General features: G+C 65.4%; 95 protein-coding genes and 1 pseudogene (2 of these 96 cut by a window edge). 70 read left to right on the forward strand and 26 right to left on the reverse strand.

The genetic code is table 11. The features are described from left to right. The 4 genes from LC062_RS10150 to pssA all read left to right on the forward strand — a co-directional run. On the forward strand, window positions 1–148 hold the 3' end of the coding sequence (locus LC062_RS10150) for an ArsR/SmtB family transcription factor (protein ID WP_224910919.1). 200 nt of this gene lie to the left of the window's left edge; the window shows 148 of its 348 coding nt (coding positions 201–348); the start codon falls outside the window, past its left edge; the stop codon is at window positions 146–148. Between the two features lie 47 nt (window positions 149–195). Next, on the forward strand, window positions 196–2115 hold the full coding sequence (locus LC062_RS10155; RefSeq protein WP_224910920.1) for an ABCB family ABC transporter ATP-binding protein/permease: 1920 nt from the start codon (window positions 196–198) through the stop codon (window positions 2113–2115). A 103-nt stretch (window positions 2116–2218) separates the two neighbouring features. After that, complete coding sequence (locus LC062_RS10160) at window positions 2219–2920, forward strand: phosphatidylserine decarboxylase (RefSeq protein ID WP_224910921.1); 702 nt, start codon at window positions 2219–2221, stop codon at window positions 2918–2920. A gap of 65 nt (window positions 2921–2985) precedes the next feature. Continuing rightward, window positions 2986–3885, forward strand: a complete 900-nt coding sequence (gene pssA, locus LC062_RS10165) for a CDP-diacylglycerol--serine O-phosphatidyltransferase (protein WP_224910922.1) — start codon at window positions 2986–2988, stop codon at window positions 3883–3885. Window positions 3886–4157: 272 nt separating this feature from the next. Here the strand turns inward: pssA and LC062_RS10170 are convergent, their stop codons facing one another. The 3 genes from LC062_RS10170 to LC062_RS10180 are packed head-to-tail and all read right to left on the reverse strand — an operon-like array spanning window position 4158 to window position 9451. Beyond that, on the reverse strand, window positions 4158–7739 hold the full coding sequence (locus tag LC062_RS10170; protein ID WP_224910923.1) for an efflux RND transporter permease subunit: 3582 nt from the start codon (window positions 7737–7739) through the stop codon (window positions 4158–4160). Further along, complete coding sequence (locus LC062_RS10175) at window positions 7736–8839, reverse strand: efflux RND transporter periplasmic adaptor subunit (protein WP_224910924.1); 1104 nt, start codon at window positions 8837–8839, stop codon at window positions 7736–7738. Before LC062_RS10175 ends, LC062_RS10170 begins: the two co-directional genes overlap by 4 nt. A gap of 60 nt (window positions 8840–8899) precedes the next feature. Next, the gene (locus LC062_RS10180) at window positions 8900–9451 is read right to left on the reverse strand and encodes a PadR family transcriptional regulator (protein WP_224910925.1); all 552 of its coding nucleotides are present in this window, start codon (window positions 9449–9451) and stop codon (window positions 8900–8902) included. A gap of 296 nt (window positions 9452–9747) precedes the next feature. Between LC062_RS10180 and LC062_RS10185 the strand changes: the two genes are divergently transcribed. From LC062_RS10185 to paaE, 7 genes are all read left to right on the forward strand, one after another. Then, window positions 9748–10161, forward strand: a complete 414-nt coding sequence (locus LC062_RS10185) for a hypothetical protein (RefSeq protein ID WP_224910926.1) — start codon at window positions 9748–9750, stop codon at window positions 10159–10161. 110 nt (window positions 10162–10271) lie between these two features. Continuing rightward, window positions 10272–11216: a PaaX family transcriptional regulator gene (locus LC062_RS10190; RefSeq protein WP_224910927.1), complete on the forward strand. Its 945-nt coding sequence runs from the start codon at window positions 10272–10274 to the stop codon at window positions 11214–11216. Between the two features lie 155 nt (window positions 11217–11371). Beyond that, on the forward strand, window positions 11372–12373 hold the full coding sequence (gene paaA / locus LC062_RS10195; RefSeq protein WP_224910928.1) for a 1,2-phenylacetyl-CoA epoxidase subunit PaaA: 1002 nt from the start codon (window positions 11372–11374) through the stop codon (window positions 12371–12373). Between the two features lie 76 nt (window positions 12374–12449). Further along, complete coding sequence (gene paaB, locus LC062_RS10200) at window positions 12450–12737, forward strand: 1,2-phenylacetyl-CoA epoxidase subunit PaaB (RefSeq protein ID WP_181759893.1); 288 nt, start codon at window positions 12450–12452, stop codon at window positions 12735–12737. A 9-nt stretch (window positions 12738–12746) separates the two neighbouring features. Next, complete coding sequence (paaC, locus tag LC062_RS10205) at window positions 12747–13499, forward strand: 1,2-phenylacetyl-CoA epoxidase subunit PaaC (RefSeq protein WP_224910929.1); 753 nt, start codon at window positions 12747–12749, stop codon at window positions 13497–13499. A gap of 4 nt (window positions 13500–13503) precedes the next feature. After that, window positions 13504–14031: a 1,2-phenylacetyl-CoA epoxidase subunit PaaD gene (gene paaD, locus LC062_RS10210; protein ID WP_224910930.1), complete on the forward strand. Its 528-nt coding sequence runs from the start codon at window positions 13504–13506 to the stop codon at window positions 14029–14031. Between the two features lie 46 nt (window positions 14032–14077). Then, on the forward strand, window positions 14078–15157 hold the full coding sequence (paaE, locus tag LC062_RS10215) for a 1,2-phenylacetyl-CoA epoxidase subunit PaaE (protein WP_224910931.1): 1080 nt from the start codon (window positions 14078–14080) through the stop codon (window positions 15155–15157). 413 nt (window positions 15158–15570) lie between these two features. Here the strand turns inward: paaE and LC062_RS10220 are convergent, their stop codons facing one another. From LC062_RS10220 to paaN, 6 genes are all read right to left on the reverse strand, one after another. Next, window positions 15571–16314, reverse strand: coding sequence for an ABC transporter ATP-binding protein (locus LC062_RS10220; protein ID WP_404829703.1), 744 nt, complete (start codon window positions 16312–16314; stop codon window positions 15571–15573). After that, window positions 16280–17068, reverse strand: coding sequence for an ABC transporter ATP-binding protein (locus LC062_RS10225; RefSeq protein WP_224910933.1), 789 nt, complete (start codon window positions 17066–17068; stop codon window positions 16280–16282). Before LC062_RS10225 ends, LC062_RS10220 begins: the two co-directional genes overlap by 35 nt. Beyond that, on the reverse strand, window positions 17065–18009 hold the full coding sequence (locus LC062_RS10230) for a branched-chain amino acid ABC transporter permease (protein WP_224910934.1): 945 nt from the start codon (window positions 18007–18009) through the stop codon (window positions 17065–17067). Before LC062_RS10230 ends, LC062_RS10225 begins: the two co-directional genes overlap by 4 nt. A gap of 2 nt (window positions 18010–18011) precedes the next feature. Continuing rightward, entirely contained in the window at window positions 18012–18884 is an 873-nt protein-coding gene (locus LC062_RS10235) for a branched-chain amino acid ABC transporter permease (protein ID WP_181759900.1), read from the reverse strand. A 143-nt stretch (window positions 18885–19027) separates the two neighbouring features. Then, a complete protein-coding gene (locus tag LC062_RS10240; RefSeq protein WP_404829706.1) occupies window positions 19028–20161 on the reverse strand; it encodes an ABC transporter substrate-binding protein in 1134 nt (377 codons plus the stop codon). Between the two features lie 100 nt (window positions 20162–20261). Continuing rightward, the gene (paaN, locus tag LC062_RS10245; RefSeq protein WP_224910935.1) at window positions 20262–21923 is read right to left on the reverse strand and encodes a phenylacetic acid degradation protein PaaN; all 1662 of its coding nucleotides are present in this window, start codon (window positions 21921–21923) and stop codon (window positions 20262–20264) included. 219 nt (window positions 21924–22142) lie between these two features. Here paaN and paaG point away from each other — a divergent pair, with 219 nt between their 5' ends. From paaG to LC062_RS10280, 7 genes are all read left to right on the forward strand, one after another. Then, window positions 22143–22991 carry a 2-(1,2-epoxy-1,2-dihydrophenyl)acetyl-CoA isomerase PaaG gene (gene paaG, locus LC062_RS10250; protein ID WP_224910936.1) on the forward strand — a complete coding sequence of 283 codons (849 nt, stop codon included), beginning with the start codon at window positions 22143–22145 and terminating at the stop codon, window positions 22989–22991. Window positions 22992–23047: 56 nt separating this feature from the next. Further along, window positions 23048–23467 carry a hydroxyphenylacetyl-CoA thioesterase PaaI gene (gene paaI / locus LC062_RS10255; RefSeq protein ID WP_224911033.1) on the forward strand — a complete coding sequence of 140 codons (420 nt, stop codon included), beginning with the start codon at window positions 23048–23050 and terminating at the stop codon, window positions 23465–23467. Between the two features lie 35 nt (window positions 23468–23502). Further along, entirely contained in the window at window positions 23503–24813 is a 1311-nt protein-coding gene (paaK, locus tag LC062_RS10260; protein ID WP_224910937.1) for a phenylacetate--CoA ligase PaaK, read from the forward strand. Between the two features lie 143 nt (window positions 24814–24956). Beyond that, complete coding sequence (locus LC062_RS10265; RefSeq protein ID WP_224910938.1) at window positions 24957–25556, forward strand: TetR/AcrR family transcriptional regulator; 600 nt, start codon at window positions 24957–24959, stop codon at window positions 25554–25556. 193 nt (window positions 25557–25749) lie between these two features. After that, window positions 25750–26733, forward strand: a complete 984-nt coding sequence (gene lhpI, locus LC062_RS10270) for a bifunctional Delta(1)-pyrroline-2-carboxylate/Delta(1)-piperideine-2-carboxylate reductase (RefSeq protein WP_224910939.1) — start codon at window positions 25750–25752, stop codon at window positions 26731–26733. 123 nt (window positions 26734–26856) lie between these two features. After that, the gene (locus LC062_RS10275) at window positions 26857–27903 is read left to right on the forward strand and encodes a YeiH family protein (RefSeq protein ID WP_224910940.1); all 1047 of its coding nucleotides are present in this window, start codon (window positions 26857–26859) and stop codon (window positions 27901–27903) included. 25 nt (window positions 27904–27928) lie between these two features. Continuing rightward, window positions 27929–28816 (forward strand): LysR family transcriptional regulator, encoded by an 888-nt coding sequence (locus LC062_RS10280; RefSeq protein ID WP_224910941.1) that lies wholly within the window; start codon window positions 27929–27931, stop codon window positions 28814–28816. Window positions 28817–28822: 6 nt separating this feature from the next. Here the strand turns inward: LC062_RS10280 and LC062_RS10285 are convergent, their stop codons facing one another. Further along, the gene (locus tag LC062_RS10285; RefSeq protein ID WP_224910942.1) at window positions 28823–29824 is read right to left on the reverse strand and encodes a LysR family transcriptional regulator; all 1002 of its coding nucleotides are present in this window, start codon (window positions 29822–29824) and stop codon (window positions 28823–28825) included. Window positions 29825–29912: 88 nt separating this feature from the next. On the opposite strand from LC062_RS10285, the gene LC062_RS10290 reads away from it, so the two are divergent. The 10 genes from LC062_RS10290 to LC062_RS10335 all read left to right on the forward strand — a co-directional run bounded on the left by LC062_RS10290 (window position 29913) and on the right by LC062_RS10335 (window position 39225). Further along, window positions 29913–30779 carry an ABC transporter permease gene (locus LC062_RS10290; RefSeq protein WP_224910943.1) on the forward strand — a complete coding sequence of 289 codons (867 nt, stop codon included), beginning with the start codon at window positions 29913–29915 and terminating at the stop codon, window positions 30777–30779. After that, the gene (locus LC062_RS10295; protein WP_224910944.1) at window positions 30779–31564 is read left to right on the forward strand and encodes an ABC transporter permease; all 786 of its coding nucleotides are present in this window, start codon (window positions 30779–30781) and stop codon (window positions 31562–31564) included. The genes LC062_RS10290 and LC062_RS10295 overlap by 1 nt, the downstream gene beginning before the upstream one ends. A 61-nt stretch (window positions 31565–31625) precedes the next feature. Then, window positions 31626–32765 carry an extracellular solute-binding protein gene (locus LC062_RS10300; protein ID WP_224910945.1) on the forward strand — a complete coding sequence of 380 codons (1140 nt, stop codon included), beginning with the start codon at window positions 31626–31628 and terminating at the stop codon, window positions 32763–32765. A gap of 87 nt (window positions 32766–32852) precedes the next feature. After that, window positions 32853–33947, forward strand: coding sequence for an ABC transporter ATP-binding protein (locus LC062_RS10305; RefSeq protein ID WP_224910946.1), 1095 nt, complete (start codon window positions 32853–32855; stop codon window positions 33945–33947). Further along, the gene (locus tag LC062_RS10310; RefSeq protein ID WP_224910947.1) at window positions 33944–35299 is read left to right on the forward strand and encodes an aminotransferase family protein; all 1356 of its coding nucleotides are present in this window, start codon (window positions 33944–33946) and stop codon (window positions 35297–35299) included. Before LC062_RS10305 ends, LC062_RS10310 begins: the two co-directional genes overlap by 4 nt. Window positions 35300–35313: 14 nt before the next feature. Next, complete coding sequence (locus LC062_RS10315; RefSeq protein ID WP_224910948.1) at window positions 35314–36240, forward strand: BKACE family enzyme; 927 nt, start codon at window positions 35314–35316, stop codon at window positions 36238–36240. Further along, window positions 36237–36728: a GNAT family N-acetyltransferase gene (locus LC062_RS10320; RefSeq protein WP_224910949.1), complete on the forward strand. Its 492-nt coding sequence runs from the start codon at window positions 36237–36239 to the stop codon at window positions 36726–36728. The genes LC062_RS10315 and LC062_RS10320 overlap by 4 nt, the downstream gene beginning before the upstream one ends. Further along, a complete protein-coding gene (locus tag LC062_RS10325; protein WP_224910950.1) occupies window positions 36725–37747 on the forward strand; it encodes a histone deacetylase family protein in 1023 nt (340 codons plus the stop codon). The genes LC062_RS10320 and LC062_RS10325 overlap by 4 nt, the downstream gene beginning before the upstream one ends. After that, complete coding sequence (locus LC062_RS10330) at window positions 37744–38850, forward strand: NAD(P)/FAD-dependent oxidoreductase (RefSeq protein ID WP_224910951.1); 1107 nt, start codon at window positions 37744–37746, stop codon at window positions 38848–38850. The genes LC062_RS10325 and LC062_RS10330 overlap by 4 nt, the downstream gene beginning before the upstream one ends. A gap of 21 nt (window positions 38851–38871) precedes the next feature. Then, window positions 38872–39225, forward strand: a complete 354-nt coding sequence (locus tag LC062_RS10335; RefSeq protein WP_224910952.1) for a RidA family protein — start codon at window positions 38872–38874, stop codon at window positions 39223–39225. Between the two features lie 94 nt (window positions 39226–39319). Here LC062_RS10335 and LC062_RS10340 read toward each other — a convergent pair whose 3' ends face one another. Further along, the gene (locus tag LC062_RS10340) at window positions 39320–40507 is read right to left on the reverse strand and encodes an acyl-CoA dehydrogenase family protein (RefSeq protein WP_224910953.1); all 1188 of its coding nucleotides are present in this window, start codon (window positions 40505–40507) and stop codon (window positions 39320–39322) included. A gap of 232 nt (window positions 40508–40739) precedes the next feature. Next, the gene (locus LC062_RS10345) at window positions 40740–41660 is read right to left on the reverse strand and encodes a LysR substrate-binding domain-containing protein (RefSeq protein ID WP_224910954.1); all 921 of its coding nucleotides are present in this window, start codon (window positions 41658–41660) and stop codon (window positions 40740–40742) included. 162 nt (window positions 41661–41822) lie between these two features. On the opposite strand from LC062_RS10345, the gene LC062_RS10350 reads away from it, so the two are divergent. The 6 genes from LC062_RS10350 (at window position 41823) to LC062_RS10375 (ending at window position 48413) form a co-directional block, all read left to right on the forward strand. Further along, a complete protein-coding gene (locus LC062_RS10350) occupies window positions 41823–42773 on the forward strand; it encodes a 3-oxoacyl-ACP synthase III family protein (protein ID WP_224910955.1) in 951 nt (316 codons plus the stop codon). A 9-nt stretch (window positions 42774–42782) separates the two neighbouring features. Beyond that, window positions 42783–44150: an aminotransferase class III-fold pyridoxal phosphate-dependent enzyme gene (locus LC062_RS10355; RefSeq protein WP_224910956.1), complete on the forward strand. Its 1368-nt coding sequence runs from the start codon at window positions 42783–42785 to the stop codon at window positions 44148–44150. Continuing rightward, window positions 44141–44545 (forward strand): thioesterase family protein, encoded by a 405-nt coding sequence (locus tag LC062_RS10360; protein WP_224910957.1) that lies wholly within the window; start codon window positions 44141–44143, stop codon window positions 44543–44545. Before LC062_RS10355 ends, LC062_RS10360 begins: the two co-directional genes overlap by 10 nt. A gap of 79 nt (window positions 44546–44624) precedes the next feature. Further along, the gene (locus LC062_RS10365) at window positions 44625–45566 is read left to right on the forward strand and encodes a DMT family transporter (RefSeq protein ID WP_224910958.1); all 942 of its coding nucleotides are present in this window, start codon (window positions 44625–44627) and stop codon (window positions 45564–45566) included. Between the two features lie 213 nt (window positions 45567–45779). Continuing rightward, window positions 45780–47102 (forward strand): preATP grasp domain-containing protein, encoded by a 1323-nt coding sequence (locus LC062_RS10370; protein WP_224910959.1) that lies wholly within the window; start codon window positions 45780–45782, stop codon window positions 47100–47102. 90 nt (window positions 47103–47192) lie between these two features. After that, a complete protein-coding gene (locus LC062_RS10375) occupies window positions 47193–48413 on the forward strand; it encodes an MFS transporter (protein WP_224910960.1) in 1221 nt (406 codons plus the stop codon). Between the two features lie 28 nt (window positions 48414–48441). Here LC062_RS10375 and LC062_RS10380 read toward each other — a convergent pair whose 3' ends face one another. Beyond that, window positions 48442–49221, reverse strand: a complete 780-nt coding sequence (locus tag LC062_RS10380) for an IclR family transcriptional regulator (protein WP_224910961.1) — start codon at window positions 49219–49221, stop codon at window positions 48442–48444. A 166-nt stretch (window positions 49222–49387) separates the two neighbouring features. On the opposite strand from LC062_RS10380, the gene LC062_RS10385 reads away from it, so the two are divergent. From LC062_RS10385 to LC062_RS21480, 8 genes are all read left to right on the forward strand, one after another. After that, a complete protein-coding gene (locus LC062_RS10385) occupies window positions 49388–50902 on the forward strand; it encodes an ABC transporter substrate-binding protein (protein WP_224910962.1) in 1515 nt (504 codons plus the stop codon). 128 nt (window positions 50903–51030) lie between these two features. Next, window positions 51031–51948 carry an ABC transporter permease gene (locus LC062_RS10390; protein WP_224910963.1) on the forward strand — a complete coding sequence of 306 codons (918 nt, stop codon included), beginning with the start codon at window positions 51031–51033 and terminating at the stop codon, window positions 51946–51948. Window position 51949: 1 nt separating this feature from the next. Beyond that, window positions 51950–52846, forward strand: a complete 897-nt coding sequence (locus LC062_RS10395) for an ABC transporter permease (protein ID WP_224910964.1) — start codon at window positions 51950–51952, stop codon at window positions 52844–52846. Between the two features lie 13 nt (window positions 52847–52859). Beyond that, entirely contained in the window at window positions 52860–53861 is a 1002-nt protein-coding gene (locus LC062_RS10400) for an ABC transporter ATP-binding protein (protein ID WP_224910965.1), read from the forward strand. Next, window positions 53858–54850, forward strand: a complete 993-nt coding sequence (locus tag LC062_RS10405; protein WP_224910966.1) for an ABC transporter ATP-binding protein — start codon at window positions 53858–53860, stop codon at window positions 54848–54850. The genes LC062_RS10400 and LC062_RS10405 overlap by 4 nt, the downstream gene beginning before the upstream one ends. A 45-nt stretch (window positions 54851–54895) precedes the next feature. After that, entirely contained in the window at window positions 54896–56476 is a 1581-nt protein-coding gene (locus LC062_RS10410) for a gamma-glutamyltransferase (protein WP_224910967.1), read from the forward strand. A 2-nt stretch (window positions 56477–56478) separates the two neighbouring features. Then, complete coding sequence (locus LC062_RS10415; protein ID WP_224910968.1) at window positions 56479–57870, forward strand: M20 family metallopeptidase; 1392 nt, start codon at window positions 56479–56481, stop codon at window positions 57868–57870. 314 nt (window positions 57871–58184) lie between these two features. Continuing rightward, on the forward strand, window positions 58185–59822 hold the full coding sequence (locus tag LC062_RS21480) for a GMC oxidoreductase (RefSeq protein ID WP_224910969.1): 1638 nt from the start codon (window positions 58185–58187) through the stop codon (window positions 59820–59822). Window positions 59823–59847: 25 nt separating this feature from the next. Here the strand turns inward: LC062_RS21480 and LC062_RS10425 are convergent, their stop codons facing one another. From LC062_RS10425 to LC062_RS10440, 4 genes are read right to left on the reverse strand one after another with little or no spacing between them, the layout of a single operon-like run. Beyond that, a complete protein-coding gene (locus LC062_RS10425; protein WP_224910970.1) occupies window positions 59848–61518 on the reverse strand; it encodes a glucosamine inositolphosphorylceramide transferase family protein in 1671 nt (556 codons plus the stop codon). After that, window positions 61502–64330, reverse strand: coding sequence for a condensation domain-containing protein (locus LC062_RS10430; protein WP_224910971.1), 2829 nt, complete (start codon window positions 64328–64330; stop codon window positions 61502–61504). The genes LC062_RS10425 and LC062_RS10430 overlap by 17 nt, the downstream gene beginning before the upstream one ends. Further along, complete coding sequence (locus tag LC062_RS10435) at window positions 64330–72450, reverse strand: non-ribosomal peptide synthetase/type I polyketide synthase (RefSeq protein WP_224910972.1); 8121 nt, start codon at window positions 72448–72450, stop codon at window positions 64330–64332. The genes LC062_RS10430 and LC062_RS10435 overlap by 1 nt, the downstream gene beginning before the upstream one ends. After that, the gene (locus LC062_RS10440; RefSeq protein ID WP_224910973.1) at window positions 72447–74381 is read right to left on the reverse strand and encodes a non-ribosomal peptide synthetase; all 1935 of its coding nucleotides are present in this window, start codon (window positions 74379–74381) and stop codon (window positions 72447–72449) included. The genes LC062_RS10435 and LC062_RS10440 overlap by 4 nt, the downstream gene beginning before the upstream one ends. A gap of 522 nt (window positions 74382–74903) precedes the next feature. Here LC062_RS10440 and LC062_RS10445 point away from each other — a divergent pair. Continuing rightward, a complete protein-coding gene (locus LC062_RS10445) occupies window positions 74904–75344 on the forward strand; it encodes a PACE efflux transporter (RefSeq protein ID WP_224910974.1) in 441 nt (146 codons plus the stop codon). A gap of 63 nt (window positions 75345–75407) precedes the next feature. On the opposite strand, the gene LC062_RS10450 is transcribed toward LC062_RS10445, so the two are convergent. Further along, entirely contained in the window at window positions 75408–76265 is an 858-nt protein-coding gene (locus LC062_RS10450) for a glycoside hydrolase family 16 protein (protein ID WP_224910975.1), read from the reverse strand. Window positions 76266–76439: 174 nt separating this feature from the next. Between LC062_RS10450 and LC062_RS10455 the strand changes: the two genes are divergently transcribed. The 3 genes from LC062_RS10455 to LC062_RS10465 all read left to right on the forward strand — a co-directional run bounded on the left by LC062_RS10455 (window position 76440) and on the right by LC062_RS10465 (window position 80395). Continuing rightward, a complete protein-coding gene (locus LC062_RS10455; protein ID WP_224910976.1) occupies window positions 76440–77921 on the forward strand; it encodes a hypothetical protein in 1482 nt (493 codons plus the stop codon). Then, window positions 77918–79129 carry a polysaccharide pyruvyl transferase family protein gene (locus LC062_RS10460; protein ID WP_224910977.1) on the forward strand — a complete coding sequence of 404 codons (1212 nt, stop codon included), beginning with the start codon at window positions 77918–77920 and terminating at the stop codon, window positions 79127–79129. Before LC062_RS10455 ends, LC062_RS10460 begins: the two co-directional genes overlap by 4 nt. A gap of 519 nt (window positions 79130–79648) precedes the next feature. Continuing rightward, entirely contained in the window at window positions 79649–80395 is a 747-nt protein-coding gene (locus tag LC062_RS10465; protein ID WP_224910978.1) for a response regulator transcription factor, read from the forward strand. 233 nt (window positions 80396–80628) lie between these two features. Here LC062_RS10465 and LC062_RS10470 read toward each other — a convergent pair whose 3' ends face one another. Beyond that, the gene (locus LC062_RS10470) at window positions 80629–81798 is read right to left on the reverse strand and encodes a glycosyltransferase (protein WP_224910979.1); all 1170 of its coding nucleotides are present in this window, start codon (window positions 81796–81798) and stop codon (window positions 80629–80631) included. A gap of 313 nt (window positions 81799–82111) precedes the next feature. On the opposite strand from LC062_RS10470, the gene LC062_RS10475 reads away from it, so the two are divergent. From LC062_RS10475 to LC062_RS10505, 7 genes are all read left to right on the forward strand, one after another. Continuing rightward, window positions 82112–83437, forward strand: a complete 1326-nt coding sequence (locus LC062_RS10475) for a polysaccharide biosynthesis/export family protein (RefSeq protein WP_224910980.1) — start codon at window positions 82112–82114, stop codon at window positions 83435–83437. Between the two features lie 38 nt (window positions 83438–83475). After that, a complete protein-coding gene (locus LC062_RS10480; RefSeq protein WP_224910981.1) occupies window positions 83476–85875 on the forward strand; it encodes a GumC family protein in 2400 nt (799 codons plus the stop codon). After that, window positions 85872–86813 (forward strand): glycosyltransferase family 2 protein, encoded by a 942-nt coding sequence (locus LC062_RS10485; protein ID WP_224910982.1) that lies wholly within the window; start codon window positions 85872–85874, stop codon window positions 86811–86813. The genes LC062_RS10480 and LC062_RS10485 overlap by 4 nt, the downstream gene beginning before the upstream one ends. 5 nt (window positions 86814–86818) lie before the next feature. Then, the gene (locus LC062_RS10490; RefSeq protein ID WP_224910983.1) at window positions 86819–88120 is read left to right on the forward strand and encodes a glycosyltransferase family 4 protein; all 1302 of its coding nucleotides are present in this window, start codon (window positions 86819–86821) and stop codon (window positions 88118–88120) included. A 93-nt stretch (window positions 88121–88213) separates the two neighbouring features. Further along, the gene (locus LC062_RS10495) at window positions 88214–88900 is read left to right on the forward strand and encodes a sugar transferase (protein WP_224910984.1); all 687 of its coding nucleotides are present in this window, start codon (window positions 88214–88216) and stop codon (window positions 88898–88900) included. Window positions 88901–89272: 372 nt separating this feature from the next. Further along, on the forward strand, window positions 89273–90817 hold the full coding sequence (locus LC062_RS10500) for an oligosaccharide flippase family protein (protein WP_224910985.1): 1545 nt from the start codon (window positions 89273–89275) through the stop codon (window positions 90815–90817). 21 nt (window positions 90818–90838) lie between these two features. Then, window positions 90839–91696, forward strand: coding sequence for a methyltransferase, TIGR04325 family (locus LC062_RS10505; protein WP_224910986.1), 858 nt, complete (start codon window positions 90839–90841; stop codon window positions 91694–91696). Between the two features lie 28 nt (window positions 91697–91724). On the opposite strand, the gene LC062_RS10510 is transcribed toward LC062_RS10505, so the two are convergent. Then, entirely contained in the window at window positions 91725–92435 is a 711-nt protein-coding gene (locus LC062_RS10510; protein ID WP_224910987.1) for a Crp/Fnr family transcriptional regulator, read from the reverse strand. 191 nt (window positions 92436–92626) lie between these two features. On the opposite strand from LC062_RS10510, the gene LC062_RS10515 reads away from it, so the two are divergent. After that, a complete protein-coding gene (locus LC062_RS10515) occupies window positions 92627–92863 on the forward strand; it encodes a hypothetical protein (RefSeq protein ID WP_224910988.1) in 237 nt (78 codons plus the stop codon). A 31-nt stretch (window positions 92864–92894) separates the two neighbouring features. Here the strand turns inward: LC062_RS10515 and LC062_RS10520 are convergent, their stop codons facing one another. Next, window positions 92895–94682 (reverse strand): gamma-glutamyltransferase family protein, encoded by a 1788-nt coding sequence (locus LC062_RS10520; RefSeq protein ID WP_224910989.1) that lies wholly within the window; start codon window positions 94680–94682, stop codon window positions 92895–92897. Window positions 94683–94746: 64 nt separating this feature from the next. Beyond that, window positions 94747–95463: a FadR/GntR family transcriptional regulator gene (locus LC062_RS10525; protein WP_224910990.1), complete on the reverse strand. Its 717-nt coding sequence runs from the start codon at window positions 95461–95463 to the stop codon at window positions 94747–94749. A 712-nt stretch (window positions 95464–96175) separates the two neighbouring features. Between LC062_RS10525 and LC062_RS10530 the strand changes: the two genes are divergently transcribed. The 13 genes from LC062_RS10530 to LC062_RS10590 all read left to right on the forward strand — a co-directional run bounded on the left by LC062_RS10530 (window position 96176) and on the right by LC062_RS10590 (window position 110167). Then, window positions 96176–97387, forward strand: a complete 1212-nt coding sequence (locus tag LC062_RS10530) for a transporter substrate-binding domain-containing protein (RefSeq protein WP_224910991.1) — start codon at window positions 96176–96178, stop codon at window positions 97385–97387. Then, window positions 97387–97989, forward strand: a complete 603-nt coding sequence (locus LC062_RS10535; protein WP_224910992.1) for an ANTAR domain-containing response regulator — start codon at window positions 97387–97389, stop codon at window positions 97987–97989. Before LC062_RS10530 ends, LC062_RS10535 begins: the two co-directional genes overlap by 1 nt. Continuing rightward, the gene (locus LC062_RS10540; RefSeq protein WP_224910993.1) at window positions 97967–98899 is read left to right on the forward strand and encodes an ABC transporter permease; all 933 of its coding nucleotides are present in this window, start codon (window positions 97967–97969) and stop codon (window positions 98897–98899) included. Before LC062_RS10535 ends, LC062_RS10540 begins: the two co-directional genes overlap by 23 nt. Continuing rightward, window positions 98899–99819 carry an ABC transporter permease gene (locus LC062_RS10545; protein WP_181759952.1) on the forward strand — a complete coding sequence of 307 codons (921 nt, stop codon included), beginning with the start codon at window positions 98899–98901 and terminating at the stop codon, window positions 99817–99819. Before LC062_RS10540 ends, LC062_RS10545 begins: the two co-directional genes overlap by 1 nt. 82 nt (window positions 99820–99901) lie before the next feature. Then, on the forward strand, window positions 99902–101530 hold the full coding sequence (locus LC062_RS10550) for an ABC transporter substrate-binding protein (protein ID WP_224910994.1): 1629 nt from the start codon (window positions 99902–99904) through the stop codon (window positions 101528–101530). Then, window positions 101520–102473 (forward strand): acetamidase/formamidase family protein, encoded by a 954-nt coding sequence (locus tag LC062_RS10555; protein WP_224910995.1) that lies wholly within the window; start codon window positions 101520–101522, stop codon window positions 102471–102473. The genes LC062_RS10550 and LC062_RS10555 overlap by 11 nt, the downstream gene beginning before the upstream one ends. A 70-nt stretch (window positions 102474–102543) precedes the next feature. Beyond that, a complete protein-coding gene (locus LC062_RS10560) occupies window positions 102544–104319 on the forward strand; it encodes an ABC transporter ATP-binding protein (protein ID WP_224910996.1) in 1776 nt (591 codons plus the stop codon). A gap of 323 nt (window positions 104320–104642) precedes the next feature. Next, window positions 104643–105260 carry a TetR/AcrR family transcriptional regulator gene (locus tag LC062_RS10565; RefSeq protein WP_224910997.1) on the forward strand — a complete coding sequence of 206 codons (618 nt, stop codon included), beginning with the start codon at window positions 104643–104645 and terminating at the stop codon, window positions 105258–105260. 257 nt (window positions 105261–105517) lie between these two features. Then, a complete protein-coding gene (locus LC062_RS10570) occupies window positions 105518–106495 on the forward strand; it encodes a TRAP transporter substrate-binding protein (RefSeq protein WP_224910998.1) in 978 nt (325 codons plus the stop codon). Between the two features lie 77 nt (window positions 106496–106572). Next, entirely contained in the window at window positions 106573–107097 is a 525-nt protein-coding gene (locus LC062_RS10575; RefSeq protein WP_224910999.1) for a TRAP transporter small permease subunit, read from the forward strand. Window positions 107098–107124: 27 nt separating this feature from the next. Beyond that, window positions 107125–108435: a TRAP transporter large permease gene (locus LC062_RS10580; RefSeq protein ID WP_224911000.1), complete on the forward strand. Its 1311-nt coding sequence runs from the start codon at window positions 107125–107127 to the stop codon at window positions 108433–108435. Window positions 108436–108439: 4 nt separating this feature from the next. Continuing rightward, the gene (locus tag LC062_RS10585) at window positions 108440–108910 is read left to right on the forward strand and encodes a GAF domain-containing protein (RefSeq protein ID WP_224911001.1); all 471 of its coding nucleotides are present in this window, start codon (window positions 108440–108442) and stop codon (window positions 108908–108910) included. A gap of 21 nt (window positions 108911–108931) precedes the next feature. Continuing rightward, window positions 108932–110167 carry a metal-dependent hydrolase family protein gene (locus LC062_RS10590; RefSeq protein ID WP_224911002.1) on the forward strand — a complete coding sequence of 412 codons (1236 nt, stop codon included), beginning with the start codon at window positions 108932–108934 and terminating at the stop codon, window positions 110165–110167. A 164-nt stretch (window positions 110168–110331) separates the two neighbouring features. On the opposite strand, the gene LC062_RS10595 is transcribed toward LC062_RS10590, so the two are convergent. The 4 genes and pseudogenes from LC062_RS10595 to LC062_RS10605 form a co-directional block, all read right to left on the reverse strand. Beyond that, window positions 110332–110562, reverse strand: coding sequence for an integrase core domain-containing protein (locus LC062_RS10595; RefSeq protein ID WP_455678352.1), 231 nt, complete (start codon window positions 110560–110562; stop codon window positions 110332–110334). Beyond that, window positions 110548–110646: pseudogene (locus LC062_RS21650) on the reverse strand (IS5 family transposase); the annotation flags it as partial. The pseudogene LC062_RS21650 and the gene LC062_RS10595, both read right to left, overlap by 15 nt. Window positions 110647–110946: 300 nt before the next feature. Continuing rightward, the gene (locus tag LC062_RS10600) at window positions 110947–111852 is read right to left on the reverse strand and encodes a cupin domain-containing protein (RefSeq protein WP_224911003.1); all 906 of its coding nucleotides are present in this window, start codon (window positions 111850–111852) and stop codon (window positions 110947–110949) included. A gap of 1 nt (window position 111853) precedes the next feature. Then, complete coding sequence (locus LC062_RS10605) at window positions 111854–112651, reverse strand: HpcH/HpaI aldolase family protein (protein ID WP_224911004.1); 798 nt, start codon at window positions 112649–112651, stop codon at window positions 111854–111856. Between the two features lie 251 nt (window positions 112652–112902). Between LC062_RS10605 and LC062_RS10610 the strand changes: the two genes are divergently transcribed. The 3 genes in view from LC062_RS10610 to LC062_RS10620 are tightly spaced (at most 48 nt apart) and all read left to right on the forward strand, a layout consistent with a single transcriptional unit that may run on beyond the window. Beyond that, window positions 112903–113772: a fumarate hydratase gene (locus LC062_RS10610; protein ID WP_224911005.1), complete on the forward strand. Its 870-nt coding sequence runs from the start codon at window positions 112903–112905 to the stop codon at window positions 113770–113772. After that, entirely contained in the window at window positions 113762–114397 is a 636-nt protein-coding gene (locus LC062_RS10615; protein ID WP_224911006.1) for a fumarate hydratase C-terminal domain-containing protein, read from the forward strand. The genes LC062_RS10610 and LC062_RS10615 overlap by 11 nt, the downstream gene beginning before the upstream one ends. 48 nt (window positions 114398–114445) lie before the next feature. Continuing rightward, window positions 114446–115343: the 5' portion of a TAXI family TRAP transporter solute-binding subunit gene (locus tag LC062_RS10620; protein WP_224911007.1), read on the forward strand. The gene runs 221 nt beyond the window's last position; only the first 898 of its 1119 coding nucleotides appear in the window; its start codon is at window positions 114446–114448; the stop codon falls past the right edge of the window.

Below are 115343 nucleotides of genomic sequence, written 5' to 3' on the forward strand. Positions count from 1 at the left end.
GGGGCTGGTGGAGCGGCGGGACGATGGCCGCTGCTGCCATTATTCGCTCCGTGCGGAGGTGATCGAACGGTTTTCGCGGGAGGTGGGGGATCTGTTCGCGCTCTTGCGCGCGGCAACCACCGACGCTCCGCGCGCCTCTGGCGATTGATCCGGATCAGCCCGCGGCCCAGTGAGGCGCCGCGATAAGGAGAATGCATGACCAGTCGCCGTTCCGGCGTGGCCCCGCGCGTGTCCGCCGACGAGGCCTCGACCCTGTCCACCCTGCGCGGGCTCTGGCCCTTCATCTGGCCCCATGACCGGGCTGACCTGAAGGTGCGGGTCGGCCTTGCGCTGGTCGCGCTGATCATCGCCAAGATCGTCACCGTGATCTCGCCCTATTTCTTCAAGTGGGCGACCGACGCGCTGGCCGGGGACGGCGGGCTTTCCGGGGATGGCGTGGTGCCCGGCTGGCTGCTGGCGCCGGTGATGCTGGTGATCGCCTATAATGTGGCCCGGGTGCTGTTCGTCGGCTTCAACCAGTTGCGCGATGCGCTGTTCGCCCGAGTTGGACAGCATGCGGTGCGGCAACTGGCCTTCCTCACCTTTCGCCATCTGCATCTTCTGTCGCTGCGGTTTCACTTGCAGCGGAAGACCGGCGGTCTGTCGCGGGTGATCGAGCGCGGTGTGAAGGGGATCGAGAACATCGTTCGCTTCACCATTCTCAACGGCGTTCCGACGATCTTTGAATTCGCCATCATGGCCGGGGTGATCTGGTACCAGTTCGGTTTCTCCTATGTGGTGGTCGTGGCGGTGATGATCGTCGCCTACACCTGGTTTACCGTGCAGACCTCGAACTGGCGTATCGGCATCCGCCGGCAGATGAATGCCAGCGACACCGACGCCAATTCCAAGGCGATCGACAGCCTGCTGAATTTCGAGACGGTCAAGTATTTCGGCAACGAGGAGATGGAGGCCCGGCGGTTCGACCGGTCGATGGCCGATTACGAGGTCGCCGCGACCCGTACCTGGACGTCGCTCGCCTGGCTCAATTTCGGGCAGGCGTTCATTCTCGCCATCGGTACGGGCATCTGCATGGTGTTTTCGGCTCAGGCGGTGATGGCCGGCACCCAGACCCTCGGCGATTTCGTGCTGATCAACGCGCTGTTGCTGCAGCTTGCGATCCCGCTCAATTTCGTCGGCTTCCTTTACCGGGAAATCCGTCAGGGCCTGGCCGATCTGGAGGCGATGTTCGATCTTCTGGCCGAGCCGGCGGAAATCACCGATGCGCCCGATGCCGCACCGCTCGCGGTCAATGGCGGGACCCTTCGCTTTGAGGACGTGCGCTTCCACTACGATGCCGACCGGCCGATCCTGAAGGGCATTTCCTTCGAGGTGCCGGCGGGGGAGACGGTGGCGATCGTCGGCCCGTCGGGGGCGGGCAAGTCGACCATCTCGCGGCTGTTGTTCCGCTTCTACGATGTCACCGGCGGGCGGGTGACCATCGACGGGCAGGACCTGCGCGCGGTGACCCAGCACAGCCTGCGGCAGGCCACGGGCATGGTGCCGCAGGACACGGTTCTGTTCAACGACACCATTGCCTACAACATCCGCTATGGCCGGCCCATGGCGAGCGATGAAGAGGTGCGCGAGGCCGCGCGGATGGCGCAGATCGCCGATTTCATCGAGACCCTGCCGCAGGGATTCGATACCGAGGTGGGTGAGCGCGGGCTGAAGCTCTCCGGCGGCGAGAAGCAGCGTGTGGCAATTGCCCGCACCATTCTCAAGGCGCCGCCGATCCTGATCCTCGATGAGGCGACCTCGGCGCTCGATACCCACACGGAGCGGGAGATCCAGACCGCGCTCGATCAGGTGTCGCGCAACCGCACCACCGTGGTGATCGCCCATCGGCTTTCCACCGTGGTCAATGCCGAGACGATCCTGGTGCTGGAAAAGGGCGAAATCGTCGAGCGCGGCCGGCATCAGGAGCTGCTTGCCGCTGGGGGGCTCTACGCCTCCATGTGGGCGCGGCAGCAGGAAGCCACGGAAGCGGAGGAGCGTCTGCGGGCGGTCACCGAAGCCGACGATGGCTATATCGTTCGCGGTCCGCGCGCCGGCGAGGAAGTGCCGGCGGAGTGAGCGGATTGCCGCTGCGGATTGATTTTCCTGCCCGCTCCGGTGCAAATGGGGCCCTGCGCGCCGGACGGCCGGCGCGCCATCGCTCTTTTGACTGGATGGCTTGATGTCGCTGACGGATACGATCTCGAAAACCCTTGTTCCCATTCATCGCGAGGGTTGGCCCTTCATCGCCATCGCCGGTGTCGCCACCCTGGTGCTCGGCTGGTTCTTCGATCCGCTGTTCTGGATCGGCCTGATCCTGACCGGCTGGGTCTGCTATTTCTTCCGCGACCCGGCGCGGGTGACGCCACTGGATGATGCTCTGGTGGTGTCGCCAGCCGATGGCACGGTCTGTCAGATCGGCATGGCCCGGCCGCCGGTTGAGCTGGAGCTGGGCGAGGCGCCGATGATGCGCGTCTGCATCTTCATGAATGTGTTCAACTGCCACGTGAACCGGGCGCCGATCGGCGGGCGGGTCACCCGCATCGCCTATCGCGCCGGCAAGTTCGTCAATGCCGAGAGCGACAAGGCGAGCGAGGAGAACGAGCGCAACGGTCTCGTCATCGAAAATGGCGATACCCGCATCGGCGTGGTGCAGATTGCCGGCCTGGTGGCGCGGCGGATCGTCTGCTTCGTGAACGAGGGCGAGAATATCGGCGCCGGCGAACGGTTCGGCCTGATCCGCTTCGGCTCCCGTCTGGATGTCTATCTGCCGGAGGGGGCATCGGTGAAGGTGGCCATCGGCCAGACCATGGTGGCGGGCGAGAGTGTCGTCGCGGATCTGTCCGGCGCGGGGCGGGACAGCGTTCTGACCCGGGTAAGCTGAGCCCATCCGGGTTCGCCGGTTCGGCGCATCGCCCCCATGCAACGCATACAAAGGTAACTCGCGCCATGTCCGCTCCCTTTGCTCCCTACGATCCGGGCCCGACGCGCCGCCGGCGCGGCCGGGCGCCGCGCTTTCGCCGGGTGCCGCTTCGTCTCGTCCTGCCCAATCTGGTGACCCTGCTGGCGCTGTGCTCCGGGCTCACCGCCATCCGCATGGCGCTGGAGGCACGTTGGGACTACGCCATCGGCGCCATCGTGCTGGCGGCCGTGCTCGACGCGCTGGACGGCCGCGTCGCGCGCTTTCTGAAGGGCACCTCGCGCTTCGGCGCGGAGCTGGATTCGCTGGCGGATTTCGTCAATTTCGGCGTCGCGCCAGCGTTGATCCTCTATTCCTGGCTGCTCAACGAGGTGCGTTCGATCGGCTGGATCGCCGCGCTGGTGTTCTCCATTTCCGCCGCCTTGCGCCTCGCCCGGTTCAACGTCTCGATCGACGATCCGGACAAACCCGCCTGGGCGGTCAACTTCTTCACCGGGGTGCCGGCGCCGGCCGGTGCCTTGAGCGTGCTCCTGCCGGTCTATCTGGAATTCGTCGGGCTGCTGCCGCACTGGCCGGCACTGGCGCCGGTGGTGGCGGTCTATGTGGTGCTGATCGCCCTCTTGATGGTCAGCCGCCTGCCGACCTTCTCCGGCAAGAAGCTGGGCTCGCGCATTCGCCGCGATCTGGTGCTGCCGCTGTTCGTGGCGGCGGTGCTCGTGGTGGCGCTTTTGGTCAGCTACCCGTTCCAGATGCTGGCGGTGGGGGCCACCGGCTATCTCATCTCCATCCCCTTTGCCCTGCACTGGCACGCGAAGTATCGCGATGGCCGGATCGGCGGGGCGAACACTGCGGAGGCCGACGAGGATGAGAGCGAGGACGACACCGACCTCGACCACCTCGGCGACAACGACAAGGACGATACCGGCTGACGGACGGGCTCTGGTTTCTCGGCGTCGTCCCGGCCGCCGAGCCGGGACCGGAGAGCCGAAGCGTGCGCGGTTCCAGCGGAGGGTAAGCCGGCAGGTGGTGGCTCGCCGATCCCGGATCTTCGCTTGCGCTCCGTCCGGGAGGACGCCCCGCGAAAAGTCCGGGAGGTCTCCTCCGGAGATGAAAGAGGGTTTGTCAGCATGAAAGAAAGGCGGCGCGGGGGTTCCCACGCCGCCTTTCTTTTTTGTCGGATCGTTCGTGCCGGACCGGCCGGTTATTCCGCCGCGTGCGGCAGGGTGTCCGGGGCGCTGCGCGGCGTCTCCTTCGTGGTGGCCGGCCGCGCGGTCAGCGCCGTGACATTGGACGGGCCGGGCAGGGGCGCGGTCTGCGTCCCGCTCTCCTGCGCCGCCACGGCGTCGTCCGCGGCCGCATCCCCCTTCTTCCGCAGCAGCCTGGCGAAGACCCGTCCCCAGACCGTCGGCAAGGCCAGCATGGTCGGGATCAGGATCAGCGTCAGGATGGTGGCAAAGGACAGGCCGGCGATGATCGCGGTGGAGAGCTGCACCCACCAGACCGCCGTGATCGATCCTTGCGTGATCACCCGCTCGGCGAAGTCGAAGTTGATCTGGGTGGCCATCGGCACCAGACCGGCGACGGTGGTGGCGGTGGTCAGCAGCACCGGCCGGATGCGCTGGGCCGCCGTCTTCAGCACCGCCTCCACCGGTTCGATGCCGTCATGGCGGAACCGGTTGTAGGTGTCGATCAGCACGATGGCGTTGTTGACGACGATGCCGGCGAGCGCGACGACGCCCGTGCCGGTCATGATGATGGAGAACTTCTGCCCGGTCAGCGCCATGCCGAGCAGCACGCCGAAGATCGACATCACCACCGTGGAGAGGGTCAGAACCGTCTGGTAGAAGCTGTTGTACTGGGTCAGCAGAATGAGGAACATCAGGAACAGCGAACCGATCATCGCCTTTTGCAGGAACTCGCCGGATTCCTTCTGGTCCTCGTCGGCGCCGCGGAAGCGGAAGTAGACGTTATCGCCGAAATCCTGGGTCTTCAGCCAGGCGCCGAGCTCGGCCACCTTGTCATCCGGGGTCAGCGGCCGCGAGGCGCCGTCCGGTGTGGTGACCGTTTCCGTTTCAATGATGTTGGCCTTCACCTCCATGGAATAGAGACCGTCGCGGCGGGTGATCGACGACACCTTCTGCTGCGGTGCCCGGTCGATGAAGTTCGACAGGGGCACCTGCCCGAGCGGGGTCTGCAGACGCAGGCTGTCGAACCGGTCGAGGGTGCGTTCCGCCTCCGGCAGGCGAACGCGGATATCCACCTCGTCCTCGCTGTCGTCCGGGCGGTACTTGCCGATCAGAACGCCATTGGTGACGAGCTGCACCATGGAGCCGACCGAGCCGATGCCGGCCTGGAAGCGGCCCGCCTGTTCGCGGTCGATGCTGATCTGCCATTCGATGCCCGGCAGCGGCCGGCTGTCCTCGCGGTCGCGCAGGCCCTCCATCTCATCCACATGGTCGCGCACTCGGGCGACCGCCGCCGTCAGGGTGTCGTAGTCGGTGGAGGTGACCTGCAGGCGCACGTCCTTGCCGGTGGGCGGACCGCCCTCGATCTTGCGCACCTCCACCTTGATGCCGGGCAGCATGGCGGTGCGCTGCCGGATCTCGGTGAAGATCTCCTCCGCCTTGCGGCGGCAGCAATAATCGGCGAGCTCGATGTTCAACTCGCCGATCACGTCGGCGGGCTTGTCCTGGGCGCCGCCGATCAGACCGCCACCGGTCGAGCCGCCGGCGGAGGTGACCGCCATCACCACGTTCTCGATGCCGGGGACGGCGAGCACCTCTCGCTCCACCGCGCCGACGATCCCCAGTGCCTCATGCACCGAGAAATTGCCGCGCCCGGAGACCAGGACGATGGCCGCTTCCGGTTCGTCCTCGATGAAGAACTCTCTGCCCTGATTGTGCTGCAGAAAATAGACGGTGATGCCGGCGGCGATGATGGCGACGCTGGCCAGCGTGATCACGTTGCCGAGCGGCGTGCCGACGCAGAAGCTGAGCATCCGCAGATAGGCGCCGGTTGCGCCCTTGACCTTGGCGGGCTCGAAATGCTCGCCGGCGGACAGCAGTTGCGCCGCCTTGCGTTCCTCCTCCGCCATCTGGCGGGAGCGGGCGCGCAGGCGGGCGCGCAAGCGGGCGACCAGCGGGCGCAAGGGACGGTGAACCGCCGCGCCGATGAGCACAGCGGCCAGGAGCAACAGTGGCAGCTTCGCGATGATGGGCAGCGCCGCCAGCACGGGCAGAGCCGAGAGGGCGAGTGCGGCGCCGATGCCGACCAGGGCGCTCGTCACAAGACCGGCGTGGCGCCCGAGCACGACAATCAGGCCGGAAAGGGCGGCGCCGGTCGCTGGCAGGAACACCAGCGCGGTCAAGAGCGAGGCGCTGAGCACGATGATCACCATGATCGGCAGGTAGCTCATGAACTCGCCGGCGACACCCGGCCACAGCAGCATCGGCAGGAAGGCGGCGAGGGTCGTCGCCGTGGAGGAGACGATCGGCCAGAACATCAGCTTGGAGGCGCGGATATAGGCCTCCTGGGTGGGCATGCCCTCGGCGATCTTGCGGTCGGCGTATTCCACCATGACGATGGCGCCATCGACCAGCATGCCGACGGTCAGCACCAGGCCGAACATCACCATGGTGTTCACGGTCATGCCGATCGCCGAGAGGATCAGGAAGCCGACCATGAAGGAGGTGGGGATGGCGATGCCGACGAGCAGCGCCGACTTCGGCCCCAGCGCCCAGATCACCAGGATCATCACCAGGAAGATCGCCGTCATGATCGAGGATTGCAGCGAGCCGAGGATCTCGAAGATGCTGCGCGACTTGTCGAGCAGGTAGTCGATGCGGATCGGCGCCGGCCAGTTTGCGGTTGCCTCCTCGACCACCTGGCGCACCGCCGCGTTGTTCTCGACGATGTTGGTGCCCTTGCGCTTGACCACGTTGATGGTGATCGCCGGCTGGCCGTTGACTCGGGTGAAGGTCTCCGGGTCCTTGAAGGTGCGGCGGATCTCGGCGATGTCGCCGAGGGTGACCACCCCTTCGCCGCTCTGCTTGACCGGCAGGTTGTAGACATCCACCGCGTTTTCGACGAGGCCGGGCACCTTGACGTTGAACCGGCCCTGGCCGTTGTCGAGGAAGCCGGCGGGCACCAGCTGGTTGTTCTGGGTCAGCGAGGTCAGGAGTTCCTGCTGGGTCACCTGATAGGATTCCAGCTTCATGGAATCGATGATGACTTCGAGCATCTCCTCCCGGTGGCCGGAGAGATTGGCCTCCAGCACGGTCGGGATCGCCTCGATCTGGTCCTTCAGCCGCCGCGCATGGCGGTAGAGCGTGCGTTCGGGCACCGCGCCGGACAGGGCGACATAGATGGTCGGCTGCAGGGATAAGTTGGTCTCGATGATGGTCGGTTCCTCGGCTTCGTCCGGCAGTTTCGCCTTGGCCTGGTCGACCTTGTCGCGCACATCGGCGAGCGCCTTGTCCTTGTCGAAGCTGATGTCGAATTCCAGCAAGACGCTGACATGGCTTTCCGCCGAGATGGTGGTGATTTCCTTCAGCCCGTCGAGACCGCGCAGGGCGGTTTCCATCGGTCGGGCGAGCAGCCGTTCCGCGTCTTCCGGCGAAATGCCCTGCTGGGTGATGGAGACATAGAACACCGGAATGTCGATGTCCGGATCGGCTTCCTTGGGGATGGTGAGATAGGACAGCACCCCGGCCACCACCATCACCAGCATCAATGTGAGGACGGTGCGCGGCCGGCGCAGCGCGGATTCAAGCATGGAGATCATCGGGTGGCCTCCGCCATCTTCACGACCGGTTCGACGGTCTGCCCCTCAATCACATAGTCTTGGCCGACGACAATGACGCGAAGGGTTTCGGGCAGGCCGCCCACCCAGATGCCGTCCGTGTCGCCGCCGAGGATTTGGGTCGGATAGAAGCTGACCGTGTTGTCCGGCCCGACCGCGCGCACGCCGACGGTGCCCGCGTCGTTGAGCGTCAGGATGCCGGAGCTGATGTGGTGGGCGCGCTGTTCGAGCAGCGGCACGCGGGCGGTGGCGGTGATGCCGTCACGCACGCGGCCGTCAGTGTTCGGGACCTCGATCTCCACCCGGAAGGTGCGGGTCGCCGGATCGGCCGCCGGGGCGATATAGCGGACCTTACCGGAAACGCTGCCGCCGGTGGCCAGCTCCACCTCGGCCTGCTGGCCGATGCGCAGGGCGTTGATGTCGCGTTCGGACACCTGACCGATGGCGAGGATCGGATCGGCGTCGATCAGGGTGGCGCAGACTTGCCCGGTGGCGAGGATCGTGCCGGTTTCCACCATCGGGCTTTCGACGATGCCGGTGATCGGCGCATGGATCACCGTGCGCGACAACTCCAGCTCCTGTTCCTCCAGCTTGGCGGCGGCGGCATCCATCGCCGCCTTGAGCGCGGCAACCCGGGTCTGGGCGGCAAAACCCTTTTCGTTGAGCTGGGTGACGGCGGTGTGATCGAGCCGGGCCTGGGCGAGCAGGGCTCTCGCCTCGGCGACCTTGGCCTCGCGCGCGCCTTTATCGAGCACGCAGAGCACATCGCCGGCCTTGGCGATCTCACCTTCGGTGACGCGCCGTTCGGCAACCCGGCCGCTGGTCTCCGCGCGCACGGCCACCCGGGCTTCCGCTTCGGTGCGTCCGCGAATGATCAGCACCGAACGGCGCGGCTCGGCGGAAATCTCGCGCACTTCGACGCGAAACAGGGTGGCATCGGCCGCCTGGCTGCGTTCGGCCGGAGGCGGGATGCTGCCCTCGGTCTCGCCCAGTCCGCCCTCGATATAGGTTCCGGTCCACATCCAGCCGGCGACACCGGCAATGATGCCGATGGCGAGGAAGTAGGAAAAGCGCAGTTTCATCGTGTCGTTGCTCCGGATTGAGCGCTGCCTGGGGCACTGGCCGGTGGGTTGCGCATCTGGCTACTCGGCTGCCTGGGGCAGATCCTTGGTCGGGCCGGTGGCAATTTCCTCCAGCCGCGCCCTGTTGCTTTCGAGAAAGGCGATGTCATGGGCAACGCAGGTGCGCCCATAGTCGAGGATGAAGCGGGTGGCCTCGTTCGGGCACTCGCCTTGCATGGTTTCCATCAGGCCGAGTTCCTCGCGCAGGTAGCCGAGCCGCGCGTCTATGGCATTGCGGACGGCGCCCGGACCAACCTGATCGGCGCACATGGCCACCAGCAGAAAGGGGGAGCGAAAGGTGTCGCGCGCCACCGGTTCGCTGAGGGCGGCGATGAAGGCGGCCCGGCCCGCCGGCGTGATCGAATAGACCTTGCGCGCCGGCTTGCCGCTTTGCGCTTCCTCGCGCACGGTGACCAGCCCTTCCGCTTCGAGCCGCGCCAGCGTGGGGTAGATCGAGCCGTAGCTGGCGTCGAAGAAGTAGCGATACTTGCCCTCCGTGGACTGCTTGCGGATCTCGTATCCGGTCGCGTCCTCGAAGTTGAGAATGGCGAGGCACAGGGTTCTGACGCTCATGATCGCTCTTGTCTCCGCCGCTTGGCCGCCGCCCCTGCCGGGCGCGACCAGGTGGTGGCTTTGATTTGAATGTTCGCAAATCTTGATATATCGGTTCGATATATTGATGGCCTATATAAGCGCGCCATATGTCATCTGCAAGACTTAACGTTGGGGAATTTTCGGTTTGCAACCGGGCGGGCTGGCAACCTCTGACCTGCGCCGATCCGACACGTGGACAAGGTCGGTGGGACCGGTCATTGTCGAAATGTGGCGGCCCGGGCACGGCGGTTCGGGTGAAAATGGGCGGAGAGCGCATGAGCATTGATAATTCGCGCAAGGACAACATGGTGTTCGAGGCAGGCTCCGGAGTGCGGGGCCTGTGGCGCCTGCCTTTGTTCCGGATGCTGGCGATCAACTGGCTGATCGGTGCCTTCGTCTCGGTGATGGTGCTGGGCGGCCTGCTTTGGTTCGACACCGGCAACCTGCGCAGCCTCATTCTCAATTCCCAGGAGCCGCTGGTGCCGATTCTCGTGCTGCTGTTCGGGCTGATGATCACCCTGTGTTCCGCGGCAATGGGGGCGGCGGTCATGGCGCTGCCCAGCACCAAGGACGGCGATGCGGGCGGGTCAAAGCGCCGGCAGTGGTCACTGCGTTGGCTGATGCCGCGTGAGGCGCTGGTTCCGGCGCGGGTTGCCGCCGGTGGCCGCAAACCGGATGGGGACAGGTAGGAGCGTTCCTGACCAAGGGGCGTTTTTGCGGTTTCAAGGCTTGTGTCAATCTGCTTAATGGACCGGTTGATGAGCCGGAGTTCCTTTTGCCGGCAACGGGAAGCAGTGGCATGAGCGAGAGCCAGTCGGGCGATGCGGCCGCGCCGTCTTGCGCGGAGCGCGGGAGTGGCCAGGGGGCGGCGGAGGCCGCGCTCGCGGTGCTGCTCGACCGGCTGCATGACGCCCAGCCGCTGCGGGTCTGGTCGCTGATCATCACCTTCTTCGGAGATGCTGTTGCCCCGCGCGGCGGCGAGGTCTGGGCCGGCACGGTCTCGGAACTGCTCGGCGCCATGGGCGTTGATGCTGCCGCCGTGCGGGCGGCGTTGTCGCGGCTGGCGCGGGACGGCTGGCTGGAGCGCACTCGGGTCGGGCGGCTCAGCTACTATGCGCTGTCAGGGGCCGGGCGCGCGGCCTTTGGCCCGGCAATCGCCCGGGTATATGCCACTCCGAGGCAAGCGACATCCGCGCGGCTGCGGATCGTCTGTCTGCCCGATGGCGATCCGCGCGGGGGCTTGCGCGATGCGGCGCTGAAGTCGGGCTATGGCCAGCTTGCGCCCGGCGTGTTGCTGGGAACCGATGTCAGCCCGCCGCTTGCGGGGGAGGGGGCGGAGCGCTGCACGGTGCTGGCCGCCGATGTCCTCAGCGGGCCGCGCCGGGAGCTGGTGGAGCGGGCCTTCGATCTGGCGCCGCTGGCCCGGCGCTATCATCAGTTCATCGAAGGATTCGCGCCGCTGGCCGATGCGCTGGAAAGCGCGCCGCCGGTGGTTGGCGAGCAGGCGATGGTGGCGCGGCTCCTGCTGATCCATGCCTATCGCCGGCTGATCCTGCGCGACCCGGGGCTGTCACCGGATCTCCTGCCGGGAGACTGGCCGGGGCTTGCCGCCAATGCGCTGTGCGCCCGGCTCTACCGGCAGCTGTTGCCCGCTTCCGACGAGTGGCTTTCGCAGCGGGCGCTGTGCCGCGATGGCGCCCTGCCGGCGCCGGACGCCAGCTATTTCGACCGATTTCCCGACTGAAGCTCTCTTGCCTTCAAGGACTTGCCGCATTGCGGCGCAATGTGTGACAGAAAATGATTGAAGAATAAAATTGCTGTCACTTATAATCGTTCCAGACAGCGCCCGGCAGGCGGGGAGCGACCGTGGTGAGGCGGGGTCGAGGAGGAAGAGCCAAGATGTACACCCAGGCACTCAATGCGCGTGAGACCGAGACATCTGCACCGGAGGATGCGGAGCGTCTCGCCGCGTTTCAGGCGCGGATCGATGCGGAAGAGAAGATCGAGCCGAACGACTGGATGCCGGCGGCCTATCGCAAGACATTGGTGCGGCAGATTTCCCAGCATGCCCATTCGGAGATCGTCGGCATGTTGCCGGAGGGTAACTGGATCAGCCGCGCGCCGACCCTGAAGCGCAAGGCGGCGTTGCTGGCCAAGGTGCAGGATGAGGGCGGGCACGGTCTCTACCTCTATTCGGCGGCGGAAACCCTTGGCGTCTCGCGCGAGGAACTGACCGAGCAGCTGTTGTCCGGCCGGGCGAAATACTCCTCCATCTTCAATTATCCGACCCTGACCTGGGCCGATATCGGCGCCATCGGCTGGCTGGTCGACGGGGCGGCGATCATGAACCAGATCCCGCTGTGCCGCTGTTCCTTCGGGCCGTATGCGCGGGCGATGATCCGGGTGTGCAAGGAGGAGAGCTTCCATCAGCGCCAGGGCTATGAGCTGCTTTTGGAGATGTGCCGCTCTTCCGAGGAGCAGAAGGCGATGGTGCAGGACGCGCTTGACCGCTGGTGGTGGCCGTCGCTGATGATGTTCGGTCCGTCCGACACTCACTCCACCCATTCGGCTCAGTCGATGGCCTGGAAGATCAAGCGCTTCACCAATGACGAGCTGCGGCAGAAATTCGTCGATGCCACCGTGCCGCAGGCGCATTTCCTCGGGCTGACGATCCCCGACGAGAAGCTCGCCTTCGATGCGGAGAGCGGTCACTGGACCTTTGGCGAGATCGACTGGGACGAGTTCTCCCGGGTGATCGCCGGCGATGGCCCGTGCAACCGGGAGCGGCTGACCGCCCGGCAGAAGGCGCATGAGGCCGGCGCCTGGGTGCGCGAGGCGGCGCTGGCCCATGCGGAAAAGCGGGCCGCCCGGCGCGCGGCGGCGCAGGTCGCCGCCGAATAGCCGCCGGATAACGTCAGCGTTCGGACCAGAGGACAGTTCAGGATTTGCGGCGCGGAGGCGCCGGAGGGAGAGCAGCATGACCGAGAAAACCACCCCGCTTTGGGAAGTCTTCATTCGCTCGCGCACGGGCATGGCCCACCGCCATTGCGGCTCGGTGCATGCGGCGGATGCGGAAATGGCGCTGCAGGCGGCGCGCGATGTCTACACCCGGCGCGGCGAGGGGCTGTCGATCTGGGTCGTGCCCTCGGCGGAGATCATCGCCTCCGACCCGTCCGAGAAGGGGATGCTGTTCGAGCCGACCGCCTCGAAGATCTATCGGCATCCGACCTTCTACGAGATCCCCGAAGACGTCGGCAACATGTGAGGACGGGCCATGACGGATGCGCTTTTCACCTATGTGCTGCGGCTCGCCGATGACGCGGCGATCCTCAGTCAGCGTCTTGGCGAGTGGTGCGGTCACGCGCCGACGCTGGAGGAGGATATCGGCCTGGCCAATGTGGCGCTCGATCATGTGGGCCAGGCGCGGGCGCTCTACAGCTATGCCGCCGAGGTGGAGGGCAAGGGCCGGGACGAGGATCAGCTCTGCTTCCTGCGGGTCGAGCGGGCCTTCCGCAACTGCCTGCTGGTGGAGCAGCCGAATGGCGATTTCGCCCAGACCATCGCCCGCCAGTTGTTCTTCTCCGCCTTCATGCTGCCGTTCTGGGAGAAGCTGACCGGCTCCAGCGACGCGACGCTGGCGGCGATTGCCGCCAAGGCGGAAAAGGAGGCGGCCTATCACCTGCGCCATGCCAGCGAATGGACGATCCGGCTCGGCGATGGCACGGCGGAAAGCCAGCGGCGGATGCAGGAGGCGATCGACCTTCTGTGGCCCTACACCGGCGAGCTGTTCGAGGCGGACGATACCGTGTCACAGCTGGTGGCGGCCGGCATTGCGGTCGATCCGCAAGGCTTGCGCGCGGGCTGGCTTGCGACCCTCAGCCGGGTGCTGGAGGAAGCGACGCTGACCCTGCCGGCGCAAGGCTGGATGCAGACCGGCGGCCGCGACGGGCGCCATTCGGAAAGCTTCGGCCACCTTTTGTCGGAGATGCAATACATGCAGCGGGCCTATCCGGGCCGGAACTGGTGAGATCATGAGCGCGGCAGGGGATACCGACACGGTGCAGGCGCTGGCGCTGGAAGAGCAGCGGCTGCGGGCGCTGGAGGTGGCCGGCCAGGTGCCCGATCCGGAGGTTCCGGTGCTGACCATCGCCGACCTTGGCGTCCTGCGCGATGTGCGGGTGCGGGAGGGCGGCGTTGTCGAGGTCGACATCACCCCGACCTACACCGGCTGTCCGGCGATGGCGGTGTTCACCATGGACATCGAGACGGCGCTCTTGGCGGCGGGGTTTTCCTCCGTGCGCATCAACACGGTGCTGTCACCGGCCTGGACCACCGACTGGCTGAGCGCGGAGGCGCGCGAGAAGCTGAGGGCCTATGGCATCGCCCCACCGGCGGGCAAGGCCTCGCGCCGGGCGCTGTTCGGCGACGACCAGGTCGCCTGTCCGCGCTGCGGTTCGCTGGAGACGGAGAAGGTTTCCGAATTCGGCTCGACGGCCTGCAAGGCGCTGTGGCGCTGCCGCGCCTGCGCCGAACCGTTCGATTATTTCAAGTGTCACTGATATCGGCCCGGACCACTGTGTCCGCCGACCGAGGGAGGAGCCCCGCATGTCGCCGCGATTTCATGCGCTGAAGGTCAGGGAAGTGAAGCGGGAGACCGCCGATGCCGTCTCGATTTCGTTCGAGGTGCCGGAGAGTTTGCGCGAAAGCTACCGCTTTTCCGCCGGCCAGTATCTGACCCTGCGCGCCACCATCGATGGGGCCGACGTGCGTCGCTCCTATTCGATCTGCGCCGGCGAGGATGACGGCGAATTGCGGGTCGCGGTGAAGAAGGTGGAGGGCGGCGCATTCTCCGCCTATGCCAACGAGAACATCCGCGCCGGCGACGAGATCGACGTGATGACCCCGTCGGGCCGTTTCCTGCTGCCAGCGTATGAAGGTGGCGGGCGGATGCTGGTGGCGATTGCCGCCGGCTCCGGCATCACCCCGGTGCTGGGAATGATCCGCACGGTGCTGGCCCGCGAGCCGGAGAGCGAGTTTTTCCTGCTCTATGGCAACAAGACGGCGCAAAGCATTATCTTCAAAGAGGAAATCGAGGATCTCAAGGACCTGTTCCCGGGCCGCCTCGGCATCTTCCATGTGCTGTCGCGCGAGACCCAGGATGTGGAGATGCTGTCTGGCCGGCTCGATGCGGACAAGCTCACGCCGCTGCTGACCCATGTGGTTCCGGCGGCGGAGGCCGATGGGGTGTTCCTGTGCGGTCCGGGCGAGATGATCGAGACCGCCGGTGCGGTGCTGGCTGGGCTCGGGGTCGATCCGGCCCGCATTCACCGGGAGTTCTTCACCCCCGCCGACGGCTCCCCGGCCCATGCCCCCAAGCCGGCCCACGCGGATGCGGATATCGATCATGCGGCCAGCGCCGAACTGGTGATCGACGGGGCGCGGGTCAGCGTGCCGGTGGCCGCCGGCGAGACCATCGTCGACGCGGCGATCCGCGCCGGGGTGGAGGCGCCGTTCTCCTGCAAGGGCGGCATGTGCTGCACCTGCCGGGCCAAGGTCGTCACCGGCGAGGTGGATATGGCGGTGAACTATTCGCTGGAGCCCTGGGAGGTGGAGGCCGGTTTCGTGCTGACCTGCCAGTCGCGCCCGGTCACCGACAAGGTGGTGCTCGACTACGACGCCATGTGAGGCGAGGGGGCGGGCGTTCCCAAACCGGGCGCCCTTGCCCCACACATGTTCCTCTGCGGGGGCGTCCTCCCGGGCAAGCGCCAGCGCGACCCGGGATCGGCGAGGCACGGCCTGTCGATTTCCTGCGCTGGAAACGTTGGCGCGTCGGTTCCGATGAGGCTGGACGCGCTCTGCTCTCGGCTCCCCGGTCCCGGCTCGGGGGCCGGGAGGACGCCCGTTTTTGTGGCCTCGGTTGTCGCGCTCCCGACATTCCCGCACACTCCGCGTCCTCCCGGGCAAGCGCCAGCACGACCCGGGATCGGGGAGACATGGCCTGTCGATTTCTCCCCTGCTGGAGGTGTTCGGGTTTCAGTGCGCGCTTGGCGGGAGCGGAGTCACATCAATGACTTCGCCCGGTTTGTTCGCAAGGTGATTCAGACCCCGAGATAAGCCTCGCGCACCCGCTCGTCGGTCAGGAGCTCGCGGCCGCTGCCGGTCATGGCGATCTCGCCAGTCTCGATGACGTAGCCCCGGTCGGCGATCGACAGGGCGGCGAAGGCGTTCTGCTCCACCAGGAACACCGTCACCGCCTCTTCCTCGCGCAGGCGGGCGATGATGGTGAACACTTGATCGACCAGCACCGGCGCCAGCCCCATGGAGGGCTCATCGAGCAACAACAGCCTGGGCCGGCTCATCATCGCCCGGCCGATGGCCAGCATCTGCTGCTGGCCGCCGGAGAGGCCGCCGGCCGGGTTCTTCCGCCGCTCCTTCAGCACCGGGAACAGGGCGTAGACCCGCTCAAGATCGGCGGCGATTTCCGCATCCTTGCGCAGGTAAGCGCCGAGCCGCAGATTGTCCTCGATCGATAGCGGCGAGAAGATCTGCCGCCCCTCCGGCACCTGGGCGATGCCGGCCTTGACCCGGGCATGGGCGCTGGTGCGGGTGAGATCCGTGCCGGAGAACCGGACCCCACCGGCGGTGATCGGCTGCACGCCGGAGATGGCCCGCAGCAGGGTGGTCTTGCCGGCGCCATTGCCGCCGACCAGCGCCACCACCTCGCCGGGGCGCACCTCCAGCGAGACCCCGTGCAGGGCTTCGATCCGGCCATAGCCGGAGCGCAGCCCCTCGATTTTCAGAAGGGGATCATCCGAGCGCAAGGGAGGCCTCCCGGGTGCCATGGGTGCCGAGATAGGCCTCGATCACCTTGGGGTTGGCGCGAACCTCGTCCGCGCGTCCTTCCGTCAGGGTCTGGCCCTGTTCGAGCACATGCACCCGGTCGGAAATCCGCATCACCAGCTTCATGTCATGTTCCACCAGCACCACCGTCATGCCCTCATCGGCAATCCTGCGGATCAGGGTTTCGATCTCTTCCGTCTCCACCGGGTTGCAGCCGGCGGCCGGCTCATCGAGCAGCAGCACCTGCGGCTCGGCGGCCAGCGCGCGGGCGATCTCCAGCCGTTTCAGCGCGCCATAGGGCATGGCGCTGGCCGGGGTCTCCGCATAGTCGGAGAGCCCGACCCGCTCCAGCAGTTGCCTGGCGATCTCGGCGCTTTCCCGGTTCTGCCGGGCGGTGGAGGGCAGCGCCAGAAGATGCGCCAGCAGTCCGCGCCGTTCCTTCAGGTGACGACCGACCATCACGTTTTCCAGCGCGGTCATGCGGAAGAACACCTGCAGGTTCTGGAAGGTGCGCGACAGACCGCAGCGGGCGAGCCGGTTCGGCTCCAGGCCGGTGACGTCCTGGCCTTGCAGGATCACCCGGCCACGCCGTGGACGGTAGACGCCGGAGATGAGGTTGAACAGGGTGGTCTTGCCGGCGCCGTTCGGGCCGATGATCGAGAACACCGTGCCGGCCTCGACTGAAAAGGAGACATTGTCGACCGCCTTGACGCCGCCGAAGGCGATGCCGATCTCCTCGACCTTGAGAATGCTCATGGCCGGGTCCTCCGGATCAGGGCGGCAAGGCTGGGGACGATGCCGCTGCGCAGAACGATCATGATCACCATCATCATCAGGCCGAGCAGCAGGTGTTCATAGTCATGGAAGGTGGTGAGCACCTGCGGCAGCACGACGAGGATCGCCGCGCCGACCAGCGAGCCGAACACCGAGCCCATGCCGCCGAGCACCACCATGGTCACCAGCTCGATGGAGTGGATGAAATTGGCGCTGTCGGGGGTGACGAAGCCGTTGACCAGCGCCAGGGCCGAGCCGGCGACCGAGGCGTAGACGGCGGAAATGACGAAGACGATCAGCTTGTAATGGGCGACGTCAACGCCGGCGACCCGGGCCGCCACTTCGGAATCGTGCAGCGCCCGCAGCGCCCGCCCGGTGGGGCTGGCCACTAGGTTGACCGCCAGCCAGGCGCCGAGCACCAGCAGCGCGCCAGTGATCCAGTACCAGGTGCTTGCCCCGCGCACACGCCAGCCGAACAGGGTCAGGCGCGACACCGGCATGCCGTCGGGGCCGCCGGTGAGCCAGCTTTCATTGGCAATCGCCATGGCGATCAGGATGCCGAAACCGAGGGTGGCGACCGCGAGGTAGTGGCCCTTGAGGCGCAGGATCGGCCGGCCGACGACAAAGGCGATCAGGCCGCAAACCAGCGCCCCGGCCAAGAGCGCCAGCAGCGGATGCAGGGAAAACTGCGCCGGCAGCACGGCGACCGCATAGGCGCCGAGACCGAAGAACCCGGCATGGCCGAGGCTGACCTGACCGGCGAAGCCCATCAAAAGGTTGAGGCCGATCACCGCCAGGGCAGAGATCCACACCAGCGCGGCGACCCGCAGGTAGAAGTTGGAGGGCAGAATGAAGGCGAGGGCGACGACGATCAGCGCAATGGCGACCGGCGCGGCGAGACGGTGGGCAAGAAGCGCGCGCATGGTCAGACCCGCTCCGTGCTGGCGCGGCCGAAGAAGCCGCCGGGCAGGACGAACAGCACCGCGAGAATGACGATGAAGGCAATCGCGTCCTTGTAGGTGGAGGAGATGTAGCCGGCGCCGAGCGCTTCCAGCAGGCCGACGGCCAGACCGCCGACGATGGCGCCGAGCGGGTTGCCCATGCCGCCGAGCATCGCCGCGGCGAAGCCCTTGAGCGCCAGCAGGGCGCCGATGTCGTAGCTGGTCAGGGTGATCGGCGCGACGAGAATGCCGGCGATGGCGCCGATGGCCGCCGAGAGCACAAAGGAGAAGCCGACGACGAAGGAGGTGTTGATCCCGACCAGCCGCGCGGCCAGCCGGTTGGCGGCGGTGGCCAGCACCGCCTTGCCGAGCAGGGTGCGGTTGAAGAAGAACCACAGAAGAGCGACGATCACCGCCGCGCCGCCCAGCACCCAGAAGCTTTGCGGCAGCACCGCCGCGCCGCCGATCATCACCGGCGTGTCACCGGAGAAGGCGGGCAGCGAATGGAACTGCTTGTCGAAGACGATCTGGGCACCGCCGCGCAGGAAGATCGAGGCGCCGATGGTGATGATGATCAGGGTGACGGCGGAGGCGCCGCGCGCCGGCTCGATGGCGAGCCGGTGCAGCAACAGGCCGATCACCATGGCGGCGAGGATCGCCGCCGGAATGGCGAAGTGCAGCGGCACGCCGGCGGCGGTGATGAACACCGTGGTCATGCCGCCGATCATGACGAACTCGCCTTGCGCGAAGTTCACCACGTCCGAGGCGTTGTAGATGATGGTGAAGCCGAGCGCGACCAGCGCGTAGACCGCGCCGACTGTCAGGCCGGAGACACAAAACTGCAGAAAATCGGGCATGGGTTTCTTCGCCGATCATGCGGCGGCGGCGATAACGCGCCGGTGCCGCGACAGGGACCATCCAGGAGGGCGGCTCCCGCACCCGGCGCCGCCCGGATCAGCTCCGGACGGCGTCGGCAATGCGCGGGGGAAGCCCCGGGAGCTTAGTCGGCCAGGACCCAGTCGCCGTCGCGGATTTCCAGCATCCGGAAGGCGGTGAGGTCGAGACCGAGATGGTCGCTCGGCGACATGTTGACGACGCCGGCGGTGCCCATGAAGCCGCTGGTCTTTTCCAGCTCATCACGGATCGCCTGAGGATCCTCCGAGCCGGCGCGCTGCATCGCTTCCACCAGCATCATCAGCCCGTCATAGGCGTGGCCGCCGAAGGTCGAGACCGGCTGGCCGGTGGCTTCCTCATAGGCCGCCTTGTAGCTGGTCACGACCGCCTTCTGCGGGTCGTCATCCGGCAGCTTTTCGGCCACCAGAAGCGCGGAGGCGGGCAGGCGCACCCCCTCGGCCGCATCGCCGGCCAGCTCGATGAAGGACTTCGAGGCCACGCCATGGCTCTGGTAGAGCGGCACGTCGAAGCCGAGCTGCTTGAAGTTGCGGGTGACGATGGCCGGCCCCTGGCCGAAGCCCGGGTTGACCACCGCCTGCAGGCCCGGCGCGCTCTTGATGTTGGTGAGCTGCGGCGTCATGTCCGAATCCTTCGGACCATAGGTCTCGTCGGCGACGATCTCGATGCCGTAGTTGCCGGCAACGCCAAGGCACTGGCCGTGCATGGACTTGCCGAAGCCGCCGGTGCCGGAAATCATGCCGACCTTGGCGATGCCCTTGGCTTTCATGTCCTCGAAGATCTTCTCGCAGGCCATCTTGTCGGTATGCGGGGTCTTGAACACGAAGGGCTTGACCGGATCGACGATCACCACCGCGCCGGCGAGCGAGATGAACGGAATGCCCGCGTCCTCGAACACCGGGATCATCGCCATGGTCGCGCCGGTGCTCGATCCGCCGATCATCGCCACGATGCCGTCGTCCTCCACGAGGCGGGTGGCAAAGGTCCGGGCGTTGTTGGCGTTGGCGCCATCGTCATAGACGACCAGTTCCAGCTGCTTGCCGTTGACGCCGCCGGCCTCGTTGATCTTCTTGACGTAAAGCTCCAGCGTCTTGGCTTCCGGATCGCCCAGGAACGAGGCGGGGCCGGTGATCGCCAGCGAAGAGCCGATCTTGATCGTGTCGGCGGCGCTCGCCGGGCTCGCCATCGCGGCGGCGCCGGCAAAGAGCGCCGCCAGTCCCATCCGTGTCATCAGGTTCGTCATGGTTTCTCCTCCCATTTAGCCAGTCTTGTTGCCAGTTTCGTTGTACGTCTCGTTTTTAGTCCTGCCCTCTGGCCCCGGGTCAGGCCGCTACCGGACGGCGCACGGTGGCCACCCGGAAGCGATTGGCGACGAAGGCGCTGTCGCACAGGCAGGCATTGCCCGCCGGATTGGCGCCGGTCACGTGGTAGTCGGAAAAGGCCGCGCTCTGGTTGACGAAGACGCCGCCGGTCAGGTTGACCGAGAGGCTGACACCGGCCTCGGCGAAGGCATCCGCCGCCCGGTCGATCACCGCTTCGTCGGTGGCATAGAGCGCGGCGGTGATGGCGCCCCGGCTGCGAGCCGAAGCGGCGGCACGGACAATCGCGTCCTCCGCCCCATCGGTGGCGATGACGAAGCTCACCGGGCCGAAGCGTTCCTCCAGATAGGCGCTTTCGTCGGCGGCATCGACGGCCAGGATCAGCGGCGTGGCGGAGCGGGCCTCCTCCATGCCCTCCACCGGTCCGCTGTCGCGCAGCACCTTGCCGAGCCCGCGCGCATCGGCGACGCGGGCCAGCGTTGCCTCATTCTGCACCGCGCCGAGCACACCGGCGGCGCGCTGCGGGTCGGACAGCAGCTTGTCGACGGCGGTTGCCAGCGCGCCGGCGATCTCGTCGAAGGACTTGTGGCCCTCATCGGTGTCGATACCGCCGCGCGGCACGTAGATGTTCTGCGGCGCGGTGCACATCTGCCCGGAATAGAGCGACAGGGAAAAGGCGATGTTGCCGACCATGCCACGCAAGGAATCCGTGCCGGTGACGACGATCGAGTTGACCCCGGCCTCCTCGGTGTAGACCGGCCGGCCGCCGGCGTTTTCCCGGATCCAGGTGCCGAAGGCGGGCGAGCCGGTGTAGTCGATGATGGCGATGCCGGAATGGGTGACCAGCTCCTTGGCGATCGGCGCCTCGACTGTGTCGGCGGCGAGCAACAGCACGTTCGGGTCGAACCCGGCTTCGGCCAGAACCTCACGGCCGATCCGCACGGTCAGGGCCAGCGGCAGGATCGCGCCGGGATGCGGCTTGACGATCACGGGGTTGCCGGTGGCCAGGCTGGCGAACAGGCCCGGATAGCTGTTCCAGGTGGGGAAGGTGGCGCAGCCGATCACCAGCGCCGGCCCGCGCGGAATGATGCGGAAGCGCTTGTCGAGGACGATCGGGTCCTTCGGGCCTTGCGGCTTTTCCCAGCGCACCACGCCCGGCACCCGGCTCATCTCGTCATAGGCATAGGCAATGGCCTCAAGGCCCCGGTCCTGGGCGTGCGGGCCGCCGGCCTGGAAGGCCATCATGAAGGCCTGGCCGGAGGTGTGCATCACCGCATTGGCAAAGAGGAAGCTCTGGGCGTTGATGCGGGCGAGGATCTCCAGGCAGACGCCGACCCGCTCCTCCGGGCTCGCCGCGCCCCAGCTGGCCATCGCCGTTTTGGCGGCCTCTACCAGCATGTCCGGAGTTGCCTCGGGGTAGGTGATGGCGAGATCCGGGCCGAAGGGGCTGATTTCATGACCGACGCGCCCGCCGGTCGTCGGCTGGTCCAGCTCAAACGGCTTGCCGAGCATCGCCTTGAAGGCGGCCTCGCCATCGGCCTTTGCGGTCTCGCCATAGATCTTGCCGGACGGCATTTCTGGATAGGCCGACCAGAAGCCCCGCTCACGGATCGCCGTGACGGCCTTGTCGAGGGTTTCCCTGTGCTTGTCGAAAAAGCCGGCCATATCATTCTCCCCGCGCTGCTGCGCCATCCGCCGGTCCCTGCCGGGCCGGGTGATTTGAGTGCGGCGCCACGATTGACAGCGCCTGATTGACGATCATAATAATTAACCGACCGGTTGGTCAGTCAAGTAAAAAATGCAGCCGGCGCTGGCCGGATGCGCCGGCGCAGGCGGAAGGCGAGGAGGCTTTCCGATGTGGCCGCGGCAAAAGGGGGAGTGGGTATGAGCGAGGCAAAGACGGTTGCTTCGGAGGCGTCGGTGCTGGTGGAGCGCGACGGCGGGGTTCTGGTCATCACGCTGAACCGGCCGGACAAGCTGAATTCCTTCAACGATGCGATGCAGGAGGCGCTGCGCGGCGCGCTGACCATCGCCGAAACCGACGCAGGAATCCGCGCCGTGCTTCTGACCGGCGCCGGGCGCGGCTTCTGCGCCGGCCAGGACCTTGGCGACCGGAACATGTCCGGCGATGGTCCGCCGCCCGATCTGCGCGAGACCATCGGCACCCATTACAATCCGCTGATCCGGCGGCTGAAGGCGCTACCCAAGCCGGTGATCGCCGCCGTCAACGGGGTGGCCGCCGGGGCGGGCGCCAATATCGCGCTGGCCTGCGACATCGTGCTGGCGGCGGAAAGCGCGAAGTTCATTCAGGCGTTTTCCAAGATCGGGCTCGTTCCGGATTGCGGCGGCACCTGGAGCCTGCCGCATCTGGTCGGCCTTGCCCGGGCCAAGGCGCTGACGATGCTCGCCGTTCCGGTTCCGGCGGCCCAGGCGGAGGCGTGGGGGATGATCTGGAAGGCGGTGCCGGATGCGGAGCTGATGGACCAGGCCCGCGCGCTGGCCGCCCAGATGGCGGCGGCGCCGACCTTTGGTCTTGGGTTGATCAAGCAGGCGATCGAGGCGGCCGGCGACAACACGCTGGACCAGCAGCTCGATCTTGAGCGGGAGATGCAGGGGCGCGCCGGGCGTTCGCCCGACTACGCGGAAGGGGTTTCGGCCTTCATGGCCAAGCGTCCGCCGGCCTTCAGCGGCCTGCCGCCGCAAGGAGAGACGCCGCAAGGAGAAGGGGCGTGAGCGCGACCGGGGCCGCCGGAGATCCGGCGGCGCTCGCCCGGGCCTGCGCCGATGCCATGTGGGCGGAGGACAAGGCGAGCCAGGGGCTCGGCATGGAGATTGTCGAGGTCGGCCCCGGCCATGCGGTGCTGGCGATGACGGTGACCGAGACCATGGTCAACGGCCATGGCATCTGCCACGGCGGCTTCGTCTTCACCCTGGCCGACAGCGCCTTCGCCTTTGCCTGCAACAGCCACAACCAGAACACCGTGGCCAGCCATTGCGCCGTCTCGTTCCTGCGGCCGGCCCGGCTGGGCGACCGGCTGACGGCGACCGCACATGAACGCTGGCGGGAGGGCCGGTCCGGGATCACCGACGTGACCGTGGCCAACCAGCAGGGCGAGACCATCGCAGAATTTCGCGGCAATTCGCGCACCATCGCCGGCACGCTGGTGCCGGAGGCGGCGATGGCAGCGGCCGTTCAGGATTCGAAATAGGCCGCTCAGGCCAAGCTTTTACCGGGAGGATACCTATGCTCAACCTGTCGCCGCGTCCGGGCGATCTCGATCCGATCGAAACCGCCTCGCGCGAGGAAATCGCCGATCTCCAGCTCGCCCGGCTGAAATGGTCGCTGCGCCATGCCTATGACAATGTCGCCCATTACCGCCAGAGCTTCGACGCGGCGGGCGTTCATCCGGACGACCTCAAGACGCTTTCGGATCTGTCGAAGTTCCCCTTCGCCACCAAGCAGACCCTGCGTGACAACTATCCCTTCGGCCTGTTTGCCGTGCCGCAAGAGCAGGTGGCGCGGGTTCATGCCTCGTCCGGCACCACCGGCAAGCCGACGGTGGTGGGCTATACCCGCAGCGATCTCAAGGTCTGGGCGAGTGTGGTTGCCCGCTCGATTCGGGCTGCCGGCGGGCGCCCGGGCATGAAATGCCACGTGGCCTATGGCTATGGCCTGTTCACCGGCGGTCTCGGCGCCCATTACGGCGCGGAGGAGCTTGGGCTGACGGTCATCCCCATGTCCGGCGGCATGACCGAGCGGCAGGTGACGCTGATCGAGGATTTCCGCCCGGACATCATCATGGTGACCCCGTCCTACATGCTGGCGATTCTCGATGAATACCGCTCGCGTGGTCTCGATCCGCGCAAGTCGCCGCTGAAGGTGGGGGTCTTCGGCGCCGAGCCCTGGACCAACTCCATGCGCGAGGAGATCGAAGAGGCGTTCGACATGCACGCCGTCGATATCTACGGCCTGTCGGAGGTGATGGGGCCGGGGGTTGCCAGCGAATGCGTGGAGACCAAGGACGGCTTGCATATCTGGGAGGATCATTTCTATCCCGAAATCATCGATCCCAACACCGGCGAGGTGCTGGCCGATGGCGAGATTGGCGAACTGGTCTTCACCTCGCTGACCAAGGAGGCCATGCCGGTCATCCGCTATCGCACCCGCGACCTGACCCGGCTGCTGCCGGGGACCGCGCGCAGCATGCGCCGCATGGAAAAGGTGACCGGCCGGTCGGACGACATGATGATCCTGCGCGGGGTCAATGTGTTCCCGACGCAGATCGAGGAACAACTTCTGCGGGTTCCGGCGCTGGCGCCCCATTACCTCGTGGAATTGACACGCGAGGGGCGGATGGACGAAATGACCGTCCACGTCGAAGCGCTTCCCTCCCATGCCGATGATGCGCACCGGGCCGCCGCCGCCGCGGAGCTGCGGGCGCACCTGAAAAACGTGATCGGCATCAGCGCCCGCGTGCATGTCGCCGATCCCGGCGGGGTGGAGCGTTCGATGGGCAAGGCGCGGCGCGTGATCGACAACCGGCCCAAGAGCTAGGACGGCGCGGACGTCGGTTCGCGAGCCGACCCAGGTGCCTGTTGGGGCTCTGGTCCGGCCCCTTTTCAGGGGGCGCCGCAAGACAAGACTGACCCGGGCGGGTGCGGTGCTTTCCGCTCCCGCTTTCCTTGACGGAGACGAACATGGCGCGACCGCGCGCGGACGACTACGACGACAAGCGCAAGGCGATCCTGAAGACCTCGGCGGCGCTGTTCGCCGAGCATGGGTTCGACCGCGCGTCGATGAACCAGATCGCGCAAGGATGCGGTGTTTCCAAGGCGTTGCTGTACCACTACTACGCCAACAAGGACGCCCTGCTGTTCGACATCATCCGCGACCATCTCGACGAGCTGAACGCGGCGGTGGAGGAGGCCGCGGCACCGGCGGCGCCCGGTGAGGCGCGGCTGGAGGCCTGCGTCGGGGCGCTGCTCGACGCCTATCGTGACGCCAATGCCGAACACAAGATCCAGATCAACGAGATGAAGCGGCTGCCGCCCGAGCAGCAGGAAGAGCTGAAGGAGCGGGAGCGGCAACTGGTCAAGATGTTCGCTGCCGCGCTGGCCGATGCGGTGCCGGCGCTGGGCGGCGGATCGGAGTTGTTAAAGCCGGTGACCATGAGCCTCTTCGGCATGGTCAACTGGCACTACATGTGGTTCCGCGAGGGGGGGGCGGTCAGCCGCGAGGACTATGCGCGCATCGCCACCCGGCTGATTCTCGACGGCGCCCGCAGCCTCGCCGGGTAGGGCGAGAGCCCACGCATCGGGCGCGCAAACGGTTTTCCGCCAAAAAATCCGGATCGCGCCCTGCGCCGGGTGCCTCTCGCCAGAGTTGAGGCCGACCGGACTGGATGACTGGACTGGATGACTGGACCGGGGCGGTGCCTGCGGTCATGATCCCTCCCGCCTTCCGACCCCGAATCCCTTGAAAGGACATGACATGCTGCAACTCGACAAGGATGCCACGCGAGACGCGCTCGACTGGCCGCCGCTGATCGAGGCCCTGCGGACCATGTTTCGCGATGGCTGCGAAATGCCCGTGCGCCATCACCATGACTTCGAGGTGCCGGGGGAGGCGGACGGAACCCTTCTCCTGATGCCGGCCTGGGTGCCGGGGCGCTATCTCGGCGTCAAGCTCGCCACTGTCGTTCCCGGAAATGGTGGCCGCGACCTGCCGGCGGTGATGGCGAGCTACTGCCTGTCCGATGCCCGAACCGGGCAGATGCTGGCGCTGGTCGATGGCGGCGAGTTGACCGCCCGGCGCACCGCCGCCGCTTCGGCGCTGGCCGCCGATTACCTTGCGCGGGAGGATGCCCGGCATCTGGTGATCGTCGGCACAGGCCGGCTGTCGGCCAATCTGGCGGCGGCCCATGCGGCGGTGCGGCCCTTGTCGCGGATCTCGGTCTGGGGCCGGGATGCGGAAAAGGCCAAGGTAGCGGCGGCTGAGATTGCCGAAACGCTCGGCATCTATTGCGTGGCGGCACCGGATCTTGAGGCGGCAGTGCGCGAGGCCGATATCGTCAGCGCCGCGACCTTGTCGGAAACGCCGCTGATCCATGGCGACTGGCTGCCCGAGGGCTGCCACGTGGATCTGGTCGGCGCGTTCAAGCCGAGCATGCGCGAGAGCGACGACGCGGCGGTGTCCCGCGCCCGCGTCTTTGTCGACACAAGGGCCGGGGCGATGAAGGAGGGCGGGGATATCGTCCAGGCGCTGATGTCCGGAGCCTTGCGCGAGAGCGACATTCAGGCCGATCTTTTCGACCTGTGCCGCAACACCGCGCCGGGACGCCAGAGCGCGAGCGAAGTCACCCTGTTCAAGTCGGTCGGCGCCGCGCTGGAGGATCTCGCCGGGGCGATCCTGGCCTATGAGACCGCTTCAGCGAAGAATGCCGCCGAGGTGAAGCCAGTGATGCCGGTGATGTAATCGGCGGCGGCGCCCGTCGCTCGGCTCATTCATCGTTCCACGCGAATGAATTGAGCGAAATAATCCGTTTGTTCGAACGTTTCCGGCCTGCCATGTTGCCTTTCGGTACAACGAGAGGTCGACATGAGCAGGACGGATTCGATCCCCGAACGCGGGCGGATGGCGCAAATCTTCGAAAAATTGTTCGCGTTATTGCCCGGATTGTCGCTGGTTGCGGCAATTTCCGCCGCCGCCTATGCGGCCCGGCATCTGCCTGGTCTCACCGCCTTCAGCCCGATGATCATCGCCATTGCCCTGGCGATGGTCATCCGCAACACCGTCGGCCTTCCGGCCCGGGCCGGTCCCGGCGTCGTGTTCGCCATGCGCCGGGTGCTGCGCTTCGCGGTTATCCTCCTGGGGCTGCAGTTGACCCTGGCCGATGTGCTCGGTCTCGGCGGTGCCGGTTTTCTGGTGGTGGCGCTGTCGCTTGTGGCCACCTTTGCCTTCACCGTCTGGCTGGGTGCCCGCATCGGCGTTGACCGGAGCCTGGCGGAACTGATCGCCAGCGGCACCTCGATCTGCGGCGCCTCGGCGGTGGTGGCGGCCAATTCGGTCAGCCGCGCCTCCCAGGCGGATGTCGCCTATGCCATCGCCTGCGTGACGGTTTTCGGCTCCATCGCGATGTTCGTCTATCCCCTGCTGCCGGCCGTGCTCGGCCTTGATGCGGACGGCTATGGCATCTGGGCCGGGGCCTCGATCCACGAGATTGCGCAAGTGGCCGCCGCCGGGTTCCAGGTGGGGCCGGAGGCGGGCGAGGCGGCAACGGTGGCCAAGCTGTCGCGGGTGATGCTGCTGGCGCCGATGGTGCTCGGGTTGGGGCTGATGGTCCGTCGCCGCGCGCGGAAAAACGGCGGCAGCGCGGCAACCGGCGGTGTGCCGATCCCGTGGTTCGTCGCCGGATTCGTGGCGATGGTGGTGCTGGCGAGCATCATTGATATCCCCGTTCCGGTCCGCGAGGGCGCCAATCTGGTCACCACGGCCTTGCTGACGCTGGCGCTGGCGGCGATGGGGCTGGAAACGGATATCGCCAGCCTGCGGGCGCGGGGGCCAAGGCCCTTTGTCCTCGGCGCGGTGGCTTCCCTGTTCATTGCCGTGGTCAGCCTGTTGCTGGTCCATCTGGTGGCGGGCTAGGGTCCGGGCCAAACGGGGACAGGCCATGACACTGGAGCAGTTGCGGATCTTCGTCGCGGTCGCCGAACGGGAGCATGTCACCCGCGCGGCGGAGGCGCTCAACCTGACCCAGTCGACCATCTCGGCGGCGGTGTCGGCGCTGGAGGCGCGGCACGACGTGGCCCTGTTCGACCGGGTCGGCCGGGGCATTCGCCTCACCGAGGCGGGGGCGGTTTTCCTCGATGAGGCGCGGGCGGTGCTTGCCCGCGCCGGGGCGGCGGAAGAGGCGCTGGCCGATCTGGCCGGCCTGAAGCGCGGGACCCTGCAGCTCGCCGCCAGTCAGACGGTTGCCAACTACTGGCTGCCGCAGCGGCTCTGCCGGTTCCGCGCCGCCTATCCCCGCATCGACATCGGCCTGACCATCGGCAACACCGAGCAGGTGCGCGGCTGGGTTCTGGAGGGGCGGGCGGCGCTCGGCTTCGTCGAAGGGCCGGTGGCCGACCCGCGGCTTCTGCCCGAACGGGTCGGCGAGGACCGGCTCGTGCTGGTGATGGCGCCGGATCATCCACTCGCCCGGCTGCCGACTGTCGATGCGGCGGCGCTGATGTCGCTGACCTTCGTTACCCGGGAGCCCGGCTCCGGGACAAGGGTGATGCTCGACCGGCTGGCGGCCAGCGTCGGGCTTGCACTCGCCGACCTTCAGATTGCCCTGGAACTGCCGTCGAACGAGGCGGTGCGCGCCGCTGTCGAAGCCGGTGCGGGGGCTGCGGTTCTGTCGCGGCTGGTGGCCGATGCGGCGATCCGGCTCGGCACGCTGGCGGCAATCGAGTTGCCGCTGGCGCCGCGCCCGTTCTTCCTTCTGCGCCATGGCACCCGCCGCCCCAGCCACACGGTCAGGGCCTTCATGGAGGGGATTGATGCGCCGCTACCCTAGGGTTCTCTAAGTGTAGGTGCGCTCGGCGATGGGGGTTTCGTCGATCCGCCGCAGCAGTTCCTCCAGAAGCGCGGCCTCCGCCCGGTTCATCACCGCCTTCGGGTTCCAGACCACATGCACGTCGATAGCCGGCATGACGTCATAGGGCGGCAGTTGCCACAACAGCCCGTCCTCGATGTCGCGCCGGACCACATGCACCGGCAGCGGGCCGATGCCGAGGCCGGCGATGATCATCCGGCGCACCTCCTCAAGATGGGCGGAGGTGCCCACTACCTGATCCTCCAGCTGGGCGTCGGCGCGCATCAGGGTGACCGGCCGCAGCGCATCGCTCATCTGGTCGGTGACGAAACTGACCGAGGAATGGCCGACCAGATCCGCCTTGGTCAGCCCTTCGCGGCCGAACAGCGGATGGCTCGGGCCGCAGAAAAGCCCGAAGAACTCCCGGTAAAGCCGGCGGTATTCCAGTTTCGGGCTCTTGTCATGAACCAGGCAGACGCCAAGGGAGGCGCGCCGGGCCAACACCGCGCCAATCCCCTCCCGGCTGGCGGAAATATCAATCGACAGGGTCGCGTGCGGATGGGCGGTGTGAAAGGCGTTCAGTGCCGCGTCGAACAGCGGGCAGATCACATGGCTGGCCATGGCGATGCGCACATGGCCGCGCACCTCGTCGGCCACATCGCGGATCAGGGTGCCGAGCCGCAGCACCGCGCCGTGAATGTCGACCACCTCCTTGTGCAACAGCTGGCCGGCGCGGGTCAGCCGGAAATGCCCGGGCGAGCGGTCGATCAGTCGCTTGCCGAGCCGGTCTTCCAGCCGCTTCAGCGCGCTGGAGACGGTCGGCTGCTTCAGCCCCAGCCGGTCGGCCGCATCGGTAATGCTGGACGCCTCGGCCAGCACCAGAAAGGTGCGCAGCAGGTTCCAGTCGAGATCGCGGGCGAGCCGCTCCGGCGGCTGTTCGGCGATCCGCCGGGCGGCGGCCGGCGAAAGGGGCGGGGGTGATTGAGCCATTGATGAGAACGATATCCATGATTGGGATTATCTATTTGAACAATGGTAGCCCGGCTGTCACCTTCCACGCAAGAAACGGGGAGGTTGCATGTCACTGGAGGAACGCGAGGCGCGGCAGCCGGTTCTGCTGCTCACGCCGGCGATCACGGCGGTGGGGCTGCTGTTGGTGGTGCCGCTGGGCTTTATCCTGGTCTATTCCTTCTGGCTGCGCACCGCGACCGGCGCCGACCAGGCCGGTTTCTTCCTCGACAACTGGCGCGAAGCGCTCAGCGATCCGTTCTACCGGGACATTCTGCTCAACACGCTGAAGATCGCGGCGGTGACCACTATCGTCTGCGCGCTCACCGGCTATCCGGCGGCCTATTTCATCGCCCGCTCGCGCGGCAACAAGGCGCTGCTGCTCTTGTTGCTGATGCTGCCGTTCTGGATCAGCTACATCATCCGCACCATGTCGTGGATCAACATTCTCGGCGCCTCGGGGGCGGTCAATTCCGGCCTGATGGCGCTCGGGCTGATCAGCGAGCCGCTGCCGATGCTCTACAACGAGGCGACTGTCGTGCTCGGGCTGGTGCATTTCCTGCTGCCCTTCATGGTGCTGAACGTTTTCGTCAGCCTCGATGGCATCGACGCGACGCTGGAGGATGCGGCCTGTTCGCTCGGGGCGACGCGCTGGCGCTCCTTCCTGGAGGTGACCCTGCCGCTGTCACTGCCGGGGTTGGCCGCCGGCGGGCTGCTCTGCTTCGTGCTGGCGGCGGGCACCTACATCACGCCGATCGTTCTTGGCGGGCCGAGCGATGCCATGTTCGCCAACCTGGTGTTCGAGGCGATCATCACCCAGCTCGACTGGCCGATGGGCTCCGCCCTGTCCTTGATGCTGCTGGCGGTGCTGGGCGCGCTGGTGTTGCTCTACAACCACTTCCTTGGCATGGCGCAACTGATGAAAGGCTTGAGCTGATGGGCTGGGCACTGATCCGCGGCTGGACCGTGCTGGTCTATCTGTTCATGTTCCTGCCGATTGCGGTGGTCGTGCTCCTGAGCTTCAACGCCAGCCAGTTCGGCAGCTTTCCCATGACCGGCCTGTCGCTGCGCTGGTTCGCGGAACTGGCCGGCAACGAGGCGATCCTGCGTGCCTTTCGCACCTCCATCGTGCTGGGGCTGCTGACGGCGGTGATCTCCACCACCATCGGCGTTTTGGCGAGCCTTGCGCTGGTGCGCTACCGGGTGCCGGGTCGCAACCTGATCTCCACGCTGCTGATCGCGCCGATCCTGGTGCCGGAGGTGGTGCTGGCGGTGGCGCTGCTCCTCTTCCTCAACGCCCTGGCGGTCAACAAGAGCTTCGCGCTGCTCTTGGCCGGCCATGTGATCTTCACGCTGCCCTTCGTCATTCTGGTGGTGCAGGCCCGGCTCGTCGGCATCCGCCGGGATGTGGAGGAAGCGGCAATGAGCCTTGGCGCCAGCCCGGTGCAGACCTTCTTCCAGATCACTCTGCCGCTGCTGTCGCCGGCGGTTCTCGCCGGCATGTTGTTCGCCTTCACCATCAGTTTCGACGACATCACCGGAACGCTGTTCTGGAAGCCTGGTGGCGTGGAAACCGTGCCCACCCAGATTTTCGCGATGCTGCGCAACTCGATCTCGCCGGAGATCAACGCGCTCGGCACCGTGATGATCGTGCTGACCGCCGGCCTGCCGCTTCTCGGTATTGCCATTGCCCGGCGGATGGCCATGAAGCGCGGCGGATAGAACCGCGCCGGTCAAAGGGGCAACCGCCGAGAAGCGATCCCATTCCAGAGAGGGAAAAACCATGGACAATACAAAACGCTACGAACGCTTGCGCGAAAGGTACATGAACGGCGGCATCGACCGGCGTTCCTTCCTCGGGCTGATCGGTGCCGCCGGTCTGGCCTATGGCGTGCAGACGCCTTTTGCCCGCCATGCGCTGGCGGCGACCGAGCAGGTGCGCTTCGACGGCTGGGGCGGGGTGGTCTCGGAGGCGTTCCGCAAGCATGCCTTCGATCCCTACACCAAGGCCAGCGGCATCAAGGTGGTCGACGGCACCTTCGGCGGCGGCGACGAATTCCTGTCGCGGGTCAAGGCGAGCCAGCCGGGCGAATACAACATCGCCCATCTGTCCGGCGTGTTCGACTATGCCCGCTACCACGGGCTCGGCCTCAGCTCGACGCTGAACGAGAAGAATATCCCGAACCTTGCCAATGTCATCCCCAAGCTGGTGGATGTCTTCCGCAAGGTGACGGACGGCTCGCTCTCCTGTGTGCCCTATGACTATGGCACCACCGGGCTTGCCTATAACCGCAAGTACATCTCCGATGAGGAGATGAAGGAGAAGGGCGCGAAGATCCTGCTCGACGCGCGCTTCAAGGGCAAGATCGCCGGCTGGAGCGACTGGCGCACGCGCATCTGGTACGCCTCGCTGCAGACCGGCCAGGACCCGAACGGGGCCACCGACATGGATGCGATCTGGGACGCGCTACGCACCCACCGCGATCTCCTGCTGAAATACTGGAGCTCCGGCGCGGAGCTGATGAGCCTTCTGGCGGAAGAGGAAATCTACGTCACCGAGGCCTGGTCGGGCCGGGTGCACGCCCTGCAGCAGCAAGGCCATGACATCGGCTACATGGACCCGCCGAACGGCTTCGGCTGGCAGGAATGCCTCTTCGTCATCAAGGGCTCGCCGATGGAGCCCTGCGAGGAACTGCTGAACTTCATGCTGGCGAAGGAGACCTCGATCGCGGTTGCCGAGGGGCAGAGCTATCCGCCGGCGCTCGATCCCACCAAGGTCGAACTGGGCGAGATCATCCCGACCCTGCCGGCCTTCGATCCGACCGGCACGCTCGACGGGCTGACCTTCGCCGATCCGGCTTACTGGAACGGCAACGAACAGAAATGGTCGAAGGCCTTCAGCCGCATCCAGAAGGGCTACTGACGCCATCGCATCAACGACGGTGTTCCCGCGTGCCGCTGCGCACGTGGGGGCACCGGCTGACCTCAAGGACCGGATCGGAGATCGCCCGTGGGCGCCGTCAGCCTCACCAATATCGTCAAGAATTTCGGAAGCTTCACCGCGGTCCAGCGCATGTCGCTGGACATCCCGGAAGGTGCGTTCGTCAGCCTGCTCGGCCCTTCGGGCTGCGGCAAGACCACCACCTTGCGGATGATCGCCGGCCTGCTCGATCCGAGCGAGGGGGATATCACCATTGCCGGCCGGCGCGTCAACGATGTGCCGATCCACAAGCGCAATCTCGGGCTGGTGTTTCAGAATTACGCGCTGTTTCCGCACAAGACCATCGCCGAGAATGTCGCCTTCGGCCTGAAGTTTCGCGGGGTCTCCCGCGACGACCGGGAGCGGCGGGTGCGCGAGGCGCTGGAGCTGGTGCAGCTTCCCGACGTCGGGTCGCGCTATCCGGGTCAGCTCTCCGGCGGCCAGCAACAGCGCATCGCACTGGCGCGGGCGATTGTCATCGAACCGGATGTGCTTCTGCTCGATGAGCCGCTGTCGGCGCTGGATGCGAACCTGCGCGAGGATATGCGGGTGGAGCTGAAGCGGATCCAGCAACGGGTCGGCATTACCACCGTGTTCGTCACCCACGACCAGTCCGAGGCGCTGGCCCTGTCCGACCATATCGTGGTGATGAGCAAGGGGCGGGTGGAGCAGACCGGCGCGCCGGAAGACGTCTACACCACGCCGGCGACCGAGTTCGTCGCCCGCTTTCTCGGCGCCTCGAACATTCTCGAGGCGACCTGCCTCACCGTCGATGGCGACGGGGTGACGGTGGAAGGTCCTGCCGTCGGGCGGCTGACCCTGCCGCGCGAGCGGGCGCCGCATGTCTCCGGGCCGGGGCCGGTGAAGCTCGCCGTACGGGCGGAAAAGCTGAAGCTCGAACGGCCCGACGCAGCCGACACATCCGCCGCCGGCGATCTCGTCCTCGACGGGCTGGTCGAGACGGTCGACTATCAGGGGCTTGCGGCCCGCTATTTCCTGCGCGTCGGCGACGTGCAGCTTCAGGCGATCAACATGATCGACAGTCATCCATTCGCGGAAGGGGAGCGGGTGTCGCTCCGCCTGCGCCCGCGTGATTGCACCCTCCTTGCCGGATCCACGCAATGACGACCCAAGCCAAGAGCCATCTGTTCTACCAGAGCCGCAACCGCCGACCGGTGCTCGACCGCGCCCTAGGCATCTACATGTGGGATGTGGAGGGCCGGCGCTACATCGACGGCTCCTCCGGTGCCATGGTCTGCAACATCGGCCATTCCAACCCGCGGGTGCTGGAGGCGATGCGCCGGCAGATGGAAAAATCCACCTTCGGCTACCGGCTGCATTTCGAGACCGAACCGGCGGAACGGTTGGCCGCGCGCACGGCGGCGCTGGCGCCGGAGGGGCTGGAGAAGGTGTTCTTCGTCTCCGGCGGTTCCGAGGCGGTGGAAAGCGCCATCAAGCTGGCGCGGCAATACGCGGTGGCGATCGGTGAGGCGCAGCGCAGCAAGGTGATCTCGCGCGAGCCGAGCTATCATGGCTGCACCCTTGGGGCGCTGGCGCTCACCGGCTATGCGCCGCTGGTCGCGTCGTTTGAACCGATGATGCGGCCCATGCCGAAGATCCCGGCGCCGCGCGCCTATCTCGACGGGCTCGACCCGGACAGCGAGGCGACCGGCCATCACTATGCCGACATGCTGGAAGCGCGCATTCTGGCGGAAGGGCCGGAAACCGTGCTGGCCTTTATCGTCGAGCCGGTGGGCGGGGCCTCGACCGGCGCCTTGGTGCCGCCGGCCGGCTACATGCGCCGGATCCGCGAAATCTGCGACCGCTATGGCGTGCTTCTGATCCATGACGAGGTGATGTCCGGCGGCGGGCGGACCGGACGGTTCTTCGCCGGTGAGCATTTCGGTGCGGATCCGGACATTCTGGTCGTCTCCAAGGGGTTTGCCGCCGGCTATGCGCCGCTCGGGGCGATGATCGCTCATGACCGGATCGTCGAGCCGGTGCTGGATGGCGGCGGCTTCCTGCATGGCTTCACCTATGCGGGCAATCCGCTGGCCTGTGCTGCCGGGCTCGCGGTGCTGGAGGAAATCGAGGCGGAGCAGCTTGCCGGCAATGCCGCCGTCGTCGGGGAGCTGCTGAAGAGCCGTCTGGAGGAGCTGGCCGAACGCTATCCGATCATCGGCGATGTGCGCGGCAAGGGGCTGCTGCTGGCCTTCGAGCTGGTGGCCGACCGGGCGACCATGGCGCCGTTGCCGCCGGAGCTGAAAGCCTATGACCGGCTGGTGGAGCTGGCCTATGAAAACGGGCTGATCATCTATTCCCGCCGCACCCGGGGCGGCTATTCCGGGGATCATTTCCTCGTTTGTCCGCCGATGATCACCACCCCGGCGCAGGTGGAGGAGATCGTCGCGGTTCTGACCCTGACGCTCGACCAGTTCGTCGCCGAGGTGGCGCCGCACCTGACCGACGCGGCCTGAAGGATCTTGAATTCATGAGCAAGACGATCATCACCTGCGCGGTCACCGGGTCGATCCACACGCCCACCATGTCGCCGCATCTGCCGGTGACCGGCACGGAAATCGCCGATCAGGCGATTGCCGCGGCCGAGGCGGGCGCGGCGATCCTGCATCTGCACGCCCGCGATCCGCAGACCGGAGCGCCGTCCGCCCGGCCGGAGGATTTCATGGGCTTTCTGCCCCGGATCCACCGGGAAAGCGCGGCGGTGATCAACCTGAGCACCGGCGGCAGTGCGGTGATGACGCTCGATGACCGGCTGGCGGCGCCGCGCGCGGTGGCGCCGGAAATGTGTTCGCTGAACATGGGCACGATGAATTTCGCGCTCTATCCGATGGCCGCGCGCTACACGGAGTGGAAGCACGACTGGGAGCGTCCGTTCCTGGAGGGCTCGGACGATCTGGTGTTCAAGAACACGCCGCGCGACATCGCCCGGGTGCTCGATGAGCTGGGCGCGCAGCGCGGAGCCCGGTTCGAGTTCGAATGCTACGACGTGGGGCATCTTTACATGCTGCGCCACTTCGCCGACCGGGGGCTGGTCAAGCCGCCGTTCTTCATCCAGTTCGTGTTCGGCGTTCTCGGCGGCATCGGTGCGGATCCGGACAATCTGGCGCATATGAAGAAGATGGCGGACAAGCTGTTCGGCGACAGCTACATCTTCTCCGTGCTTGCCGCCGGCCGCCAGCAGATGCCGTTCGCGGCAATGTCGGCGGCGATGGGCGGGCATGTGCGGGTCGGGCTGGAGGACAGCCTGTTCATCGGTCGCGGCGAACTGGCGCGGGCAAACGCCGATCAGGTTCGCAAGATCCGCACAATCGTGGAGGAACTCGGCCGGACGGTGGCGAGCCCTGAGGAGGCGCGCGCCATGCTCGGCCTGAAAGGTGCGGACAAGATTTCCCTATGACAGATGATGGCATTTCCATCCGGCTGGCATCCAGGACCGATGCCGGCCGGCTCAACGACGCGCTGGCGCAGCTCTCCCACGACCTTGGCGACCCGCATGGGACCCGACCGGAGGATCTGGTGCGGCACGGCTTCGGCTCCTCGCCGATCCTGCGCGGCCTTCTGGCGGAAACGGAGGCGGGCACCGTGGTCGGGGCGCTTGTGTACTCGCCGGTGTTCTCCACCGTGTCGGGCGGGGCGGGGCTTTATGTGTCCGACCTCTGGGTGTCCGGCGCGGCGCGCGGCGCGGGTCTCGGGCCGCGCCTTCTCGCCGCTGCCATCAGGACAGCACCGGCGGAATGGAACGTGAAGTTCCTGAAACTGTCGGTCTATGACGACAATCCGCGCGCCAGGGCGTTCTACGACCGGCTCGGCTTCACGCCGATGGCCGGCGAGACAGTGATGCGCCTTGATCATCTTCACTTCAATGGACTGACGGGAGAGCCATGAAAGCGATATTCGACCAGCGCCAGGAACAGCACGATCCCAAACACTTCATGGCCAATGGTGCGCGGCTGGCCAATCCGGAACAGCCGGCGCGGATCTCCGCGCTTCTTTCGGGCGCGCGGGCGGCCGGCTGCGACATCGCCGCGCCGGACGATCACGGGATGGGGCCGATTGCCGCCATCCACTCGCCGGAATACCTGGTGTTCCTGCAGACGATCCACACCCGCTGGAGCCGCATCGAAGGCGCGTCGGAGGAGGTGATCCCCAACATCCATCCGGACCGGCGCACGGCCAGCTATCCGCGCTCAGCCGCAGGGCAGGCCGGGTTCCACCAGGCCGACACCTCCTGTCCGATCTCCGCCGGAACCTGGGAGGCGGCCTACTGGTCGGCGCAGACCGCGATCACCGGCGCTGACCTGATGCGCGGCGGCGCCCGCTCCGCCTATGCCCTGTGCCGGCCGCCGGGGCACCACGCCTTTGCCGATCTGGCCGGCGGGTTCTGCTTCCTCAACAATTCGGCGATTGCCGCCGAGCGGCTGCGCGCCCATGGGCTGCGGCCGGCGATCCTCGATATCGATGTGCACCATGGCAATGGCACGCAAGGCATCTTCTATGAGCGCGGCGATGTGCTGACCGTGTCGATCCACGCCGATCCGGTGCGGTTCTACCCGTTCTTCTGGGGCCATGCCTCGGAGCGGGGCGAGGGTGCCGGGCGCGGCGCCAACCTCAACCTGCCCTTGGTGCGCGGTACGGGCGACGACGCCTATCTGGAGACGCTGGAGACGGCGTTCGCACATATCCGGGCCTTTGGCACCGATGTTCTGATTGTCGCGCTGGGTCTTGATGCCTATGAGAATGATCCGCTGAAGGGGCTGGCGATCACGACCGGGGGATTCGGGCGGATCGGCGCGGCCATCGGCGGGCTTGGATTGCCGACGCTGCTGGTGCAGGAAGGCGGTTATCTTGCGCCGGAGCTTGGCGACAACCTGGCGAGTTTCCTGAAGGGGTTTGAAGCGGAATGACGACGACAGCGGATATCCTGGTGATTGGTGGCGGGATCGCCGGGATCGGTGCGGCGGCGCGCCTGTCCGGATCGGCCAATGTGGTGGTGCTGGAGAGCGAGGACGTGATCGGCCGGCATGCGACCGGCCGCTCGGCGGCGATCTTCATCAAGAACTACGGCAACGCCAGCTTGCGGGCGTTGAATGCGGCCTCCGAGCCGCTGCTGGCGACCGGTGGAGACCTCTCCGACACGCCCTTCCTGACCCCGCGCGGGGAACTGGTGGTCGCCACCGCCGGCGAAGAAGGTGATCTGGAGAGCTACCTTGATGGCTCCGACGGGCTGGAGCGGGTGACCCCCGCCGAGGCGGTGGCGATGTTCCCGATCCTGAACCCCGAATATGTGGTGGCCGCCGCGCTGGAGCGGGCGGCGCAGGACATCGACGTCGACCGGCTGTTGCAGGCCTACGCGCGGATGGCGCGGCACAACGGCGCGCGGGTCGTCGCTTCGGCGCCGGCCACCCGCATCACCCGCACCGGCGGTGTCTGGCAGGTGGAGGCGGGCGGGGAGACCTATGCCGCGCCGATCCTCGTCAACGCGGCGGGGGCCTGGGCGGATACCGTTGCCGAGCGTGCCGGCGTGCGCCCGGCCGGGCTGGTGCCGCTGCGCCGTTCTGCGGCGATCCTGCCGGCACCGGAAGGCTGCGACGTGACCGGCTGGCCGGCGCTCGTCAGTGCCAGCGAGACCTGGTACGCCAAGCCGGAAGCGGGAAAGCTGATGGTCTCTCCGGCGGATGAGGATCCGGTGGAGCCGCATGACGCCTGGCCGGAGGACATGGTGCTGGCCGAGGGGCTGCACCGCTATGAACAGGCGATGACCGTGCCGGTGACCCGGGTGGAACGGAGCTGGGCCGGTCTTCGCACCTTCACCGCCGACCGCACGCCGGTGGTCGGCTTCGATCCCGAGGCGGACGGCTTCTTCTGGCTTGCCGGGCAGGGTGGATACGGTATCCAGACCTCGCCGGTGCTGTCGCGCCTTGCCGCCGACCTGTGCCTGTCGCAAACCTCTGATCTGCCGGCGCCTTTGCTGGCGGCGCTTTCCCCCGCACGTCTTGCACGTGCCTGACCTCAAGAAGGATTGAAGTTGATGTCCGATATCACCCGCATCGAGCCCGGCCCCCGCATGAGCCAGGCCGTGGTTCACAACGGCACCGTGTGGCTGGCCGGTCAGGTCGGCAAGCCCGGCGCCAGCGTGACCGAGCAGACCGAGGCCATTCTGGCGCGGATCGATGCGCTGCTGGCGGAGGTGAACTCCGACAAGTCGCGGCTGTTGCAGGCAACCATCTGGCTGGCGTCGATGGATGATTTCGCCGAGATGAACGCGGTCTGGGATGCCTGGGTCGATCCGGCCAATCCGCCGGCCCGCGCCTGCGGTGAATCCCGGCTGGCAACGCCGGATTACAAGGTGGAGATCCTGATCACCGCCGCCGTGAAGGGCTGACGCATGTCGGTGCGCTATCAGACCGATAGATGACAGAAGGCCCGCCCGTCGGCTGAGACGGCGCGGGCCTTTCGTTTTCCTGGGCAGCGGCGGGCTATTCGGCCGCGGCCATATGCACCGGCGCGGCATTGGCGTTGAGGTGGTGCTGGTGGCGCATCTGGTTGAAGATGTTGATGCGCTGGATATCGCTGGTGCCGCCGGCAATGCGCATGCCCACCGCGTCGCGCAACTGGCGGCTGAGGTGGTTGTTCATGAAGCCGAGATGGCCGTGCAACTGCACCAGGTGTTCGGCGGCCTCCAGCAGCTTTTCGCCCGCCAGGAACTTGCCGACGGAGCAGACGATGGACGCATCGTCGGTGTTGGCGGCCAGCTTCTCCAGCCCGGCATAGGTCATCAGCCGGCAGACCACCGAGGCGATCTTCATGTCGCTCATGCGGCCCTGCACATACTGATAATCGGCCAGCGGGCGGCGGAAGGCCTGGCGGCTTTCCACCCGCTGCATCGACTTTTCGAGCATGTTCTCGATCAGGCCGGAGGCCATGATGCCATAGAGCGCCCGTTCGAAGGAGATGATGCGGTAGAGGATCCGCAACCCGTCGCCCGGCTCGCCGATGATGTTGATCGGGTCGATGCGCGCGCCGTCGAAGGCGATGTTGGCGGTGGGGCTGGTGCGGATCCCGAGATTGTCCTCCGTCGCCCCGAGGCGAATGCCGTCGGCGTCGAGATCGACGAAGAACAGGGTGATGTCGCGCTTTTCCCCCAGCGAGGGAATGCGCCCGGCGATCATGCCGTGGGAGGCGATCGGTGCGTTGGTGATATGCACCTTCTCGCCATGCAGCCGCAAACCGTCCTCGGTGGGCAGGGCCGACACCGACATGCGGGCGAGATCGGAGCCGCCGCTCGCCTCGGTCATGGCGGTCACGCCGACATGGCCTTGCATGATGGTTTCGAGCCAGCGTGCCTTCTGCTCGGGGCTGCCTTCCTCCAGAATGATCCGCAGCGAGCCCACATGGCCCAGCATGGTGACGAGGAAGCCAAGATCCTCCGCCGTGGAGGCCACCCCTTCCATCGCCGCCGCGCAGTCGGTCCAGCTTCCGCCAAGCCCGCCGAGCGCCCTCGGCACCGGGATCCGCCACAGCCCTTCGCGGCTCATGCGGTCCCAGGTGGCGCGGTCGAAGCTTCCGTCTGCATCGTGTTGCTGTGCATTGGCGGCGGCCTGCTGGCCGATCTCTGCGTAGCGGGTGAAAAGGTCTTTCTGGTATTCGCTGAATTCGAAATTCATGACAGCATCCTCGTCCTGAATGAAGTCCGGTCAAAATTCGTGCGGAAGCTTGCGTTCCGGCGATATGACCCAAACACGGCAGGGCGAGAAAAAGAAATTAGTTCGGTATGTCTTGTCGATGAGCGAAATTAATGCCGGCTGACGTCTTGTCATTTCTGGTGATTGACGCAGTTGCAGGTCTGATTTCCGGTCCCGTTTTCAGTTTGATGAGCGGTCACTGGCGACGCGGCGCTCAGTCTGGCCGGTCGGCCGTGCCAGTGGTGGCGGTATCGTCCTGCGGTGCCGGCGGTGTGGACACCCCGACCTGAAAGGCGTGGGACAGGAAGGTCGCCAGCCGGACGATGCTGGCCGAGGCCTGCTGGTTGACCTTCACCAGAAGCTCGGAGCTGTGCAGGTTGGGCAAGCCGTATTCCGGGCCGATGCGGATCAGGTCCTGGGGCACCGCCCGGTCGGGCAGGACGCCGATGGCCTGGCGTTCCAGGATCGCCGTCTTCAGTGAGGAGAAGTTGTTGGAGCAATAGGCGATATGCCAGCGCTTGCCGATGGCGTTCAGCGCCTCGATGGCATTGCGCCGCACGCCGCAGCCTTCGGGAAACAGGGCAAGGGGCAGGGGGGTGTCCAGTGCCACGCGGGAATCGGGAACGGTGACCCAGCTCAGCCGCTCATCCAGCAGCTTCATCCCGTCGATCCCCTCGTGCCGGGTGACGAAGGCTATGTCGAGGTCGCCCTGGTCGATCATCTTCGACAGGGTGGTCGACAGATCGGTGACGATCTGCATTTCCGTCATCTCGTTGCGCTTGGAGAACTCGTTGATCACCCGGGGCAGCAGCAACTGGGCGTAATCGTCCGGCATCCCGATCCGCAGGGCTGTCACCGCGCTGGACGTCTGGATTTCCTGAATGAGCGCATCGTTGAGACGCAAGATCTCGTTCGCATAGCTCTTGATCATCTCACCGTATTTTGTGAGACGAATTTCCTTACCGCTGCCGCGATCGAAAATCGTTTCTCCAACAATACCTTCAAGCCGCTTGATCTGAAGGCTGATCGCCGATTGCGTTCGGTGCAGTTTCTCGCCCGCCGCCGTGAAGTTCTTCATTTCAGAGACAACAACCAGGGTCCGAAGCAGGTCGACATCTACATTGATCAATCCCATGACGTTTCCTCATGCGATCTATTTTTCGAACTCATTTCAAAGGTCCGGTCGGGCTCGATAGGATGAAATCAATCTGAAAGCGAATTGAGCGGACATGCAACCATTAATTCGGGATTTGCGGGCTTCGGTCCGGCCAATTTCGACCTGACCGGGAGATTTGTCATGAAGCCTGCACTGCGTGTGATTTCGACAGGGGTGTGCCTTCCTGAGCGGATCGTCACAAATGACGAGATCCGCCGCGAACGGAACGCGGCCATCGACCCGCAATGGGTCGAGAATACCCTGGGCATCCGCCAGCGCCGGATCGCCGAGGACGGGGTTCAGACATCCGATCTCGCCGCCAAGGCCGCCCGGGAGGCGCTGCGCAACGCGGGCGTTGCGGCGGACAGCATCGACCTGGTGATCGTCGCCACATCGAGCCCGGACCAGCGGGCCCCGGCCACCGCCTGCTTCGTGCAGAAGAAGGCCGGGCTGACCAACGCCATCGCCTTCGATGTTTCCGCCGTGTGCTCCGGCTTCCTGTTCTCGCTGACCACGGCCGCCTCGATGCTGCATGCGGGCCAGGCGCGCCGGGCGCTGGTGATCGGCGCGGACATCTATTCCCGGGTCACCGACTGGGGGCGGCGCGACTGCGTGTTCTTCGGCGACGGCTCCGGCGCGGCGCTGCTGGAGAGCGGGCCGCAAACCGCCCATGGACATTTTGATGCGGAGCTTTTCACCGACAGCACCGCCGCCCAGGCGTTTTCCATCAAGGGGCAGGGCGACAGCTTCGACATGAACGGCCCGGCGGTGTTCAACGCGGCGAAGCACGCGGTGCCGCGCTGCATCAACGAGGTGCTGGCGCGCAACGGCATGACCAGCTCGGACGTGGACATCGTCGTGCCGCATCAGCCCTCGCGCAGCTTGCTGGGCGAGATCGCCAGGCGGGCGGACATCCCCTTCGACCGGTTCCACCTCAACATGGACCGCTACGCCAACACGGTCGGCGCGACCATTCCGATTGCCCTGCATGAAGCGGTGATGGCCGGCAAGGTTCACTCCGGCGACCGGATGCTGTTCGCCGCCGCCGGTGCCGGCTTCACCGCCGGCGCTGCCATTCACCACTGGTGCTAGGAGGCTGTCATGTCCCTGATCAAACCGGTTTCCGGCAAGGTCTACCCCGTGGCCGTCACCGCCTCCGGCGTGACGATCACCTCCGACAGCGGGCAGGAGTGGCTCGACGGCTCCTCCGGCGCGATTGCCTGCTCCATCGGTCACGGCCATCCGCATGTGGTGGAGTGCATCCGCCGCCAGCTTGAGACGGCGAGTTTCCTCTACCGCACCCAGTTCGCCAACGAACCGGCGGAGCGGCTTGCCGCCCGGCTGTGCGACAAGCTCGGCTATGCCAGCGCGTTCTTTGTCAACTCCGGCTCGGAGGCGGTGGAAACGGCGGTGCGGCTGGCGCAGCAGTACTGGCGCGAGGCCGGCCAGCCGGGCAAGACGCGGGTGCTCAGCCGGCGGATCAGCTACCACGGCGCGACCATCGGCGCGCTCGGCCTGTCCGGCCATTGGCCCCGGCGGCGGTCGTGCGGCGGCGGGCTTTCGGGCGATCCGAGCCTGCCCACGCCCTATTGCCTGCGCTGCCCGCTCGGTCAGCGGCCGGACAGTTGCGGCTTTGCCTGCGCCCGGGCGCTTGAGGACGAAATCCGGCTGCATGGCGCCGACGCGGTGGCGGCGGTGATCATCGAGCCGATCGTCGGCGCCTCGGGGGCGGCGATCGTGCCACGGCCCGGCTATCTGAAGGCGATCCGCGAGATCTGCGACCGGCACGATGTGTTGTTGATCGCCGATGAGGTGCTGACCGGCCTTGGCCGTACCGGCGCCTGGCTGGGGATGGACCACGATGCGGTGCACGCCGATATCGTTTGCCTCGGCAAGGGGCTGAACGCCGGCTATCTGCCGATTTCCGGCGTGCTGGTCGATGCCCGGATCCAGGACCTGCTGACGGCGCGGGCCGCGTCCTTCACCCTCGGGCACACCCACTCGAACCATCCGGTGGCGGCGGCCGCCGCCAATGCGGTGCTCGATGTGCTGGAGAGCGAGGACCTGATCGCCCGGGCCGCGTCGACGGGGGCCTACCTTGGCGCGCGGCTGCAGGAGATGAGCGAGGACCTGCCCTTTGTCGGCGATGTGCGCGGACGGGGCATGTTCTGGGGGCTGGAACTGATCCACGACGACATCAGCTACGCACCGTTCGACCCGGAGCTGAACGCGGCCGATTGCGTGGTGCGCCATGCCTTTGATGCCGGCGTTCTCATCTATCCGGCAGCCGGTTTCATCGCCGGATCGGCAGGCGATGCGGTGATCGTCGCGCCGCCGCTCAACAGCTCGCACGCGGTGATCGACACCATCATCGAGCGCCTTGCCATCGCCCTGTCCGGCGCCGGCCGCGAGCTTCTTGTCCGGCGCAACGCCCCAACCTCCAATCAACAGGAGCCATCATGTCCATGATCCCGCTGAAACCGAACCTGAAGGGTGTGCTGGTCCATGAGGTCAAGCCGACGGACCTTGCCACCAACTGGCGCAACAATGTGCCGGTTCTGGCAACGCCGGTGCTGCTCTGGCTGGCGGAGCTGGCCTGCATGCGGGCCATTGAGGGCACGCTGGAGGAAGGTCGGATGACCCTGGGCTTTGCCCATGATGTCCGGCATCTGGCGCCGACGCCGCTTGGCTGGACGATCCGGCTGGAGGCGGAGCTGGAGAAGATCGACGGCAAGCTGCTGACGTTCCTGATCGAGGGGCACGACGGTTCGGAACGCATCCTGGCCGGACGGCATACCCGGGCAATCGTTGATCGAGACCGGTTCCTGAGCCGGTTCGAGGAAAAGCAGTGCAGTCATGTCTGAGCCCCTCGTATCCGCCGCAACCCCACACACGCCGGCCCAGAGCGGCGGTTCGCTCCGGGCCACACGGGACCGTTTCGCCATGTTGACATCGCAGCAGAATTTCCGTGCCTATGCCATGCTCGTCACCGGCGGGGTGTGTCTTGGCATGTCGCCGGTGGTGGTCAAGGCGCTGCCGATCTCCGCCGATCTGTCGGCGTTCTACCGGGTCGCCTTTTCCGCGCCGCTGTTCATGCTGTGGGCGCTTTGGGACCGGCCCAATGCTGCGCGCCGCGCCGAAGCGGGCGAGGGGGAGCCGGCGGCACCTGCGGCGGCAAAGCGCATGCTCTACATGCTCTACGGGCTGGCGGCGCTGCTGTTCGCGGCGGATCTGGTGGCCATGCATGTCGCCATTCGCCTGACCAATGCCTCAATCGCCACGCTCTTCACCAACTGCGCGCCGTTCTTCGTCGGGGTCTACGGTATTCTCGGGCTCACCGACCGGCCGAAGCGCGCCTTCTGGCAGGCGTTGCCGGTGGCGCTCCTCGGCGCGACCCTGCTGGTCGGGGTGTCGGCCTTCACCTCCGGCGGCGATCTCTGGGGCGATGCCATCGCCTTGCTCGCCGGGGCCTTCTACGCCGCCTATCTGGTGACCGTCCGGCAATTGAAGCTGGCAGGGGCTTCCTCCGTCTCGATCATGGTGATCGTCACCGCCGGCAGCGCCCTGTGCCTTCTGCCGCTGGTATTCCTCGGCGGCGGTTTCGTCTCCGCCTCCCTGTCGACCTGGGGGCTGATCGCCGTTCTGGTGCTGATCGGGCAGGTGGCGGGGCAGGGGCTGGTGACCGGGGCGCTGAAGCATTTGCCGGTGACCTCCAGTTCCATCGTGCTCCTGATCCAGCCGGTGGTGGCGGCGCCGCTGTCGTGGGTCTTCCTGTCGGAGACCCTGAGCCTTTTACAGATCACCGGCATGGGGCTGGTGCTGTTCTCCATCGCCGTGGTGGTGCGGCCGCAGCGGCGCGAGGTGGCGGCGGAGGCGGCCGGCTAGCGCTGCTCCGCCGCACCGGGGCGCAAGCCGCTTCCCGTCTGCTGCGCCGACAGGATCCCCGCTTTTCATCTTCCGACAAAGGTCCTCGGGCCCGGTGTGCAGTGCATTCCGGGTCGGGAGACCCGACTGCGAAAACAAGACCGCACAAGAACGGCGGCCTCCAGGGACGGCCTGGCGCGCTCTGCGCGGGGCTTGGCAAGGAAAGGGAAGGAAATGACCAAGCTGATCATCGGAAATGTCGACAATGAGCATCAGGTGGCGGATGTGTCGCGCTATACGCGACAGGAACAGTCCGAGATCATCCTGTGCAATCAGCGGATGCTGTGGATGGCCCGACCGGGCGACGTGGTGGTTCTGCCGACCGCGCCGGAGCCGGAGATCGTTGCCTATTGGGCGAAGCTCAACGGCTGCGCGACTTCCGACATCACGCTGCTGGCGCCGCGCACGGACGGCCCTTGCGCCTTTCTGCGGCAGGAGGAATTGTTCGCTCCCGGTTTCGTCGCCGAATGCCGAGCGGTCATCGCCGCGCTGCCGGAAGATCGGCGGCCGCGCGAATTGCTCGCCTATTTTCCCGACAACTACATGGCGGAATTCGCCCGCGAGATCGGTGTTGAGGTCGCCGACCGGTTCTACGGCGAGGGTGGGGCGACGCTGCTGAACCAGAAAACTGCCTTCCGCAAGATCGCCGCCGGTCTTGGCGTGCCGATTCCCGAAGGGGCGATCAGCGACAACGCGGCGGATCTGCGCCGGGCGATCCTGCGCATGGTCGAGGCCGGAAAGGACTTCATCATCAAGCTCGACCGGCATTCCGGCGGTTTCGGCAATCTCATCGTCCATGGACCGCGCACCTCGGGGCGCAGCCAGGGCTCTTCCTCGGTGCAGCGCTACGATACGGTCGAGGAGGGGCGTGCCTTGTGCGAGCGGATCGTGCCGCGCGTCACCGAAGCGGCAGTGGTCGAGGAATACCTGCCGACCGAGACGGTGCTTTACAGCGAATATCTGATCGAGGGGCCAGGCCGTTTCCGTCACCTCAACGATGGCACCATGGACATGGAGCCCTTGTGGGTCGGCTTCGAGATCCCCGGCAGCTATGCGTTGCACCACCGGACCCTGTTTCTCGACCACAGTGCCCGCATCGTCGCGGCGGTGTCGCAACTGGGCTATCGCGGCTACATCAACATCGACGGTCTGGTGGCCAATGGCAGTTGCCACGTCAACGAGATCAACGGTCGCTGCGGCGGCTGCACCCATATCTTCGAGATCGCCCGACGCCAGTTCGGCGACCGGGTGCTCGGGGCCAAGCATATCAAGAGCTACAATCACGGGATTTGCCGCGAGCGAGGGCAGTTGGTGGCGACCCTCGCGGCGCACGGGCTGTTGTTCGAGCCGGGCAAGGAGAGCGGGGTGATCCCGTTCAACGTCGACTACGATCTGGAAAATGCCTTCGAATACATGACGGTGGCCAACTCGCCAGAGGAGGCGCGACGGCTCAGCGAACGCACGCTTGCCGCGTTCCGCGCGCAGATGGTCGCCTGATCGGCGGGCAGTGCAAGGAGTGACCCGGGGCGGCGGCGTTGGCCGCTGCCGCCCCTGTCGAAACCGTCGAAGGGGTGAGGAGACGGCGCGATGAGCAAGGCAGGAGCAAGTGTCGCGGAAGGCAGGGCTTCGGCGAGGAAACGGCGGGTCACATTGCCAGCGGCGCTGTGGCGGCTGGTGGCGGTGCAGACCCTGATGAACGGCTCGCATTTCATGGCCATGCCGCTGTTGGCGGTGTTTTGCAGTGAGGTGCTGAAGCTTCCGGTGGTGGCGGTGGGCAGCGTTCTGGCGGTCTATTTCATCGCCGCGCGGGTGATGCCGGTGGTGGTCGCGCCGCTGGTCGACCGGTTCGGGCTGTGGCCGGCGGTGACCACCGGCCTCATGTTGCGGGGCGCCGGTTTTCTCGGTCTCTATCTGGCGGCGGGGCAGCGGGACGCGGTGCTGATGGCGGCGGCGCTCGGTCTGGGAACGGCGATCTACGAGGCGGGCGCCTATGGGGTGATCGGCGCGCAGGCACAGGCCGAGCGCGAGCGGCTGATCGTCACCAATGCGCAAGGGCTGAACCTTGGCTGTGTGTTCGGGCCGCTCGCCGGGGCCGGACTGGCGATGATTGACATCGCCTTGCCGCTGCTGCTCAGCGGCCTGCTCTTTCTGGCACTGGCCTGCGGCACGCTGCTGGAGCGCGCCGAGGTGCTGCGTGCGCATCGGCCGCAAGCGGTGCGCGACAGTCTTGGCTCGGTTCTCGGCGACAAGCCGTTCCTGGTGCTGTGCCTTGCATTGGTGCCGTGGTGGGCGCTGTTTGCCCAGCTGTTCGCGGCGTTTCCCATCGAGGCGACCGCGCGCGGAGGTTCGGCCAGTTGGGCCGGATCGGTGCTCGTCGTCAATGGCGCGATCGGCTTTCTGGTGCTGTTTGTCGTGCCGGCGCTGATCCGCTATCTCGGCACTCTTGGTCTCTTGTTTGCCGCCGCCGCTGTTGGCGGGCTCGCCATTGCCTCGGTCGGGTTCACGCCGGGGCTGTGGCCGCTGCTGGTGCTGGTGGGGCTGTTCTCGGCGGCGGAGATCGCGATTCTCGCGGCGGCGGAGATCCTGGTCGGGCGGCACGCCGGCGGGCGGGCGGTGGCGACGTTTTTCGCCGTCTTCAACATGAGCTGGGGCGTTGGCGGAGCCATTGGCGGCGCGGTGGGGCCGTGGATCGCCTCAATGCCGACCGGCGGCGCGGCCTGGGCGGCGCTGGGCGCCTCGGCGCTGCTGACCCTTGCCGGCTTTGCTCTTTACCTATGGATGCGGCCGGTGGCCCTGGAGGACGGCTGAACTCCGCGCCGGATGTCCGAAACGCTGGTCAGCGCAGGCTCGGCGTGATGCTGTTGGCGGTGTCGAGCAGGAAGGGCACGATGTCCTTCTCAACCTTCTCCCGGGTCCAGTGATAGGCGGAGACCGAGCAATGCACGGCCGCAACCGGCCGGCCATCCGCGCCGATGATCGGTGCGGCAACGCCGATTTCCTTGAGAATCAGCTCATTGCGGGAAAATGAGTAGCCCAGATGCGCCGCTTCCTCGACAAGCTCGGCGATCTTGTCGCGATCCTGGGTCGTCTCCGGGGTGAAGCGGGCCAAGGGCCAGTTTTCGATGCAGGCGCGGCGCTCGGCTTCCGGCAGCATCGCCAGGATCGCCCGGCCCCCCGAGGTGTTGAGCGCGGGAACCCGGCGGCCGACCAGCGTGGCGGCAAAGGTGGTCCGCTGGCAGGGGATTCGCGCAACATAGACAATGTCGGAGCCGGACAGTTCCGCCATGTTGATCGTCTCGCCAAGGCGTCCGGACAGCTCGATCAGCTTGGGCATCGCCAGCTGCACCACCGGGTCGGACCAGAGGTAGGCATAGGCCATTTCCGCGAATTTATGCGAGGGGCGAAAGCGCCGGGTCGCTTCATCCTTCATCAGATAGCCGGTCTGATAGAGGGTGTTGGCAAACCGCTGGGTCGCGCTCTTGTCGAGGCCGGTGCGCTTTGCCAGTTCACTTAATCCAAGGCTCTGATGCTCCTCGTCAAAAGCTTCCAGAAGCCGGAGGCCCTTGGCCAACGAATTGACAAATAACGTATCCTGCTTCCGATCCGCCATGGTCATCGGGCCTCTCCCCTACGTCGAGCTGTTTTTCTACCTGACGGCTCTTGACGAGTTTGTCCGAAGTAAGGTGATATACCATTATCAAATACATTGTATCGAAATATGATACAATGAAAATGATTTCGCCGGCGTACGGGAGCGCCGTGCCAGCCCATGTGGAGGATCCATGAAGTCTCTTTCCCTGAAATGCGGCGTTGCCGCTCTTGCGTTGATGGTCGCGGGTGCGGCTCATGCGGGCAAGTCGGACGACACGCTGAATGTCGCCTTCACCAAGGAGCTGGAAAACGTCGACAGCTACTTCAACTCCTCGCGTGAGGGTGTGGTGTTGCAGCGTGCGGTCTGGGACGGGCTCGTCTACCGCGATCCGGTGACCAACGAGTACAAGGGCAACCTGGCCACGTCCTGGGAGTGGATCGACGACCTGACGCTGGAGTTCAAGCTGCGCGAGGGCGTCAAGTTCCACAATGGCGAGGAATTCGACGCCGACGATGTGGTCTACACCGTCAACTACGTCGCCGACGAAAAGAATGGCGCGAAGACCCAGCGCAACGTCAACTGGATGAAGTCGGCGGAGAAGGTCGACAAGTACACCGTGCGGATTTCGCTCAAGAAGCCGTTCCCGGCGGCGATCGAGTTCCTGTCCGGTCCGGTGTCCATCTATCCGAACGAGTATTATGCCGAGGCCGGCCCGACGGGCATGGGCCTGAAGCCGGTGGGCACCGGTCCCTACAAGGTGACCGAGGTGGAACCGGGCAAGCATTTCGTGCTGGAGAAGTACGAGGGCTATCACGACAGCCCGAAGGGCCAGCCGAAGGTCGGCAAGATCGACATTCGCACGATCCCCGATGTCAACACCCAGATGGCGGAGCTGTTCAGCGGCTCGCTCGATCTGATCTGGCAGGTTCCGGCCGACCAGGCGGGCAAGCTTGGGGCGATGGAGCAGTTCACCGTCGCCAATGAAAGCACCATGCGCATCGGCTACCTGACGCTGGATGCGGCGGGTCGGACCGGTGAGAAAAACCCCTTCACCGACGTGCGCGTGCGCCGGGCCGTTGCCCATGCCGTCAACCGGGAAGCGCTGGTCGCGGCTCTCCTGAAGGGCAAGTCGAAGGTCATCAGCACCGCCTGTTTCCCCAGCCAGTTCGGCTGCTTCCAGGACGTTGCAAACTATGAATACGACCCGGAAAAGGCCAAGGCGCTGCTCGCCGAGGCCGGCTATCCGGACGGCTTCGAGACGGATTACTACGCCTATCGGGACCGTGAGTATGCCGAGGCGATCTCCAGCTTCCTGAACGCGGTCGGCATCAAGACCAACTTCCACATGCTGCAGTACTCGGCCCTGCGCGAGTTGCGGATGAAGGGCGGCACGCCGGTCTCGTTCCAGACCTGGGGCTCCTACTCCATCAACGACGCCTCGGCGATCACCAGCCAGTTCTTCAAGTTCGGCTCGCTGGATGATTCCCGCGACGAGGAGGTGCGCGACTGGCTCGACGTGGCCGACAGCGCCACCGATCCGGAGAAGCGCAAGGAGTACTACGCCAAGGCCCTGACCAAGATCGCGGATCAGGCCTATTGGGTGCCGATGTTCTCCTACAACACCAACTACGTGTTCACCAACGAGGTGTCCTACACCCCGACGCCGGACGAGGTCCTGCGTTTCGTGGACATGTCCTGGAACTAGGCTGAACGGTTCTTCCGGCCGGGACCTGAAAGAAAGGTTCCGGCCGGTCGTCGTTCCTGGCCACGGACGGCGCCGGCCCTGGGCTGGCCGGTGCGGCCGTTGGCGTGCCCAACCCGCGGGATACCCCCTTGCTAAACTTCATCCTGAAACGGCTCGGTCTTGCCGTGCTCGTCGCGCTGACCGTATCGGCGATCAGCTTCAGCCTGCTGTTCATGGCGGGTGATCCGGCCGCGGCGCTCGCCGGCGAACAGGCCACCGATGTCGATATCGAAGCCATCCGCCGGCTCTATGGTTTCGACCGGCCCATGATCGTCCAGTACTGGGAATGGCTGTCGCGGGCGCTGCAGGGCGACTTCGGCGAAAGCTACTATTTCCGCCTGCCGGTCGCCGATCTGATCATGGAACGGCTGTCGATCACCATGACGCTCGGCGTCTGCGGCATTTCCTTTGCGCTCTTGACGGCGGTGCCGCTGGGTGTGGTCGCCGCGATCCGTCCGAACTCGCTGATCGACCGTTTCGCGCTGTTCCTGTCGGTGATGGGGCAGGCGATGCCGAGCTTCTGGTTCGGCCTGATGATGATCGTCGTCTTCTCGATCCAGCTCAACTGGCTGCCGCCTTCGGGCACCAAGACCTGGGTGCACTTCATCATGCCGACCATCGTGCTGGGCTATTACGCCATGCCGGCGATCATGCGGCTGACGCGCGCGGGCATGCTCGACGTGCTCGGCTCGGACTATATCCGGACCGCGCGGGCCAAGGGCGCGGGCGAGGGGCGGGTGCTGTTCAAGCATGCCCTGCGCAACGCGATCATCCCGGTGGTGTCGCTGGCGGCGGTGCAGATGGGCTTCATGCTCGGCGGTTCCATCGTGGTGGAATCGATCTTCGCCCTGCATGGGGCGGGGTATCTGGCCTGGGAATCCATTGGCCGCAACGACCTGCCGACGGTGCAGGCGCTGATCCTGGTCTTCTCGATGTTCTACATCGTCTTCACATTCCTGTCGGACGTGCTGAATGCCTGGCTCGATCCGCGCATCAGGGTGGCTTGAGATGACGCGCACAGCCGATACCCTCCTGGAGGAGATCCAGGGCCCGACACCCGGCCAGATGCTGCGCAAGCGCGTCTTCGGTCATCAGGGACTTCTGTTCGGCGTGGCCGTTCTCGGCCTGCTGCTGCTGGTGGCGATCTTCGCCCCGCTGCTGGCGCCGCATGACCCCTACGCCCAGGACCTGCTCGCCCGGATGCAGCCGCCGGTGTTTCTCGGCGGCAGCTGGGAGCATCCGCTGGGCACCGACCATCTTGGCCGTGACTATCTTTCGCGGCTGATCTACGGGGCGCGGATCTCGCTGCTGATCGGCGGCTTCGCGGCCCTGATCTCCGGCCTGATCGGCACGGCGATGGGCGTTGCCGCCGGCTATTTCGGCGGCCGGGTCGACATGGCGGTGACCTTCCTCATCAATGTGCGGCTGGCCATGCCGGTGGTGCTGGTGGCGCTCGCCATCGTCGCCGTGTTCGGCGGCTCGCTGCAGGTGGTGATCCTGGTGCTCGGCTTCCTGCTGTGGGACCGGTTCGCCGTGGTGATGCGCTCTTCCACGCTGCAGGTGCGCTCGCGCGAATACGTCACCGCCGCGCAGGCGATTGGCTGTTCGACCTCGCGGGTGATCCTCAGCGAGATCATGCCGAACATCGTCAACAACCTGATCGTCGTCGTCACGCTGGAGATGGCCCACGCGATCCTGCTGGAAGCGGCGCTGTCGTTCCTCGGGCTGGGCGTCCAGCCGCCGACGCCCTCCTGGGGCCTGATGGTCTCGGAAGGCAAGCAGATGATGCTGTTCGAGCCCTGGCTGGTGGCCATTCCCGGCATCACCCTGTTCGTCCTGGTGCTGGCGATCAACCTGCTCGGCGACGGGCTGCGCGATGTCACCGCTCCCGAAAACCGCAGCTAAGGAGGAAAGCCCCATGAGTGAGCCTGTCCTCAGTGTCCGCAACCTGCGTCTCGACATCCCCATCGGAGCGGGCACGCTGCACGCGGTGCGCGGCATCGACTTCGATCTGGACCGCGGCGAAACCCTGTGCATCGTCGGCGAAAGCGGGTCGGGCAAGTCCCTGACCTCGCTGGCGATCATGGATCTGCTCGGCAAGCGCATCGAGCGCAAGGCCGACAAGCTGGTGTTCGACGGCACCGACCTGACCAAGGCTGGCGCCAGGAAGATGCGGGCGCTGCGCGGCGACCGCATGGCGATGATCTTCCAGGAGCCGATGACCTCGCTGAACCCGGCCTACACCATCGGCGATCAGTTGATGGAAGCCTTGCTGCTGCATCGCAAGGTCGGCAAGGCGGAGGCGCGCCGGCGCGCGGTGGAGCTTCTGGAGAAGGTCGGCATCACCGGTGCGGAGCGGCGGCTGTCGCAATATCCGCACCAGCTCTCCGGCGGCCTGCGCCAGCGGGTGATGATCGCCATGGCGCTGATGTGCGAGCCGGAACTGATCATCGCCGACGAGCCGACCACCGCGCTCGACGTGACCATTCAGGCGCAGATCCTGCGGCTCCTGGTCGATCTCACCCGGGAAATGAACGTGGCGATGATCCTGATCACCCACGATCTCGGTGTGGTGGCCCGCGTCGCCGACAAGGTGGCGGTGATGTATGCGGGCGAGCTGGTGGAGGCCGGTACGGCGAAGAAGGTGTTCGACGCGCCGATGCATCCCTACACCCGCGGCCTGCTGCGCTGCATTCCGGTGCCTGGCAAGACCGAGCGCGGATCGGAACTGGGGTCGATCCCCGGTATCGTTCCCTCGCTGGTCGGCGAGGTCAGTGGCTGCGTCTTCCGCACCCGCTGCGAGGAGGCGACCGAGGCGTGCCGTGGCGAAATCCCCTTCCGGGAAAGCGCCGACGGCCGTCACAATTTCCGCTGCGTGCATGAAGCCGGCCGCCGGGCCGGTGTGGAGGAGCCGGCATGAGCGAAGGCAACGCATCCCCCCCGGTCCTGGAGCTGAGGAACGTCTCCAAGACCTATCAGATCAAGCAGGGCATGTTCGGCGAGCGCAAGCCGCTGAAGGCCGTCAATGACGTGTCCCTGTCCCTGCAGCGCGGCGACGTGCTCGGTCTCGTCGGCGAAAGCGGTTGCGGCAAGTCGACCCTTGCCAAGATCCTGCTCGGCCTGGAGGCGCCGACCAGCGGCGAGGTGCTGGTGGATGGCGAGCCGATTGGCGCCCAGAACCGGCGGCTGCTGGCCCGCCGGATCCAGCCGATCTTCCAGGATCCCTATTCCTCGCTGAACCCGCGCAAGTCGATCCGCGACATCATCTCGCTGCCCTTGCGGGTGCATGGGATCGGCGACAGCGCCTCGCAGGACAAGGCGGTGCGCGAGATCCTCGATGTGGTCGGACTGCCGTCGCGGGTGATGAACTCCTACCCGAGCCAGATGTCCGGCGGTCAGCGTCAGCGGGTGGCGATCGCCCGGGCGCTGATCATGAAGCCGGAGGTGGTCGTCTGCGACGAACCGACCTCCGCGCTCGATGTGTCGGTGCAGTCGCAGATCCTCAATCTGCTCGGTGAGCTGCGCCGCGAGTTCGGCCTGACCTACCTGTTCATCAGCCACAATCTGGCAGTGGTGGAGCATCTCGCGACCCGGGTGGCGGTGATGTATCTCGGCCGGATCGTCGAGGAAGCGCCGGTCGGGGCGCTGTTCGATGAGCCGCGCCATCCCTACACCGAGGCGCTGCTTGCTTCGGTGCTGACGCCGGAGCCGGACCTGGGTGTGCCGGATACCCATCTGGGCGCGACCTATCCGAACCCGATCGAGCCGCCCACCGGATGTCACTTCCACCCGCGCTGCGCCCGGGTGATGGAGCGTTGCAAGGGCGTTGCCCCGCAGCTCACCTCCGACGGCGAGCACAGCGTCGAGTGCCATCTTTATGGCCAGGAGAGCGGTCAGGCGGTGGCCTGATCCGGGGCCCCAACATTGGGGGCAGTGGAACAAGAAAGACCGATTGTGAGCAGCAGCAATTTTTCGAAAACGCAGAGCGTGCGCAAATCCGTGCTGCGCACGCGGCATGGGGTGGTGGCCGCCCAGCATCGGCGCGCGGCGGAGGTTGGCGCCGAGATATTGGCCGCCGGCGGCGATGCGGTGGACGCGGCGGTTGCCGTGTCCTTCGCCATTGGCGTTGTCGAGCCGTGGATGAGCGGTCCGGGCGGCGGCGGCGCGATGATGCTGTGGCGCCAGGACGAAGGCCGGGCCTATGCGGTCAACTATGGCATGCGGGCGCCGAAGGCACTCGATCCGGCGGACTATCCGCTTGAGGAAAACGGCACGGCGGGGGACCTCTTCCCGTGGAAGGCGGTGGCCGGCAACCGCAACGTGGAAGGCGCAACGGCGATAGCCGTGCCGGGCACGGTCGAGGGCGCGGGCCAGGTCCATGAGCGGTTCGGCAAGCTGCCCTGGGCGGATCTGCTGCAACCGGCGGTCGGGCTCGCCAATGAGGGATTGCTGGTCGACTGGTACGCGGCGCTGATCATCGCCTCGGCGACCCGCTCGCTCGCCCGCGATCCGGATGCCGCGGCCCAGTATCTGGAGGACGGTCAGTGGCCGACCATCGCCGGTTGGACGGCGCTGGCGACCAAGCGCATCGACATGAGCGGCATGGCCGCGACCCTCGACCGGCTGGCCAGGGCCGGCTACCGCGATTTCTACGAGGGCGATATCGCCGCGATGCTGGTCAAGGACGTTCAGGCCAAGGGCGGCTGCCTTGGCCGCGATGACCTTGCCGGGTACCGGGCAGTGATCGAGGCGCCGCTGAAGCTGGCCTATCGCGATGCCCATATTCATGCGCTGCCGGGGCTGACGGCCGGGCCGACGCTGGCGGAGGTGCTTGCGTCCCTGGAAGCAGAGCTTGCGCCGGGCGATCAGCCCGATGGGGCGGCGTTTGCCGCCTATGCGCGGGCGCTGAAGGGCGCCTATCGCAGCCGGCTTGCCGGCATGGGCGACGGCGAGGCGCCGAGCGCGCCGGGGTGCACCACGCATTTTTCCATCGTCGACCGGCATGGCAACATGGTGGCGATGACCCAGACGCTGCTGTCGATCTTCGGCTCCCGGGTGGTGTCACCCTCGACCGGGCTGATGATGAACAATGGCATCATGTGGTTCGATCCGGAGCCGGGCAAGCCCAACTCGCTTGCAGCGGGCAAGCGCTGCCTGATGAATGTCTGCCCGGTGATCGGCGAGAAAGGCGCGCGGCGTTTCGCGCTCGGCGCATCGGGAGGGCGCAAGATCGTCTCCGCCGTCAGCCAGCTTACCTCGCTCCTCACCGATTTCGACATGAGCCTGGAAGAGGCGTTCCACGCGCCGCGCATCGACGTGTCCGGCGGCGAGACAGTGATTGCCGATGAGACGCTGCCGGCTGCGGTGATCGAGGCGTTGGCCGCCGATCAGCCGGTGACCACGACAAAACGCACCACGTTTCCCTATGCCTTCGCCTGCCCGACAGCGGTCTTGCGCGAGGGGGGAGAGAACATGGGCGCAACCGAGATCATGTCGCCTTGGGGCGATGCAGCACTTGAAAGGGAGGGAAGCTGACCATGGCATCGAGAGAGGGGGCGATTGCCCGGGCGGGAGCCTATTTCGATGAGGGGACGTTCAAGGAGGACCTGGCCCGCCTCGTCGCCTTCGAGACGGAGAGCCAGAACCCGGACCAGAAGCCGGAGCTGCGCCGCTACCTGGACGAGGCGATGCTGCCCTGGCTGACCGAGCTGGGCTTCACCTGCCGCATCTTCGACAATCCGGATCCGCGCGGCGGGCCGCTGCTGGTCGGTGAGCGCATTGAGGACCCGGCGTTCGAGACGGTGCTGACCTATGGCCATGGCGATGTGATCCGTGCCCAGAGCGACCAGTGGCGCGCTGGGCTCGCGCCCTTTACCGTGGTGGAGGAAGGCGACCGGCTCTATGGACGCGGCACGGCGGACAACAAGGGCCAGCATCTCATCAACATTGCCGCTCTGGCCCATGTGCTGGCCGAGCGCGGCAGCCTTGGCTTCAACGTCAAGGTGCTGATCGAGATGTCGGAGGAGACCGGGTCGGCGGGGCTCGCCGCTTTCTGCGCCGCCGAGCGCGAGTTGCTTTCCGCCGATGTGCTGATCGCCTCCGACGGTCCCCGGCTGCAGCCGGACACGCCGACCATGTTCATGGGCTCGCGTGGCGGTGTCAATTTCGACCTGATCGTCAATTTCCGCGAGGGGGCGCATCACTCGGGCAACTGGGGCGGGCTCTTGGCCGATCCGGCAACGGTGCTGGCCCATGCGATCGCCTCGATCGTCGACGCGCGCGGTCAGATCCAAATCCCGGAGTGGCGGCCGACCAGCCTGACGCCGGATATTCGCGCCGCGCTGCGCGATCTGCCGATCCTCAGCGAGGAGGGCAGCGGGCCGCGGATCGACGAGGACTGGGGCGAGGAAGAGCTGTCGCCGGCCGAGCGGGTGTTCGGCTGGAACTCCTTTGCCGTTCTGGCCATGAAGAGCGGCGTGCCGGAAGCGCCGGTCAATGCCATCTCCGGCTGGGCAAAGGCGCATTGCCAGTTGCGCTATGTGGTGGGGACCGACACCGACGACATCCTGCCGGCCTTGCGCCGTCATCTCGACGCCCATGGCTTCCAGATGGTCGAGATCACCCCGGCGGACCGGGTGTTCTTCCGCGCCACCCGGCTCGATCCGAGCGACCCCTGGGTGACCTTCGTCGCCACCTCGCTTGAGGAGAGCGCCGGCAAGGCGCCGCATATCCTGCCGAACCTGGCCGGCTCGCTGCCCAACGACACGTTCAGCGAGATCCTCGGCCTGCCGACCGTCTGGGTGCCGCATTCCTATCGCGGCTGTTCGCAGCATGCCCCCAACGAGCATGTGGTGAAAGCCACCTGCCGCGAGGCCTTGAGCCTGATGGCTGGCCTGTTCTGGGATATCGGCGCGCGCAAACCCGCCTGACGGTTGCGGACGCACCAATGGTGATATCGGAAAGGCGGCGGGGTCTCCCGGCCGCCTTTTTCGTTTTTCTTCGATGCCCTGAAGGGGTTGGCCGTTGCCGCCGACGCTCGATGCTGTGTCGGAATTCTTGAGTCATGCGAAGGGGTTCCGGGGTCCTCTTGATGAAGTGATTCAATCGCCCCTCACGCTTTGGATGAAGAAGGGGGAAGGCGCTACCTCTTTTGGTCGGGTACTCCCAACCGGTTCGCTCATGGAAAATGATCCCGGATCATGCACTGACCGCGCCTGCGGGCCAGGAGGGGTGGAGTGTTCTCGTGAGGGTTGAGACAATCGAGCCCGACCTGGCGGCCAATCCAGGTGTTTGCGTGATCGGCGCAGGGCCGGTCGGTATCGCGCTCGCTCTCCGCCTGGGGCGGTTACGGCGGCGGGTTCTGCTGATCGACGCCGGTCCGATGAGCCCGGTGACCGATATCAGCGGCGCTTTCAAGCTCGATCTCGCCGATGCGCTCACTCATGCCTCTTCCGAGGAAGCGACGCGGCAGGGGCTGGGGGGCACTTCGAGCGCCTGGGGCGCCCGCTGCTCCCCGTACGAGGCCATCGACTTCAGAATGCGGTCCTATGTGCCGCACTCGGGTGCGCCGGTGGGGGCGGAGGAGCTTGCCCCCTATGTGACGCCGACGGCTCGTTTTTTCGGGGTGGAGGATCACTTTGCCGACGATGAGGGTGAGGGGGGCAAGGCGTCGGTACGGATCGGGCGCTACATGCGCGTCAGCCCTTGCGCGGATATGGGGCGGCGCCATGGCGCCGAGTTGGAGGCTTCGGCGCAGGTTGCATTGCTGCTGGAAACGCGGGTGTTGAAACTCGACTTCGATCCGCTCGCCGGTACCGTGACCCGGATTGTCGCCCTGCGGCGCGGCGAACGCTACACCCTGACACCCCGGGCCATCGTGCTGTGTTGCGGTGGCATTCAGAATGCCCGGATGCTGCTCGACATGCAGCGTGCTTTTCCGCGTTTCCTGGGCGGAGAGGCTGGACCGGTCGGGCGTTACTACATGGGACACCTGTCCGGGAGCGTGGCGAGGATTGCCTTCCGTCCGCCGGCCGCCGCTCGCCCGTTTCAGTTCAGCGCCAATCCGGACGGCAGTTTCGTCCGGCGCATCTTCACTTTCACGCCCGCGGCGCTCGACCGGGAGAAGCTGCTGAACATCTATTTCGCGCCGGTCAGCTATCCGCTGGGGGATCCGGACTATCGTAGCTCCACGCTGTCGGCGCTTCACCTGGCGCTTTCCCTCAGATTTCTGACCACCGACTACATGGGCAAGTTCCGGCCTGGCCACAAGACGACGCCGTTCGACTTCCGACTGGGCATGCGTGCACATGCGGGAAACATCCTGCGGCAGCCGGTCGGCGCCGTGACGGGGCTCTACCGGATCACCCGGGAACGTCTGGGCTATACGCAGCGGCTGCCGTTGTTCCAATACGAGAACCCGGCCGGGATCTACGCCTTGCGCTATCATGCCGAACATGCGCCGACCCCGGCGAGCAGAGTGACGCTTTCAGGTCGCTCAGACAGCGAAGGCGTGCCGATCCCGCGGGTGGATTTTCGCTATTCCTCGATGGACATGGAGTCTGTGGAACGGGCGCATGAGGTGTTCGAGAGATGGCTGGCCCAGCACGGGTACGGTCAGATGCACTGGCTCCAGCCAGCAGAGCGGCGACAGGAGCATATCCGTGTTCAGGCCAGTGACGGGTTTCACCAGATCGGGCTGACGCGCATGTCGGCGAGCCCGGAGACCGGTGTGGTCGACGGGGACCTGAAGGTGCACGGGACGACCAATCTGTTCGTCTCCGGTGCCAGCGTCCTGCCCACCAGCAGCTATGCGCATCCTACCTTCACGGCGGTCAGTCTGGCCTTGCGGCTGGCGGATTTTCTGGCCGCCGGCTTTGTCTGAACGGTGATGCCCGCCGCGGCCTGTGTCAGATGCTCAGGCGGGCATCAAGGACGAAGCGGCCACCGGCCGCATCGAAATGGTGGCAGCCGAGCAGCTCCGGCTTGAAGTCGGGCAGAATGGTGCGCACACAGCGCTCCCGGTAGGTCAGAAGGTCGAGCTGTTCGATTTCCATGATGTTCAGCCCGTATCCGTAAATCCCGTGCGAATTCTGTTGCGACGGGCGGTAGATCTTGCCGTCGACATCGAAGATCCGTCCGGCATTGCGCGCGAACAGGCTGCCCATCACCACCGGATTGCGCCGGTGCGGCACGAGACGGCCGAGCCGGGGGCCGTCGACCTGGAACACATGCAACTCGCAGCAATGGTCCTCGTAGGCGTGGAAGGTCGACAGGTTGGTGAACAGCCACCACTTCTCCTGCAACCGCACCAGCACGCTGTCGGCGGCCGACTGGCCCTCCAGGGCGGTCGCGTAGAGCTCCCACTGGTGCGGAAAACCGGTACACCGCCAGATCTCGATCCGCCGCGCGGCGTGGGTCTCGGGCATCATGAAGATATCCTCGCCATCGCGAAACACGAAGGGATAGGACAGGTGGTAGGGGCAGCGCAGCGCTTCGCCGAGCGGCGTCAACCCATCCTCATCCAGTCGCCCGACGGCGATATGCGCGTTTGTGTCGCCATGGCTGTAGGTCTCGTAGAACAGGTAGCACGCGCCATCGTGCTCGAACAGGAACGGATCGGCTCTGATGCTGGTCTCCGTCGCCGTGGGGGTCGGGGGAACCTGCCGGGCCGCCTGCGGATCGAAGGCGTCGATCGATCCCTGACCGAGATAGAGCGTCCACATGGCCGGATCATGCCCCAACCGCTCCAGCACCGCTTTTCGGGCGCGCCGTCCGAGTTCTCGGGCAAGGGTCGCGGCATAGCGAGGCAGGGCGGCCGCTGGCGGCGGCGCGGCCGCGCCGACCACATCTTCAGGCGCGGTCGGGGCGTCCACCTGATCGGCGACACGCCGCAATTCGCGCAGGAACAGCGCGGCCGCCCGCTCCTTGACGTAGGCGTTGTTGCGCGCGCCGCTGAACTTTGTGCTGAAGGCGATGCTGACGATGCAGCGCGACTCCTCGCCTTCGTGGCGGGCGTACAGCGCAAGGGACGTGGTTGGTTCATGCCGCATCACCGGGGCGTAGCCGTACCAGTCCGCGTTGACGCCCCACTCGTCGGAAAAGTTGAATGCCCATTCCCCGTGTGGCAGGGCCCTGAGGGCCAGGTTCGGCAGGCCTTCGGGCGTGGTGCGCAAAACGAGGTCCGCTCCGGTCTCCTCGATCAGGCGCCGGGTCGCCTCCGGATCGATGTGCCCGGTTTTACGGTCGAGCGGCAATGGTTCATGCCGCAGCTTCCTGAGATCGACCGCCCGGGGCTGGAAGCGGGGGGGGCGGGCCAGCAGGCCGCGTTCAAGCCGGCTGACCGTACTGAAGCCGGTGCTTGCCCTTCTGGTGCCGAAAGGGGTGGGATGGACAAGCACGGCGGCAAGCGTCAGGCGGGGATCGCGGCTGATGTCCTCCATCGCCATCAGATGCCAGTTCTCGAACCGGTCGTGCCCGGCGATCAGGAGGGCAACCTTCAGCGGCGACCTGTCCCGGCCGGCCCCGAGTGGTTCGCCATCAGAGCCGGAATGGGGCTGGCCATTATGGGCGGTCGGCATCGAGTTTCTCACGCAAGATGGTTGCAAGCCGGCGAATGCCGCTGTCGGTCAGCGCGTATTCGTGCCAGCCTTCCAGGGTGTGGACCGGACCCTCGGAGCCCTCTTCCATCACATAGCCGAAGTGGACCTTCGCGGCGAGCGGATGCACCGCCTGGCTGCGGAAAAGGTGGACGGAGGTATCGAGCCGCGGCGCGGTTCCGTGTTCGCGGGCGGCGTCCACCAGAAGGTCCGTCACGTCACGGTTGGCCCGTTCCTCTGGCGTTAGTTCGCCGGGCTTGATGCCGAGCTTGGTCATCAACGTCAGCGTCAGCCGGAAGTGCTTCAGGAAGGCGATCAGCGGGATCTTGCCAGTGAGCAGCCGGGTCGCGAAATAGCTGACACGGCGGATCCGCTTGCCGGAGCGTACCCGCGCGCGCACATCCAGCGGAACCGTGTTGACGTAGTTCGGCGCCCAGCTGTCAATGACGCCGACGAAGGAAACCTCGTGCCCTCGCTCACGCAGGATCCGAGCCATCTCGATGGCAAGGGTGCCATTCACGCAAAGCCCGAGCAGGGCAATCGGTCCGGTCCCCTCGGCGATCCGCATGGCGTCAACCGCGCTCGACGCGATGTCGAGGAAGGAACGGGACCGCAGTTCGTCGTCGATCTCGGTCTCGAACATGTTGAGATTGTAGACCGAGGCTTCCGCCGGCAGGTCATGGGTCATCCGATAGTAGATGAAGGGATGATTGATGGTGTAGATCGCGCCGGGACCGGTGCCGCTCCGATAGGTTGTCAGCTTCCAGGGATTGGTTTTTGCGGTCTCCGGGGACGCGCCGGGCGCCGGCAGGGGGGGGGACGCCGGGGCGAAGGCCGCAGCCGCGAAGCTTTGCAGCTGCGGTGTCTGGAACAGCATCGCAAGGTCCGGCTTGATGCCGAAGCGCTGCCGGACACGGGCGAGCATCCGCAGGGCCAACAGGGAATGGCCGCCGAGGGCGAAGAAGTCATCCTTCGGGGTCACCGTGCCGACCTCCAGCACGTCCTGCCAGATCGCTGCCAGGGCATCGAGATGCGCCGGGTCGGGGGTGAAAGCGGCGGGAGGCGGTTGTTTGGCGGGAATGTCCTGTTTCGACTGCCGCTTGAGGGTGCGTGGTGCGGGGATCTGCCTGGCCGCGCCGCGCGCCTTCAGGCCATCGCGGTCCACGGCGCCGGATGCCAGGCGCGGCAGGTTCAGAAGAACGCTGATGTCCGGGACCTCGTCGGTGCCGGCGAGCTGCCCATGCAAATCCCGCTGCAGGATCTGCGGCAACCTGTCGATCGGTTCCGGATAGTCGCTCCGCGGAACGATGAAAGCGCGCGGCGGTCCGGCCTCGGCCTCGACAACACAGGCTTCCGACACGCCGGGATGGGCTTCCAGCCATCGCTCCAGCCCGGCATCGGAGCATGCATCGCTTGTGGTTTGCCGTTCCACGGTGGGGAGGGATGCAAGCGGTGCCGCCGGCTCGGACAGAATGCGGTCGTAGGTCTGTTGCCAGAGATCGAGGAGGGTCTCGGCGGTCTGCCGCTCGAACAGATCGGTGTTGTACTCCAGTGACATGCGCCAGCCATCCGGGCGACCGACCATGAAGAAGTTCAGGTCGTAGATTGCGCCGGGGGAGAGCGACGGTGCGCCGACGAGGTCGAACGCGCCATAGGTCCGGTCTTCAAGAAACGCCTTCTGGAGGTTGAAATTGACCGACACCAGCGGGTTGCGGGCGGAATCGCGCGGCGGGTTCAGGGTTTCGACCAGCTTGTTGAAGGGCATCTTTTGATGGTCGATGGCTGCGGCAACGGTCTCGCGGACCGAGGTGACGTGATCGCCGAAGGTGGCTTGCGCCGGCATGTCGATGCGCAAGATGAGATTGTTGATGAACACGCCGATGAGGTCTTCCAGGTCGACCTCGTCGCGCCCGGCGATCTGTGCGCCGACAAGGATGGTCTCTTCGCCGGTGAAGCGATGCAGCAGGGCGCTGAGGACGGCGATGCCGAGGACGAACTGGGAGACCTGAAGGTCCCGCGCGGCGGCATCCATGCGCGCGCCGAAGTCCAGCGGCTTGCGGATGGAGGCCACCTCGCCGTGGTTGGTTCTGAGAGCTGGGCGCGGTTTGTCGGGGGGCACCTCGAAATAGTGGCCATCGCCCAGCCGGTCGCGCCAGAACGCGGTTTCCGCGCGAAAATGTCGGCTCTTGAGATACTCCTCCTGCCACAGGGTGTAATCGCCATATTGCAGGGGCAGTTCGGGCAGGTTCGGCTCGCGTCCGGCATCGAGTGCCGAGGCGATTTCCCCGATCTCCCGTCCCAGCACCCGGATCGACCAACCGTCGAAGACGATATGATGCACAGTGGTCAGGAGCACCGCGTGGTCATTGTCGAGCAGGAGCAGCGAGGCGCGGATCAGGCCCGGCAGGTTGAGATCGAACGGTGCCTTGGCCATGAAGGCGCTGATGGATTTCATCCGCTTGTCGCGCTGTTCCTCCGTGACCCGCCTGAGGTCGATGACCGACATCTTGAAGGGGACCTTGTCGACCACCTCCTGCATCGGCCGGCCATTGGCGTCGGAAAAACGGGTCCGCAGGATCTCATGACGCTCGATCACCCAAGCGAAGGCTGCCTCGATGGTATCGGCGTTGAAGGCGCCCTTCAGCGTCCAGCAGATGGCGATGTTGTAGGCCGGGTTTCCCGGTTCCAGTTGATCGAGGATCCACCAGCGCAGCTGCGACTGCGAGCAGGGAAAGCGGGCGACGACCTTGTGCGGGGTCCCGGTGCGGGGCGGGGAAACGAGCATCGTTGTCATCAGGCGGCTCCGAGGCTGGTGTTGCGCCGGCGCTGACCGCGGAACTCCCGCAAGGACGGGGTCGGCGGGTCGGCATCGTTCGAACCTTGAAGGTCATGGGTTTGGGCGAAGGTGGCGAGCTCGGCGATGGAGGGGTGACGCAGGATATGCTTGGCCTCAAGGCCGAGACCGGCCTCCAGCAGGCGCGCGGCGATCCGGAAGATGCTCAAGGAATCCGCGCCGAGACTGTAGATGTTGTCGTCCACGCCGATCTCGGGGACCGTCAGGATCTCCTGCCAGATCTTCGCGATCTGCTCCTCCAGAGGCGTGCGCGGCGCGGTTCGCTCGACGGCCACCTTCGAGTGGGGCAGTCCGCGCTTTGAGAGCGCCTTGCGATCGAGCTTGCCATTGCCGGTTTGCGGAAGTGCCTCCACCATGGTCCAGAAGGCCGGCACCATATGGGCCGGAAGCCGCTCCCTGGCATGGGTGGCAAGATCGGCGGAGGAGGGGGGCGTCGCCGGGCTTTCCGGCACCACGTAGCCGACGAGCTGGGTGTCGCCCTTCGGGCTGCGCGCGGCAACAACCGCGCAGTGGCGCACCCCCGGGGCGCTCGCCATCACGGCCTCGATTTCGCCCGGTTCGATCCGGAAACCGCGCAGCTTGATCTGGGCGTCGATGCGCCCCTGCAGAAGGAGCGCGCCGTCGGCAAGGCGCTTGCCCACATCGCCGGTGCGGTAGAGCCGTTCGTGCCGGCCGTCGCCGAGATCGAGCTGAACGAAGGCCTTCTCCGTCAGGTCTGGCCGGTCGAAATAGCCGTTGGCCAGACCGTCGCCGCCGATCAGCAGCTCGCCAGGAACACCGATCGGAGCAATCCGGTTGGCATGATCGACGATGTAGAGCCGGGTGTTGGCGATCGGCTGGCCGATGGTCACGGGCGCCTGCGCATCGTCGATCCGTTTTACCGACGACCAGATGGTGGTCTCGGTCGGGCCATACATGTTCCACAGCTCGCTGCCGAGGCCGAAGAGCGTCATGGCCAGATCCTGCGGCAACGGTTCGCCGCCGCACAGGATCTTCAGCCCGGGCCGGGCCGGCATGCCCGCCTCGACCAGCATGCGCCACAGGGTCGGCGTTGCCTGTATCACGGTTGCGCCGCAGGCCTCCGTCAGATCCACCAGGGCGAAACCATCCTGCACCTGCTCCCGGTCGGCCAGGACGACCGTCCCGCCGGCGATGAGCGGCAGGTAGAGCTCCAGAGCGGCGATGTCGAAGGAAACCGTGGTCACCGCCAGCAGGATGTCCGAGACGGCAAAGCCGGGCTCGCGCGCCATGGATTGCATGAAGTTCGTCAGCGCCCGGTGGGAGACCTCCACTCCCTTGGGGGTGCCGGTGGAGCCGGAGGTGAAGATGATATAGGCCGGGGCGGCGGCTGAGGTTTCCGCCGCGGCCAGCGCGGCGCGGTTCTGTCGTTCGATGGCCGGCCGGTCGGTGTCGAGGCGGATGACCGTGGTTTCAGACCCGGCCAGCGCCGCGCTCCGTTCTCCATCGCACAGGATGCAGGCGACCCGGGCGGCCTCCAGCGTCTGCGTCAGTCTGGGTTCGGGGTGCTCCGGGTCGAGCGGGACATAGGTATGGCCGGCCTTCATCACCGCCAGCAGTGCAATCAGCATCTCCGGGGAGCGGTCGAGCAACAGGGCAATGCGCGCGGCCTGGCCGGGAAGTACCTTCCTGAGATGGCGGGCGAGCTGGTTCGAGCGGGCCTCCAGCTCGCCATACGTCAGCGCATTGCCGTCATGGACGACCGCCGGCTTGCCGGGATGCGCCGCCGCCTGGCGCGAGACCAGCGCGTGAACGTAGGCGTCCTCCTCATAGGTCTGGGCGCTTTGGTTCAGGTCTTCGCGCAGCCATTGCAGTTCGGCCGGGCGGATCAGCGCAAGATCGTCGATCGGGGTCTCGATATTCGCCGCGATGTCCGAGGCCAGGGTGGCGAAATGGCCGATCCAGCGGTCGACGGTGGCCGGGTCGAGAACGTCGGCATTGTAGTCGACGTCGATGCGGATCCCCTCGGCGCTTTCGATCATGTTGAAGAACATGTCGAAATTCGAGAAGGCCTTGCCATTGGGTTCGATGGTCGCGCGCAGACCGGTGAACTCGGTCATGCCGCCGATGCGCTCCAGATTGAACTGGATCTCCGTCAGCGGCAGTCGGCTGGGGTCGCGCTCGACGCCGAGTTTCCGCACCAGGGTGCCGTAGGTGTAATCCTGATGCTCGAACGCCTGAAGGACGACCTGCTGGGTGGCCTTCAGATGCGCCACGAAGGCGGCGTCGCCGGCAACCGTTTGGCGCAGCGGCAGAAGGTTCACGCAATGGCCGACGAGGGTCTGGTCACCGACGAGGCTCTGTCCGGCGGAGGGAACGGCGATGACGATATCGTCGCTGCCGGAGAGGCGCGCCACCAGGACCTGCAAGGTCGCCAGCAGGGTGGAGAACAAGGTGGCGCCGGAGCGACCGCCCGCCTTCTTCAACGCCTTGTAACGATCCTTGTCGATGAAGCCGGTGCGGGTTCCGCCGGCAAAACTGCGCCGTTCGGGGTGGTCCCGGTCAAGCGGCATGTCGGGCAAGGGTGGAACGGTGCGGTACTGGTCGAGCCAGAAGGCTTCCGTCGCGTCGCTGGCGCGGGTGCCAGAATGGGCGCCGGGGGCGAGATCGCGCGCATAGGTGGCGTAGGACAGGGCAGAGGGCAACTCCGCGGCCTCACCGCTCTTCAGGCCACTGTAGACCGCCGCCAGTTCCTCGATGATCACGTTGATCGACCAGCCGTCGCAGATGATGTGATGGGCGGTCATCAGCAGCACATGGCGGTCCGCCGCCAGCCGCAGCAGGGCGCCGCGCACGAGCGGCCCATGGGTCAGGTCGAACGGGATATGTGCTTCGCGGGCGACCAGGTCGAGCCTGGCGACCTCCGGGTCCTCTTTGCCGGACAGGTCGACCAGCGGCAGCTCCAGCGCGAAATCCGGAATGAACTCGAACCCGCTGCCATCGCGGGCGAAACGGATATGCAGCGCGTCATGGCGGGCGATCACGGTGTCGAGCGCTGTGCGGAAGGCGGCCTCGTCGAGCGGTCCTTCCAGGGTGAGGGAAAAGGATTCATTGAAGGCGCAGGAGGCTTCGTCGCCGGCCTGGGCCGACAGCCAGACCTCCTGCTGGGCTTCGGTAAGGGGAGTGGATGCCGGCAGCGAGGGGGAGCTGCCGGCATCCGTCCCGCGCCAGCCGGGCGCGGCGGCGCTTCCGGCCGGAGCCAGGATGCCGACGGCCTGAAGCGCGTCGGCACTGTCGCGGAAGGCGGCGGCGATCGCCTGGATGTCATCCTCGCTGTGAGCCGTCGTCAGGAAGCAAGGGTAACCGTCCAACGCATGAATGCCGCGCATCCGCAACTCCGGGAACATCAGGGCACCGAGCGGGTCGGTGTCGGAAAAGCGGGGGGTGAACCAACTGCTGAAGCTGGGAAGAACGCCGGGAATGCCGCGAGCGGCCAGATCGTCCTCGATCTCCGCCACCAGCCGTCCGGTTCGTTCGGCGACCCGGCCATAGAGAGCCGCGCCTTCGCCCTCAATGTGCCGCAACACGGCGCGGCAGGCCGCCAGCACCACCGGATGGCGGACGAAGGTGCCGGCAAAGAAGGTCGGGGCGGTCATCGGCGCACTGTCGTCGCCGTAGCGCCAGCATCCGCCGTCGAGTGCGTCCATGTAGCGGCTGTCGCCGGCCAGGATGCCGATGGGCATCCCCCCGCCGATGACCTTGCCATAGGTGGCCATGTCGCCCTTGATGCCCCAGATCGCCTGCATGCCGCCCGGATGGACGCGAAAGCCCGTCACCACCTCATCGAAGACCAGGGCATAGTCGCCTTCGGTGGCCAGGGTCCGCAGCTCGCGCACGAACTCCACCGGACGCAGGTCCGGATGCCGGCTCTGCACCGGTTCGATGATCACGGCGGCGAGGTCGCCAGCGTTGCGGCGCACCCAGTCGAGGCTTTCCGGTGCGCCGTATTTCAGCACGATCATGTTGCCGACGGAGGTCGCGGGAATGCCCGGCGCAATCGGCAGCGCCACCGGCTTGTCGAGCCGGTTGCGGCCCTTGACCAGCACCTCGTCGAACTGGCCGTGATAGTCATTGGCGAAGACCACGATCTTGTCCCGCCCGGTAACCGCGCGGGCAAGGCGCATGGCCGCCATCACCGCTTCGGAGCCGGTGTTGCAGAAGGTGACGCGCTCCATGCCGACCATCTGCGAGATCAGTTTCGCGACCTCGCCGGCCAGCGGGGTTTGCGGACCGATGGCAAAACCGCTGTCGAGCTGGGTCTTGACCGCTTCGACAACGAAATCGGGCGCATGACCGAAGGCGGTCTGGCCCATGCCGTTGACCAGATCGATGTACTCGTTGCCGTCAATGTCCCAGATCCGCGATCCCTTCGAGCGATCGGAAACCACCGGGAACACCATTTCCTTCCAGTCGGGGCGGAACCCGGACGCCGTGCGCGGGTCGGCCAGATGCGGCCGATTGGCGTCGGTAAAGGCCTTCGATCCGGCATTGCGGGCGGAGTAGGCGGAAATCAACCCGTCGATGTAGCGGGTTTTCTCCGGCGTCAGTTCTGGCACGCCGGGGCGGGCTCCGGGCCGGTAGATCTTGATGCGATCGGCGCCGATCTCCGTGTCATCGCCCGCTGTCGTCGTGGCCGGGGCGGGGGTGGCGTCTGCCGCCAGGATCGGGGCCATGGCCGGTGCGGGTGCGACCGGTGCCGTGCTCGCTGCCGGCGCGAACTGAGGGGCGACCGCCGGCTGGCCGGCGCTGCCCTGCAGGGCCTGCAACTGCTGCGAAAAGACGGCCTGCATCATCTGCATCTGCATGTGCATTACCGCTTCGACGCCATTTGCCGAGCCGCTGGCAGCGGGAGCCGGAGCGGACGGGGAGGCCATCGCCGGTTGGGCCGGAGCCATTGTCGCAGCGGCAGCCGGTGCTGCGGCAGGAGCGGGCTGCGCCACCTCGGGCGGCAACTCGCGATCGAGATGGGCGGCAAGGTCGGCGACACTGGGAATGTCGCTCAAGAGCTCGCGGAACGAGAGCTTCACCTTGAACTGCTTCTCCAGCTTCTGGGCAAACTGGCCGATGAACAGGGAATCAAAGCCGAGTTCGAGAAAGCTTGCGGTCCGGTCCTCGGGGCCAAGGTCTTCGCCGGACATGTCCGTCAGCAATTCCAGCAAGGTCGTCTCAAGGCCGGGAATGCGGTCGGCGGCTGAAGTATCGATTCCACTCATGAAGGCAACTCCCTGATCGGGCAGTGTGTTTGTCGATGGTGCTGCGGCAGTGTTCGCCGCGCTTTCCGGCGCGGGTGCGGCGTGAACGGCAGTGGCCACATCGCCGGCCCGCCGAACCGATGCGGGGGCGTCGATCCAGTGGCGCTGGCGCTGGAACGGATAGGTCGGAAGCCAGGTCTTGCCGGTCCCGGCCGGCAGCTCGGGAAAGGGCAGGGTGCAGCCAGCCGCCCAGAGCTTGCCATGGGCCTGGGCGAGGGTTTCGGCGGCTTCTGTGGCCCGGTCATGCTCGGGCAGCGACTGGACAATGGCGGCAAGGTCCGAACGGGCAATGGTCTGGGCGGCAAAGACCGAAAGGGTTCGCCCAGGGCCGACCTCGATCAGCACCGGCTTGCGGTCGGCGCACAAGGTGGCAAGCCCGTCGGCGAACCGCACCGCATCGCGGCAATGGCGCGCCCAGTAGTCGGGCGAGGCGCCCTGTTCGTCCGTCTGCCAGGTGCCGGTGACGCAGGAAATGTAAGGGATCGTCGCGGTGCCGTAGGTGACCTTGGCGGTTTCCGCGCGCAGGGCCTCGGAGGCGCCGTCCATCATCGCCGAATGGAAGGCATGGGACGTGTGCAGGCGGCTGAAGGCGATCTCCGCCTTTTCCAGCGCGGCGCAGGTGGCGTCGACCGCCTCGAAGGTTCCGGAGATGACATTGAGGGTTGGGGCGTTGATTGCCGCGATTTCGACGCCGTCCCGCAGATGCGGGGCGATGGCATCGGCAGCGGCGCGCACCGACACCATGGCACCCTGCGGCAGATCCTGCATCAGGCGGCCGCGCGCGGCGACAAGGGCAAGCCCGTCCTCGAAGCCGATCACATTGGCCAGGGTCGCGGCGACGAACTCACCGACGCTATGGCCGATCATCGCATCGGGGTGGCACTTCCGGCTGATCCAGAGCTGCGCCAGCGCATGCTGCACGATGTAGAGGCAGGGCTGGGCGATGCGGGTTTCCCGTTGGGTCTCGGCTATCGCCTCCGGCACCGGGCCGGTGTGACAGAGGTAGTCGCGCAGATCGAGCCCGAGCGAGGGCTTCAACAGTTCCGCGCCCCGGTCGATCCAAAGGGCGAACACCGGCTCGCAGGCATAAAGGGCAGCGGCCATGCCGACATACTGGGCGCCCTGGCCGGGGAACATGAAAACGACCGGCGGCGGGCTGTCCTCGGCGGTGGTGACCTCCACCCGGGCAGCGGAGAGGCGCTCGACCGCCTGTTCGGTGGAGGAGGCGACGATGGCGGTGCGCCGGGCAAAGGCGCGGCGACCGCTCTGGAGCGTCCGGGCGACCTGCGAGAGCGGCAACTCCGGCCGGGCGCGCAGATGCTCCGCCAGACGGTGACGCATGGCATCGAGCGCCTCGGGAGTGCGGGCGGACAGCGGCAGGATCAGCGGACGGGACCTCTCCTCGTCAATGGCTGGTTTTGAGACCGAAGGCGCTTGTTCCAACACCACATGGGCATTGGTGCCCCCGACGCCGAAGGAGCTGACGCCGGCCCGGCGTGGGGTTCCGCTGTCCGGCCAGGGTTCGGCCTGGGTCAGGATCCGGAACGGGCTGTCATCTAGAGCAATGCGCGGATTGGGAGTCGCGTAGTTCGCCATAGGCGGCAGGGTCGCGTGATGAAGGGCAAGGGCCGTCTTGATCAGGCTGGAGACGCCAGCGGCGCAGTCCATGTGCCCGATGTTGCTCTTGAGCGAGCCCAGCGCGCAGCTTCCCTTCGGCAGGTCAGGGTCGATAAAGACCTCATTGAGACCGTTGAACTCGATCGGGTCGCCCAGCGGTGTCGCGGTGCCGTGGCATTCCACATAGGCGACGGAGGCCGGGTCGACCTCTGCCTCGGCGAGCGCCATGGCGATGGCGTCCGCCTGCCCCTGGATGCTGGGCGCGGTGAAGCCGATCTTGTCGGCGCCGTCGTTGTTGAGCCCGCAACCGCGAATGACCGCGAAGATCCGGTCGCCATCGGCCACCGCATCGTCATAGCGCTTGAGCAGTACCACGCCGGCGCCGCTGGCGAAGACCGTGCCGGAGGCGTCGGCGTCGAACGGCCGGCAGACCCCGTCGGAGGAGGCCATGCCACCTTCCTGATAGATGTAGCCGCGTCGCTGCGGGATGGTAATGGACACGCCGCCGGCCAGCGCCATGTCGCAACCATAGGCCTGCAACTGCCGACAGGCCTGGGTGACCGCGACCAGCGAGGTGGAGCAGGCCGACAGCATGGTGACGGCGGGGCCGCGCAGGTCGAGCTTGTAGGCGACCCGGGTGGCGAGCGCGTCCGGCAAGCCGCCCATCGACTGATTGAAACAGCCGATCTGATAGTTGGATGTGAATTCTTCGAGCTTTGCCCGGTCGGATAACACATTGTTCAACAGGTAGGTCGGCATCGAGGCACCGGCGAAAACGCCGATCAGGCCGGGGTAGGCCCGGGGGTCGCAGCCGGCTCCCTCCAGTGCTTCCCAGCAGATCTCCAGAAAGATGCGGTGCTGAGGATCGGTAAAGGAGGCCTCGCGGGGAAACATGCCGAAGAACTCGGCGTCGAACTCCTCGATTCCCTCAAGATGCGGCCTGGCCGCGACATAGTTGGGCGATGCCCGCTCCTCATCGGTAAAGGCATCCTCGATCTCTTCCGGGGTGAGGGGCGCGAAGGCGTGGCGTCCGTCGCGGACCATCTGCCACAGATCGTCGACCGAAGGCGCATCGGGGAAGCGCCCCGACATGCCAACGATGGCGATGGCGCCTGTTTCTGCAAGCGCATCGCCGGCTTGCGGGGACCTGTCCCGTCCGGTGGTTTCGGTCATGACCTGTTCCTGCTGATCTGCGAAAGGGACTGGCGGCGGATGGCGGCCCGGTGCGTTGCGGTCATGGCCGAACGGGCGACCGGTCCCCTGCCTTCAAGAAAATTCGCGAGGCCGCGAATGGTCGGATGCGTGAACAGGGCCATCACATCGACGCTGCGCTGAAGCGCGCCCTCCAGCCCGACATGCACCCGCATCAACTGCAGCGAGGTGCCGCCAAGATCGAAGAAATTGCGGTCCAGCGGGATCGCGTCACGGCCGAGGACCTCGGACCAGAGGCGGGCGATGGTTGTCTCGACGGGACTGCGGGAGGACGCCTTCGGCGAGGCCGGTGCATCATCCTGCAAGGAAATGGGGGCAAGCCTTGCCCGATCCACCTTGCCCGCCTGGGTCATGGGAAAGGTGACAACGGTGACGGCGGCGCTGGGCACCATGAAGGCGGGCACCGCTGCGCGCAGCCGGGCCAGGGCCGCGCTGGCGAAAGCCGGATGCGGCGTGCTGGCGTCCCGTGGTTTCAGATAGGCGACGATCCGTTTCGAGGTCGGCGTCGCCTGACAGGAGACGATGGCATCGTCGATCTCCGGATCGCGTCGCAGGGCCGCTTCGATCTCGTCCAGCTCGATCCGCTTGCCGTCGATCTTGACCTGGCGGTCCGCACGTCCCTTGAACGTGATTGTACCATCAGCTTCGACCCGGGCGAGGTCGCCGGTCAGATAGCAGCGGCGCGGCCCCTGCCGGGTCTCGACCATCCTGAACTTTTCATCGGTCAGGTCGGGTCGTTTGAAATAGCCGAGAGCAAGGCAGTCGCCGGAAATGGCAAGTTCACCGGTCTCGCCATCGGACAGTTCCCGGTTGCCTTCGCCAATGATGTGAATTCCGGTGCGGGCGATGGCCTTGCCGATCGGCACATCCGTGTCGGCGAAGTCGGGCGGCGGCGAAAAGCAGGTGACCATGGTGGTGGCTTCGGTCGGGCCGTAGCCGTTGGTAACCCGGCAGTGCGGGTAGATCCGATGGAACTTGCGGATATGGGTCGCCGAGGCGACCTCGCCGCCAAACAGCACGTGCGTCAGGCTCGGCATCGACCCGTCGACGGAATCGGCGAACAGGTTGAAAAGACCTGTCGTCAGGACGACGAAGGTCACGTTTTCCCGGCGGATGACGTCGCACAGCCGGGAAACGGAGAAGGTGGGGTCGGGCAAGCCTGCGAGGGTGCTGCCGTTCAGCAGCGCGCACCAGATCTCCATGGTGGCACCGTCGAAGGAGATGGTCGCCGCATTGAGGACGACATCGCCCGGACCGACATTGACGTAGCTTTGCTCAAGCGCCAGGTCGGCAATGGCCCGATGCGGGATCATCACCCCTTTGGGCCGGCCGGTGGAGCCGGAGGTGTACATGACATAGGCCATGTCGCCGCCGCCGACTGGCACAGAGGGCGGTTCAATGTCGCGGTCCTCGATCTGGCGCAGCGCGTTGCCAAGCTCGACGATCTCCCCGCGAACACTGGCAATGGCCGCAAGCTTTGCGTGATCCGTGGCGGTGGTGAAGATCACCTTCGGCGCGCAATCACCGATCACATAGTCCAGATGCTCAGCCGGATAGACCGGGTCGATCGGGGTATAGGCTGCTCCGGCCTTCAGAATCGCCAACATGGCGATCACCGTTTCCGCAGACCGGGGGAGGAACAGGCCGACCACGTCGCCCTTGCGTACCCCAAGCTCCAGCAGCCGGTGAGCGAGGGCGGAGGAGAGACGGTCGGCTTCGCGGTAACTGTAGGGTCGGTCGCCGAAGGTCAGGGCGACGCGGTCCGGTTGCGCGCGGGCGTGTTGGTGAAAGACGTCCTGAAGACTGCGGTCGCGGTCATAAGCGACGATGTGACCTGAACGCTCTACGCGAAACGGATCGTGTTGCGCCGTGAGGGGATCCTTGCGGTTCATATCCATGCTCCGGGCCCGGTTGGCCTGCACCGGTCGGTGCAGACAAGGGGGAGCGAGATGGCCGCCCACCCTTTACGCTTGCGGTTTGCCTCTTCGACAATTTTTCACGTGAGCCAAAAATGGATAGATGTTCAAAGGGATGTACCGTGGCTATGCGGGGTTGGCCGATGGCTGGACGAAGGGCGACAAATGACCGAAAGGCCGAGTTTGACTAGTCTGCGGGTCGACCAAAAGGATTAGCAAACCGGATGATCTCGTGCCGCTGAGAGAGCCTGTCCAGGCTTGGCCGATACTCTTGCGGCAGGGGGAGAGCTGGCCCAGACGCGGCGCCAAGCGAAGCTCGGGCCGGGGGGGGCGCCGACGCGCACTCCCTGAGCAGGGGCGTGGGTGGTCCGTCTTCGTGGTTGTTCTTCTCTTGAATGGTCGGATCGTGAGCTTATATCTTCGCGGCAAGTGAGGACGACCTCCCCCGGTTCGGGACCATTCGTTCGGGACGACCCGAAGCAACACACGGGGACCCATATGCGAACCACCGGGGATCGGATCCGCCACGCCCTCAGCTTCGAGATCATCGGATTGCTTACCATCGCGCCGCTGGGCGGCTGGGCATTCGGCGTTCCACTGGAGGCCATCGGCCTGGTCGCAATCGTCGCCGCGACCATCGCGACGTTGTGGAACTACATCTACAATTTCCTGTTCGACCACGCGATGCTACGGATTGTCGGCGACGTGCGCAAGTCTCTGGCGGTGCGGGTGGGGCACGCCGTATTGTTCGAGGCCGGGCTGCTTGCGCTGCTAATGCCGTTCATCGCCTGGTATCTCGACATCAGCCTGCTTGCGGCCTTCAAGATGGATCTGTTCTTCGCGCTGTTCTATCTGGTCTACGCCTTCATCTTCAATTGGGCCTATGACCTGATTTTTCCCATTCCCGATCCGCGGAGCGCGGAAAGCCCGGCAACCTGAGGCTGCCGGGCTGAACGCCTCCCGAGGAATGCGGGAGGTGTCGCTGGTAACGATGGGGCGGTGCTATTTCTTGACCTGCAACGGGACGGCTTTCTGATCGAGGCGGAAAGCCTTGACGTAGTCCACGTACATGAAGGACGGGTTGGGCACCGGGAAGGTTCGGGTGTTTTCCTTGAGCGCCAGGTTCAGCAACATGAACATGGGCTGGCGGCTTTCCGGCGGCGTCTTGGTCTTCCACACCAGCTTGCGATTGAAGTACATGCGAATGAACTGGGCGTCGACCTTGACGCCATAGGTGTTGAACTCCTCCGGATCGTTCTGCGGGAAGACCTTGATGCGGTCGAAGTCGGAATAGTGCCGCCCGTCCCGGTGCCAGACGTGCACTGAGGCGGAATACCCGTCGGGTTTGTACCCGTAGTATTCCAGCACATCGATCTCGGCGGTGTATTTCGACCGGTCGATGCCGATCAGCCAGAACGCGGGCCAGACGCCATCGCCCAGGGGCAGGCGTGCCCGCATTTCGAAGTAACCGTATTGCTGCTTGAAGCCACGGCCCTTCGTGTCAACGGAGGCGAGCAGGCCCGAACTCCAGACACCGGTCGAGGTCCGCCGCGCCTCGATCCGCAAGACGCCATTGAGAAGGGTGAACGGGAAACCCTCCTGCGGGTTTGAAAACCGGGCGCCGCCGAAGTCGCCGGACCAGGGGGTATGGGCAATCCAGCGGGTGCCGGGGCCCCAGGCGGAGACATCGAGCGTGTCAAAAGGTTCATCGAAGCTGAGGGTCATGCGCTCGAAATCGAGCGTGTCGCCGGTGTCGATGCCCGCCTCATTGGCGGAGGCCGACAGGGCGGACAGAAGGAGGGCGGCGCCGGCGAGGGCAGGGCGCAGGAACCCGGTCGGGATAAGGGGGAGATGTTGCATGGTGACGGCTTCCATGTCAGTGGAATATTGACGGAAATTTTATTCCCCCGTGTAAATTCGCGCATATTCCTGAATTCGGTTATATCTCTACTTCAAAATGCTTATGGGGTGATGGAATTACACCTGTAGGTGGCCATGCTACGATCCTGAAAATCCATCGGGGAGCGTCCTGGCATGAGCCTGCAAGTCATGGGAATCCTGACATTTGCGCTCGGTCTGCTGCTGATGGGCCGACGGCCGCAGTGGATGTTCATGTTCATGGCAGTGTCGACGGTGTTCGGAACGGCGGCCGCTATCAGCCTGCCGGCGCTGGGCGGCGCGTCCATTCTGGTGCCGAACCTGTTTCTCGTCTTTTTCTTCCTGCGCATGTACGCGGGCTATGGGGAGGGGCCGATCCTGTCGGCCTTCGCTCTGCCGGGGCCGGGCTTCTGGCTCCTGCTTCTCACTGTCTTCGGAGTGTTAAGCGGGATCTTCCTGCCGCGTTTGTTCGCGGGCATGACCGAGACCATATCGGTGACGCGCATGTTTGGCGCGCGCAACTTCATTTCCATGGTTCCGTTGCGGCCAACCGCGAGCAACATCACCCAGTCGGTCTATGCCATCGGCGGTCTTTTGTGTTTTGCCGCCAGCTACACATTCTTCCGGCAGACGCGCTCCGCCGCCGCGCTGGTCGGCGCCATGCTGGTTTTGGCGACCGTCGACCTCGTCTTCGCCCTCGCCGATATTGTTACCTATTTTTCCGGAACCGCGTGGCTGATGGATTTCTTCCGGACGGCCAACTACGGGATGTTGACCGATTCCGTGAAAGGCGGTCTGAAACGGATCTCCGGCACCTTCTCCGAAGCCTCCGCCTTTGCCTCCTATACCCTCGCCGTGTTCGCGGTGGTCGCAAGCCTGTGGCTCGACCGGTTGCGGAACGGCTATGTAGGGCTTCTTGCCGCTGCCCTGTTCCTGGCCGTGCTCTTGTCCACCTCGGCAACGGGACTTGCCGGCCTTGTGGTTGTCGTCGGCTTCCTCGGCATACGCTCCCTCAGCGCGTCTCTGGCCAACCCGCGCAACGGACGTCCGAGTTTCCTGGTCATGGGCGCCATCGTCGGGCTGCTGGCCATGCTCGTCATCATGGTCGCGATGCCGCAGTTCGTCGATCAGATCGAGGCCTATCTGGACGAGATCCTGTTCTCCAAGGCCAACAGCCAGTCGGGACGGGAGCGTTTCCAATGGAATGCGGCGGCCTTCCAGACCTTTCTCGATACCTCCTGGATCGGGGCCGGTCTCGGCAGTTCGCGGGCGTCAAGCTTCCTGCTCGTGCTGCTGTCCAATCTCGGGGTTGCCGGTGCGATGCTGTTCCTCCTGTTCGCCGGATCGGTCTTGCTGGCGCCGAATGGTGTGCTGCGCTCGGACACCGGCGCGGTCGCCGATCAGGTGCGCGCGGTGCGGGCCGCCAAGGCGGGTTTCGCGGCCAGCCTGGCGACGGCGATGATTTCCGGCACAGTCTATGATCTAGGGTTGCTCCCCTATCTTCTGGCGGGGGGGGCGGCGGCGCTGTCCCGGTCGGTCCGTGAACGACAGGATCTCGATACGCGGGCGGTGCCCCTTGCGCCCTTGAGGGGCAAGGCCTGGGCAACCGGCGGCGCAACCGAAGGGCGCTGCGAATGAAGCTCCTGGTGTTCAACGTCAAGCATAGTGAAAACCTGGGGGACGGGTTGCTTGCCTGTTGCCTGGAGACCGCCTTGCGTCAATGCGGCAGCGATGTGGAGGTGGAGACGGTCGATCTGGCGGGGCGCAGCGAGGTCGGAACGGCGGTCCGGGCGAGGGGGTACGTGCTGGCACTGCTTGGCCGAATGCCGGCGCCGGCGCGTCGCTTCGTGGTGCGCAAGGTGCTGGACCGCAGGCTTCGGGCCTCCTTGCCCGACTGGAACGCCCGGATCGCCGCCGCCGATGCGGTGGTGATCGGCGGTGGCAATCTCTTCCAGGACGACGATCTGAACTTCCCGCTCAAGATCGGCGCGGTGCTGGACTGCGTTCAGCGGCAAAAACGGCCCCTGTCGATCTACGCGGTGGGGGTCAGCCGGAACTGGTCGCCGGAGGCGTCCGCGTTGTTCGGCAGGTTGCGTAACCTGGATCTGGTGCATGTCTCGGTCCGCGACGAGATCGCCCGGGATAACTGGATGAGCCACTTCCCCGAAGGGGGGCGCCCGCACCTGGTGCCCGATCCGGGGTTGCTGGCCGGCTCCATGGATCTGCCGCGCCCGCTCGAACGTTGTGTCGGCAACAATGCGGGGCTGTGCGTGACCAATCCGGCGATCCTGCGGCGGCACTCGGACAAGTCGGCGCGCGACATTCCGATGCTGCGCGCTCGCGACTATTGCGAGGTGATGCAGGTACTGGAAAGCCGGGGCTGGTGTATCACCCTGTTTTGCAACGGCGCCCGCGAGGACGCGGCCTTTCTTGAGGCGATCCTGGCAGTGCCAGCCGTTCGCAAGATGATGGCTTCGGGGGTGGTTCAGGTCGCGCCCCGTCCGAAAACCGCCCGGGAGCTTCTCTCGACCATCGATGCCTTCGATGCGATGGCCGCACATCGGCTGCATGCCTGTATCGCCGCCTATGCCCTCGGCGTTCCCGTCGTCGGCCTGGGGTGGGACAGCAAGGTCGAAGGGTTCTTTCGCTCCACCCATCGAGAGGCGTTTCTCGTCACCGACCGAAGCACTTCATCGGAGGAGATCGCCGGGCTGATCGATCAGGTGGCGACCCATGCGGTCGATCCGGTGGAGTTGCGTGCCACGGTTGCCAAAGCCCGTGAAGGGATTGCCCGGCTGCATGCGGATCTCAGCGCCTTCCTCAATGCGGGCAGCGTCGTTTCTTAACCATATCGTTAAATTCCCTAGGGGAAGATTCTGGGCGCTGCGGTGGCCCGCGTGCGTGATTTCCGGTGTCCCGGAGGGCGGCCTGCGCCAGCCCTGACGTGGTGTATACCCGCCCGACAGAGCGAATATCAGATCCCAGGGCGTGGGCTTAGTTGTTGTTTTTTTTGATTTCTCAGGTTTGACTGTGGCGAGTTTCGGAGATGACGCCAGTATTCACGCGCTCGTGAGAGATCATCACGGTTCGGTGAGGAAACGAATCGGCTTTATCTGATTTTTCGTCGAAAACAAGAGTCTTTTTATATATATTCACCATTTATTAACCCATGTTAATGGGCGTTTCGGGCGAAGGCTGTAAAAAGTACTGAAGTGGCGGTGGGCGGATGATCTCTCACGAACAGTGAATTCCGGTCCTGCGCCTCCTGGTCGAGGCGGGGTTCCACGTTGGTGACCTCGGTTTTAGAAGAAAATGCCTGTGCATAATAAAACAATCCAGGAGTATTCTCTATGGATGCGCAATACTTGAACCAAAATCAGAATGACGTTGAAGTTCAACTGGAGGCGGTCTCCAATTTCTGCAGTGCTACCGCAGACGAGACCGCACCTCCGATTGCTGGCGGCGAGGCGCGCGATTGCGCGCTTCTGATCGACCGGCGAGCGCTGGATCGGGATTGCCTGGCGAGGAGCCTTTCGGAACATGACCCCTCGCTCAATGTCGTCCCGGTGTCCTCGGTCGACCATTGGGAAGGGCTGGACAGCGACGACACCCCGTCGGTGATCGTGCTCGCCATCGGCGGTGGCTCGACCTACGATGCGTCGGTGCGGGCGCACATCACCTCCGTGGTCGAGCGTTTCTCCGGCATCCCGGTCGTGGTGATCGCCGATACCGAAGACCTGTGCCAGATGCTCAAGGCAATCGAATGCGGCGCGCGCGGTTTCATCCCGTCAAGCGTGGGCATCGGGGTTGCCGCGGAGGCCATCGCACTGGCCCGGGCCGGAGGTGTGTTCCTGCCGGCAAGCAATGTGTTGCCGATGCTGGAGATGATCGAATCCGCAGCAAAAAGCGTCAGCGGGCCGGGGGATATCTTTACCCCGCGCGAGGCGGAGGTGGCCGAGGCCCTGCGGCGTGGCAAGGCCAACAAGATCATTGCCTATGAGCTGCACCTTTGCCAGAGCACCGTGAAGGTGCATGTGCGCAACATCATGAAGAAGCTCAACGCCACCAACCGGACGGAAGTGGCCTACAAGCTGCTGGAACTCATGCAGTAGCGAAGGGCCGGGTTCCCGCCCACGAACGTGGAGCGGCGATACGGGGGGCGATGCCGGTGACACGGCATGCCCCCCTGTCTGCCGGTCAAGCCTTGCCGCTTCCGATGACGTCTCTCTCTGCTGAGGGGGGCGCCAATCCCGTTTGTCCTGACCTCACTGTCGCGATGACGTCTGGCCCCGCGCTTGCGGGGCTGTCTCGTCTGCGCCGGTCTTCCGGAGCCCGGAAGGGGCGATCAGTGAATGGCTCCGAGGTTCTTCAGCCGGGGCGGCGGAGTGATGATCCTGGGGTTGGGTTGACCGACCCGGCCCATATCCTGCGCGCTCAACTCTTCCTCGACGATGGCGCGGAAGCCTTCGCTGAAATTCTGTTCGCTGAACCGGACGGCATGGGTGCGGATCCGTCCGGGCTGAAAGGTGCCCTCGCAAGTCTCGAATTCGATGATGGCGTCGATCAGGGCATCGACCGACTGTTCGGGGAAGAGAAGGCCGGTGCGGTTGTGAACGACCGTTTCGAGCGCGCCGCCAACCCCATAGGCGACAACCGGCCGGCCGCTGGCCATGGCTTCCACCGGGACGATGCCGAAGTCCTCCTCACCCGGGAACACCAGCGCGCGACATCGCGCCATATGAGATTTGAGGACCTGGAACGGCGCATGGCCGAGGAACTCGATCGTCGGTCCGGCCATGGCCTTGAGCCGCGCCAGCTCCGTCCCTTCGCCAATGACCACCAGCTTCTTCTTCATCCGAGTGAACGCTTCGACCGCAAGATCCACCCGCTTGTAGGGTACCAGCTGGCCGGCGCAGAGATAAAAATCCTCGATCGTGTCCACGGGGCGGAACGCGCCGACCGCGACAGGTGGGTAAAGCACCGTGGCACCCCGCCGGTAGTACTTGCCGATCCGCGCGGCCACGTGGTGCGAATTGGCGACGAACCGGTCGACCCGCGCGCTGGTGGTCACGTCCCAGGCCCTGAGGGCCGGGGCGAGCAGTGGCATGGCGGTGCGCTGCAGGAAGCCGGCGTTCGCCCGGTAGAAGTGATAGTGGTCCCACAGGTAGCGCATGGGCGAATGGCAGTAGCAGACATGGGCGGCCTGCGGCGGCGGAATGATCCCCTTGGCCGGGCCGGATTCGCTGGAAATGACGAGGTCATAGCCGCGCAGATCGAAGCTCTCCAGGGCAAACGGCATCAACGGCAGCAGCGCCTGATAGTGGCGGGTGGCGCCCGGGATCTTTTGCAGGAACGATGTGGTGACCTTGTGCTCGCGGATCTTCTGCGACACGGCGGCAGGGTCGTAGACGAGCGTGAAGATGTCGGCCTGCGGATAGAGATCGCAGAGCGCTTCCACGACCTTCTCGCCCCCGCGCATCGACACGAGCCAGTAATGTACGATCGCAACGCGCATCGGTAACACTCCGGTTTTTCTCGCCGATAGTGTCTTTGAACCGGTCGCGGGTGAAAGAGGCAATGGGGGCGAAACGCCTATCCCTTGGAGTGAGCCTATTCCCCGAGTGGGGGAGGTGGCTGTCAAGGTTTTCAAAGGGGGAAGAGGAAGCCGCTCCCGGCCTGTCCTTTTGGGGAAGCCGATTAGAGTGTTGCAGCCATTTGGATGAAGACGACTTGCACGGGTGGGGATTTACCCGCTGGCGGCAAAGTCAATGATGGAACCTGTCAGGTTCTGTTGTTGGCTTTGGGGGGATCTCGTGAGTGCAGGAGACATGAACTGGAATTCCTCGGCAAGGGGCCTCTGGGGGCGCCGGGGGGGAGTGCGCGGCCGGATCAACCTGGTTGCCAGCGTCCTCTTCGCTTTCCTTGCAGGCCTTGCGTTGGCGCTTCCGTCCCGTGCAGCGAACGGTCCGGAAGACTTCCGCCTGCTTCCTGAAACCCGGATCAAGATTTCCGTCGTCGAATGGGTCGTTGCCCAGGGTGAGTACCGGGAATGGACGGCGCTCACCGGCGAATACGGCGTCTCCGTCAGTGGCACGGTATCCGTCCCGCTGATTGGCGAGATCGAGGCGGCGGGTCTGGTGCCGGGCGACCTGGCGCAGGCAATTGGCACCGCGTTACAGCGGCGAACCGGCCTGCAGGAGGTTCCGGCGGTCACCGTGCAGATCGTGCGCTATCCGCCGGTGTTCGTCACCGGCAATGTGGATCGTCCGGGGATGATTGAATACAGCCCCGGCCTGACGATCCTGAAAGCGGTGTCGCTGGCCGGCGGGCGCGAGCGGCGCACCGGCATTGCCGACCGGTATTCGGACGTCGAACAGATCCGCTATGCGGGCGATCTGCAGCGCACCAACTATCAGATCAAGCAGCAGATGGCGCGCCGGGCACGGCTGCAGGCCGAGTTCCGGGATCATGACAAGATCGTCTTCCCGACCGAATTCGAACAGGCAGCCCCCGGATCGGTCCTCGGGCTGCTGCGGGAGACGGAAAAGATCCAGTTCCGTACCCGGATCGATGCCCTCGCGCGTCAGATGGCCTCGCTTCGCGATCTGGGCACCTTGTTGCGCAAGGAAATCGACGTTCTTGACGAGAAGCTCGGCACCCAGGACGAGCAGATCCGCATTGCCCGCGAGGAGCTGGAGGACATCACCCGGCTGGTCAGCCAGAAGACCGTGGTCCGGTCGCGGCAAACCTCGCTGGAGCGGGTTGTCGCCGACTTGCAGAGCAACCGGCTCGACATGGTGATCGCCTCGACGCGGGCCAAGCAGAAGCTCAGCGAGACCGAGCGCGACGCGGTTCATCTCAAGGGGCAGCGGAAGATCGAAGTCAGTGCCAGCCTGCAGGATGCGGAGAGCCAGCTCGAAGACCTGAGGATCCGGCGCCTGACGACCCTTCAACTGATGCAGGCGAATGGCATGCAGATGGCCGACGACAGCGCTCTCGATCTGCTGGAATACCGCATCGTCTCCGCGCCCGGAGCCGAGCCGGTGATGGCCTCAGCCGGCACTCTTCTTTCGCCGGGCGATGTGGTGCAGGTGCGGTTCAAGCCGGTGGTCGAGGATGAGGGGAACCGGATCGCGGCGGCGGTCCAGAACTGAGGCCAGGGATTTTCCAGACGAAAGCGGCGGTCAGTGCAATGGTCATTCACAGCATCAGCAATATCGTCAGTGGCGACCAGTTCGACAATTTGCGGTCGGGTGAGGGGGAGTATGTCACGTTCCAGGACATCTGGGCGTTCTTCAAACGGCATCTCCGACTGTTCGCGCTGACGACGGCGGTTTCGGCAACACTCGGCGTTGTCTATCTCCACTACACACCGCCGCTTTATTCCGCGGTGGCGCAGTTGGTGATGGATCCCCAGCAGGCGAAAATCGCCTCGCAGGACGTTTCCACCGGCACGATCATCATCGAGTCGGCGGAAATCGCCAGCCAGGTGCAGATCGTGAAATCGGAGGCCATTGCGCGCTCGGTGATCGAAGAGCTCGACCTGCTGAACGATCCGGAGGTGCGCACCAGCACTTCCTTGCGCGCCACCGTTCGCCGCTGGGTGGGGATCGGGCTGCAGGCCGTCGGCCTGTCCGGGAGCCAGGCAGAACAGGAGGAGGTCGCCGACCCCGGAATGGGGGGCGCCGACGCGGAGGCCCAACGGGCCAGCGCGGAAGATGACCTGATGCGCCAGACCATGGCGGGGTTCCTCAGCCGGGTCGAGGTGCGGCGGGTCGGTCAGTCCTATGTGCTGGAGATTTCCTACCGCTCGACCGATCCGCGCAAAGCGGCGAAGATCGCCAACACCATCGCCCGCACCTACATTCGCAGCGGCATGGACGATCGTGCCAATTCGGCCCGCCGAGGCGCGTCCTGGCTTCAGGAGCGGCTTGTCGAAATTGGCCAGAATGCCCGCGAGGCGCAGACCGCGGTTGAGGAATTCCGGGCGCGTAACGGCATCACGCAGATCGGCACGGCCTCGCCGCTCGATCAGCAGCAGATCCTTGAAACCAACAGTCAGTTGCTGGCCGCCCACGCGGAAACGGCAATGGCGGAGGCCCGCTACGAGACTGTATCGCGGCTGGTGTCTGGAGAAAGCCCGGATGAGCCCATCGAGGATCCGGGGACCAACGCCCAGATCCAGAAATTGCGCGATGAGATCCGCCTGGCGACGTCCCGCCGGGAGATGCTGAAGGCTCGCTACAGCGGGGATAACCCGGCGATCACTGCGGTGGAGGCGGAGATTGCCCGTCTTGAGAGTGACATACGCGGCGAGTTCGTGCGCATGCAGAGCGTCTATCGCTCGGAACTGGAGATCGCGCGGGCGCGGGAGGAGTCCATCCGGGCCGATCTGATGGCCTCCAAGTCGCAGAATGTCCAGAAGAACCTTGCGCGGATCGAATTGGCGGAACTGGAAAGCCGGGCGGCGACCTATCGGCGCATGTATGAAAGCTTCCTGCAGCAGTTGATCGGCGCCTTGCAGAACGAGTCGTTTCCACTGGGGACCGCGCGGATCGTGACGGCGGCGGCGACGCCGTTGATGGCGGAATCGCCGAAGACCTCGATCATCATGGCTCTGTCGGTGATGCTCGGGCTCGCCGGCGGTATCTTCATCGCCGCCTGGCGCGAGACCATGGACCGCAGGCTCAGCGCCGGTTCGGCACTGCGCCGGGAACTGGGGCTGGTGCCGCTCGGCTTCGTGCCGCAATTGCCGACGCGCACCTTCGCCATTCCTGCTCTGCAGCGATTGCCACTCCGGCGGCCGGGGCGGGTGTTCGACCCCTGGCGCGCGGTTCTCGATGCGCCCTATTCAGAGTTTGCCGAGGCACTGCGCAGCATCAAGGCGCCGATCGGTGTGGGCACGGCGGCGTCCTCCGACAAGGGCAAGGCGATCGGCATCACCTCGGTGGATCAGGGGGAGGGCAAGACCACGATCGCACTCAATCTGGCGCAGGTCTATCTCAACGAAGGAGTCTCGACGGTCATCGTCGATGCCGACTTCCTGACGGGAACTCTCAGCCTGCTGGCGACCAAGCACGCAGCCGCTTACGGGCTGGAAGCCCGGGTTTACACCCCGTTGGGCGAGCGGGGCGAGCGGCCGAAGCTCGTCCTGGCGCAGTCCCATGGAAATACTGCCGCGGCCGAGCCTGAAATGGCGTCGGCACCGGATCTGGACATTGTCGGCAGTCCGGTGCTGCCGGTCCTGACCAGCGGGCGGATTCGCGGCGAGCGGCCGGTACGCTACTCCTATGGCCATCTGGTCAGCCTGCGTCAGTGGCTCGATGACCTGCGCAAGACCTATCAGGTGGTGATCGTCGACATGGACGCCTTTGGCCAGTCGGCGGATGCCCGTTCGGTCTGCACCATGGTGGATGGGGTGGCCGTGGTGGTGGACGACGCTCGCAAGATGACGATCGACCGGCTGTCCGAAGCCCTGTCCATGTTCGGCAAGACCCAGATCAGCCTGATCGGCATCGTCTTCAACCGCAGCCGCAAGGATCGCTGTCCGGCACGGGCGCGCCAACCGAACCGGCGGGAGCACGGCCTATGACCTCGACAATCAATCTGCCCCGAACCGACGTTCCGCAGTCGCGTGGCAGGCTCACCCTTTGCGTGGCGATCCCGAGTTCCAACCGCCGGCCCATTCTGGAGGAGACGCTGCCCGAACTGGCCCGGCAGGTCCGGCTGCCCGATGAGGTGGTGCTGTGCACGCCCTCCCGTCAGGACATACCCGCGCAGACGCTGCGCAGTCTTCCCTGTCGGACCCGGCAACTGTTGTCGGAGCGTGGACTGTGCCGCCAGCGGAATCATATTCTCGACCATCTGGACGGAGCCGATGTGGTGCTGTTTCTCGATGATGATTTTCTGATGGGGCGGACGTTCCTGCGCGAGTTGGAGCGGATCTTCCTGGACGAGCCGGACATCGTGATGTGCACCGGAACGGTGCATGCGGACGGCGCCACCAGTGCGGGGCTGTCCGTCGCCGAGGGCCGGACCATCGTGGCCGAGAACGAAAGCGACTGGGAACGGCGCGGTCAGGCCTTGCATCCGGTCTATTCGGGCTATGGCTGCAACATGGCGTTTCGCGTCTCCGCGATCGCCCGAAGCGGTGCCCGGTTCGACGAGCGGTTGCCGCTCTATGGCTGGCTGGAGGACGTCGATTTCAGCCGGCAGGTTGCTCATGCGGGTCGATCCGTGCGCGCGGATGGGCTGAACGGGGTGCATCTGGGCACCAAGACAGGCCGGACCTCGGGGGTGAAGCTCGGTTATTCGCAAATCGCCAACCCGGTCTATCTGATGCGCAAGCGGACCATGGGTGCCCGCCATGCAGGCATTCAGATGGCGCGCAACATCGTGGCGAATACCGCGCGGGTGCTGCGTCCTGAACCCTGGGTCGACCGGCGGGGCCGGCTGAGGGGCAATCTGCGCGCCATGGCCGATCTGGTGCGCGGCAAGCTGTCTCCGGAAAAGATCATGGCGATGGATTAGGGACGATGACCCGCACACCCGACAGGATCGTCATCCTCAACGACCGCTCCATCATGACGGGAGGGGCCTCCAATCTCGCTTGCCTGTCGGCGCAGCTTCTGGAGGCGGCGGGCTATTCGGTCACCTTCTTCGCCGGGGACGGAGAGGGGGCTTTCACCCCGGCCCGGGAGACGATCTGGGTGGGGGGGCGGCCGCTGACGGAACAAAGCCGGCTGTCGGCTCTGTCGCGGGGGCTCTACAATCCGCGCGCGGCGGCGAAGCTGAATGCATTCATTGCCCAGCATGATACCCCGGCGACCATCTATCATGTGCATGGCTGGTCGAAGATCCTGTCGCCTTCGATTTTCAGGGTGTTGTCCCGGGTGCGTGAGCGGACTGTGCTGCATGCGCATGACTATTTTCTTGCCTGCCCGAATGGCGGGTTTGTCAATTTCCGCTCGCAGACTGTGTGCGCGCTCGCGCCGTTGTCGGTGCGCTGTCTGGCTAGCCGCTGTGACAAGCGGGGGCAGCATGAAAAGGCATGGCGACTGGCGCGGCATGAGTTGCGGGAGCGATTCTTCCCGGTCCGGCAGCAGGCGGCAAACATCGTGCTGATCCATGAGGGGATGGGCGACTATTTCGCGCGGGCGGGGGTCCGGGGCGATCTGATGCGGGCGATCCGCAATCCGGTCGAGCCGTTTCTCTGGCCGACGGCGCGGCCCTGGGCAGGCGATGCGGTTTATTTCATTGGCCGGCTGGAGCCGGAAAAGGGGTTCGAGGATGCGGCCATTGCGGCGCGTCTGGCCGGAGCGCAGTTGCATGTGATCGGCGACGGCGCGGGACGGCAACTGTTGCAGCGCAAATACCCGGAGGTGGCGATTCACGGCTGGAAAGCGCGCTCGGAGATCGGGCCGCTGCTCAGCAAGGCACGTGCGGTGGTGGTTGCCTCGCGGGTGCCCGAACCCTTCGGGCTGGTCGCCGTCGAGGCAATCGGCAGCGGTATTCCGGTCATCTTGCCGGATGCGGCCCTGCTCGCTCCGGAAATCGCCAGACAGGGGTGCGGGCTAACGTTCCGGAGCGGGAATCCGGCATCTCTGGCGGCTGCCATTGGCGAAATTCTTCGCGACGACGACAGGGTCCGGCACATGAGCGCCAGCGCTCTTCTGGCGGCGCCTGGCATGGCGCTGACATCACGGTCGTGGGTCGAGGCGCTGACGAGCCTCTATGCGGATGTGCTGGAGCGCACCCGCCCGATCGCGGCGCAATCTGCCCCGCGCGCCGTGCCGGTCCCCCCGTTCGAGACAGCGGGTCTGCCGGGGGGGCAATAGCCTACTTCCTATTCGGTAGCCCCTGGCAAACGGGGTGAATTGTTTTTGCCAGAGGCTGCTGGCAGCCTCGAAGGAGAACAAGCGAGGTCCGGTATGCCAGAGACAATCGCAATCCACAGCAGCTCCTCCCGACAGACCACAGAAGGCCGGATCGGGCAGGTGCGCGGAACCCCGGGCCGGGGCAAGCGTTTGATGGATATCGTCCTGTCGGCCCTGGCGCTTCTGTTCCTCTCGCCCGCCCTTCTGGTGATCGTGGGCGTTCTCTTTCTGGCCGATGGCCGGCCCTTCATCTTCAGCCACAAGCGTATCGGCCGGAATGGCCGGCCGTTTTCATGTCTGAAGTTTCGCACCATGCGGCGCGATGCGGATGCGCGGCTGGCGGAGTTGCTCGCCAACGATCCGGAGTGCCGCAAGGAGTGGGAAGAAAAGCACAAGCTCCTGAACGATCCGCGCATCCACCGGGTGGGAAAGTTCCTGCGCGTCAGCAGCCTGGATGAGCTGCCCCAATTCCTCAATGTGCTGCGCGGCGAGATGAGCCTGGTCGGGCCGCGGCCGGTGGTGGCCAGCGAGCTCGAACGCTACGGACGGGACGCGGACTATTATCTGGCACTGACGCCGGGGATTACCGGTCTTTGGCAGATTTCCGGTCGCAATGACACATCGTACAGGGAGCGGGTCAAATATGATGTCGAATATTATGAAACGCAGTCGGTGTGGAAAGACATCGTCATCCTCTGGAAAACCGTCGGTGTGGTGCTGTTTGCCCGCAATGGATGCTGAGCGGACGGAGGGTCAGCGCAGCAGCCACCATCCGACAATGATCCAGATTGCAAGACAAAACAGGATTGTGGCCCAGCGGATGACGTATTTTCCATTTCCTACCGGCATGTATCTGTCCAAGAACCTGTCCACCGTTGTCCAATCCGATCGTCGTCCTGAGCAGCCGGGAAGCGCCTACCGAAAGCCGGCGACTCCCATGCCGTCGCGGCAGTATCGCGAAATCGTGAGAGAAACAGAACCCCAATCTTCACGCCTTCTATCGCGAGGATGCGGCAAGAATATGTGCGGCTCTGCGGGTGAGGTCGATCCGGCCCTGGTTCACGACGACCTGGTCTCGCGCCGGAGCGGTTCGGCAAATCCGGGCAGAGGTCGATGACGGCCCGCCGGCCTTCTCCCGGCGCCGACTGGCGCAAGTGGCCGGTGATGGCGGCCTTGAGCCGCCTTCGAGTGTCCTCGCTCGTGGGGGGCGGTGCCTGGACCCTGTGCAGCAAGCTGGTTTCGCAAGCCTTGCAATTGGCGATGTTCATCATCGCCGCCCGTATCCTCATTCCGGCTGAGTTCGGGTTTTATGCCTTTGTCTCCGCTTTCACGGTGATCCTGGTGGTCTTTTCCGAGTGCGGCTGGCGCGAATTCCTCTTGAAGTCGATGCAATGCGAGCAGCGCAAGAATGAGGTGGCAACCATGTCGACCCTCAGTGCGCTGTTGTTCACCCTGGTCGCGCTTGTCGCGGCCTGGGGGGTGGCGCATGTCCTCGGGCGTGTCTGGGAAGCCTGGTTGATTGCCCTTTATTCTCTTTGGATCATACCGGCGGCCCTCTCGGGCGTTTATGAGGGTGTTCTGATCTCGCGGGGGCAGTTGCATCGCCAGGCGCAGATCCGGCTGCTCGCCGAGGGCTGCGGTTTCCTGTTCGCCGTCGCCGGATTGTGGAGCGGTTGGGGGGCCTATGCGCTGGTGGCTGGGCGACTGGTGATGCAGGGCATCTATCTGCTCGGCGCGGCGGTGGTCGCGCGCTGGTGGTTCATCCCCCGCTTCGATCGTCGTTTCACTGCCGAACTGCTGGAGTACTCCCGGCACATCCTGCTGTTGCGGGTCATGCTGCAGATGCGCTCCTACGCCGGCACCCTGGCGATTGGCAGTTTTCTTGGACTGACCGACGCTGGCTTCTATCGCGCGGCCGAGCGCATCGTCGCCGCGGTCTCCGAGTTGATCGCCGAGCCGGCGCGCCTGCTCGCCTGGACGCTTTTCCGCAAGGCCGGGGCAAAGGGCGGGGACGGGGCGTCCGCAACTCTGGGGGCGGTCGCGACCCGCTTCGTGCTGATCCTGATGGCGGTATCGCTGCCGGTCTATATCGGTCTGGCACTCGTTGCGGACCATTTCGTGCCGCTTCTGCTTGGTGACAAATGGCAGCCGGCGGCGGTGCTGGTGGTGGTGCTGTCCTTCAAGCAGGTCTTTCTGGTTCCCAGTTTCGTGACAGAGCCGTTGCTGTCGATTGCCGGCACCATTCGCAAGGCGCCGACGGTGGCGCTGTTCAATGGGTGCATGTCCATCTGCATGATCGTCATCTGTGCGCCGTTCGGGGTTCTCGCCGCCGCGCTGGGGCAGATCGTGGCGGCGCTGATCGCGCTGGTAACGTCGATGTACCTGCAGAGCCGTCATGGCGGCTTGCACCTGCGGCCCACGATCATGGGATGCGGTTCCATCTTCATCGCCTGCGTGCCGATGGCCATCGGCGTGTCGCTGATCGGTTATCTGGCGGGTGGTGCGGAACTGGCTCCGGTTTGGGGGCTGGCCCTGCAGGTGCTTGGCGGCGCGGTGATCTATCCTGCGGCTCTCTACCTGTTACGCAAAACGGCGATTGAAGCACCGTTGCCGGAGGCCGTGCTGAAGGATGGCAGGGTCACGGGAGCGGAAGCCTGACCAGTTCCGCCGGGAGGAAGGATGATGGCGACGGTTCATACGACAAGGCCGATCACGCCGCTGTTGCGCAGCGCGGTGGGGCGATTGCGGTTCTCGTTGCGCCCGTTTCAGGCGTTTGGCGGGCGGTTGCGTTACCTGTTGCCGCGCCCCCGCCGGTTTTCCGGATGCTATCCCGATTATCAGACGGCGCTGGCGGCGGCGCGGGCGGCAGGCGCCATGCCGGGCTACGACCATGCGGAAGTGGCTCCGGTGTCCTTCGACAGGATGTGCCGGGTCGCTCCCTGGGACTATCCGGTGCTCTTCTGGCTGCAACGGCTTTCGCCCGAAGTGCGGACTCTGGTCGATGCCGGCGGGCATATGGGGACGAAATACCTGGCCTTCCGTGCGCAGCTCGCGGCAACCTGGCCGGAACGCTGGATTGTCTATGACGTTCCGGCAATTGTCGAAGCCGGGCGCCAACGGGCCGCGACCGAGGGGCTGATGGGGCTCGAATTCGTCTCCGACCTGAGCAAGGCCGGCCCGGCGGATCTCTTGCTCGGGTCGGGGCTGCTGCAGTATCTCGACGTGCCCGTGTCGCAACTGTTGCTACGGATGCCGGCCCTGCCGCCGCATCTGATCCTCAACAAGGTGGCGTTTCGCAAAGGAACGCCGCATGTGACGCTGGAGCGGATCGGGCCGGCGCTGGTGCCGTATCAGATGCGCAATGAGGAGGCTTTTCTCCGCGAGGTCACGGCACTGGGCTATGAGCTGATCGACCGGTGGTCGATCCCCAGCCTGTCCCATGTCATCGACACGCATCCGGAAAAGGGCGCGAGCGAAAGTGCCGGATTTTACTTTCGCCTGCGCGAGGCACGGGGTCGGAAGGATGCGTCAGATTGAGAAACGGCCAGGGGCACGCCGCCGCGGCCTATTTCATCAGCGGTCCACTCTGGTCCAGATAGGCCGGGTCGAAGGTGGCCAACTCCACCAGGCGGTCGTGATCATCGAAGGTGACGTGGCCGCTGCGGAAGGTGACGAGCCCGTCCTCGCGCAACTGGCGCAAGACGCGGTTGACATGCACCGCGCTCATGCCGAGCGCATCGGCCAGCAGATACTGGGTGAGCGGGCAGGTGTAGCCGCCGCTGCCGCCCATGCCCACCAGGGACAGCCGGGCGCCGAGCTCCAGCAGGAAATGCGCCATCCGCTGGGGGGCGTCGCGCCGGCCGAGATTGACCAGGTGCTCGACGATCATCGCCTCGTCCCGCGAGGCGGCCCAAAGGACGGCAGTTGCCAGGCGCGGGGTCCTGGAAAACACCTCAAGCAGGTCGCTGACCAGAATCTCGGACACCTCGATCTGGGTGATCGGCTCGATGTTGTGGTCGCAGGCGTGCAGCAGGACGTTGCGCAGCCCGAGAAAATCGCCCGGGATCTGGAAATTGACGATCTGCCGGGAGCCGTCCGGCAGCAGCTTGTGGGAGCAGACCCAGCCGTCGATCAGAATATAGGCGGTCTGGTCGACCTGCCCCTGGCGCATCAGGTCGTGTCCTGCGGCGAAGGTCCGGCGTCGCTGCAACAGGCTTGTCAGAACGGAAAGCTCGTCTTCGGAAAATGTGACGAAGGCTCCAAGCTTACGGACCAAAGGGAGTTTAAAACTTCCGGTCAACAAATCCTCCCTTGTATTTTTTATAGAGAAATGGGGGGGACGCGAAAAGAAAGCAGTTTGGATCAAGTTCGATCGGTGCAGCATAATTTAAATTGTGCGAATATGGCTAGATAAATGAACTGGTCTGGTGAACGCCGTCGTCGCTCTTGCCAGGAGTATGGTTCGTGATGCCCCAACAGAATGAAATTTCCGGGATGGCGGCGCTGGCGATCTGCGAGTCCCTGTTGCTTGCCATGAGCGATCACAAACTGCTGCCCGAGAGCGAGATTGTCGGCATTCTCAAGGATGCCGCGGCCACCCATGAAAATGCGGCCGCGCTCGGCGAGGATCCCGAAACCCATCGGGCCGTGGCCGCGCTCATCCGGGTGATCATCGCCGGCGAACATTCGGTCCGCCGGTCGTGACCGGCGGACCCTCCGTTTTTCAAAGCGATTCCTACCGGCCGACGGCGTAGGCCTGCATCAGGCGCGGGGTGGCAGCGGCCCGCAACAGCCCGTTGGCATCCCGCCGTGTGGCGGTCAGTCGGCCGATGGTCCAGGGTCCGGCCACCTCGACCGAATGCCCTCTGGCGCGCAGGGCGGCAAGGGCCGCTTCGCCGATGGTTTCCTCCACCATGATATGGCCGGGTTGGCGCTGGCGCGGGTGGAAGGAACTGGGGAAATGGGTGGTGTGGAACAGCGGCAGGTCGATGGCTTCCTGAAGGTTCAGGCCATGGTGCACGAGCCGCAGGAACAGCATTAGCTGCCACTGGTCCTGCTGGTCACCGCCGGGCGTTCCGAAGGCGAGGGTCGGCCGGCCTTCGTGGAAGGCAAGGCTGGGGGTCAGGGTGGTGCGCGGGCGCTTGCCCGGCGCCAGCGAGGAGGGGAGGCCGTCCTCAAGCCAGAACATCTGCGCGCGCGAGTTCAGACAGAAGCCGAGGCCGGGGACGATCGGCGAGGATTGCAGCCAACCGCCGGAAGGGGTGGCGGAGACCATGTTGCCCCAGCGGTCGATGATGTCGAGGTGTACCGTGTCGCCGCGTTTTTCCGAAAGATGCGCCATGGTCGGTTCATAGATGCCGGTGGCGGAAATGCCGGCGGCCTCGACCTGTGCCATGGTTTTTTGCACCTGCGCCTCGAAGCCCGGTAGCACGCCCGGCCGCAGGTCGAAGGAGGCCCTGTCGGTGATCAGGGCGCGGCGGGCGGCGTTGTAGTCCTCCGACAGAAGCTGGTCCACGGGAACGCGGGCGAACAGCGGGTCGCCGTAATAGGCTTCGCGATCAGCGTAGGCGAGTTTCATCGCCTCGGTCACCAGATGCACGAACTCTGGCCCGGCCGGGTCGAGGCTGGCGATGTCGAAGCCGCGCAGCAGGGCGAGGGCCTGGAGCAGGACCGGTCCCTGGCCCCAGGGCTGGGTCTTGGCGACGGTCCAACCGTGATAGTCATCGGTCAGCGGGTCTTCGTAGCTTGCGCTCCAGCCGGCCATGTCCTCTGCGGTCAGCACCCCCTTGTGGCGGGCGCCTGAGGCGTCCATCACCTCGGCGCTCTCCAGATAGCGGCCAATGGTTTCGGCGATGAAGCCGCGATAGAAGCAATCCCGCGCCGCCTCGATCTGGTTTTCCCGGCCCGATTTCGTTTCCGCCTCACTGAGCAGGCGGGTCCAGGTGGCGGCAAGCGCGGGGTTCCTGAACAGGCTGTCCGCCTCCGGCAGCGCGCCGCCGGGCACCCAGGTGTCATGGGAGGTTGGCCACTCGGTTTCGAAGAACTCCTTCAGTCCGGCGATGGTGGCGCTGACCCGGGGCAGCATCGGGTGACCATGCTCGGCATAGTGAATGGCCGGCGCCAATACATCGCGCAAGGGGAGGGTGCCATGGTCGCGCAGCATCAGCATCCAGCTGTCGAAGGCGCCGGGAATGACCGTTGCCAACAGGCCGTTGCCGGGGATCTGGTCGAGGCCTTCCGCGCGGTAATGGGCGATGGTGGCCCCCGCCGGGGCCGGGCCCTGGCCACAAACGACCTTGGTTTCGTTCCGCTCGGCGTTGTGGAAGATGACCGGAAGGTCGCCGCCCGGGCCATTCAGGTGCGGCTCCAGCACCTGGAGGGCGAAGCCGGTTGCGACCGCCGCGTCAAAGGCATTGCCGCCCTTTTCCAGAATGCTCATGCCGACGGCGCTGGCGATCCAATGGGTGGAGGTGACGACGCCGAAGGTGCCCTTGATCTCCGGGCGGGTGGTGAACATGGTCATGGTGGTCTCTTCGTTTCCAGCTGAGTGAAAAGGGCTGTCTTGGGCGGGACGCGCGCCGGCGGATCTATCGGGTCTCCGGCGGGTTGGCGGAGGATTGGAACAGGAGGCGTTCCTGCAACGCCAGAAGGTGTTGGCGCATGGCCAGTTCCGCAGCGATCGGGTCGCGGCGTTCGATCGCGTCGATCACCTCCGTGTGCTGCGCCATGTAGAGAGTAATGGTCTCCCGGGAACGCAAGGCTTCACGCACATGACGCCAGTTGGTGTCCTGGCGCACGCGGTCGACCACGTCGAACAGGGTCAGGAACAGGGTGTTGCCGGCGGCGCTGGCAATGGCCCGGTGCAGGGCGCTGTCCCAGAGCTCGCGGCTGTCCATATCCTCCGCGCTTGCAACGCGGGCGGCCAGCTCCCGCATCGCCGCCACGTCGGTGGGGGTTGCCCGCAGCGCGGCGAACTGGGCAAGGATCGGCTCGATGCGCAGACGCACCTCCATCACCTCAAGCATGTTGCTCATCTTCGGGAGCCTGGCGATCTGACGCTCCGGATGGCCCGGCTCCGGGCCGATGAAGGTGCCCGCGCCCTGACGCCGCCAGATGCGGCCCTCGGTTTCCAGAACGTCCAGCGCCCGGCGCACCGCCCTGCGACCGACACCGATCTCCTCGGCAAGCTCGCGCTCGGTCGCCAGTTGCTCGCGTCCCTCCCGCCGGGCTTCGTCAATGAGGATCCGCAATCGCTCCAGAGCGAGGCTGGAATTGCGCTGCGCCGGCTTGTCGGTTCCTGTCATCGGCTGCCCTGATGGTACCAATCAATAATTGGTTCCATTATTGGGCTGTAACTTCAGCAAGGGCAAGGCCGGGTTTTGTGCAAAAAAATTTCGCATTTTGGGGAAACGCAGATCTTTTCGACAAAAGGCCGATCTGCGGGAGCCTGCTCGCACGGGGCAGGGCTTGATTTTCAGTCCGTCGCGCCTCCTGATGACCTTAAAATATATTCATATTATTCAATATATTACCCTGCTCTCTTGAAGTCATATCCGGGCGCTCGAGCCCGGCAGGGTCAGGGAGCGTGACGCTGACTGCGGGCAGTGGATTTGGGAGACCACTGGACCAAGGGTTGGGGCATGTCGTTTACCGGGAAGGAGGTGGGGCGCTGATCGTGGCCCTGTCAGTTTTATCATTGATTTTATTTCGCTTTCGGTATCGCGCGACATTCGCTGCGCAGATCTCTGGTGCCGTGAAAGCTTGTCTGGTCAAAAAATAGGCAGGCCGGAAAGCTGAGCAGGTCGCATTGACAAGCGATATCCGATCGCTCAGCATTACTTTCAAATAGCGGCAAGTGGTTCGCCGCACGGCAAATGCGCCCCGATCTTTCGCAGTCTTAGTGCAAGGCTGCGGGTCGGGGTTTTTTTGTGTTTTGGCCAGCCATCCCGATCGGGGATCTGGCCAGCGGCAACAGGGCGCCGGGGCGCCACGAGACAGGGAGGGCAGGGGCAAGCAATGACGCGGCAGGAGATCCCGGTGGGCGTGCTGTTTTCCAGCGTCGGCCCTTATGCGGAGATCGGGCGGGAAGCGCGTGAAGGCGCGCGCGCGGCCATCGATGAGATCAATGCCAGTGGGGATTTTCCCTTTCGCTTCGCCTGTGTCGAGGCGGACCCGCAGGGCGAGGCCGACCGCTACGCGGTGCTGGCCGAACGGTTGATGCGCGAAGAGGGCTGCCGGCATATCATCGGCTGCCAGACCTCCTGGAGCCGGAAGGAGGTGCTGCCCGTTCTGGAGCGTCACCAGGGGCTTCTCTGGTACACCGCGCCTTACGAGGGGTTCGAGAGTCACGACCGGGTGCTCTATACCGGCGCCTGCCCGAACCAGAACGTGGTGCCGCTGTTTCAGTATGCGGTCCCGGCCTTTGGCAACCGGGCCTATCTGCTCGGCTCCAACTATATCTGGGGCTGGGAGGTCAACCGGATCGCCCGTGAGCTGCTTGGGGCCGATGGCGGCTGCGTCCTCGGTGAGCGCTACATTCCCATTGGCGATGAACAGGTGGCCCATCTGATCGAGGAGATCCGGGAAAAGCGCCCCGACTTCATCCTCAACAATCTGATCGGCACCAGCAGCTATGCCTTTCTCCGGGCCTATCGCGCGCTGGGGCAGGAAGACCCGTTCTTCCTCCCCTCCCGCTGTCCGGTGATCAGTTGCAACCTGACGGAAGCGGAGCTGCCGGTGCTGGGTGCTGCGGCCGAGGGGGTGATCTCCACCTCCACCTATTTCGAAACGCTCGATACGGCGGACAACCGGGCGTTCCTGGCGCGCATGCGGCTTCTGCGGGGCGCGGACGCGCAGATTTCGGCGATGTTCACCGGCCCGTATCTGGCCGCCTGGCTGCTTGCCCGGGCGATTGCCGAGACCGGCGCGGCCGAGCCGCAAGGAATCATCGCCCGGCTGCCGGACCGTCCCAGGCCAACGCCGCTCGGTCCGGTGGTCATCGACCGCCAGACCCAGCACGCTCATCTGACGCCGCATATCGGTGTGGTCGAAGGGGCCGCGAGCGTGCGGGACCGCGCTCACTTCCGGCTGGTGGGGACCAGGCCCGCACCGCTCGCCCCCGACCCTTATCTGGTTGACTACGATCCGCATGCGGGCTTTGCCCGCGCGCCGTCCGGAGCCGCTGGTCTTGATCGGGAGACGGGGCCGCAATTGAGGCTGGTGACCTGATGGCCGCTGAGTTCCGCACCCCCAGTTTCCGTGGTTGGAAGGCCGTCGTGCTGCACCGGCCGCATGCGGACCGGGACAACATCTGCCGGCAGCTTGAACGCCTCGGCATCGAGGTGGAATGCGTCTGGCCGGACCTTCGCAAGGAGCACGGCGAGGCGAACGTACTCGTGTTCGATGCGGATATGGCGCATGAGGGGCAGTTTCCCTGGAAGGCGGATATCCAGCCGATGCCGATGATCGCGCTGATGGGCACGGAGGCGCCGGGACGGGTGGAATGGGCCATCCGGCGCGGGGCGGGCGCCCATCTCAACAAACCGATCGGGTCGAGCGGCATCTATGGCGCGCTGGTGGTGGCGCAGCGCTCGTTCGAGGCCCGGTTTGCCTATGAAAACAAGATTGCGGACCTTGAGCAGCGCCTTGCCCGACGTCCGCAGGTGGTCGAGGCCATTCTTACCCTGATGTTGCAACGAAACTGTGACGCCCACACGGCCTATCGCGGCTTGCGCGATCTGGCGATGGCCGGCCGGATCTCCATCGAGGATGCGGCCGATGAACTCAACGCACGACCTGGAGGGGCGGATGACGACAGACGCAAAGCCTGACGCCGTGGCACTCCCGGCCCCCGGCCAGACAAGCCGCCAGACAAGCCACCAGCCACGCCGCCAGGGCGCCCTGGAGCGGCTGCTGCGCCGCAAACTGGCGATCATCGCCCTGGTGGTGATTGCCATCATCGTCGGCGCGGCGCTGTTCGCGCCGCTGGTCGCTCCGTTCGACCCGTCGGAGCAGTTCTTTGAAGGGCTGACCCTGGAGGGCGCGCCGCTGCCGCCGGGCGAACGCTTCTGGCTCGGCACCGATCTTCTCGGCCGCGATGTGCTGTCCCGGCTGATCTACGGTGCGCAGACCTCGCTGATCATCGGCCTTGTGGCCAATGGCATCGCCGTTGCCGTCGGCGCGCTGGTGGGCATTCTCGCCGGTTTCTTTCGCGGCTGGGTCGAAACCGTGCTGATGCGCTTCACCGATCTGATGATGGCGTTTCCGGCGCTTCTGCTGGCGATCACGCTCGCGGCGCTGTTCCGCCCGAGCCTGTGGATCGTCGCCATGGTGATCGCCATGGTCAACTGGGTGCAGATGGCCCGTGTGGTCTACACCGAAACGCGCTCGCTGTCCGAACGGGAGTTCATTGTCGCGGAACGGGCGATGGGCGCCGGTCTGGGGCGGATCCTGTTCCGCCATATTCTGCCGCATCTGCTTTCGTCGATCGTCGTGTTCGGAACGCTCGGGATCTCGACCACCGTGCTGCTTGAGGCAACGCTCAGCTATCTGGGCATCGGCGTTCAGCCGCCGACACCGTCCTGGGGCAACATCATCTACGAGAACCAGACCTACTTCACCTCCGCGCCGTGGCTGGTGTTCTTTCCCGGCGTGGCGATCATCGCGCTGGCGCTGGCGTTCAATCTGCTCGGCGATGCGCTGCGCGAGGTGCTCGACCCGACCCAGAAGGGGAGGCACTGATGGTTTCCTACGTTATCCGGCGGCTGCTGCAGTCGGCGCTGATCCTGCTCGGCGTCTCGCTGGTCACCTTCATCCTGCTCTATCTCATTCCGGCCGATCCGGCCCGGCAGATCGCCGGGCGCAGCGCAACCGCGCAGACGGTGGAGAACATCCGCGAGCAGCTGGGCCTCAACCTGCCGTTCTACGAGCAGTATGTGCGCTATCTGCTGAACCTGCTTCAGGGCGATCTTGGCCGGTCCTATCTGCAGAAGACCGAGGTCTCCGAGCTGATCGCCGCCCGCCTGCCGGCGACCCTCCTGCTGATGGCCGGGGCGATCTTCTGCGAGCTGCTGATCGGCCTGACCATGGGGCTGGTCGCGGCCCTGAAGCGCAACACACCGACCGACACCACGCTGATGGTGCTGTCCTTTACCGGCGTCTCCTCGCCGCAATTCGTGATCGGCATCCTGCTGCTTTACGTCTTCGCGGTGCAGCTCGGCTGGTTCCCGATCGGCGGCTACGGCACCTTCATGCATCTGGTGCTGCCCTCGCTGACCCTGGGGCTCCTGGGGGCGGGCTGGTACGCGCGGATGATGCGCTCGGCCATGCTCGACGTCCTGCGCCAGGACTTCATCCGCACCGCCCGGGCCAAGGGGCTGAAGCGGGTGCAGGTGCTGTTCGGCCATGCGGTGCCCAATGCGCTGCTGCCGATCATCGCCATGATCGGCATCGACATCGGCCTGTTCATGAGCGGCATCGTCGTGGTGGAGAGCGTGTTCGGCTGGCCGGGCATCGGTCAGCTCGCCTGGCAGGCGATCCAGCGGGTGGACATTCCGATCATCATGGGCGTCACGCTGGTTTCCGCCTGCGCCATCGTCCTTGGCAATTTCCTCGCGGACATGGTCGCTCCCCTGATCGACCCACGCATCAAGCTGCGCTGAGGCACGAGCCCCGGCGCATGCCGAAGGCCGCCAGCAGAGCGGCCATGTCGAACCGTCAAACCGAAGAACCGGAGGTTGGAGCATGAAAGTCAGATATCTTACGGGAGTGGCAAGCGCCGCTCTTCTCGCCGCCACCCTTGCCGTCCCGGCCAGTGCCGAGGACATCAAGCAGGGCGGCTCGATGATCGTCACCTACAAGGATGACGTCTCGACCCTCGATCCGGCGATCGGTTACGACTGGCAGAACTGGTCGATGATCAAGAGCCTGTTCGACGGGCTGATGGATTACGAGCCGGGCACCACCGACCTGACGACGGATCTGGCCGAAAGCTACACGATCTCTGAAGACGGCAAGACCTTCACCTTCAAGCTGCGCGATGGGGTGACGTTCCACAACGGCCGCAAGCTCACCGCCGAGGATGTGAAATACTCCCTCGACCGGGTGGTGAACCCGAAGACCCAGAGCCCGGGCGCCGGCTTCTTCGGCTCGATCAAGGGCTATGACGCGGTCGCCGCCGGCGAGGCGGAGAGCCTTGACGGCGTGAGCGTGGTCGATCCGCTGACGGTGAAGATCGAGCTGTCGCGTCCCGATGCGACCTTCCTGCATGTGATGGCGCTCAACTTCTCCTTTGTCGTACCCAAGGAGGAAGTGGAAAAATGGGGCGCCGATTTCGGCAAGCACCCGGTGGGCTCCGGTGCCTTCTCGCTTGAGGAATGGACGCTCGGTCAGCGCCTGGTGTTCAAGCGCAACGCGGAGTACTGGCGGGCCGGCACGCCGAAGCTCGACCAGATCACCTTCGAGGTCGGCCAGGAGCCGGTGGTTGCCCTGTTGCGCATGCAGCGCGGCGAGGCCGACATTCCCGGCGATGGCATTCCGCCGGCAAAGTTCCTTGAGGTCATGAAGGATCCGCAGTCCAAGGATCTGATCATCGAGGGTGGTCAGCTCCAGACCGGCTACGTGTCGATGAACGTCAAGATGCCGCCGTTTGACAAGCTCGAGGTGCGCAAGGCCGTCAACATGGCGATCAACAAGGAGCGGGTGGTGCGGATCATCAATGGCCGTGCCGTTGTCGCCAACCAGCCGCTGCCGCCGTCCATGCCGGGCTATGACAAGGACTACAAGGGCTATTCGTTCGATCCGGAAGCGGCGAAGAAGCTTCTGGCCGAGGCCGGCTATCCGGACGGGTTCGAGACCGAGCTTTACGTCTACAACACCGATCCGAACCCGCGCATCGCCCAGTCGATCCAGGCGGATCTTGCCGCCATCGGTATCAAGGCGGAGCTGAAGGCGCTGGCGCAGGCCAACGTTATCGCCGCCGGCGGTGAAGCCGATCAGGCGCCGATGATCTGGTCCGGCGGCATGGCCTGGATCGCCGACTTCCCGGATCCGTCCAACTTCTACGGCCCGATCCTCGGCTGTGCCGGTGCGGTCAAGGGCGGCTGGAACTGGTCCTGGTACTGCAACGAGGAACTGGACAAGCTCGCGGCGGAAGCCGACAGCATCACCGACCCGGCCCGCAAGGAGGAACGGGAGAAGCTGTGGGGCAAGATCTTCACATCCATCATGGATGACGCGCCCTGGGTTCCGGTCTTCAACGAGCTGCGTTTCACCATGCGCTCGGATCGCCTGGGTGGCCCGGACGCCATCTTCGTCGATCCGGTCCATATTCCCGTCAACTACGATTATGTGTGGGCGAAAGATGTGCAGTAACTGCAAGGCCGCGAGCTATACGATCCATGCGGCGCAACATCACTTCGGCTGGGACAACTCGATTGCCCCGGTCAAGACCGTGGCACCGGGAACGGTGCTGGAATTCGAGTGCATCGACAGTTCCGCCGGCCAGCTGACGCCGGAAAGCACGGTCAAGGATGTTGCCGAGATGGATTTCGGCAAGATCAATCCGGTCAACGGTCCCATCCATGTGGATGGGGCCGAGCCGGGGGATGCGCTGGTGGTGCGGATCCATCAGTTCAAGCCCTCCGGCTTCGGCTGGACGGCCAACATCCCCGGCTTCGGACTTCTGGCCGACCAGTTCAAGGACCCGGCGCTGCACGTTTGGTCCTATGACAAGGACAAGCCGACGGTTTCGGCGTTCTCGCCCTTTGGCAAGGTGCCGCTCAAGCCCTTCGCCGGAACGATTGGCGTGGCGCCGGCGGAGACCGGTCTGCATTCCATCGTTCCGCCGCGCCGGGTCGGTGGCAATCTCGATATCCGCGATCTGGCGGCGGGGACGACGCTTTATCTCCCCGTCGAGGTGGCCGGTGCGCTGTTTTCCATCGGCGACACCCATGCCGCCCAGGGGGATGGCGAGGTCTGTGGCACGGCCATCGAAAGCCCGATGAACGCGGTGGTCGAGCTTGACCTTCTGAAGGGCGAGAACCTCAAGATGCCGCGCTTCGAGACGCCGGGTCCGGTGACCCGCCATCTCGACGAGAAGGGCTATGAGGTGACCACCGGCATTGGCGAGAACCTTTACGAAGGGGCTCAGGCGGCGCTGTCGAACATGATCGACCTTTTGTGTGCCCGCCACGGCTACAACCCGGTCGATGCCTATATGCTGTGTTCGGTCTGCGGCGATCTGCGGATCTCCGAGATCGTCGACGCTCCGAACTGGGTGGTCTCGTTCTACTTCCCGAAAGTCGTTTTCGACTGACTGCCCGCGGCCCGGCGCGGCTTGTCCCGTGCCGGGTCGTATCCCGTCCCTACAGACAGTGCGACCCGAGATGACCCAGACACCTGACCTTGCCGCCGAGATTGTCCTTTCCGTCCAGGACCTGAAGACGGAGGTCGCCACGCCCGATGGCGCGAAGACCGTGGTCGACGGGCTGTCCTTCGATCTCAGGCGCGGGGAAACGCTGTGCATCGCCGGGGAATCCGGCTCCGGCAAATCCATGACGGCGCTGTCGATCATGCGGCTTTTGCCCGAGCCGATGGCCCGGGTCGCCAGTGGATCGGTGCGTTTGGGCGGGCGCGATCTCTGCCAGCTTGGCGAGACGGAGATGTGCGCCATTCGCGGCGGCGATATCGCCATGATCTTCCAGGAGCCGATGACCTCGCTCAATCCGGTGCTGACCATCGGCCGGCAGCTCCGCGAGGCGATCTTCGTTCACCAGGATGTGTCGCGGCGGGAAGCGGAAAAACGGGCGCTGGAAACCCTTGAGGCGGTGCGCCTTTCCGAGCCGAAGCGGCGGGTGAAGCAATATCCGCATGAACTGTCCGGCGGCATGCGCCAGCGGGTGATGATCGCCATGGCGCTCGCCTGCAATCCGAAGGTGCTGATCGCCGATGAGCCCACCACCGCGCTGGATGTCACCATTCAGGCGCAGATCCTCCAGCTCATCCGCGATTTGCAGCGCGATTTCGGCACGGCGGTCATTCTGATCACCCATGACATGGGCGTGGTCGCGGAGATGGGCGACCGGGTGGTGGTGATGAACCAGGGCAAGATCGTCGAGCACGGGGCGGTGTCTGAGGTTTTCGAACGGCCGAAGGATGCCTACACCCGCGAGCTGCTGGATGCGGTGCCGAAGCTGGGCGCCATGACCGGGCAGGACGCCGTGATCTCCGCTGCTGGCGCCGGCCCGGAACCGGTGCTGGAGGTGAAGGATCTGACCGTGCGGTTCGATCTGCGCGGCGGGATTCTCGACCGGGTGGTGTCGCGGGTCCATGCGGTCGAGGGCGTGTCCTTCTCCTTGCGCGCCGGAGAAACCCTCGGCCTCGTTGGTGAGAGCGGCTGCGGCAAGTCGACCATCGGCAAGGCACTGATGAACCTCGTTCCGTGGGAGGGCAGCATCCAGGTGGCGGGCCGCCCGATTCCGCACGGGCGCGGCGAGGCGGATCGTCTGTTCCGCCGGGATCTGCAGATGATCTTCCAGGACCCCTATGCCTCCCTCGATCCGCGTATGCGGGTGGGGGATCTGGTGGGCGAGCCGCTGGTCATTCACGGACTGGCCAAGGGGCAGGAGCTTCGGGACCGGGTGGCATCGCTGTTCGAGCGCGTCGGGCTCACGCCCGACCAGATGGACCGTCATCCGCATGAGTTTTCCGGCGGCCAGCGGCAGCGCATCTGTATCGCCCGGGCGCTGGCGCTATCGCCGAAGGCCATCATCGCCGATGAAAGCGTTTCGGCGCTGGATGTCTCGGTGCAGGCGCAGGTGCTGGACCTGTTGCAGGAGCTGCAGGAAGAGCTGGACCTGTCCTTCCTGTTCATCTCCCATGACATGGCGGTGGTGGAGCAGGTGTCCCACCGGGTGGCGGTGATGTATCTCGGCCAGATCGTCGAGGTGGGCACGCGCCGTCAGGTGTTCGAGAACCCACACCATCCCTATACCCAGCGGCTGATGGAGGCAGTGCCGATCCCCGATCCGGCACGGCGGCGCGATGTGTTCAAGGTGCCGATCGGCGATATTCCCTCGCCCGTCCGGGCTCTTGGCGAAAGCGTCGAGCGCGTGCGCTACGTCGATGTCGGTGACCGCCACCTGGTCGCCGAACCGGCCTGAGGCCGGTTGGCGCCAGGCGGTTTTTTGCCGTCACAGCTTGATATGTGGCGCTGACATGGGGCGGGAAACCGCAAGAAGAAAATGCGGCGAGACCAAGTGTTCTCGCAGACGGGAGCGCGCCATTTGTGTTGCGAGGGGAGGGGCGTTCTCCGCTCGACCGGCACGCTTTGGAGCGCGTCCCAATGTGTCCCTGGAGGGCGCTCATCCAAGCTCACCCCCTGGTCGCCGGATCGCCTGGAGGGACCGGGGAGTTCCACTGATCGTTGGCAATGCCTGCAAAAACAGGTAGATCAGTCTGTAACTTTACGAGCATTGGACAGAGCATGAGCGCAGAGGCCAAATCGCCCCCTGATGCAAAACCTCGGCGCACCCAGGCCGAGCGATCGCAGGAGACCCGAAACAAGGTTTGCGAGGCGACCCTGCAGGCGCTGGTCGAGGTGGGCTACGAACAGATCTCGACCACGCTGATCGCGCAGAAGGCGAAGGTTTCGCGCGGGGCGCTGACCCACCAGTTCCCCACCCGCAACGACATGCTGGTTGCGGCTTTCGAGAAACAGGTCAGCGAATGGCGGGACGGCTACCCCTTCAAGCTTGACCCGGAGAAGGAACAGCTCTCGGTAGACGAACTGATCGATGCGCTATGGGAAAACATCTTCTCCGATGACCGCTACATCGCCGCGATAGAACTGATGCTGGCGGCACGGCAGGACAACGACCTTGGCCATGTGCTGCGCGATATCCTTGTGTCGTGGATCCGCAAGCGCGACCGGATTGCCGTCAGGCTCGTCGGGGGCGATGTCGACGATGCCGAGGCCGATCTGAAGGTGCAGCTACACCTCTCCGTGTTGCGTGGCATCGCCATGCACCAGAGCTTCGATTCCGATCCTCTGACGGCCCACAAGCTGATCGATTTGTGGAAACGGATCGCGCGACAGGCGTGACACGTGGGGTGCCTGCCTCGCCAAAAGAAATCTGTCTCGTAAAATCATCGCGGCAAGTCTGAAGTTATTTCAAGCGCTTGCAAGCTGATCTTTTGCCGGTTTTTGGGTCCCTCGTAAAATTCCCGGGACTCAAAGGTTGATTTACGAACAATCCTGATTGCATGATGCGGACAGCGCTGTTCGTAAGGCGTCGCTGTGGCCCCGCGAACGGGCTGGTGACACCGCCCGGTCGAACGGGCTGCAAAAGGGAAGACCACATGACCATCAAATTGCTTCTTGCCACCGCCGCGGGTCTCGGACTCGCGGTCGCTCCAGCCCTGTCCGCGACTTGGGATCTGTCGAGTGAATACCCGGCCGGCTCTCTGCAGGGGAGGACTGCGGAGTTCTTCGCCGATGCTGTCACCGCAAAGACAGGTGGCGAGATCGAAATCACCGTCCATCACGGCGCCGCGCTGGGGTACAAGAGTGTCGACCATTTCGATGCCGTGGGCGATGGCGCGCTACAGGCAGCTTCCTCGGCCCTGGTGTTCTGGACCGGCATCGACCCGATCTTCCAGCTCTCGTCGCTGCCTTTCCTCGCGCCCACCTCCAAGGACGTGCGTGACCTCTATGAGTTGTCCAGGCCCGAGTACGCGAAGGTTCTGGAAGACAACAACCAGGTGCTCCTGCTGGCAACGCCGTGGCCGTCGTCCGGTCTGTGGGGGAACAAGGCCTTCACGGCGACTGCGGATCTTGAGGGCGTGAAGGTTCGCACCTACGACGTCGCTTCGACCGAAACCATGAAGAACGCGGGCGCATTTCCGATCCAGATTTCCTGGGCCGATGTGCCGGCGCAGCTGTCAACCAACGCCATCGACGCTGTTCTGACCTCGCCCAATGGCGGCGTCGGTGTGCAGATGTGGGAAGAGCAATCGAACTTCACCAACGTGAACTACGCCTCCTCGCTGCAGGCGATCCACCTGAACCGTGATGCCTGGAACGACCTGAGCGAGGAGCAGCAGGCCGCCGTCAAGGAAGCTGCCGCGGAAGCCGAAACCTTCGGCTGGAACCTGCTGTCGGATGCCACCGCCAAGGACTTCGACACCATGCGTGAAAACGGCATGGCCGTGACCGAGGAAATCCCGACCGAGTTCTCGGCTGCGCTGACCGCCGCAGCCCAGCCCTTTATTGACCAGTGGGTCGAGAACACCGGCGAACGCGCGCAATCCATTATGGATGCTTACAAAAAGCGCTAATCCGCTCCCGGCTGGCGCGGACCGCAGCTCCCTGCCGTCCGCGCACCTCTTTTCTCTTTCCCTCCCCGGAGCTCTGCATGACCCGCTTCTATTCCGGTGTGTTCATCCTGTCGCGACTGGCTGCCGTGATCGCCGCATGTGCGATGATCTACATGGTGGGGCACATCGCCTACGAGATTATCCTGCGGAGCTTCTTCGCCACCTCGACCTTCGTTCTTGATGAGTTTGTCGGCTACGGGATCGGTGTCTGCGTGATCTGGTCGCTGGGCTATGTGCTGGAACATGGCGACTTGATCCGCGTCGGGCTCGTGCTTGAGCATCTGCCCGCACGGGGGCAGGAGTTGTTTACGGCCGCCGCCGCGCTGATCGCCGCCGCGATGTCTGCCGGGCTTGCCTGGATGTTCTGGATCCGCGTGGCGCGTGCCTGGTCTCGCGGCACCGTTTCTTCCTCTGTGGCCGCTGTCCCGACCTGGATCCCTGAAGGGGCAATCATGGTCGGGCTCTGCGTCTTCTCGCTGGCCGCCCTTGCGCATGGTCTGCGCCACATCACCCGGCATCCGTCGCCCGCGCCGCAGACGCCGCTGGTTACCCCCGTCGAATAAGCCACGTCCCCCTTTTGGAGAGATCCCATGGACACGCTCCTCACTGCGGCCGCGACGCTGGCCTTCCTTCTGCTGTTCCTCGGCCTTGGCGTCTGGGTCTTCGTCAGTCTTGCCCTCGTTGCCACCACCTCTCTGTTCTTTCTGCACGGGATGGACCTGTCGAGGATTGGTTCGATCGCGGCGGGTATCATCTACCGGTATTCCACCAGCTGGGAGCTGTCGGCCATCCCGATGTTCATCTGGATGGGCGAGATTATCTTCCGCACCGATATTTCGACCAGGCTGTTCCGGGGCTTGTCCCCCTTCGTCGACTACATCCCCGGCCGTCTGCTGCACACCAACGTGCTGGGCTGTACCCTGTTTGCCGCTGTCTCGGGCTCGTCGCCCGCCACCACGGCCACCGTGGGCCGTATCACCACGCGCGAACTGGGCGTACGCGGCTATGACGACCGCCTTTCACTGGGCTCGCTGGCGGGGGCCGGCAGCCTCGGCCTGCTGATCCCGCCGTCGATCGTGATGATCGTCTACGGCATCCTCGCCGAGCAATCGATCTCGCGTCTCTTTGCCGCCGGCGTGCTGCCCGGGCTGATGATTACCGCGCTCTACTCCTGCTACATCATGATCCGCGCCAAGCTGAATCCCGTGCTGGTCCCGGCGCAGCGCGAAGAGCGCGGCGCGATGGATTTCCTTCGTGCGATATGGGATCTGACGCCGTTGGTGGCGCTGATGACCATTGTTCTGGGATCGATCTATTCCGGCATCGCCACCCCGTCCGAAGCCGCGGCCGTGGGGGTTATCGCCGCCATGGTCATTGCCGCCGTGACACGCCAACTGTCGCTGGCGCTGCTGCGCGATACGCTTATGGGAGCGCTGCGGACCTCGACCATGGTCTGTTCAATCCTGATTACCGCAGCCTTCATGTCCACCGCCATCGGCTATCTGCATATCCCCGCGGACGTCGCCGACGGGATCGCCTCTCTGCATCTACCGCCTTGGGGGCTGCTGATCGTGCTCTCGCTCTTTTATCTCGGGCTCGGCTTCTTCCTTGACGGTACCTCCATCGTGGTGATGAGCCTGCCGATCTCTCTGCCGCTGGCGCTGCACGCGGGGTTCGATCCGATCTGGTTCGGCGTCTACCTCGTGCTGATGGTCGAGATGGCACAGGTGACCCCGCCGGTTGGTTTCAACCTCTTCGTGCTGCAGGGCATTTCAGGCCGGTCCATCGGCTACGTCGCCCGCGCCGCGCTGCCTTTCTTCGCGTTGATGCTGGTCGGGGTCGCGCTGCTGGCGATCTTCCCAGCCATTGCCCTGTGGCTCCCGAACTTCTTCTATGGATAAGACAATGACTTCTCCCGTCGACCTTGCCGCGTTGCTGTCCGCGCAAGCGCGGTACGATCAGCCCCACACCCTGTTCCGCGCGGTGGAGGACGCTTGCAAGGCCCGCTTCGGCTTTCGCTTTCTGACCGTGCTGAAGAACCTTCCCGGCACGGGGAACGTGATGCGGATGCACAGCTCCGCATCGGACTACCCTGTGGGTGCGCTCAAGCCCATGGGGCTGACCGAGTGGGGCAAGATCGTGCTGGAGGGCGGGCAAAGCTGGCTCGGAAACTCGCGCGAGGACGTGCTCTGGGCCTTCCCCGATGCTGAACTGATCCTTTCGAAAGGCTGTGAGGCTTGCGCCTGTGCCCCGGTGATCTGGGCCGGTCGCTGCGTCGGTGTGCTTTCGCTGAACGCTGAGCGTGACGCCTATGGTCGCGAGGATTTGGCCGAGATGACCCTTGTCGCGCAGACCCTCGCGCCGGCACTGATCTGACCCTTTGAAAGGACGACCGCGATGACCACCCTGTTGATCAAGAACGCTCGTATCGTAGATGGCACAGCGCCCGAACCGACCGCTCCGATGCAGATCGCCATCGAGGACGGCCGCATCCGTGAGGTCGGTGCCTCTGTTGGTTTCACCGCCGGGGAAGAGCTGGACCTTGCGGGCCTGACTGTCATGCCGGGTCTGATCGATTGCCACGTCCACACCATTGCGGCCACCGCGAACCTTGGTCAGAACGCGGCCATGCCGTCCTCGCTGGTGGCGGCGAAGGCCTCAAGACTGATGAAGGACATGATCATGCGCGGTTTCACCACCGTGCGAGATCTGGGCGGTGCCGATCGCGGCCTGCAGCAGGCCGTGGAAGAGGGCTACTTCACCGCACCCCGGCTGGTGATCTGTGGCAAGGCCTTGTCCCAGACCGGTGGTCACACCGACTACCGCGGCCCCTACGACAACCGCGACGTCGGCTGGTACGCGCAGGCGCTCGGTACTTTGGGCCGGATCTGCGACGGCAAGCCCGAGCTGATGCGCGCGGCGCGGGAAGAACTCAAGGGCGGTGCACAGTTCCTGAAGGTCATGGCCGACGGCGGCGTCTCTTCCCCCTCCGACCCGATCGGCTACCTCGTCTTTTCTGTCGAGGAGCTCACGGTGCTGGTCGAAATCGCCAAGGGCTTCGGCACCTATGTCGCGGCGCACCTTTATGACGACAAGGCAATCGTGCGCGCGCTTGACTGCGGCATCGACTGCATCGAACACGGCAACCTGATCGGCGACGATACGATCAAGCGTGTGGCGCGCGAAGGCGCCTTCGTCGTGCCGACCAACATCACCTACGATCTGCTGGCCCGTCGCGGCGCCGAGTTTGGCCTGCCGCCCGAGTCCGTGGCCAAGGTTGCCGACGTGCGCGAAGCCGGGCTCGAGCGCCTGGTCAAGCTGCACGAAGCCGGTGTGACCATGGGCTATGGGTCGGACCTTCTGGGCGGCATGCAGACCGAGCAATCCGGCGAGTTCCCATTGCGCGGGCGTTACATCCCGGCCGATGCGGTGATCCGCTCGGCCACCGTGGATGCGGCCAAGGTGCTGCGCATGGAAGGCGAAGTTGGCGTGATCGCCGCCGGTGCCCATGCGGACATCATCGCGGTCGAGGGCAACCCGCTGGAGAACCTCGACCTGCTGACCGGACAAGGGGCGCACATGCCGCTGATCATGCAGGGCGGACGCGCCATCAAGAGGGCGGCAAGCCTCTGAGAGCCTTGCACAACACTCAGCTGGCTCCGGTCGCCGCTGGGTGAAAGGGCGGTGACAGCGCAGGCGCCCATGAGCGTCTGAGCGGAAGCGGGTTCATCTCCCGTGACCTTGACGTGCCCCCCGTCCTTGGATCGGCCCGAACCGGAACTTCCGGGGTATCTGGCTCAGGCGGCGGAAGGCGCCGATGAGCCTTTCATGAGCGATATCCGCGGCTTGTTGCCGATTGCGCTGTGCGGGCAGAGCGGCAGATCCCGTCTCTGGTTCAAACTGTCGGCGTATGCGGTCGGGGGCAGCCAACCGAGGCGGGAGTGGGGGCGGTTGAGGTTGTAATCGTTTCTCCAGGCATGAAGGGTTGTTCGGGCGTGCGAGAGCGACGGGAACAGCGTTTCCAGCAAGCCGTCCCAGACGCCTTGTTCTGCCCACCGACGGAACCGGACCTGGATCGAGTTCCATTTCCCATAGCGCTCGTGCATGTCGCGTCATCTGCGCGGTGAACTGGTGTTTGCCCGCAGCTTGCGGCATCCGCCCCGCATTCTCAGCCCCATTCGGGGCCGGGCCCGGCGGTCAGCTAAGCGGACCTGCCGTCAAGAGCGTCGCGCAAGACTGTCCTCAGTGACATTGCCACCATCGCGGCGGCTCTCGCGTCGACCGGCCCGCTGTCCGGCGCCGCCATTCACGACTGGCAGGGCTTGGGCACCCTGCCGCCAGGCGGGTGCTCGGAGCCACCACACCCGGAAGCGCGGCCGGGGCGCCCGGGGCCTGCCTGGGGCGCGGAGCCTTCACTCGGCAAGCGGGTAGTCCGCAGCGTTCAGCACCCAGCCCGGCTTCTGGCTGAAGTCGGTCCGCGGCGGGCAGAAGATATCCACCAGCTGGTTGCGACCCGGATCGACCGCGCGGGACGTGTGGATGACCGGCGGCGGGATCACCAGTGCCGACGGGGCCGGAGCCGAGACGGTCAGGTCGTCGCGCCAGTCGGCCATGTCGGTGGTCCAGGGCCAACGGAGATGGTGCAGATAGGCGCCGTCGAGGGCCAGCGAGCACTGCTCGAAATCATCGTGGTGATGCGGCGACATACGGGCCGTGTCGCGAGGTCCGTCGAGGGGATCAAGCATGTTCACCATGAAGGTGGTGCAACGGAAGATCCTTCCGAACCGACCCGGCTCGGACGGCACATCGAGGCTATAGCTGCGGATCTTCCAGCCGCCAACCGGCTCGGGCCATGCGACAAAGGGCGGAATTTGCCGACGCGGCGTGTCATAGGCCGAGGCGTTCGGGCATTTCGCGACGAGATCCTCAGAGGCTGCCGTGAACAGCCGGATCAGGCTGCCACCCCGGGGTAGGATGACGCAGCTGTCGCCGGGCGGGACGAACGCGATGCTATGCCCCGGGATGGTCAGCGTTTCATCGCCAGCGGTGATTTCGGCGCTGTCCGTCGGATTGGGCAGGAGCACCACATATTCGTCCGGCTGACCCGCACGCACAAACCGCCCGCCGGGGTGCGCCCGCGTGTGGACGAGGACGAAATTGTTGCCGCGAAGATAGTGGCTGTCGCCATCGGGGCCGGTTTCGTCAGGCTGCCCGCGATCGAATGCGGCGAATTGCTCCTCCGCGATCAATCCCGGTTCGGTTTGTGCTTTCGGCGCTGACTTTTGCAGGGCGGCTCGCGGGTCGTTCTTGTCGTACATGTCAGATCTCCTTCTTCATGGGCGATGCGAGTACCTGCTTCAGCCCGGACAAGCCCTTGAGAGCGGCGGCGCGCAGGAACGTCTGGTCGGAGGCGAGAATGAAGGCGCTTGCTCCGGCGGCGGCAAATTCAGCCGCGTCTTCCGCAGAGGCAACCATCATGCACACCGGCTTGCCCGCGCGTTGCGCCGCCGCGATGATCCTGTCGGTGGCCTCCAGGACAGGCGGCGATCCGGCGCGGGACTGGCCGAAGGCCACGGTCAGATCGCCGCGTCCGACGAAAATCCCGTCGAGACCTGGCGTGGCGATGATTTCGTCGATCACATTGAGCGCCGCCGGGTCCTCGATCATCGCAATCACCGTCACGGCGCTGTCCTGCGCATCGAGATGGCCGGCAAGACTTGCCCCGCCGAAGGCCCCGGCCCGGGTGGTCGCCGAATATCCGCGCGATCCGCCGCGATAGCGCGCCGCCGCGACCACTGCCCGTGCCTTGGCGGGGCTGTCCACATGCGGCACCAGAATGCCCGTCGCGCCACAATCCAGCACCGAAAGGATCGCCGCCGGATCGGCGCTCTGGACCCGGACCAGTGCGGCCATCTCCGTGGCACGGCAGGCCAGGATCATCCGATCCGTGCTCTCGCGGTTGATCGGCGCATGTTCCTCATCGATCACGACGAAGTCGTATCCAAGGGCCCCCAGGATCTCCGCAGGCATGGTATGTGCGATCTTCAGGAAGCTGCCGCACAACCGCGTGCCCGCGAGGAAGCGCTGCCGGAACTCTTCCTCAACACTCATCTTCATCACCGTTGGTCTCCCGATTCTGCCTGGCCCGTGATCGGGCTGTTGCCGGCCACTGCCACGGCAGGGCGGGGGCGGCAATCGCGCTCGACCATCGTTCCGTCAGCCGGAACAGACGCCGGCTTGTCGTCGTGCATTCCGCCAGCCGGAACGCTCTCGGATGCCGATTGTCGGGCGCAGACCGTGGAGATAGGAAATGGGCCAAAGCAATGGACGGGTCTGGGATGTCCATTGTGCCGGGAGGGGCCGTCTATATGAGTATTGGCTATGAACAGTTCCGTGAGGTTGCGCGCGATCTGTATTCCCGTGCACTCAAGAAGATACCCGCTGATACCCATCGGGCGCTTGCTGCCGCAGAGCAGGTCGAAACCGACCCCAGGGCGCGGGACAATCTGCGTTTCCTCAGGGGGGTTGCCAAGACGACGGAACAGCAATCCCGGCATGCCTGCAGCGATGCCGGCTTCCCCACCTACACCGTGAAGATCGGTACGAATGTGACGCTGTCGGGAGACATCCGGCGTGGCTTCGTCGACGGTTTCGCGGAAATGGTCGACACCATCGATCCGCCGATCCTGCAATTCATCACCCATCCGCTGACGCTGGAGCGCAGCTATAGCGGCAAGGACATGCCGATCCTCAGCTTCGACGTCATCGATGGGGCGGATTATGTCGAGGTGATCTGTTCGCCCAAGGCGCTCGGCTCCGGTCGGTGGGCCGCGCTGGAGATCTTCAGCTATCCGACCTTGGCTGACATCGAGGCCTATGTCATGGACTGCGTGATGAAGGCCGGGTCGCAACATTGCCCGCCGGTGGTCATTGGCGTCGGCATTGGCGGTTCGTTCGACAATGCGGCGAAGATCGCCAAGTCAGCGGTGCTGCGCCCCATCGGCACGGCCCATCCCGAGCCGATGGTCGCCGAAATGGAGGAGCGCCTGCTGGCCGCCGTCAATGCGACGGGCTTCGGTCCGATGGGCACCGGCGGCGACACCACCGCGCTCGCGGTCCATGTGGACTATTCGGCCGGTCATGGCTTCGTCCCGGTGGCCGTTTGCTTCAACTGCTGGATCAATCGGCGCACGGTCGCCCGAATCTCGGATGCTGGGGAGATCACCCATGTCGAGTGACCGGGGCGAGGGCGGGGCGACGGCGGTACAACTGCCGATGACGCCTGACGTGGCTCGCGGCCTGCGCCTTGGGCAACGGGTTCGGCTGCACGGTGAAATGACCGTCACCGTCGGTTGGGTCACGCATCAGCGCATGTTCGCGGTGGCCCGGGGCGATGGTGTGTTGCCGGTTCCCCTGAACAACTCGTTTCTGCACATGGGAACCTGCTGCTACGAAGCTGGCGGCCGGATATTGCCGCACTACGTGAACCCGACGACCTCGACCCGCTTCGATGCCTATCTGCCGACGCTGGTGCGGCGGTTCTCATTGACGGCAATCGGCGGCAAGGGGGGCGTCGGACCGGATGTGGTGGCCGCGCTGAAGGACGTGGGCGGTGTCTATTTCAGCATGCCGGGAGGGGCGGCGCCGGCGCTGACCAGCGGCGTTGTCGAACGGGTTCGTACCGGATGGGACGATCTGATCGAGCAGTTCCGCCTGTCCACCTTCCGTGTTGACGGGTTCGGGCCGCTGATCGTCGGCGTCGATGCCCATGGCAATAGCATCTACGAACAATTGGCCATCAGAGCCAACGAACGCCTGCCGGCAATCCTGCAGGAACTGGAACGGCGGCGCCAGCAATCCTGACAGGCGCCGCCAAGCCGGCAATTTCCGATAAATGGAGGAGGAAACACCATGAAACCTTATGCTTTGCTCGCCGCGACGGCGCTCGCATCGTTCGCCTGGGGAAGTATCGGCGTGGCGGAGGAGGCCAAGCTTCCGGCCACCGTGTCGATGACCAGCTACGACGTCGGCTCCGCCGGCTATTCCCAGGCCGTGGCGATCGGCAAGGCCATCAGCGACGCCTATGGCGTCAGCCTTCGGGTCCTGCCGACGACCTCGGACGTGGCACGCACCATTCCGGTTCGCCAAGGGCGGGTCGATTTCGCACTGGTCGGCTCCGAAGCCTACAACGCCATGGAAGGGACCGAGGCCTTCTCCGCGCAGGAGTTGGGGCCGCAGGACCTTCAGCTTCTTGCCGGCGCGAACTCGGAGAACTGCTTCACATTGGCGCTGCAGGGGGATGGCGGCATCAAATCCGTCGCCGATCTGAAGGGAAAGCGGATCGGCTGGGTGGTCAGCTCGCCGGCGCTGCAAAACAATGTGGCGGGTTTCCTGGCTTTCGGCGGACTGACCTGGGATGACGTCGAAAAGGTCGATGTCGGCAGCTTTGCCGCCTCCTGGGAAGCTTTCTTCAACGGTCAGGTCGATGCCGTCACGACACTGACCACGACGACCTTCGCGACCCAGGCGGTGGCGTCTCCTTCCGGGCTCGCCTGGTTGCCATTGCCGAAGGATGACAAGGAAGGCTGGACCCGGCTTCAAGCTCTGAAGCCACAGTTCTCTCCCCGCACCGCGACAATGGGGCCGAACATCTCCGCCGAAAAGCCGCTTGAGTGCGCGGGCTTCCCCTTTCCAGTTCTGGCGGCCTATGCCGACAAGGATGCGGAGGTGGTCTACAACATGACCAAGGCGCTTCAGGATCAGTTCCAGGCCTATGAGAAATCCGAGCCTGGGCTGAACGGCTTTGCCG

Origin of the sequence: Stappia indica, assembly GCF_020177335.1 — a bacterium.
In the GTDB taxonomy this organism is placed as follows: domain Bacteria; phylum Pseudomonadota; class Alphaproteobacteria; order Rhizobiales; family Stappiaceae; genus Stappia; species Stappia indica_B.

Excerpts from the sequence above, each read along its gene's own strand:
- LC062_RS10605 (WP_224911004.1), bottom strand. The coding sequence starts at position 112,651 with ATGAAGATGAGTGTTGAGGAAGAGTTCCGGCAGCGCTTCCTCGCGGGC.
- LC062_RS10415 (WP_224910968.1), top strand. The coding sequence starts at position 56,479 with ATGGCATCGAGAGAGGGGGCGATTGCCCGGGCGGGAGCCTATTTCGAT.
- paaC (WP_224910929.1), top strand. The coding sequence starts at position 12,747 with ATGACGGATGCGCTTTTCACCTATGTGCTGCGGCTCGCCGATGACGCG.
- LC062_RS10355 (WP_224910956.1), top strand. The coding sequence starts at position 42,783 with ATGTCCCTGATCAAACCGGTTTCCGGCAAGGTCTACCCCGTGGCCGTC.
- LC062_RS10170 (WP_224910923.1), bottom strand. The coding sequence starts at position 7,739 with ATGATCTCCATGCTTGAATCCGCGCTGCGCCGGCCGCGCACCGTCCTC.
- LC062_RS10360 (WP_224910957.1), top strand. The coding sequence starts at position 44,141 with ATGTCCATGATCCCGCTGAAACCGAACCTGAAGGGTGTGCTGGTCCAT.
- LC062_RS10505 (WP_224910986.1), top strand. The coding sequence starts at position 90,839 with ATGATGGCGACGGTTCATACGACAAGGCCGATCACGCCGCTGTTGCGC.
- LC062_RS10575 (WP_224910999.1), top strand. The coding sequence starts at position 106,573 with ATGACCCGCTTCTATTCCGGTGTGTTCATCCTGTCGCGACTGGCTGCC.
- LC062_RS10265 (WP_224910938.1), top strand. The coding sequence starts at position 24,957 with ATGGCGCGACCGCGCGCGGACGACTACGACGACAAGCGCAAGGCGATC.
- LC062_RS10615 (WP_224911006.1), top strand. The coding sequence starts at position 113,762 with ATGTCGAGTGACCGGGGCGAGGGCGGGGCGACGGCGGTACAACTGCCG.
- LC062_RS10535 (WP_224910992.1), top strand. The coding sequence starts at position 97,387 with ATGGCCGCTGAGTTCCGCACCCCCAGTTTCCGTGGTTGGAAGGCCGTC.
- LC062_RS10295 (WP_224910944.1), top strand. The coding sequence starts at position 30,779 with ATGGGCTGGGCACTGATCCGCGGCTGGACCGTGCTGGTCTATCTGTTC.
- paaD (WP_224910930.1), top strand. The coding sequence starts at position 13,504 with ATGAGCGCGGCAGGGGATACCGACACGGTGCAGGCGCTGGCGCTGGAA.
- lhpI (WP_224910939.1), top strand. The coding sequence starts at position 25,750 with ATGCTGCAACTCGACAAGGATGCCACGCGAGACGCGCTCGACTGGCCG.
- LC062_RS10600 (WP_224911003.1), bottom strand. The coding sequence starts at position 111,852 with ATGTACGACAAGAACGACCCGCGAGCCGCCCTGCAAAAGTCAGCGCCG.
- LC062_RS10430 (WP_224910971.1), bottom strand. The coding sequence starts at position 64,330 with ATGACAACGATGCTCGTTTCCCCGCCCCGCACCGGGACCCCGCACAAG.
- LC062_RS10280 (WP_224910941.1), top strand. The coding sequence starts at position 27,929 with ATGACACTGGAGCAGTTGCGGATCTTCGTCGCGGTCGCCGAACGGGAG.
- LC062_RS10365 (WP_224910958.1), top strand. The coding sequence starts at position 44,625 with ATGTTGACATCGCAGCAGAATTTCCGTGCCTATGCCATGCTCGTCACC.
- paaG (WP_224910936.1), top strand. The coding sequence starts at position 22,143 with ATGAGCGAGGCAAAGACGGTTGCTTCGGAGGCGTCGGTGCTGGTGGAG.
- LC062_RS10225 (WP_224910933.1), bottom strand. The coding sequence starts at position 17,068 with ATGAGCATTCTCAAGGTCGAGGAGATCGGCATCGCCTTCGGCGGCGTC.
- LC062_RS10450 (WP_224910975.1), bottom strand. The coding sequence starts at position 76,265 with ATGCAACATCTCCCCCTTATCCCGACCGGGTTCCTGCGCCCTGCCCTC.
- LC062_RS10590 (WP_224911002.1), top strand. The coding sequence starts at position 108,932 with ATGACCACCCTGTTGATCAAGAACGCTCGTATCGTAGATGGCACAGCG.
- LC062_RS10190 (WP_224910927.1), top strand. The coding sequence starts at position 10,272 with ATGAGCGAGAGCCAGTCGGGCGATGCGGCCGCGCCGTCTTGCGCGGAG.
- LC062_RS10315 (WP_224910948.1), top strand. The coding sequence starts at position 35,314 with ATGAGCAAGACGATCATCACCTGCGCGGTCACCGGGTCGATCCACACG.
- LC062_RS10220 (WP_404829703.1), bottom strand. The coding sequence starts at position 16,314 with ATGGCACCCGGGAGGCCTCCCTTGCGCTCGGATGATCCCCTTCTGAAA.
- paaB (WP_181759893.1), top strand. The coding sequence starts at position 12,450 with ATGACCGAGAAAACCACCCCGCTTTGGGAAGTCTTCATTCGCTCGCGC.
- LC062_RS10290 (WP_224910943.1), top strand. The coding sequence starts at position 29,913 with ATGTCACTGGAGGAACGCGAGGCGCGGCAGCCGGTTCTGCTGCTCACG.
- LC062_RS10540 (WP_224910993.1), top strand. The coding sequence starts at position 97,967 with ATGACGACAGACGCAAAGCCTGACGCCGTGGCACTCCCGGCCCCCGGC.
- LC062_RS10580 (WP_224911000.1), top strand. The coding sequence starts at position 107,125 with ATGGACACGCTCCTCACTGCGGCCGCGACGCTGGCCTTCCTTCTGCTG.
- LC062_RS10460 (WP_224910977.1), top strand. The coding sequence starts at position 77,918 with ATGAAGCTCCTGGTGTTCAACGTCAAGCATAGTGAAAACCTGGGGGAC.
- LC062_RS10490 (WP_224910983.1), top strand. The coding sequence starts at position 86,819 with ATGACCCGCACACCCGACAGGATCGTCATCCTCAACGACCGCTCCATC.
- LC062_RS10530 (WP_224910991.1), top strand. The coding sequence starts at position 96,176 with ATGACGCGGCAGGAGATCCCGGTGGGCGTGCTGTTTTCCAGCGTCGGC.
- LC062_RS10485 (WP_224910982.1), top strand. The coding sequence starts at position 85,872 with ATGACCTCGACAATCAATCTGCCCCGAACCGACGTTCCGCAGTCGCGT.
- LC062_RS10155 (WP_224910920.1), top strand. The coding sequence starts at position 196 with ATGACCAGTCGCCGTTCCGGCGTGGCCCCGCGCGTGTCCGCCGACGAG.
- LC062_RS10175 (WP_224910924.1), bottom strand. The coding sequence starts at position 8,839 with ATGAAACTGCGCTTTTCCTACTTCCTCGCCATCGGCATCATTGCCGGT.
- LC062_RS10525 (WP_224910990.1), bottom strand. The coding sequence starts at position 95,463 with ATGACAGGAACCGACAAGCCGGCGCAGCGCAATTCCAGCCTCGCTCTG.
- LC062_RS10340 (WP_224910953.1), bottom strand. The coding sequence starts at position 40,507 with ATGAATTTCGAATTCAGCGAATACCAGAAAGACCTTTTCACCCGCTAC.
- paaI (WP_224911033.1), top strand. The coding sequence starts at position 23,048 with ATGTGGGCGGAGGACAAGGCGAGCCAGGGGCTCGGCATGGAGATTGTC.
- paaA (WP_224910928.1), top strand. The coding sequence starts at position 11,372 with ATGTACACCCAGGCACTCAATGCGCGTGAGACCGAGACATCTGCACCG.
- LC062_RS10380 (WP_224910961.1), bottom strand. The coding sequence starts at position 49,221 with ATGACCATGGCGGATCGGAAGCAGGATACGTTATTTGTCAATTCGTTG.
- LC062_RS10230 (WP_224910934.1), bottom strand. The coding sequence starts at position 18,009 with ATGCGCGCGCTTCTTGCCCACCGTCTCGCCGCGCCGGTCGCCATTGCG.
- LC062_RS10235 (WP_181759900.1), bottom strand. The coding sequence starts at position 18,884 with ATGCCCGATTTTCTGCAGTTTTGTGTCTCCGGCCTGACAGTCGGCGCG.
- LC062_RS10310 (WP_224910947.1), top strand. The coding sequence starts at position 33,944 with ATGACGACCCAAGCCAAGAGCCATCTGTTCTACCAGAGCCGCAACCGC.
- LC062_RS10470 (WP_224910979.1), bottom strand. The coding sequence starts at position 81,798 with ATGCGCGTTGCGATCGTACATTACTGGCTCGTGTCGATGCGCGGGGGC.
- LC062_RS10395 (WP_224910964.1), top strand. The coding sequence starts at position 51,950 with ATGACGCGCACAGCCGATACCCTCCTGGAGGAGATCCAGGGCCCGACA.
- LC062_RS10555 (WP_224910995.1), top strand. The coding sequence starts at position 101,520 with ATGTGCAGTAACTGCAAGGCCGCGAGCTATACGATCCATGCGGCGCAA.
- LC062_RS10400 (WP_224910965.1), top strand. The coding sequence starts at position 52,860 with ATGAGTGAGCCTGTCCTCAGTGTCCGCAACCTGCGTCTCGACATCCCC.
- LC062_RS10180 (WP_224910925.1), bottom strand. The coding sequence starts at position 9,451 with ATGAGCGTCAGAACCCTGTGCCTCGCCATTCTCAACTTCGAGGACGCG.
- LC062_RS10475 (WP_224910980.1), top strand. The coding sequence starts at position 82,112 with ATGAACTGGAATTCCTCGGCAAGGGGCCTCTGGGGGCGCCGGGGGGGA.
- LC062_RS10300 (WP_224910945.1), top strand. The coding sequence starts at position 31,626 with ATGGACAATACAAAACGCTACGAACGCTTGCGCGAAAGGTACATGAAC.
- LC062_RS10325 (WP_224910950.1), top strand. The coding sequence starts at position 36,725 with ATGAAAGCGATATTCGACCAGCGCCAGGAACAGCACGATCCCAAACAC.
- LC062_RS10350 (WP_224910955.1), top strand. The coding sequence starts at position 41,823 with ATGAAGCCTGCACTGCGTGTGATTTCGACAGGGGTGTGCCTTCCTGAG.
- LC062_RS10160 (WP_224910921.1), top strand. The coding sequence starts at position 2,219 with ATGTCGCTGACGGATACGATCTCGAAAACCCTTGTTCCCATTCATCGC.
- LC062_RS10370 (WP_224910959.1), top strand. The coding sequence starts at position 45,780 with ATGACCAAGCTGATCATCGGAAATGTCGACAATGAGCATCAGGTGGCG.
- LC062_RS10425 (WP_224910970.1), bottom strand. The coding sequence starts at position 61,518 with ATGCCGACCGCCCATAATGGCCAGCCCCATTCCGGCTCTGATGGCGAA.
- paaN (WP_224910935.1), bottom strand. The coding sequence starts at position 21,923 with ATGGCCGGCTTTTTCGACAAGCACAGGGAAACCCTCGACAAGGCCGTC.
- LC062_RS10500 (WP_224910985.1), top strand. The coding sequence starts at position 89,273 with ATGACGGCCCGCCGGCCTTCTCCCGGCGCCGACTGGCGCAAGTGGCCG.
- LC062_RS10570 (WP_224910998.1), top strand. The coding sequence starts at position 105,518 with ATGACCATCAAATTGCTTCTTGCCACCGCCGCGGGTCTCGGACTCGCG.
- LC062_RS10520 (WP_224910989.1), bottom strand. The coding sequence starts at position 94,682 with ATGACCATGTTCACCACCCGCCCGGAGATCAAGGGCACCTTCGGCGTC.
- LC062_RS10345 (WP_224910954.1), bottom strand. The coding sequence starts at position 41,660 with ATGGGATTGATCAATGTAGATGTCGACCTGCTTCGGACCCTGGTTGTT.
- LC062_RS10275 (WP_224910940.1), top strand. The coding sequence starts at position 26,857 with ATGAGCAGGACGGATTCGATCCCCGAACGCGGGCGGATGGCGCAAATC.
- LC062_RS10185 (WP_224910926.1), top strand. The coding sequence starts at position 9,748 with ATGAGCATTGATAATTCGCGCAAGGACAACATGGTGTTCGAGGCAGGC.
- LC062_RS10320 (WP_224910949.1), top strand. The coding sequence starts at position 36,237 with ATGACAGATGATGGCATTTCCATCCGGCTGGCATCCAGGACCGATGCC.
- LC062_RS10385 (WP_224910962.1), top strand. The coding sequence starts at position 49,388 with ATGAAGTCTCTTTCCCTGAAATGCGGCGTTGCCGCTCTTGCGTTGATG.
- LC062_RS10515 (WP_224910988.1), top strand. The coding sequence starts at position 92,627 with ATGCCCCAACAGAATGAAATTTCCGGGATGGCGGCGCTGGCGATCTGC.
- LC062_RS10335 (WP_224910952.1), top strand. The coding sequence starts at position 38,872 with ATGTCCGATATCACCCGCATCGAGCCCGGCCCCCGCATGAGCCAGGCC.
- LC062_RS10240 (WP_404829706.1), bottom strand. The coding sequence starts at position 20,161 with ATGGGACTGGCGGCGCTCTTTGCCGGCGCCGCCGCGATGGCGAGCCCG.
- pssA (WP_224910922.1), top strand. The coding sequence starts at position 2,986 with ATGTCCGCTCCCTTTGCTCCCTACGATCCGGGCCCGACGCGCCGCCGG.
- LC062_RS10445 (WP_224910974.1), top strand. The coding sequence starts at position 74,904 with ATGCGAACCACCGGGGATCGGATCCGCCACGCCCTCAGCTTCGAGATC.
- LC062_RS10330 (WP_224910951.1), top strand. The coding sequence starts at position 37,744 with ATGACGACGACAGCGGATATCCTGGTGATTGGTGGCGGGATCGCCGGG.
- paaE (WP_224910931.1), top strand. The coding sequence starts at position 14,078 with ATGTCGCCGCGATTTCATGCGCTGAAGGTCAGGGAAGTGAAGCGGGAG.
- LC062_RS10560 (WP_224910996.1), top strand. The coding sequence starts at position 102,544 with ATGACCCAGACACCTGACCTTGCCGCCGAGATTGTCCTTTCCGTCCAG.
- paaK (WP_224910937.1), top strand. The coding sequence starts at position 23,503 with ATGCTCAACCTGTCGCCGCGTCCGGGCGATCTCGATCCGATCGAAACC.
- LC062_RS10585 (WP_224911001.1), top strand. The coding sequence starts at position 108,440 with ATGACTTCTCCCGTCGACCTTGCCGCGTTGCTGTCCGCGCAAGCGCGG.
- LC062_RS10440 (WP_224910973.1), bottom strand. The coding sequence starts at position 74,381 with ATGAACCGCAAGGATCCCCTCACGGCGCAACACGATCCGTTTCGCGTA.
- LC062_RS10550 (WP_224910994.1), top strand. The coding sequence starts at position 99,902 with ATGAAAGTCAGATATCTTACGGGAGTGGCAAGCGCCGCTCTTCTCGCC.
- LC062_RS10495 (WP_224910984.1), top strand. The coding sequence starts at position 88,214 with ATGCCAGAGACAATCGCAATCCACAGCAGCTCCTCCCGACAGACCACA.
- LC062_RS10610 (WP_224911005.1), top strand. The coding sequence starts at position 112,903 with ATGAGTATTGGCTATGAACAGTTCCGTGAGGTTGCGCGCGATCTGTAT.
- LC062_RS10435 (WP_224910972.1), bottom strand. The coding sequence starts at position 72,450 with ATGACCGAAACCACCGGACGGGACAGGTCCCCGCAAGCCGGCGATGCG.
- LC062_RS10565 (WP_224910997.1), top strand. The coding sequence starts at position 104,643 with ATGAGCGCAGAGGCCAAATCGCCCCCTGATGCAAAACCTCGGCGCACC.
- LC062_RS10545 (WP_181759952.1), top strand. The coding sequence starts at position 98,899 with ATGGTTTCCTACGTTATCCGGCGGCTGCTGCAGTCGGCGCTGATCCTG.
- LC062_RS10375 (WP_224910960.1), top strand. The coding sequence starts at position 47,193 with ATGAGCAAGGCAGGAGCAAGTGTCGCGGAAGGCAGGGCTTCGGCGAGG.
- LC062_RS10480 (WP_224910981.1), top strand. The coding sequence starts at position 83,476 with ATGGTCATTCACAGCATCAGCAATATCGTCAGTGGCGACCAGTTCGAC.
- LC062_RS10405 (WP_224910966.1), top strand. The coding sequence starts at position 53,858 with ATGAGCGAAGGCAACGCATCCCCCCCGGTCCTGGAGCTGAGGAACGTC.
- LC062_RS10455 (WP_224910976.1), top strand. The coding sequence starts at position 76,440 with ATGAGCCTGCAAGTCATGGGAATCCTGACATTTGCGCTCGGTCTGCTG.
- LC062_RS10285 (WP_224910942.1), bottom strand. The coding sequence starts at position 29,824 with ATGGCTCAATCACCCCCGCCCCTTTCGCCGGCCGCCGCCCGGCGGATC.